An 86610-nucleotide genomic window follows, 5' to 3' on the forward strand; every position below is an offset into this window, starting at 1 on the left:
TATGTTTCTCTTCTGAATTTTATACATGCTAAATCAGAAGTTGCATATAAGAAAGCACCGTCTTTCTTTTGTATTATTGCAGGAGGTAAATTTTCTTTTTCATCGAAAAATACAACAACGGCTCCTTCGCTATATGTGGCGATACCTTTGTCTAATAACATTTTTACGATTTCTGGCATGATGTCATGATAATGTGATTCACCATAATATGTATCAAACTCTATATCCATTCTTTTATATATTTTATTATATTCTCTTAAGGATAGATCGATAAATTCCTGCCATAGTTTTCTATTTTCTGGATCTCCGTCCTGCAATTTTTTAAGTTCCTGCCTTGCTTCTTCTAATAAATCAGGATTTTTTTCTGATTCTTTTTCGAATTTTACATATATTCTTTCCATTTCGCCAATTGGATCTTTTTCATAATTTTCTTTATCCAACCAGAGTCTATAAGCAACAATTAATTTTCCAAATTGTGTTCCCCAATCTCCTAAGTGATTGTCTCCTATAACGTTATAACCTAAATATTTATATATTCTTTTTATCGAATCACCAATTACAGTACTTCTTAGATGACCTATGTGCATGGGTTTAGCTATGTTTGGTGACGAATAATCTATAACTACTGTTCCTTTATCTTTAATAAATGAAAATCCGGTTCTTCTTTTTCTATTTTTGTAAATAATCAATTAAAAATTCATTTTTTACATAAATATTTATAAATCCTGGTCCTGCTATTTCTATTTTTTCTATAATATTATTTTCTGGAATATTATCTATAATTTCCTGGCTATTGTTCTTGGTGCCTTTTTTAAATTTTTTGCATTTATCATTGCAAAATTAGTCTGAAAATCACCAAAATTTTCATTTGCTGTTCTTTGAACTACTGGATTTTTTATTTCAATATCAGGGTATATCTTCTCAACAGACTTTTTTAATAACTCTTCTAAAACTTTTTCTATAAGTTTCATAATTCCACTCCCCTTTCATTACTGTTTTTATTATTATAATTATAACATAGATTTTGTTAAAAAATAATAAATTAATATAATGGAATTTATTCTTTTTTGTTTATTTTTATAGCAATCAATAGTTAAGATTGCTATAAATTTTAGTAACTTATATATTATAAGTAATTATAATTGTTATTATTAACTAATAACAGAATTATGTTAAAAAAATATTTCAATTGAACATTTTTCCTTTTTTTGGAGTATAATATATACGGAAATCAAAAGATTAATTAAGGAGGTAGATATATATGGCTGAAAAAGAATATGTAGTTGGTATTGACCTTGGAACAACCAACTCAGCTATTGCCTGGATGAAACCAGATGGAAACGTTGAAGTTATCCCTAATGCTGAAGGTAAAAGAACAACACCTTCAATTGTACATTTTTCAAAAGATGGAACGGTTATCGTGGGTGAACCTGCAAAGAGACAAGTTGTTTTACATCCAGAAAGAACTATAAGATCAATAAAAAGGAAAATGGGGTCAGATTATAAAGTAACGGTTGATAATAAAAACTTTACTCCACAACAAATAAGTGCTTTTGTTTTACAAAAATTAGTTAGAGATGCAGAAGCATATTTGGGTGGAAAAATCAAAAAAGCTGTAATTACTGTTCCAGCATATTTTAACGATGCACAAAGACAGGCAACAAAGGAAGCTGGTGAAATTGCAGGTTTAGAGGTTTTAAGAATAATTAATGAACCTACAGCTGCTTCAATAGCTTTTGGTTTAAACAAAGTTCATGAAGATAAAAAGATTGTTGTATACGACCTTGGTGGAGGTACATTTGATGTTTCTATCTTAGATGTTGGAGAAGGAGTTATTGAAGTTGTATCCACATCAGGTAATAACCACCTTGGTGGTGATGACTTCGACCAGAGAATAATTGATTGGTTAGTTGATGAATTTAAGAAAGAACACGGTTCTGATATTTCAAACGACAGACAGGCAATGCAAAGATTAAAAGAAGCTGCAGAAACAGCAAAAATAGAATTGTCAACAAAATTAGAAACAGAAATTAATTTACCATTTATTACTGTAGTTAATGGACAACCAGTTCACTTACAAAAAACATTAACAAGAAAGAAATTTGAAGAATTAGTAAGAGATTTAGTTGAATCAACAAGAGGCCCTATCGAAACAGCATTAAAAGATGCAGGATTATCTGCTCAAGAAATTGATGATGTATTATTAGTTGGTGGTTCTACAAGAATTCCTGCAGTTCAAGAATTGGTAAAGTCTATTTTCCAGAAAGAACCAAGCAAAGGTGTTAACCCAGACGAAGCTGTTGCAGTTGGTGCTGCAGTTCAAGCAGCTATTATGACAGGTAACACAGAACAGGATTTGGTATTGGTTGATGTTACACCATTATCATTAGGTGTTGAAGTGAAAGGTGGTTTAATGGAAGTTATTATTCCTAAGAATAGCAAAATTCCTATTAGAAAAAGCAAAGTATTTACAACAGCTGCAGACTTTCAGTCAGAAGTAGAAATAGGAGTATTCCAGGGTGAAAGGCCTCTTGCAAGAGATAATTTCTTCTTAGGAAGCTTTAAATTAACAGGCATTCCACCAGCACCAAGAGGAGTTCCACAAATCGAAGTATCTTTTGATATAGATGCTAATGGTATTGTTAATGTTTCAGCTAAGGATTTAGGTACAGGAAAACAACAATCAATGGTTGTTACAGGTAGAAATAAATTATCATCCGAAGATATTGAAAGAATGATTAGAGAAGCTCAAGAATATGAAGAACAGGATAAGAGAAAGAGAGAAGAAATCGAACTTAAGAATCAGGCTGATGATTTAGCATATCAAGTAGAAAAATTAATCAATGAAAATAAAGATAAGGTACCAGAAGAGCAAAGAACAAGATTAGAATCATTGATTAGCGATGTAAGGGATGCAATAAACAACAATGATATTGCTAAATTAAAGATTGTAATGGAAGACTTGAAAAATGAATCAATGAAATTAGGACAATTAATATATCAACAAGCACAACAAACAGCTAATGCTGGTGCAAATCCTAATCCAAACCCAGAAGATACACAAAATCCAAATCAATAATTTATCAAAAAAGCTGGATTCTTTCGAATCCAGCTTTCTTATTTTGTTATATATAAGAAATTTTTTTGTTACTTTTCTTTTGTATAATAGCTGAAATATTTTTCACGGGGGTGGGGACATATGTACAAAAGAAATATTAGTATTTATCCGATTTATCGTTTTTTCATTAATTTTAGAATTATAGGTCCTATTGTTGTTCCCTATTTACTCTTTAAGGGTTTAAATTATTCTCAAATTATGTTATTACAGAGCATCTATTCTATTTCTGTTTTTCTATTTGAAGTTCCTACAGGAAGTCTTGCAGATAAGGTATCAAGAAGACTTTCTCTTTTTTTATCTGGAATTTTCGCAGCATTAGGCTTAACTCTATACATACTTTTTAATTCTTTCTGGATTTTTGCTATAGCTGAAATTCTTTTCGGTATAGGATTAACATTATCAAGCGGAGCAGATTCTGCATTACTTTATGAAAGTTTAAATAAATTAAATAGAAAAAGTGATTTTCAAATTATAGAAGGAAAAAGTAATTATTACTTATTTTTAGGTCATGCATTTGGTTCTATAATCAGTGGTTTTCTTTATTCATATAATAAGTTTTTACCTTTCTGGATAAGTACACTTAGTGTTGTTATTGGTTCGATTACGGCGTATCTTTTTATTGAAACAGAAAGAGAAAAAAGCAAACATAGTTATACAATACATATTTTTAAGAGTTTTAAAGTAGCTATAAATACGCCTCGCATTATATGGGCATTGTTATATGCAGTTTTTTATGGGTTTACGTTTAGAGTAGGGTTCTGGCTTTATCAGCCATATTTTTCACAGGTTAATATTGAAGTTAAGTGGTTTGGTGTAATATTCTTTGGTTTTAATATTGTTGCAGCATTAGCATCAAAATATTTGTCTCCAAAAATTAAAGATATTCGACCAAGAAAGGTATTATTAACCCTGATGTCTTTAATAACTTTAAGTTTTATTTTACCTGTGATTTTTATATCAAAGTTTGCTATAATTTTTTTATCTTTACAACAAATAGTTAGAAGTCTTTATAGACCAACCATGAATTTTTATATTAATCATCAAGTGGAGGATAAATACCGAGCAACTGTAATTTCTATGATAAGTTTAGCAGCAAATTTAAGTTTTGCTATATTATCTCCATTTGTTGGAATGATATTAGATTATAAAGGAACCATTTTTACGTATATTTTGGTTGGAATTATTTCTTTATTCGGAACTATAGAATTATTTTTATTAAGAAAAAAGCAAAAAAAATTAAAGGAAAAAATGAACGCTTCTATATAAACGAAGCGTTCATTTTTTAAGGAAATATTTTATTCCATTCTTTTTCGTAGTTTAATACTTTTTTTAAATAATCAGAAGTTTCTTTTCGTGTATTTGATAATAGATAATTATATAATGATTTTAAATCCATTTTTTCTAAATTCAAACCTCTTACTCTTTTTGAAATCGCTATTGGCCCCATATTGTAACTTGCTATAACCATATATTTTCTTTTTGCATAATCTTTTTCGAATTTAAAGTATCTTGCATGTAATAAATATATGTAAGTAGACCCATATAATATATTTTTTTCTGGATTATACAATTCATTTGCCAAGGTCATGGGATTAGGTTTTCTATTATATAGATAAATATATGCTTCTGTAGCGGCATATCTTGGAATTAATTGCATTAATCCAAGAGCACCGCTTCTTGATTTTGCTCTGGGTAAAAATGAAGATTCCTTTTGAATAATAGACAATATAAAAGGTCTTGGAATTCCATATTTATTTTTTATATTATTTACTATAGGTATATATTGTTTTGCTTTTTCTAAAAAAGGATTCTTTATTATTGGTATTTTAGCTGTATAAATAACTTTATCTTTTTCCTCTTTTTCTTTTTTTATTTTTAGGTTTTCCAGATCTTTCTTGCTTATTAGATTATCCAAAATAGGTTTCTTTGTATATTCATCTTTTGTTTCAACTGTTTTTTTCAGTTGTTTTTTTACTTTTTCTTCCACAGTATTCTTTGATTCATTTTTATTCACTATTACTTTAACTTCAATATAACCATTTTTATTTTTTTCATCCCTTTAAATGTAACAACAGAAAAGGATTTTAAATCATTAGAAAAATCATACCATTTATCTGGAGTATATTCAAATGATTCTCCCAGATTTCTTCAAAATGTTTCATAAATGATTTTTCTTGCTTCAAATATTCTTCATAATATTTATCCCAGTCTTTTTGACTTTCTTCATATAATTTTCCCCATTGCTCATTCATATAATTCAAATGTTCATTCCATTCCTGATTCATTTCTTCTAAATACTTATTAAATTCATCAGAAAATAGATTATTTTCAATATTCATATTAAAGTTTGTATCCATATTCACATCGATATCTGGCATTTTAAATGGATCATTATCAGCTAATATACAAATGGAAATAATAAAAAATAATAAAATAACAAAATTTTTTTCATATCCCTTCCCCATTTTGTTCAAAATATAATTTTTAATTTTATTTGATAGTTCTAATATTATTATATTATATAAATTTATGCCAACCACATATCCTATAATAGTTATTGTATAGAAAAAGAAATTTTTTTTTAATAGCTCAGGAACTAAGAAATTAAAAAAATGAATAAAAAGAAAAATAGAAATTATGGCCATCATAGAAGTAAAAAAATATCTGTATTTTTTAGAGTATGTAAATACAATAACAGGAAAGAAAAATAATATTATTAATGGAATTACCTGAATAAATAAACCCAAAAAACTATTAATAAATAAAAATCCCACTATAAAAATTATAGAATAGTATACATTATTTAATAGTGGGATAAATATAGGTATTGATAACGGAATAATATTTGGTGCAATATTGAAAAATTTCGAAGTTAAATACAATATAACAGAAATAGCCAGAAATAAAGATGTTTTTATATAATTATTTTTTAAATACAAGGGCAAAGATCTCCTCCAGCACACTCACAACAGGTATCGGCTACAGCAATAGTACCTATACATTGTAAACACTCTGTGCAATCATCATTTCTTCTGTAATATCCTGCTCTGAATTTGTTTAATTCTTCTTTACTTCATCATTATTTTTGTATTCATTAAATTTTTCTTTCCAGCTAAATTTCTTTTTCATAACTTCACCACCTTATTCGAATATCAATTATATTATAACATAAAAAAATGGTGGCATAAAGCCACCACAATATTTTTGATTGAATGATTAATATTTAGAAGGATTTATAAAGTATATTGCTACACCAGCTACACCTAACACTATACCTAACCAGCTTAAAATATTTGCTTGATTTGCAGTTTTTTCAATTTTATCTACTCTTGCTTTATCAACTATAGAATCTGACGTTGCGTATTTCTCTAATTGTGTTTCTAAATCTGATTTTGTTACATAATTTCCAAGTTTAGCATCTACATCAGCTGCTACTGCATATTTGCTTAAATCAGTTTTTAATGCATAATTTTTCAATGCAGCATTTAAATCACCTAATGTTGCATACTGTTTTAAATCTGCAAATGTTGGATATTCTTTTAAAACATCTTTTGTTACATAATTATCAAATTTTAATCCTAATTCTTTTATTTTCTCTGAATTTGTATCTACGGAAACTTTCACACTTTCAATATTTGCACTTAATTCATCAATTTTTGCCATATTTCCTTTTAATGTTGTTAATTCTGTTTCAACTGATGCAACTCTGCTTGCTAAAGAATCGATATTTAAATTTTCTAAGTCTGATAATTTTGCGTAATCTTTTAAATACTCTGCTACTTTAGTATCAATAGCTGTATTTACTGAATCCATATCTGCTTTTGAAGCTAATTTTGATTCAAAAGTAGATATTTCTGATTTTACAGAATCTAAATCAATCGCACTTACTTTTGTTTCTAAATCTGCTAATTTATTTGCTAAAACGCCTATAGATTCTATTGCTGCTTTATTAGAAGCAACATCTTTTTTTAACGCTTCTAAATCAGCTGATAATGATTTTAATGCATTTAATTCATTTTCTAAAGATGAAATTTTTTGTTCAAATGTTTTGTTTGATTCTAATGCGGCTACTTTCTTTTCAACGTTATCAATTTTTGAACTTAAAAAACTGATAACATCGTATGCACTTTTTAATTCATTTATTGATGCTTCTAATTCGTTAATTTTATTATCTAAAGAAGTTGTGTCAATGTTTGCCATTGCATTTTTTATCATTGCATTTACTTCATCTTTTGATAATCCTTTTGATTGTTTGGATATTTGTTGAACCTGTTTGTCTAGTGCAACTACTTTTTCAGCTAATGTTGCAAATAATTGCTGTTCTACATATTTTAGTGCTCTGTCTAAAGCTACTGTAAGTTGATATCTATTTACCTGAGATAATCCCTGATATGTTCCATCTGGGAATCCTTCAATAATTCCTAATGAAGATAATCTTTCAATTGAATCGAATGCCCAGTGATTAACAGGAACATCCTTATAAGTTGTTGCTGCGAATGAAAACACAGCTAAAGCTAATACCATTAAAATGATTAAAAGCTTTTTCATCCTAACACCTCCAAAAAATTTTTATTATTCTCATACTCTCAGTACTATTTTACCACAAAATTCAAAAAAAATGGTAAAATAAATTGGTATTTTTAGACACATTTTTATGATATACTTAAATAAACTTTTTCAAAATATAGATGATACTAATTTTATTTTCTATATTATTATAACAAATTCCTTAAAAATATATAAATCTGGAGGTGTTCAAATGCGTTTAAAAAGAACTCATAAATGCGGTGAATTGAATAGTAAAAATATTGGAGAAACCATTATATTAAACGGATGGGTGGAGAGAATAAGAGATTTAGGTGGTATTAAGTTTGGATTATTAAGAGATAGATATGGAAAAGTGCAATTTGTCATTGATCCAGAAAATAAAGAAATATATGATATTGCTAAAGAAATTGGCAATGAATACGTTATTGCAATAAAAGGTATTGTTAGAAAAAGACCTGAAAAAGCTATTAATAAAAATATGAAAACTGGAGAAATAGAAATTCTTGTTAATGATTTAGAAATATTATCAGAATCTGAAACACCACCAATTTATGTTAATAAAGATGAAGAAATTTCAGAAAATTTAAGACTAAAATATAGATATCTTGATTTGAGAAAAGATAAAATGAAAAACAATTTATTATTGAGGCATAAAGCTTTACAAATAACCAGACAATATTTTTCTGAAAATGATTTTATGGAAATAGAAACTCCTTATTTAACTAAAAGCACTCCCGAAGGTGCAAGAGATTTCCTTGTTCCATCAAGATTAAAACCTGGTTCGTTCTATGCTTTGCCACAATCTCCACAATTATTCAAACAATTGTTAATGGTTTCAGGTTTTGATAGATATTTCCAAATTGCAAGATGTTTTAGAGATGAAGATTTCAGAGCAGATAGACAACCTGAGTTTTCTCAAATCGATTTTGAAATGTCATTTGTTGAAATGGATGATATTTTAACATTGACAGAAGGTTTATTAAAAAAATTATTTAAAGAATTGGTAAATTACGAATTAGAACTTCCTCTGAGAAGGTTTACATATGATGAAGTTATGGATAAATATGGTTCTGATAAACCAGATACAAGATATGGTCTGGAAATTCAAGACTTTACAGATAGATTTGAAAACACAGGAGCTACTTTTATTAAAAATGCAATTGAAAACGGAAATAAAGTTAGAGGTATTGTGTTAGAAAATAAAGCGGATAAATTTTCAAGAAAAAGGATCGATGAATATACAGAATTTGCAAAGTCAGTTGGTGCCGGCGGATTAATATGGGTAAAAAATGAAAAAGGCAATATTAAATCCTCTATTAAAAAAATTGCAGAACCGGAATTAAAAAATTGGTTGAAGACAATATTATTAAAGAAAATGATATTGCATTCATCTTGGTTGGAAAAAGAGATGAAATTAATAAAATCCTGGTCATATTAGAGTTAAGTTAATTAGAGAAGAGATGAATAAAAAGACGGTTTTGATGTTTTATGGATTGTAGACTTCCCAATGTTTGCATGGGATGATGAAGAAAATAGATTAGTTGCAGAACATCACCCTTTTACAATGCCGAAATTGGATGAATTTGAAAAGTACGCAGATTCTGATCCTTTAAAAATAAGAGCTCAATGTTATGATCTTGTAATTAATGGTTATGAAATGGCAAGCGGAAGTATCAGAGTTCACAGAAAGGATTTACAAAACAAAATATTTGAATTAATTGGTTTAAGTGAAAAAGAAATAAATGAAAAATTCGGATTTTTAATTGAAGCATTTAAATATGGACCGCCGCCACACGGAGGTGCAGCAATTGGGTTTGATAGATTAATAGCTATTATGGCTGGTGAAGACTCAATAAAAGAAGTAATTGCATTTCCAAAAACAGCAAGCGGTTCTGATCCAATGACAGAAGCACCATCAGCTGTTTCTGAAAAACAATTAAAAGAATTAAAGATTAAATTGGATCTTTAAGGAGGATAAAAAATGAATTATTTCAAAGTTGCTATTGACGGACCTGCCGGCTCCGGAAAGAGTACTATTGCAAAAAAAATTGCCGATATATTCAATCTATATTATTTAGATAGCGGGGCATTATATAGAGCTTTTGGTTATTACTTGAAAAAAAATAATTTTGATTTAAATAATGAAAATGATATAATAAATGCGTTGAAAACTTTTGACATAAAAATTATAGATGGAAGTTATTATCTTTTTGACGAAAAATTAGATTTTCAAATTAGAACGCCAGAAATTGGGAAAGCTGCTTCAATAGTCGCGAAAAATCCTCATGTGAGGGAAAAAGTAAATCAAATTTTAAGGAATATTGCAAAAAAACATGGTGTTGTTATCGATGGCAGGGATATTGGAACCGTTGTATTACCTGATGCAGAAGTAAAAATATTTTTAACTGCTTCTATTCGAGAAAGGGCCGAAAGGCGCTATAAAGAATTAATAGAAAAAGGGAAAAATGTAAAATTAGAAGATATTTTAAAAGATATTGAAAAAAGGGATAAAGCAGATTCCACAAGAAAAATTGCACCTTTAAAACCAGCCGATGATGCAATTATAGTGGATACAACAGGAAAAAACATTGAAACTGTTGTAAATGAAATAAAAAATATTATATTAAATAAAATAAATGTGGAGTGAATTGTGTGGAAATAAGATTGGCTTCAAAAATTGGTTTTTGTTATGGAGTGGAAAGAGCTTATGAAAAAGCTTTAGAATTAGCTAAAGATAATAAAAAAGTATATATTTTTGGAGACCTTGTTCATAATAACGAAGTAAAGAAAGAACTTATGTCCAAAGATATTAATTTCTTTTATTCTTTAAAGGAATTACCTCAAGATTCAAAAGAATCTATATGCATAATACGTGCACACGGCATTCCAAAAAAAGACAAAAAATTTTTAAATGAGCATTTTTATAAAACAATAGATTTAACATGCCCTATTGTAGAAAAAGTGTTTAATTATGCTCGTGAAATGCAACAAAAAGGATATTTTATTGTTGCTTATGGGAAAAAAGAACATGCTGAAATGATTGGTTTAAAAGGCAATATAGATGAAAATAAGATTGAAATTATAAAAGAACCAATTCCTTTTAAGCACAATAAAATTTGTATTATCACACAAACAACTATGGATTATCATAATTTTAAAAATTTTGCTTCTAATATTGCACAAATATCAGAATATAATGAATTAATTATAAAAGATACAATTTGTTATGAAACAAAAATAAGAGAAAATGAAGCAAAGGATATTGCAATTTGGGCAGAATTTGTTATAATAATAGGAGGAAAACATAGTTCAAACACGAGAAAACTTTATGAAATATCTAAAAAATATAATGAAAATTCTATTCATATAGACTCAGTTAGTGAATTAAAAGAGATAAATTTATCCAAGTTTGAAAAAATAGGTATCTTAACGGGTACTTCTACACCAAATAAATCTATCAATGAAGTTATTGAATTTTTAAGGAGGGGTTTTTGATGGTTGGAGATAAAAGTGAATTTGAAAAACTTTTAAGCGAGGAAACAGAATTTCAAATAAAAAAGGGGATATAATTAACGGCGAAATTATTTCAATTAGTTCCGATGGTTTATTTGTTTCAGCGGAAGGAAAACCTTTTGATGTATATGTTGGAAAAGATTATTTATTAAATAACATTAAAGAATACAAATTAGGAGATAAAATAACTGTTAAATTATTAAAAATCAACGAAGCTGAAGGACAGGCTTTTGGTTCTGAAAAAGCTGCAAAAAGAGATGCTATTATCGATGAAATAGTAGAAGGAAAAATTGTTAAAGGTAAAATTATCGAAAAAGTTGCAAAAGGATATATTGTTGAATTAGAAAATGTTATCAATGCTTTTTTACCTGGTTCTTTATCCATGTTAAATCCTCATTCTGATTTTCCAAGAGAGGAAATGGACTTTCTTGTATTAAAAAATGAAAAAAGAAGAAAAAGAATTAATATCGTTGTTTCAAGAAAGGGCTTAGTCGAGAAATATGTTGAAGAATTTTTTAACAATCATCATTTAAACATGATTGTTGAAGGTAAAATAAGTGGTATAAAAGAATTCGGATTATTTGTTAATTTGAATCCTTACGTGACCGCTTTAGCTCCAAAAAGTGAATTATCCTGGGACAAAAAATTTGATCACACAAAAGTTTATAATATCGGTGATAAAATAAAAGGTGTTATTGTAAAGCTTGATAAAGAAAACAAAAAAGTTTCAATTTCAGTTAAAAGATTGAAAAATGATCCTTGGGAAGAAGTTGAAAAAAAATTCCCTGTTGACTCAGTTGTTACTGGTGAAGTTGTAGATATTTTCCCCTTTGGATTCGCCATTAAATTAGATGAAGGTATTGAAGGTCTTGTACACGAATCAGAAATATTCTGGACAGGAAAAGGCAGGATTGAAGATATTGTTAAGGTTGGTGATCTTGTTAAAGTTAAGGTCATTTCTATTGATAAAGATAGAAAGAAAATTACATTAAGTTATAAACAGGTATTAGGTGATCCATGGGAAAATATTGAGGAAAAAATCAATGAAGGGGATATCGTTGATGGTCAGGTTGAAAAACTTTTACCAAACGGAATTATTGTAAAGTTAGGTAATAATTTAACAGGATTTTCTCATGTCTCAGAATTATCATGGAATTTCGTGGATAATGTTGAAGATTTATTTAATGAAGGGATAAAGTTAAAGTTAAAGTATTGCATATAGATAAAGAAAATCGAAAAATCAAATTAAGTGTAAAACAAACAAAGGAAAATCCATGGAAAAGAGTATCAAATGAATTAAAAACAGGCGATAAAATTAATGGTAAGGTTTTAAAATATGTTGGAAAAGGTGCTGTAATACTTGTTGATGATTATGAAGTAGAAGCATTTATACCTAAATCAAAAATTGATTTAAGTGAAAATGAAAGTATAGAAAGTGTTTTGAAAATTGGAAGCAGTGTAGAAGGTGAAATTCTTTCTATTGAATTTGAAAATGAAGAACAAAAAGGAAGTATGGTTGTAAGCTTATTAAAATAATAGAGGTGAAATAAATGAAACCAGTTGTGCTAATAATTGGAAAACCAAATGTAGGTAAATCAACTTTATTTAATAGGTTGATTAAAGAAAAAAAAGCTATTGTAATGGATTATCCAGGAGTTACCAGAGATCAAATATTTAGTGAGGCACGCTACGATGGGCGTGCCTTCACCTTAGTTGACACATGCGGTATTTTTGAGGAACCTGCGAATGAACTGGAAGAAGCTGCAAAGAATAAAGTTTTGGAATCCTTAGATGATTCTGATTTAATACTATTTATTGTTGATGGAAGAAATGGATTAACCGCAGAAGATCATTATCTGGCAAATGTTTTGAGAAAGGTTAAAAATAAAGTTTTGCTTGTTGCAAATAAGGTGGAATCATATGATAAATTTGAGATCAATATTTTACCTGAACTTTATACTCTTGGTTTGGGGATCCTATTCCAATTTCCGCAGAACATAATAAAAATCTGGATGAGTTAATTGATGAAATATTTGAGAAAATTCCCCATTATGATGCGAAAGATGAAAATCACGAAGACGTAATACGAGTTGCTTTAATTGGAAGAGCTAATGCTGGAAAGTCCTCTTTGTTTAATGTTATTACCGGTATTGAAAGAGCTATTGTCTCAGATGTTCCTGGAACAACAAGAGACAGTATAGATGAATTGGTGGAAATAAATGGACAAAAATATTTATTTATTGATACAGCAGGTTTAAAAAGAAAATCAAAAACAAAATATGGTAGCGTTGAGATGTATAGCACTGTTAGAACTATTAGAGCTATTGAAAATTCCGATGTTGTAGTTCTACTTATAGATGCGGTTGAGGGTATTACTCAGCAGGATAAAAAGGTGGTTGGAACAGCTGAAAATAGAGGAAAAGCTACTGTAATAGCATTCAACAAATGGGATCTTGTTAAATATCATGATAAAAGAATAGAAGAATATTTAACTTTATTTGAAAAAGAGTTATATTTTGTAAATTACAGCCCTGTTATTTTTACTTCTGCTGCAAAACATTGGGGAATTGAAAAATTGATGGATGCCATTGATACTGCATATAAATCTTATACAAGAAGAATTCCTACAAGTGCATTAAATGCAGCATTAGAAAGATTTATGATGGTATCTCCACCACCTGTTAGAAAAGGAAAGCGCATAAAAATTTATTATGGAACACAGGTTGATATAAAACCACCTGTATTCACATTTTTCAGTAATATGCCACATCAAATTCCTAAATCATATCAAAGAGCTATACAAAACATGATCAGAAGATATATTGATCCATTTATTGGTTCTCCGATATTTATAAAATTTAAAAACAGAAGTAAATAACGAGGTGATTATATTGACAGCTTTTCTATGGATATTATTCGGCTATTTATGTGGTTCCATACCATTTAGCTTTATCATTGCACGACTTAAAGGAATTGATATTACCAAAGTTGGAAGTGGAAATGTTGGTGGTACCAATGTATTGAGAAGTGCAGGTGCTTTTTACGGCGTTTTAAGTATGGTGTTGGATCTCTTAAAATCATTTATACCAACCTATCTGGCTTTAAAATTCAGTGGAAATATCGCGTATTTTGTGGCCTTTTTTTCTGTAATTGGTCACATTTATCCGATATGGTTAAAATTTAAAGGTGGTAAAGGTGTGGCCTCAACTGTTGGAACTTATTTTGCATTGAATCCAGCTTTAGCTTTAATTTTTTACTTATTATGGCTCCCTTTAACTCTAACAACAAAATATGTATCCCTGGCCTCTATTTCAACATTATCAATAATAGGGATATTAAGCTTTATTTACTCACCAAAACTCGGAATATTAAATATACTTTTAGCTTTATTAAGCATTTATAAACATAAACCTAATATAGAAAGATTATTAAATAAAACTGAAAGGAAAACTGACATAGTAGAAATATTCAAAAAATCATTTAAAAAATGAAAAGACTATTAATCGTATTCATATTATTATGTTCTTTAGCTTTTTCACAAACTTTAACAGAAAGCGAAAAAATGGCTCGAAAATTGTTCTCAGAGAGCCTAAATGATTTTTTTTCTGGAAAAAAATATGAAGCACGTTTGAAATTAGAAGAAGCTATGACAAATCAAATTTATTTAAAGGATGTTCCATATTTCTGGTATTATGCCGCAAAACTTGATCTTTTATTAGGAAATGTGGAAAAAGCTAAAGAGGATTTGAACAATATTTTGTTCTTTTCCCCATCAAACAGCGAAGCTATTTCTCTTCTAAATTTTATTAAATCTTTAAATAATATAGAAAAAAAAAGTTCTCCACAATTAAAAATTAAAGAACTTAAAAGAATTGAAAATATTATAAATGCTAATGAAAAATTTTTTACTGCTAATGATTTTATTGTAGTAGATTCTTTTGTATATTTATTGGACATACAGAATAAATTAATCTATTACACAAATCTGGATAATTCATATGAAAACTGGATAAAATTCTCAACTGCTATTGGTAAGGATTTTATACCTTTTAAATTATATTATGACAATAGAACCGATTATTTTTATGTTTCTGGAAATACAGGACTTTATGTGATAAAAGATTTTTCAAAACAAAAAAACTTTTATTTTCAAAAATTAAATGATTATAGTAATCTTTTACTAATAACCGTAGATAGAATAGGTAGATTATGGACTTATTATGCACAGAACAACAATATTTTAATTTTTGATTATAATGGAAAACTTCTAGAAAAGATATCTTTAAATAATAAATATATCATAACTTCGGGTAGCTACAGCAATAATAACATAAGTTTATTAGATATCAAAAATAAACAAATAATTATTTATTCTACTATTTCAAAAAAAATTATAGAAATTATTCCTCTAAAAAATAAACATTATCCTTTAAAAATTATTTCTCTTCCATACAATATTTATTTAATTTCTTTTATGAATGATGGAACTTATTTATTTCAAAATAATAAATTCACCAGGTTATTTGATTTCCCATATTTAATGAATTATAAGAATGGTATATTGCTAAAATTTAACTATAAAAAATATGAATTAATAATAGATCGTGTTGACTTCATATCTGATGCTGTACCATACTATGTATTTTTATATGGAATTGATTTTAATATTCCAAACATGACATTAAATTTAAAAATAAGTACTATTGCACCTGAAAGTAACTTAATAGACTTTATTGATAAGAAAATTTATATTACTGATTCTGAAGGAAGATATGCATTTACTTATAAGAAAAAACTTGAAACGCCTTATTTTTATAAGTTTGATAATATGGAACACTTGTTTTTAGAAATGTTGCCTCTCTTAAAAAATGATTCTATCATTATTTTAAATGATGAAGAAAATTCTAATTTTGAAAAATACATTAATATAAAAAACATTACCCCTTTTATATTTACCAATATGTCTTTATATGTAATAACAAGTAATAATGTTAGTGAAAAGGTTAGAAAACTCATAAATTTAACTGGTGGATGTGTTGTTCCAAAAGATTATCTCAATGTCTTTGAAAATTACATAAATAACAATAAAAAAATAATACAAAACATTACTTATAAAATCTTTCCTCCTATTGCACCGGGCATTAGACCAGTAAAGATTTATTTACAAATAGATAGTAAAATAATAAATGATACTATGTATTATTATTCGGAAGGTGTTGGAATTGCAGAATAAAAGTGCTTATTATTTGAAATTAGGAAATAAATATTTAGGTTTAAATAATGTAGAATTAGCGATAAAAAACTACCTGTTAGCTTTAAATGAAGATTCAGAAAATCCGCTTATATACCATAATCTTGGAGTGTGTTATTTATTAAAAAATGATTCAAAATCTGCTCTGGAATATTTTAAAAAGTGTATAGAATCTGGATTTAAAACCGAAGAAACATATTATTATTATTTAAAAACATTGTTTGACTGTGGAAATTATAATGAATGTCTAAAGATCGAGGTCAATGAAAAATTTTTTATTGATATGAGTTTAATTAAGATAAAAGCCGCTATGAAAATAAACAAATATGATTATGCAAAAAATATAGTAGAAAATCTGAAAATAAACGGTTTTTCAAGTCAGGAATTAAATTTGATGGAAAAAATAATTAATTTAAAAAACATATAGGAGGTCTTAGTCGTGAAGTCGAAAACATCTATTTTTTTAATTATTTTATTTGGGATTTCTCTTTTTGCAAATTATACAATTAGAACGGGAGATGTATTGGGATTATGGGTTTTTGGATACCCTGAATATTCTAACCAAAAAATATTAGTAGGGCCTGATGGACAAATTACTGTGCCACCAATTGGGAGGTTAAATGCTTATGGTAAGACGATAGAAACACTTGAAAAGGAAATTAAAGAAAAAATAAGTACATATATAAAATCTCCAAATGTTACCTTAGGAATAGTTAATTATGCACCTTTTGAAATACAAATTATTGGTAATGTAAAAAAATCTGGTATTATACAATTACCAAAACCTGAATTAACATTAACTAAAATTATTTCGCTAAGTGGTGGTTTTGCTGAACCATGGAAAAGCACTTATGCTATTGTAAAGTATCCAAATGGTAAAGAGGAAAAATATGACATTACCAATCTATTTAAAGGTTTATTGTTGGAAAAGGACCCTGTAATACCCGAAAATTCAACTATAGTTATCCCTTTTGAATATAACACAAATATTACTGTTTATACTGATTTTGGAATAAAAAATATACCTTATTTTAATGGAATTACCTTAAAGGATATTGTATCTAATTCTAATATTAATCCTCAAAATTTTGAAAGCTCTATTATTGTATTAAGAAATAATAAAATCTTAAATTTTTCTTTTGAGGATTTAAAAGATAATAAAAATATACTTCTTGAAAAAGGAGATACTGTTATATTCAATAAATTAGAAAAATATGTTTATGTTTTTGGTTTAAATAAAGGTGGAAAAATTGTATTTGAAAAAGATGAACCATTTACATTAAAAACATTGATGGCAAAATTAGGTGTTGAACCAAAATATATAACTTACACTATTTATGATAGGGAAAAAGGAAAACTGGACAATGTTAAAGAAAATTTTGAATTAAAGGTTGGAGAAATTGTCGAATTCGAGTCTATAGAAAATTATGTTTACGTTAGTTCAAACGTAGGTGGTGGCAAAATTCTATTTGATGTAAAAGAAAATTTCGACTTAAACACATTAATGGGAAAAATGGGTATTGACAAAAATGATTATACTATTGAAGTATTTAACCCAGAAACTGGCTTAACAGTTGATGCGACACAAAATTTTTCTTTTGTTAAAGGTATGATAGTAAAATTTACTCCTATAGAGAGATATGTTTATGTTGCAAATAAGGGTAAAATATTATTTTCTAAAACTGAAACTTTTGATCTTGATACTTTAATTGGTAAATTGGGTATTGATAAAGGAATGTCTAAAATTAAAATTTTTGACCCTGATTCCAAAGAAACTTTTGTTGCTGATAAGAATATTCCTTTGAAAAATAATATGTATATCGATATTCTTCCTGTAGAAAAATTTGTTTATGTTGCAAATAAAGGTAAAATTTTGTTCTCTAAAACTGAAACTTTTGATCTTGATACTTTAATTGGTAAATTGGGTATTGATAAAGGAATGTCTGAAATTAAGATTTTTGACCCTGATTCCAAAGAAACTTTTGTTGCTGATAAGAATATTCCTTTGAAAAATAATATGTATATCGATATTCTTCCTGTAGAAAAATTTGTTTATGTTGCAAATAAAGGTAAAATATTGTTCTCTAAAACTGAGACCTTTGATCTTGATACTTTAATTGGTAAATTGGGTATTGATAAAGGAATGTCTGAAATTAAGATTTTTGACCCTGATTCCAAAGAAACTTTTATTGCTGATAAGAATATTCCTTTGAAAAATAATATGTATATTGATATTATCCCTATTGAAAAATTTGTTTATGTTGTAAATAAAGGTAAAATATTGTTCTCTAAAACTGAGACTTTTGATCTTGATACTTTAATTGGTAAATTGGGTATTGATAAGGAAATGTCTGAAATTAAGATTTTTGACCCTGACTCCAAAGAAACTTTTGTTTCTGATAAGAATATTCCTTTGAAAAATAATATGTATATTGATATTATCCCTATTGAAAAATTTGTTTATGTTGTTGGTGATGTTTCAAAAACTATTTATTTTGATAAAAAAGAAAATATTGATAAAAAAACTATTTTAGCTAAGCTCGGTCTCACAAACGATAAAGTTGAAAGTTTCGAATACGATAAATTAGAACCTGGTAGTATTATAAAAATCAAAATTAAAAAGAATTATGTTTATACTTCAGGTGCTTTTAATTACACTGGAAGATTGGATTTTGATATATCAGAACCAATTACTTTATCAGCTATTATTTCAAAAGCAAGAGGATTTAACAATGAATTTAACGGAGAATTAATACTTGTTAATAACAATACAACAAAAACACTTACTATAGAAGAAAATAAAGTATATAATGATATTATCGAACCTGGAACTATGATTATGGCAAAAACTTCCAGAAGAGATGTATATATTTTGGGCGACGGCGTAGTAAATGGTGTTTATACTGCAAAGCTTAATGATTCTTTGTGGAATGTTTTATTAAGAGCAGGTTATGTGCCTTCAGATAAATATGAAATTGAAGTTAAGTATAATAAAAACATCAAAAAATATGATGGAGTAGAAGCAGAACAAACACTCAATAAAATGCCTATTTCTGGTGAAGTTTATGTAAATGTAAGAAAAGTCAAAAACGATAATGTTTTAATTTATAAAAATGGTTCTGTTAAAGTTATTACACCCAAGGCAAAAGATTATGTCACTCTTATAGATATATTTAGCAGCGTTAATGGTTTTTCACCTTCTAATGAAGGTACAATTATGGTATATAATAATAAAAAGAAAATCGCTGAATATAATTCAACAGATGTTATTAATAATCCTTTAGCAAAAATTCCTCAGGGATCATATGTAAACTTTATTCTAGATGTAAACTTAAATTATATTACAGTTTTAGGTAATACTTCACCAAGGAGTATAAAAACAGAAATACCAGTACCTCTAACAGAAATACTTGGTCAATTATCCATTGATTGGAAAACTCAAAAATATATCAATTTATACAAATCAGATGGAAAATTTGTAGAAATAGACTTAGATAAGGTAAAAGATTTAAATACTATATTAATAGATCCTGGAACTGTTGTATATGTTCCAACAACACATAATCAATTTGTTTATATTTTTGGTGAAGTATTGCATCCTGGCATGATTCCATATACAAAAGGATTGAATGTTATAGAAGCTTTATTTAAGGCTGGGGTAAATACACAAACTGCAGAATTATCAAATGTATTTTTATTTACTGATGGACCTAATCAGCCACCAATTGTATTAAATTTAAAAGATTTCTATAATGGCGGTAATGTTCCTGATAGTATGAATAAATTACTGGAACCTGGAAATATTATTTATATTCCAAAAAATATATTAACAAATGTTGTTAGTGTTATGAGTACAGTAAGCAATTTTATGAGTTTCTTCAATACTGGATATACTACTTACAACAATATTAACAATATCATTACTGGAAAATGATAAAAATCCCCGTCCGGGGATTTAAACCTTTAATCGGAGGTGGTATTAATGGCAGAATTGACCCCCAAAGAAATTGTGAAAGAATTAGATAAATATATTATAGGTCAAAATGAAGCAAAAAAAGCAGTCGCAGTTGCACTAAGAAATAGGTATAGAAGACTTAAATTACCAGAAGAAATTAAAAAAGAAATAATGCCAAAAAACATATTGATGATTGGTCCTACTGGCGTTGGTAAAACAGAAATTGCAAGAAGATTAGCTCAAATTGCTAACGCTCCTTTTATAAAAGTTGAAGCTACGAGGTTTACTGAAGTGGGATATGTTGGAAAAAATGTTGAATCAATGATAAGGGAACTTGTAGATGTATCTATAAATATGGTAAGAAACGAAATGATGAAAGATGTTGAAGAAAAAGCTGAAGAAATGGTTGAAGAAAGAATTCTTGACGCTTTGATGGGTGTAAAAAAGAATAAACAGCCATCTGCTGGTAATTTTATGGAGCTATTAAATATGTTTGGTCAAAATCAACCTAAAAAAGAAGAACCTGTTCAGAACACAAATGATTATCAGAGAAGAATTGAATTAAAGCAAAAATTAAAAAACAAGGAATTAGAAAATATTGAAATAGAGATCGAAGTTGAAGAATCTCCAGCACCTATGTTTGCTGGATTAGGACCTGAATTTGAGGATATGGGAATACAAATTGGTGAAATGTTTTCAAATATGATGCCTAAAAAAACTGTAAAAAGAAAAATGAAAATCAAAGATGCAAGAAAGGTTCTACTGCCTATGGAAGCAGAAAAGTTGATTGATAAAGATAAAATGATTCAAGAAGCTATAGATAGAGCACAAAATAGAGGAATAATATTTATTGATGAAATGGATAAAATAGCAGCTAAATCTGGAGGCTCAGGTCCTGATGTTTCTCGCGAAGGGGTTCAAAGAGATCTATTGCCTATAGTGGAGGGAACTACTGTTGTAACAAAACATGGACCTATAAAAACAGATTACATGCTATTTATAGCAGCAGGCGCTTTTCATGTAGCAAAACCATCTGATTTGATCCCTGAAATGCAGGGAAGATTTCCAATTAGAGTTGAATTAGATGCTTTAACAGAAAAAGACTTTGTTAGGATTTTAGTTGAACCAGAAAATGCTGTTACAAAACAATATAAAGCTTTATTAGAAACAGATGGTGTGAAATTAGTATTTACAGAAGAAGGAATTAGTGAAATTGCAAATATCGCATTTAATCTAAATGAAAAAATAGAAAATATTGGTGCCAGAAGATTATATACCGTGGTTGAAAAGGTTCTTGAAGAAGTATCTTTTGAAGCTCCACTTGGCTCAGAGGTAGAAATACAGATAACTAAAGAATACGTAAAACAGAGAATTGGGACCCTTGCAGAAAATAAAGATTTAAGTGAATTTGTCCTTTAGGAGGATTTTTATGCATAAAATATTGATTATTGAAGATTCGCCTGAAATAGTAATTTTATATGAAAAAATGATTAATAATTATCTTCAAAACATTGATCATATCAATACAATTCTTTATACAACACATGAATTAAAAGATTTTTTAAACAATGAAGAGAATTTTAAAGAAAGATTTTCACTAATATTGAGTGAAATAGAGCTTCATGGTGAAAATATAACAGAGTATCTGGAAGTACTAAAAACATATCAACCAAAAACTCCTTTATATATTGTAAGTAATAAAATGAATTTAAACTCCATTAGAACCATTTTTAAAATTGGAGCAACTGATTGGATAGAAAAACCTATTGTTCCTGAAGAATTTTCTATTATGCTTGCTGAATCTGTATTTAAAGGTGAGACATTTGAAAGTAGATATAGAAAATTAAAAAATGAATTAGAAACGTTTTCTGAAAATAATAATCTTGAATTTTTCATTTTAGAGGATAAAATAAGCAAATTAATATTTGACAATCCCAATAGATATGAAGGACATCTTTTACTGGGTTATTTGTACTGGAAAAAATTAAAGAATCTAACTTTATTAAAAAAACATTATAACGCCGCATTGGCTCTTGCTGAAGGAACTATTAAAGATAAAGAGTTGCAAAGTATTATTGCAAAAATTCTGGAGGCTCATAAAAATGAAAAATAAAATAAAATATATAATAATAATTGGTTGTGGAAGACTTGGTTCCGAATTAGCTCGACGTTTTTCAAAAGACCATAACGTAATCGTTGTAGATAAATTACCAGAAGCATTAGAACGTTTAAAAAAATATAATTTTACAGGATTTTCCATGGTCGTAGATAGTTCGGATATTGCCATTTTAGAACAGGTAAAAGCTGAAAAAGCAGATTTGATATATATTGTAACCCCTGATGATAATTTGAATTTTATGCTTGCTAATGCCTGTAATACATTTTATAAATCAAAAAATTCTGATCTTGAAATAATAGCAAGGGTTAATGATCCGCATAAAAAAAGTCTTTTTGAAAAGGCAGGTTTAAATATTTTCTGCCCAATAGAACATGCTGTTGACGAATTAGTTGGAAACGAAGGTGTAAAAAGTGAAAAATAAAATATTTTATATTGTAGAAGGAGAAAACATTGCATATTCAATTGTACGAAATCTATTATATCAGGGACATTATGTGTATTATATTTCGTCCAATCAAAAAACAATAAATAGAATACTATCCTTAAAAGCATATTATTCTAATTTAGAAGGAATATTACATGATCCCACTGAAATAACTTTTTTAGAAAGTTTGGATATGGCTCCTAATAGGATAGGTGGAGTTATTTCTTTATCAAGTGATGATGCGTTAAATTTTGTTGTTTCATGGCTTGTAAAACAGTTATATGAAGATATCCGTGTAATTTCTCTTGTCAATTATCCAGAAAATGAAAAATTATTTTTAAAAAATCATATTGAAACTGTAAGTATAACAAATTGGATTGAAAAATTAATTGAGGCTTCTATAGAATATCAAACAAATTTAAGTTTTTTCAATCCATACGCTGATAAATTAGCTATTATTGAAGTTAGAATAAAAAAGCAGGATTATGCTGCAAACAAGAAATTAAAAGATTTACGAATGCCAGAAAATTCAATTGTTAGCATGTTAATAAGAAAAGAAGAAATTTTTGTTCCTCAGGGAAATACAGAAATACTTCCCGGAGATAAATTGGTTATTTTTTCACTAAAAGACAAAGTTCCACAGGTGAAACTCAAACTTTTGAAAGGATGAAAACATGCCAAAATATCTTTCTAATTTAAAATATCGTTATAAATTAGTTTTTAAAAATACAGGATTAATGCTTGTAGCTTTTGGCATTGGATTAATAATATTTGGAGCTTTCTCAATCTTTTTTAAAGATTTTAGTTCGTTTTATAGTTTTTTGGAATCAGGCTTAATAAGTATATTTACCGGTGTTTTTTTTATTTTATTGAGCTGGAATGTTAAAAATTATGCTATAAATATTCAAGATGCTATCGTTATTATATTTTTAGTATGGACATTATCTATCTTTTTCTCCGCATTGCCATTTGTATTTTCTGGTATTTTAAATATTCATCAGGCAATTTTTGAATCAACCAGCGGATGGACAACTACTGGTTTAACGCTTGTTGATGTTACAAAAATACCAAAAATATTCTTATTATGGAGAAGTTTAATGCAATATTTTGGTGGTGCCGGGTTTGCTTTAATTATGGTTATTGCAACTGGTGCATTAGGTGTGGGGTTGTATCAGGCTGAAGGTAGAACGGACAATGTTGTTCCAAATTTAAGGGATTCAGCAAAAATTATTTTTGGAATCTATTTTTCATGGCTTTAATAGGAATTCTACTTTTAAAATTCGTTGCAGGTTTATCATTATTCGATGCTTTTAATCATACATTAACTGCTTTAGCTACAGGTGGTTTTTCTACTAAAATAAATAGCGTTGGTGAATTTAATAATATTAATGCAGAAATTATTATTATGGCATTAATGATTGCAGGTGGTACGGGCTTTGGAGTACACTATGCAGCTTTAAAAAGAAGAGATTTATTTAAAAAAAATCCAGAACCTAAAACCATGTTTTTTATATTAATAATATCAATTCCTTTAATATTATTTTTTACAACAAAAACTTTATATGGTTTTTGGGTGGTTTGAGGCACTCTGCATTCCAGGCTATTTCTGCCTTAACTGGAACTGGTTTTTCTACTGTTTCCTTTGACAACTGGAATAATTTTGGTCTTTTAATTATGACTATATTGATGATATTGGGCGGTATGATGGATTCAACATCAGGTGGTTTGAAACTTTTTAGAGTCTTTGTTATATGGAAAATCATTATCCATCAAATAAAAAATTATTTTAAACCAGAAGGAAGTATTTTTCATATTGAAGTATATAAAGGCATTTCAAAAAAGAAAATATCTTATGATACATTAAAAGATGTAATTGCTGTTGTATTCATGTATTTTTTAATCTATACTATAGGTGTTTTAGTTTTATTATCTTATGGATATTCGATGGAAGATTCTATGTTTGAATACGCTTCTGCACTATCTGCAGTTGGTTTATCAGTGGGAATAACAACACCTAATTCTCCTTTAGGTGTAATCTGGATTGAAACATTGGGAATGTATCTGGGAAGACTTGAATTTTTTGTAATATTCTTTGCTGTCATAAAAATATTTAGAGATATAAAAGATATTATACAAATAAAAATTTCAAACTTTAGAGGAGGTGAACCCTTTTAAAGGGTAATATATGGGTCAGTATAAGAAATTTAAAGGAACACAAGATATTTTTGGTGAAGAATCAAAATACTGGTATTTTATTGAAAAAAAATCTAGAGAAACATTTTTAAAATATGGCTTTAAAGAAATAAAAACTCCAATAATAGAACCAACTGAATTGTTTAAAAGAAGCGTTGGTGAGAATACTGATATTGTTCAAAAAGAAATGTATACTTTTGAAGATAAAGGAGGGCGCTCTGTTACATTAAGACCCGAAGGAACTGCTTCAGTTGTGAGAGCTTATGTGGAAAATTCTATGATTAATCTAGGATCTCCTATAAAACTCTATTATATTGGTCCAATGTTTAGATATGAAAAGCCTCAAGCTGGTAGATTAAGACAGTTCCATCAAGTTGGTATCGAAATTTTTGGAACAGATACCCCCATTTCCGACGCAGAAACCATTATTCTGGCAGATGAATTATTAAAATCTTTTGGACTAAAAAATTATAAAATAAAGATTAATAGTATAGGGTGTGAAAAATGCCGCCCTAAATACAGAGAAGCATTAAAAAAATATTATAAACCCCTACTTCCAAATATGTGTCACGACTGTCAAAAACGATATGAAACAAATATTATGAGGTTACTCGATTGTAAAATTGATAAGGAATACGCTAAAGAAGCTCCTATTATTCTTGACCATTTATGTGATGATTGTAAAACACATTTTAATAAAGTTATTAATTATCTTGATTCATTGGAAATAAAGTATGAAATTGATTCAAGGATTGTTCGAGGATTGGATTATTATTCAAAAACAGCTTTTGAAATTGAACATACGGATTTAGGAGCACAATCTGTCATATTGGGTGGTGGAAGATACAATTCTTTAGTAGAAGAAATTGGTGGAAAAGAAACTCCTGCTATAGGCTTTGGAATGGGTATAGAAAGGATTATTCTTGCATTAAAAAAGGAAAATGTAGAAATTGATAACCCAGAAAAAATTGATGTATATATTGCCTATGCTGGAGAAAATACCGATATAGAAGCATTAAAACTGTCCAAAATGTTAAAAAATGAAGGATTAAAAGTATTTTTAAACCTATCAGAAAGAAGCATTAGAAATCAAATGAAACATGCAAATAAAGTTAATGCTCATTTTGTCGCAATAATTGGTGAGAATGAATTAAAAACAGATACTGTAACTATTAAAAATATGACTACTGGTGAACAGTTTGAAGTTGAAAAATTCTGGGTACCTCAAATTTTAAAAGAAAAATCTTTATTGGAGTGATTAAATGGTTTTTTTAAATCCTTTTATTGTGATTATAGGAATGATTATGTATATCATACCTTATTTATGGCCATTAAGCTTTGCAATCACTATGTTTATATACCATATTTTATTAAAAAACAGAGATGAACATATAAAAAGATTAAAAGCATTATTTAAATTAAAGGATATTGATCTATCTCCCTTGAGTAAGTTTAAAGAAGAAAATTCTTTAAAAATGCTTTTTGGATATCTTATTTCTTTTACGGGTTTTTCACTAATTTTTATAAAAATCTCAAATCAATTGGAAAAGGTATATAGCCAGATATCTTCTATTGAAGAATTACAAAATTTAGAGTATGCTTTACCAAAATTTGATTCGTTTTTATTTTTCTTGTTTCTATTTTTCATCTGGTTTACTTATACACGTTTAATAAACAAAATAATAAAAGATCAATTTTATGTTCAAAACATTGAAATTCAAAAAAATTTAATTGATAAACCAATTTTAAAATATCGTGATTCTAACTTTGTTATGTTTCTTAGAATAATAACCTTTAACTTATATGAATGGTTTTTACTTATTTCCTTGATAAAAGAAACCAATTCTTTATATATTGCCGATAAAACCTATAAAAATATTGAGGAAGCTACTACAAAAGAAAAATACGAAAAAATGCAAAAAAAAGAAACTTTTTTTGAGTTACCTGCTCCTGATAAATTTAATACAAAAGAAGAATTTTTAAGTTATGTATATTCAGAATTATCAAAATTAGATACTGTTACCAGATTAAAAAAGATAGATGAAATGCTTCAAAAAAAGCTATTAACGAAAGAGGATGTAGAAAAAATCAAAAAACTATTCTAATTTTTACAAAAAGTACACAAAACTTTTACTTGACAACTTGCTAAAATATTAATATAATAATACCGATTTTATTATCTAATGTAATGGCTGTCTTGTGAAATCTAATAGGGAGGTATTAATATGACAAGAGACGAACTTTTTGAAAAAGTAAAAGAAATTATTGTAGAAACATTAAACGTTGAAGAAGAAGATGTTACTCTCGATGCATCATTTACAGACGATTTAGATGCTGATTCTTTAGAACTCGTTGATTTAACAATGGCTTTTGAATCCGAACTTGGTGTAACTATAGAAGATGAAGAGTTAGAAAACATCAAAACTGTTGAAGATGTTATAAATTCGTTGGCTGAAAAATTAAATATAGAAGAAGAATAATGACCTTTATAAGGGAAGCTTTCGCTTCCCTTATTTTATTTGTTATAATGAATAAAATAATATTTAAAATAGAAAAGGAGGATAATGTATGGCAAAAAAATATATTGTTGTAACAGGTGGTGTATTAAGTGGAATTGGTAAGGGTATCGTTTCTGCTTCTATTGGAAGAATACTTAAAGATTGTGGCATAAAAGTTAATTCTTTAAAAATAGACCCCTATTTGAACGTTGATGCTGGCACAATGAATCCAAATCAACATGGAGAAGTTTTTGTTACTGACGATGGTTATGAAGCTGACCTTGATCTTGGCCATTATGAAAGATTTTTGGGTATTGACATGAAAAGATTTAACAATATTACAGCTGGCCAAATATTTAAGAGTATTATAGAAAAAGAAAGAGAAGGTAAATATCTAGGTGCTACTGTACAAATGGTACCTCATGTTACCGAAGAAATTAAAAATAGAATAAAAAGTATAGATACCGATTTATTAATGATAGAAATCGGCGGAACTGTTGGGGATATTGAAGGTGAAATATTTTTGGAAGCTGTAAGAGAACTTTCATTAGAAGAAGGCATCAAAAACTTTTTCTTTATACACGTTACATTTGTTCCATATTTAAATGTAACCAATGAATTTAAAACAAAACCTACACAACAATCTGTTCAGTTGCTTAGAAAAATTGGTATCCACCCAAATATGCTAATTATTAGAACTGAAAAAGCTATTGATTCTGGAAGTCTTGATAAAATTGCATTATTTGCAGGTATAAATAGAAAATATGTCATTAATTTACCTGATGCAGATAATGTTTATGAAGTCCCAGAAAAATTATTTAATCTCGGAATACAAAATATAATTGCAGAAAATTTAAACTTAAATATACAAAACAAATTAAACTGGAATTATCCAAAAATCTTTTCGCCAGTCAAAATTGCTATGATTGGAAAATATCTTGGAACTGATGATGCTTATAAAAGTATTATTGAGAGTATCTTTCTAAGTGGTGCTGAAAAACCAGAATTAATTGATTCACAAATAATAGAAGAATTATCAGAAGATGACGCAAAAGAATTATTATCAAAATATGATGGAATAATTATTCCTGGTGGTTTGGAAAAAGAGGAATAGAAGGAAAAATAAAATCAGTCAAAATTGCAAGAGAAAATAATATTCCTATTTTCGGTATATGTCTTGGTATGCAGATTATGGTTATAGAATTTGCAAGACATATTGGAAAACTTGAAAATGCAAATTCTTCGGAATTTGATCCTCAAACGCCATATCCTGTAATTGATATAATGGAAGAACAAAAAGAAATATTGAAATTGGGTGGAACAATGCGTTTAGGTGCCCAAGAAACAAAAGTTTTAAGAAATTCAAAATTATATGATATATATAAAACCGAAATAATTTTCGAAAGCATAGACATAGATATGAAGTGAATTTAGAAAAATTCGAAAGTTTATTTGCATATCCAGAAGAAAAAGACGCCTCAGATAAATTAATAATATCCGCAAAATCCGATTTTGTTGAAGCGGTAGAATTAAAAAATCATCCATTTTTTATTGGGTACAATATCATCCAGAATTAAAGAGTAAAGTTGGAAAACCTCATCCAATATTTAAAGCTTTCGTTGATAAATTAAAAGAATTAAAGGGATTAAAATGAGTTTTTTTACATTAATAATATCAATTATAATTCTTTTTTTGTTATATATATAATAGAAAAAAAGTTATTTTTGAGAAATCTTTATTACTGAAAATAATTATATTCAGCTCAATAATACCCGTATTTAAATTACATTTTTTAGAAAAAATACCATATATATTATATTTTATCTTTATCTTATATGGTATTATATTGTTTTTTTTGCCTGAAAAATGGGTAAAAAATTCTGGATTTTATATTCATATCAATAAAAAAAGACTTTTTCTTATTCCATTATCCGCCGCAATTACTGAAGAAGTTTTTTTAGAGGAATTTTAAATGAATTATTATTAAACATTATAAATAATATTGTTTATGTTTCTCTTATTTCATCATTAGCCTTTGCATTAATTCATATTTTCAACTTATTAAATGGTATTGAAAATAGAAAATATTTTTTAATAACTTTTCCTTTAAGATTTGCTTTTGGACTATTTTTCTCTTTTATTTATTTCGAATATGGTTTATTAAATTCTATTATATTACATTTTTTAGTAGATTTCCCAGCGCTCTATAGGATTTACAAAAAATAACTTTTTAAAAAATTTAAATACTTTTCTGTAGGTTGATATCTTTTTCTGTTTTTACTATATTTTTATGTTATAATAACACGAGAAAAATACTCTGAATATGATGTTAGAGGTGTTGTTATGGATTATATTTATGTAAAAGGCGCAAGAGAACATAACTTAAAAAATATTGACGTTAAAATACCTAAAAACAAACTTGTTGTTATATCAGGTTTGTCTGGTTCTGGAAAATCCACTTTAGCAATGGACACCATTTATGCAGAAGGTCAAAGACGTTATCTTGAATCAGTATCTTCTTACGCAAGAATGTTCTTAGGCGAATTAAAAAAACCAGATGTTGAATATATAGAAGGCTTATCACCAGCTATTGCTATTGAACAAAAATCTGTATCTCATAATCCTCGATCTACTGTGGGAACTGTTACTGAAATATACGATTACATGAGGGTTTTGTTTGCGAGAATGGGTAAACCTTACTGCCCAAAATGTAATATTCCAGTGGAAAAATCCTCTATTGATGAAATAATTGATAAAGTATACAATGAATTTGATGACAATTCAAGAATATATGTATTTGCACCAATTGTCAAGGAAAAAAAGGTGAGTTTAAAAAAGAAATAGAACAAATGAAAAAAAATGGATATAAACGTGTTGAAATAGATGGGGAAATATATGATTTAGAAGATATATCTTTATTAAAAAAAAGTTATAGGCACACTATAAATTTATTAATCGATAGACTTAAACTAAAAAAAGAAAATTTTGAAAGATTATATGAAGCAATTGAATTATCTTTAAAAGAGTCTGATGGTTTTGTTGAAATAAGAGAATTAGATATCAATGAGAAAACAATTAAATCAAAAACATATAGTGAAAAATTAGTTTGTCCAAATTGTGGATTCAGTTTTCCAGAAATAACTCCAAAATTATTTTCCTTTAATAGTCCTTATGGAGCCTGTCCAGATTGCCATGGACTTGGATTTAAATTCGAGTTTGAACCTACTTATATTTTAGACCCTGATAAAACTATATATAATGGAGCAACAAAAAGTGGAAAAGATAGTTACTTAATAAAAACATTAGAACGTGTTATTTTGCATTATAAGGATGATCCAAATAAAAAAATACGTGATTTAAAACCCGAAACACAAAACGCCTTATTATACGGTTCTAAAGATAAGATTTCTTTTGAATATGTTACTCCAAATGGAGTATATACATTTAAAAAACAATTTGAAGGATTATATAATATGTACGAGAGGAGATATAAATCTACTGACTCAGATGAAATGAGAAATTATTATCAAAATGAATTTATGACAATGAAAACATGTCAGACTTGTGGCGGTAAAAGATTGAAAATAGAACCTTTGAGTGTACGGATAAATGGCAAAAATATACAGGAAATCTCTGATATGCCTATAGAAAAAGCAAAAGTATTCTTTGAAAATATTGAATTAACTGATTTTGAACATAAAATCGTTGGCGAATTATTAAATGAAATAAAAAAACGTCTGGGTTCCTTACGGATGTTGGTCTTGGTTATATTTCACTCTCCAGAAGTGCTAACACACTTTCTGGCGGAGAGTCCCAAAGAGTAAGATTAGCCACTCAAATAGGTTCTGGATTAACAGGTGTCACATATGTTTTAGATGAACCAACCATTGGATTACATCCACGAGATAATGAAAGATTAATAAACACATTAAAAAAATTAAAAGCTCTTGGAAACACCGTATTGATTGTAGAACATGATGAAGAGGTCATAAAATCTTCTGATTACATAGTAGATCTGGGACCAGGTGCAGGTATCAATGGCGGTAAAGTTGTATACAGCGGTTGGATTAGAAATTTATTAAAAAATCCAAAGGATTCTTTAACTGGTCAATATATAACAGGAAAGAAAAAAATTGAAATAATTAAATACAAAACAAAAAGAGTAGAAAAAAATGCATCTTTAAAATTATATGGTGCTTCACATAATAACTTGAAAAATATTGATGTGGAATTCCCACTCGGAAAGTTCATTGTTGTTACTGGCGTTTCAGGCTCTGGAAAATCTTCATTAATAATGGACACATTATATCCAGCATTAATAAAGGAATTACGTGGTGCAAAAGTAAAACCAGGTTACTACAAAAAAATTGAAGGGCTGGAAAATATAGATAATGTTATAGCAATAGACCAATCTCCAATTGGTAGAACACCGCGTAGTAATCCAGCAACTTATACTGGAGTTTTCGATTTAATAAGAGACTTATTTGCAGCTACTAAAGAAGCCAGAATGAAAGGTTTTAAAAAAGGAAGATTTAGCTTTAATGTTAAGGGAGGACGTTGTGAAGCATGTAATGGAAATGGTTATCTAAAAATTGAAATGCAATTTTTACCCGACGTATATGTTACCTGTGATGTTTGTAAAGGTAAAAGATATAACAAAGAAACATTAAGTGTAAAATACAGAGGAAAATCTATTGCTGATATTCTTGATATGTCCGTAGAGGAAGCTTTAGAATTTTTTCAAAACATTCCACGAATTAATAATATTCTTAAATTATTAAGTGATGTTGGTGTAGGATACATCAAACTCGGGCAACCTGCAACTACTTTATCCGGTGGGAAGCTCAAAGAATAAAACTAACCTCTGAACTTAGAAAAAGATCTACTGGAAAAACTGTGTATTTTCTCGACGAACCAACAACAGGCTTACATTTTGAAGATGTAAAAAAGCTAATTGAAGTTTTACATAAATTGGTAGAGAAAGGTAATACAGTTATTATTATTGAACATAATTTAGATGTTGTAAAAAATGCAGACTATATAATAGATCTTGGCCCGAAGGCGGGAAAATGGAGGATTTATTATTGCTCAGGGTAGCGTAGAAGATATTATTAATGCAAATACATATACTGGTCAATATTTAAAAAACGCAATAAAATAACCCTGCTTTGGCAGGGTTATTTTTATTCTTGAACTTCAAACATATCTTTTCCAACACCACACATTGGACATACCCAATCTTCTGGTAAATCATCGAATGATGTTCCTGCAGGAATACCTGCTGTCGGATCTCCCTCTTCAGGATCATAAATATAACCACAAACTGTACATACATATTTTTTCATAAATATCCCTCCATTTAATTTTATTTTGTTTAATTTTGTAATGGTTCCAAAAATATTATACTATTTTTTTTTAATTTTGTCAAGAGAACTAATAAAAAAATTAAATATTCTAATCACAATTTGTTTATATTTTTTAGATTGTGGTATAATAAATAATATAGATGAAATTTCACATTGGAGGTTAAAGTATGTTTGATGAAGTAAAAGACACACCTGTAATTATTTTAAATGGATTTAATAGTGAAGAAATAAATAAAATAATGAAAGCTATCAAAAATGTTGATGGATTACCAAGAATTATCTTTGCTACCACTACAAAAACAAATGTTAATTGGAAAATTGGTGATTTAATAAATGAATTAAAAAATGAGGATTTTGAAGTAAAAAAGGCTTTAAAAAAAGCCTTAAGCAAACAAGAAAAGGATGATTAAATGGAAAATTATTTTTATTATAATAATCCCGATGAAAGCGTTCATTTAAAAGCAGAAAGAGGATATCCAAAATTAGGAGCCACGGTTGATTCTGGCGGGTTAATTTTGCACTATTTACAAAAAATGGTAAAAATGTATCTTTAGAATTATATCAAAACTTCTATGATGATAAACCTTCACATATTTTCCCCTTGATCCTGTAAAAAATAAAACTGGAAATGTATGGCACATATATATTCGCGGTATAAAGCATGGGCAGTTTTATGGCTGGCGTGTTGATGGAATATATGATCCTATAAATGGATATAGATTTAATAAATATAAGCTACTCTCAGATCCGTATGCCAAAGCCATTTCAGGCTCATATAATTGGGATGAGGAAAGTGTTTATGGTTATGATAAAAATTCTTCGCAACTTGATCTATCTTTTTCTACTATAGACTCTGCAAAAAGTCCTACAAAATCAATAGTAATAGATGATTCTGTCTATGACTGGGAAAATGATGTTCATCCCAGAATTCCCTTAAAAGATTTAATAATATATGAAATGAACATAAGATTATATACTATGAATCCTAATTCAAAAGTCATATCTAAAGGCACATTTAAAGGTATTGTTGAAAAATTGGATTATTTAAAAAGTCTGGGAGTTAACGCTATAGAGTTAATGCCTATTTTTGAATTTAATCCTAATTCTATAATTAGAACAAACCCTATTACTGGAGAAAGATTGAAAGATGTATGGGGATACAATCCTTTAAGTTTTTTTGCTGTAACTGGAAATTATTCAGATGGTTTAAAAATAGGAGAACAGGTCTTTTTATTTAAGGATTTTGTAAAAACACTTCATAAAGAAGGATTTGAAATTATTTTAGATGTTGTATATAACCATACCGGCGAAGGTAATGAATTAGGACCAACATTATCTTTTAGAGGACTTGATAATCCCATTTATTATATTTTAAGCAAAAATAAAAGATATTATGAAAACTACTCTGGTTGTGGAAATACTTTTAATTGTAATCACACAGTAGTTAAAAATCTTATTATTGACAGTTTGAGATATTGGGTAACAGAAATGCATGTGGATGGTTTCAGATTTGATCTGGCATCTATATTGGGAAGAGATACAAATGGAAATTGGATAGGAGACCTTTCTTTGTTAAAAGATATAGCTGAAGATCCTATTATTTCAGGTTCTAAATTAATAGCAGAAGGTTGGGATGCAGCAGGCGGGTATTTTTTAGGCTCATTTCCGGAAGGTTGGGCTGAATGGAATGGAAAATTTAGAGATGCTGTAAGAAAATTCATTAGAGGTGATAATGGTTTAGTAGGGAAATTGCCTGTAGAATTGCTGGAAGTGAAGACTTATATGGAAACAAGTCTCCTGTTGCAAGTGTTAATTTTATAACTTCTCATGATGGTTTTACAATGTGGATCTGGTTTCTTATAATGAAAAACATAATGAAGAAAATGGTGAAAATAATAATGATGGTGCTAATGATAATTATAGTTTTAATTATGGAATAGAAGGCGAAACAGATGATGAAAATATACTTAATATAAGAAAAAGACAAATCAAAAATTTCTTCACTATACTTATGATTTCTCAGGGTACCCTATGATATATATGGGAGACGAATTTTGTAGAACTCAATATGGAAACAATAATGCATATTGCCAGGATACTATCAAAAATTGGGTTGACTGGAAAAGAAAAGAAAAATATGAAGATATTTTTAGATTTGTTAGTCATTTAATAAATTTCAGAAAATCTCATCACACTTTGAGAAGAGAACATTTTTTCACTGGAAAAGATTATACAGGTGACGGTATTCCAGATATTACGTGGCATGGTGTAAAATTATATCAACCCGATTTTTCATATAATTCAAAATCATTGGCTTTTATGATTAGTGGAATAGATTTTGTAAATCAAGATGTTCCACCAGATAATGATATTTATGTTGCCTTAAATTTTTATGAAAAGGATTTGGAATTTGAATTACCAAAACTTCACAATAAAAATTGGTTTCGTGTAATTGATACATATTTTAATTCTCCAAATGATTTTCTTGATTTTCCAAAAAAGTTACTAATTATTACAAAGTCAAATCAAAAAGCATTATCGTTTTGATTTCTAAATAATTTATTAAATTTACACTTTTCCTTTTTTTGTGGTAAAATATAAGTAAGAAATTTATGGGAGTGATTAATATTAAAGCTGCTATTTTGAGCACAGGCGATGAAATTGTCGAGGGAGATATTTTAAATATTACAGCAAAAAAAATTTCAAACATATTATATTCAATAGGTTTTGACATTTCTTTTCATATTAATGTTAATGATAAAAAGGACAATATTATATCATCTCTAAATTTTCTTTCAAAAGATAATGATTTAATTATAATTACTGGTGGATTAGGTTCCACAACTGATGATATAACAAGAGAAGCCGTTTCAGAATTTTTAAATGAAACCCTAATATTTGATAAAAAAATTTTTGATAACATACATATAAGATATAAAAAATTTGGGAAAATTCCAAATGATTTAATAAAAAAACAGGCCTTCGTATTTAAAAATTGTTTAATTTTAAAAAATGATATCGGTAGTGCTCCAGGATTATATATTGTAAAAAATAATAAACATTATATCTTATTACCAGGACCACCAGATGAAGCTATCACAATTTTTAAAAAATCTTTAGACTATATTACTTCTAAATTTAATTTAAAAAAAGGGAATATTTATAAAATTCAATTTTATAATATTACTGAATCGCAATTAATGTCTATATTGGAAAAGAAATTAAAAAATATTAGATATTCAACGAAATTAGAGTTACCAATAGGGCCATCTTTAATTTTTAAAGATAGCAAAGAAAAGATAAAAGAGGCTATCGATTTTATTCATAACAATCTTTCTCAATATATTATTCCAAATAACCCAACCAAAATTATTTTAAATAAATTATTATCTGAAAATAAAATGATTTCTACAGCAGAATCATGCACTGGTGGGTTAATAGGAAAAATTATAACTGATATACCTGGTTCATCAAAGGTTTACAAAGGTACTATTGTTACCTATTCTGATGAAGTAAAAAATAAGATTTTAAACGTTGATAAAAATATTTTGAAAAATTTTGGAGCTGTTAGTGCAGAAACTGTAGAATTGATGGCAAAAAATGCGGCTGATATTTTTGAAACTGATTATTCAATTTCAGTAAGCGGCATTGCTGGTCCAGAGGGAGGAACTCCGACAAACCTGTAGGTACAGTTTTTTTGGATTTTATAACAAATTTTATGATAAAATAATAATAGAAAAAAGATTTTTTCCGGCAACAGAAACATAATTAGAGAAAAAGCTGCATATTACTCGCTAATAAGATTATTAAAACTGTTTTTATAGGAGGTTTTTTTATGGGAGAAATGGATGTTTATTTAAATGTATTTATTGAAGAAGCTAATGAAAATTTACAGAGATTAAATGATGAACTTTTAGAACTTGAAAACAATCCAGAAAGTTTAGAAAAAGTAAACGAAATATTCAGGGTTATGCATACCTTTAAAGGTATGGCTGGAACTATGGGATTTGATAAGATAGCAAAAGTATCTCATAAGATGGAAAATATTCTTGATAAAATTAGAAAAGGAGAAACTAAAGTTGATACCGATTTAATAGATCTCCTTTTTAAAACACTCGATGCATTAAATGAAAGTATTGTAGATATTTCCAATGGTGGAAAAGGGAATTTGAAATCATTGGATGATTTGATTTCTATCCTCGAAAAGTACATTAACAATTCTGAATCAAATACTGAAAAACAGGTTGAAAAAAAGGAAAAAGAAGCAACTAATGATTCTGATAAACTTTCACACCTTGATGATATTACAAGAGAATCATTAAAAAATCTTTTCCATGCGGCAAAAGAAAAAATTTAAACTTCTTCTTGATAAATGTTAGGTTTGATAAAAATGTTCAGTTGAAAGCTGCTAGAGCTTTTATGGTATTACATAAAATTGATGATTTGGGTGGAGAAGTAGTTTATACAAATCCTTCTTCTCAGGACATTGAGGATGAAAAATTCGATTTAGAAATAGAACTTGGTGTAATTATCAATGTTTCTGCTGATGAATTAAGAGATAATATATTGGGTATTTCGGAAGTGGAAAGTGTTGCAGTAAACGAATTTGAAACATCTGATTTTGAAAAGCAAGAAAAGAAAGAGAATTCAGAAAATACTATAACACAACAAAAATCAAATGTTACTGTTGAAAATTCAACAAATCAAAAAAAGAAAATACAACTTCAATCTGTAAGAGTTGATATTGAAAAATTGGATCAGTTAATGAACTTAATGGCAGAATTAGTTATTTCCAGAAGTAGGATAACAGAAACATTAAGAAAATATGAGATAAAAGATGTCGATGAAAGTTTAGCAAATTTAAGCAGGATAACCCTTGATCTTCAGAACATTGTTATGAAAATAAGAATGATTCCAATTGCTTTTGTTTTTAATAGATTTCCAAGGGTTGTAAGAGATACTGCCAAAAAATTAAACAAAGAAGTAAATTTGATTATTGAAGGTGAAGATACTGAACTCGATAGGACTGTTGTAGATGAAATTGGCGATCCTTTGATTCATTTAATAAGAAATTCGATTGACCATGGTATAGAACCAGTTGACGAAAGAATAAAAAAAGGGAAACCAAAAATTGGTACTATAAAATTATCAGCATGGCACGAAGGTGATGGTGTTGTAATTAGCGTTGAAGATGATGGAAAGGGATTAGATAGAGAGGTTATTGCTAATAAAGCTATTGAAAAAGGGTTAGTCGATCCATCTATGGTTTCAACAATGAGTGATGAAGAAATCTTTTCTTTCATATTTTTACCCGGATTTTCTACTAAAAATAAAGCTACAGATTTATCTGGTCGTGGTGTTGGAATGGACGTTGTCAAAACCGTTGTCGAATCTTTAAATGGAAGTGTAACTATTTCTTCTAAAAAAGATATTGGAACAAAAATAATTATCAGATTGCCTTTAACTTTATCTATTATCCAGGTTTTATTGGTAACAATAGATAATTATGTATACGCTATTCCAATTGCTAATATTGATACAACACAAAAAATTACAGATGGAGACATAAGAATTGTTCAGGGTAATGAAGTTTTTGTATTAAGAGGCGAAGTAATACCATTAATTAGATTAAGAGACGTATTTAATATGCCTAAAATTGAAGATTCACTTACGGAAAAAGTTGTTATTGTAAAAACTGCTAATAGAAAATATGGTGTTGTTGTTGATAATCTTTTAGGGCAAGATGATATTGTTATAAAATCTCTTGGTAAATATTTAAATAGTGTGAAAGAATTTAGTGGCGGTGCTATATTAGGTGATGGTAGAATTGCTTTAATTCTCGATATTACAAACTTAAACGAATTATGATGAGGTGATACTATGCAAAAAGAAATTTTATCATTTGAAATTTCCAACCAAGAATTTGGAATTGACGTTGAATATGTTGAAATGGTAATTGAAAAAGAAGATATTACTCCAGTTCCAAATTCCAGGGATTTCATAGAAGGTATTGTAAATTTACGTGGAAGAATCGTTCCTGTATTTGATTTAACGAAAATATTGGATCTTGATATTGATGAGGATTTTGATTTTGATAGTATAATTATTATGAAGCATGAAAAAGAGGAATTAGGAATATTAGTAAATAAAGTAAATAATGTAATTTCATTTAATGATGAAGAGTTGGATATATTACCTGCCAAAAGTGGCAAATTTATAGGAAAAGTTAATGGTGTTTTAAAAATAAATAATAGACTTATTGTGTATTTAAACCTCGAAAAATTATTTGAATCTATAGAAATATAATAAATATAATATTTAAGTGGAGGTGCTTTTAATGGCGTTAAAAGTTTTGATAGTTGATGATGCTGCTTTTATGAGAATGTTATTAAAAGATATTATTACAAAAGCGGGGATGGAAGTAGTTGGTGAAGCTGCCAATGGTCAAGATGCTATTCAAAAATACAATGAGCTAAAACCAGATGTTGTTACAATGGACATTACTATGCCTGTAATGGATGGAATACAGGCTATAAAAGAAATAAAAAAGCAAGATCCAGCTGCTAAAATCATCGTATGTAGTGCTATGGGTCAACAAGCGATGGTTATTGAAGCTATACAGGCTGGTGCAAAAGATTTTATTGTTAAACCATTCCAGGCAAATAGAGTAATAGAAGCTATTCAAAAGGTATCAAGGGGTGATTTTACGCCCTTACTTTTTCATCGACTCAAACAAATTTTATGACAAGTTGGACATTATGGGTGTTTTTTCTAATTTTTTTCTTTTTACTCTTTATTCTATTATTATTGTTTATTCAAAGAAAACTTATAAATAAAGGTTTGCTAAATAGTCCTTCTGTTAGAATTGTTAAAAAATTTTATATTGATAGGAATTTAACATTAAACATAATAAAAGTATTAGATAATTATTATCTTGTCCTGACAAACAATAATTCCATATCTTATCTTGACAAATTGGACTATGAAAAACTATCTGTTCTTTTAAAAGGGAAAAAAGAATTTTTTGATACTTTTATCGGAGCCTTAAAAAGGGAGAAAAAAACAGATGAAGAAATGCTTTAATAAAAAATTGTTTTTCATTAGTATATTTTTATTTTTATTTTTTGTTGGGTCAGCTCAAGATCCACTACCAATACCTGAAATTTCTATCAATATTGGAGGAAATGTCCCAGGACCCAACACATTAATGCCAACATTAGAAATATTATTACTATTATCTGTATTAACTCTTGCACCATCTTTTATTATGATGTTTACATCATTTATGAGAATAATAATTGTTCTATCTTTTTTAAGAACTGCTATGGGAAGCCGGCAAGCCCTCCCAATCAGGTATTAATAGGTATTGCATTAATATTAACTTTTTTAATAATGTCACCAGTTTTCAACCAAATATATCAAAATGCCATTATTCCATATACCGAAGAAAAAATAAGTTATACTCAAATGTTTGAAAATACATGGAATCCAATAAAAAAGTTTATGATTAATGAAATAGTTGCACATAAAAATCAGGATAATGTTTTTATGTTAGCATCAAGTGTTCATAAAGAAATAAAAAATATAAATGACACGCCTCCAGAAATTCTAATTCCTGCATTTGCGTTAAGTGAATTAGAGATTTCATTTAAAATGGGGGTTTTAATTTATATTCCATTTATTATAGTTGATATGGTTGTAGCCAGCATTCTTTTATCTATGGGGATGATGATGATTCCTCCTATTATGATTTCAATGCCCTTTAAATTATTACTATTTATCCTTGTAAATGGATGGGACTTATTAATTGGAGGATTAATAAGAAGTTTTCAAACTTCAGGAGGTCTATAAAATTGACATTAGAAGCTTTTATTGATGTGTTTAGAGATGGAATAACTGTTTTTTTATCAATTATTTCACCTATACTGTTAGTAAGTTTGGGGGTTGGTCTTATAATAAGTATTTTTCAAACAATAACATCAATAAATGAGCAAACATTAACCTTTGCTCCAAAAATTATTATTACATTTTTAGTTGTTGGATTGTTATTCGGATGGATTGCACAAAAACTAATGGACTTCACATATCAAATATTAACTACATTTTTTGGAATGATTTAATATGGATGTTGTTGTTTTTTTAGAAACCAAATTCTGGGTTTGGGCTATTATATTTTCTAGAATTACTGGATTAACTATTTCTGCACCAGTCATAGGTTCAAGAACAATACCTTTTTATCTAAGATTATTTTCTTCTCTGTTTATTTCATGGATAACATTGCCACTGGTAAATCTAACAATACCAGATTTACCTGTATTTTACCTAATAACGATTATGCTAATAAACTTCCTTTTAGGTATATTAATTGGTCTAATTTCTTATATACCGATAGCTGCTATTCAATTTGCAGGACAGTTTTTTGCATTTCAAATGGGATTTGCTATGGCTGGAATATTTGATCCAATAAGTGGTGAAGAGTCTCCTATTATTGGACAGTTATCTTTTTTGATAGGAATTTTCGCTTTTTGTCCTTTAAATTACATATTTTATTGTTTCAGGTAATTATTAACTCATTTCATTCTATTCCATTAATTTTTTCCATAAATACTGCTTTTCTTCCTGAAATTGTATCAACATTTGGAAAAGTTTTTGAAATTGGAGCTCAACTTGCAGTTCCAATGAGTGCGTTTATGTTATGTGTAAATATTAGTCTGGGTATTGTTTCAAGAATGATACCTCAAATAAATGTCTTTATTGTCGGATTACCATTAAATATTTTAGTTGGTTCTTTAATACTTTTAACCATTATTGGCGTATGGGTTGAAATTTTTAGCAATAATATGATGGAGATAATAAAATGGATAAATTCTATAATGAGTTTGATTTTAAAATAAACCTTCAGCTTTTCGCTGATCCAAGTAAAACAGAGGAACCAACTCCAAGACGATTACAACAGGCAAGAGAAGAAGGAAATGTTCCTGTCTCAAAGGAACTATTAACAGCTTTTTCATTTTTGGGTGTTGCAGCTGTTTTTTATGTTCTTTCAAAATATTTATTTATTGATTTAAAAAATGCGTTTATGAGATATTTAGCACTGAATACCAGTTTTTTAGATGAAAATGCATTAATGACATTAATTTTGCAACAAAAAAATCTTTTTACATTAATATCTATTTTTTTGTTCTCATCAGCTATCATTAGTCTTGTATTAGGAATGCTGCAAACAAAGTTTTTATTTTCACCTAAAGCTATGAAATTTGATCTTGGAAAACTTAATCCTATAAAAGGACTCCAAAGAATCTTTTCTATGAAAACTCTTTTTGAACTTTTAAAATCTTTAATAAAATTGGTATTAGTAGGATATATTGCTTTCAGTATTGTAAAATCCAGGTGGAATGGTATCGTTTCTTTGCCATATACAAGCATTTCATCAGCTATATCCTTCTTATATTCAATAATTATAGAAATATTTTTTAAACTTGGACTGCTAATGTTATTACTGGGCCTTTTTGATTTTTGGTATCAAAAAAGGGAATACAAAAAGAATTTAAGAATGACCAAACAGGAAGTTAAGCAAGAAATGAAAGATGTCGAAGGTGATCCACAGATAAAAGCTGCAAGAATGCGTAGGTTAAGACAAATTATAAACCAAAATATGATGAAAGAGGTCCCAAAAGCAACAGTTGTTGTTACTAATCCAACACATTATGCTGTAGCTATAAAATATGATGAATCTGAAAATGACGTTCCTGTTGTTGTAGCAAAAGGATTTGATAAGATTGCTTTTAGAATAAAAGAAATAGCCAGAGAAAACCATGTGCCTATACTCAGGAATCCACCTGTTGCAAGACAATTATATGAAAGAGTTGAGATAAATGATGAAATACCAGAAGATATGTATGAAATTGTTGCAAAAATTATTGCTTCTGTTTTAAAAGTTACGAGGTGATTAAATGGGAGAATTTGCAAGCAAATTTTTCAAACAATTGGATTTAATAGTTCCTTTATTAATAGTTAGTGTTGTTATATTAATGGTTATTCCTATTCCACCATTTCTTTTAGACTTTTTGCAAATGGCTAATATTTCATTGGCAATTATTTTATTGTTAGTCACTATGTATATAAAAAATGCTCTTGAAATTTCTGCATTTCCAACATTATTATTGGTAACTACCTTATTTAGATTGTCATTAAATGTATCTTCAACAAGGTTAATTTTATTACAAGGAAAGAATTTTCAAGGTAAAGTTATAAGGGCATTCGGAGATTTTGTTGTTGGAGGAAATTATGTAGTTGGTATCGTAATCTTTCTTATTCTTGTAATTATTCAGTTTGTTGTTATCACAAGAGGTGCAGAAAGGATTGCTGAAGTTGCAGCAAGATTTACTCTTGATGCTATGCCTGGAAAGCAAATGAGTATTGATGCCGATTTAAGTGCAGGTATTATTACAGAAGAAGAAGCCAGACAAAAACGTGAAGATATCAGACGTGAGGCTGATTTTTACGGAGCAATGGATGGTGCTTCTAAATTTGTCAGAGGAGATGCCATAGCAGGTATTATAATAACCCTTATAAATATATTAGGTGGTTTGATTATTGGTGTTTTACAACAGGGATTGGATATAGGTGAAGCTGCTCAATTGTATACGCTATTCACAGTTGGAGACGGATTAGTTGCTCAAATACCGGCCTTATTAATTTCAACTGCAACAGGTATTGTCGTATCAAGGGCTGCATCAAAAGAAAATTTAGGAAAAGATTTACTCAAAGAACTTTCATCAGAAAAAAGAGTATTATATATGACCGGAGGGGTAATATTAACTCTGGGATTGGTTACACCTTTACCAATAATGCCAGCATTATTATTAGGTGGCGGAATGCTTACTTTAGCTTATTTAACAACTAAAGGATATTTGCAAAAAATGATACCTGCAGCTGGTCCAAAGGAAGGATTTGAAACACCATCAACGACCCCAGAAGAAGGGGTTGGTGGTGCTCAAAGACCTCCATCTGGTCCTCCTTTAACATCTGCTGAAGAGGTTTCAGAAATAATACAAAGTGATGTTCTGGAAATAGATATTGGGTATGGTTTAATTCCTTTGGCAGACCCAAGTCAGGGGGAGATCTACTCGAAAGAATTACAATGGTTAGAAAACAAATCGCTTATGAACTTGGAATTGTAATAAGTCCTATAAGAGTAAGGGATAGTGTTCTTTTAAGCGCAAACGAATATATAATTAAATTAAAAGGTGTAGAGGTTGGAAGATTTGAATTATTTCCTGAAAAATTGCTAGCAATAAATTCTGGAATGGCTTCTGAAGAGATACCAGGTATTCATACAAAAGAACCTTCATTTAATTTAGATGCATATTGGATTGATGAATCTCAAAAAGAAGAAGTTGTTAATCTAGGTTATACTGTAGTGGATTCTCCAAGTGTTTTTGCAACTCATTTATCTGAAATAATCAAAAAATATGCTCATGAAATACTGGGTTCTAAAGAAACTGAAATGTTGATAGAAGGTTTAAGAATAAAAGAACCTTCATTAGTTGAAGAATTAACTCCTTTAATTTTTAAAACTTTTGAAATACGTAATGTATTAAAAGAGTTATTATATGAACGAATTTCCATAAGAAATTTACCTGCTATTTTTGAAAAATTAATGGAACTTGGTAGTAATGAAATTAAAGATATAGTGTCACTTGTTGAAGGAGTAAGAAGCGCTCTCGCCAGGCAAATATGTGAATCAATGAAATCTGGTGATGGTATTTTACATTTAATTATTCTGGATAAAAATACAGAAAATACATTAAATAATTATACTATTGAATATGGTGGAAATTATACTCTGGCTTTATCTCCACAACTGTCTCAAAAGCTTCTTGATAATATAAGCCAGGCTTTAGAATCTCAAATGATGAAAGGTTATAATCCTGTAATATTATGTAGTTCTCCTTTAAGATTCTATTTTTCAAGATGGATATTATCAAATATTCCAAATGTAAATGTTATTTCATATAATGAGATTATTCAGGAAATCCCTATTTCCGCAGATGGAAATATAAGTGTTTAGAGGTGAGCTTATGAAAATAAAAAAATATATTGTTACTACTATTCCTGAAGCAATGGAAAAAATTAGAACAGAACTAGGAGAAAATGCTTATATATTGGATACCAAAAGAATAAATAAGGGGGATTTTTGGGAATTGGTGGCAAAAAGTATATAGAAGTTACTGCTGTTCTTGATGATAAACCTGAAAGTGTAGTAAAAAATATCAAAAGACCTGCTGGACCTGGTTTTTCTAATAATACCCAGGGCAGAATCAATGAAATTAGAGAAATGGTTGAAAGAAATAAAAAATTAGATGAAAGAATAAAAAGAATGAAAAACATAGATAATTATGAAGAACAATATGCTCCGGGAAAAGATAGATTGGAACTCACCGCCAGAAATGAAATCTTAAAATTGATAGAAGAACAACGTGAAATTTCTAAACTCATCGATGAAGATGCTGAAAAATTCTATAGTAAAGAAAAAAATGAATTTAAAAATTTGAACTATAGAAAAGTTACTTATAATAAATTTCCTCAAAAAATCAATAATTTGAATTCTAATACATCTGCATATAATAATCGTATATCAAATACAAAAAATAATCCGTTAAATGATTCATCAAAAAATTCTCAAAACGAATTAATAGAAATTAAAAATTTAATAGAAAAACTTTCTAAACGGGTTATTTTAAATGGTGCCAATCCATTAATATCCGAATTGATTGAATTTTTAAAAAAACAAGATCTCTCAGATAGTATAATAGAAGATATACTAAATAACTTACCAACTGATTTAAATAAAGAAAACTGGAAGTCTGATGAAAGATTTAAAAATCTACTATTTGACACGTTTAAAAATAATTTCAAAGTCGATGTTCCTAATATTCATGGAACAATAATGCTTATTGGTCCAACAGGTGTTGGAAAAACAACAACATTGGCAAAAATTGCTGCGTTAAATAAATTAAATAGCAGTAAAAGTGTTGCAATCGCAACAATTGATCTTTATAGAATTGCAGCAACGGAACAATTAAAAACATACGCAGAGATAATGGATATTCCAGCTTCAGTTTGCTACACGCCAACCGAATTAAAAACTACAGTAGAATCACTTAAAAATTATGATATGTTATTGATAGATACAGCTGGAAGAAGTCATAAAGATGATATACAAATTGGTGAATTGAAAATGTATATTGATTCTATAAAACCAGATTTTATATTTTTGGTCGTATCAGCAAATATGAGGCTTAGAGATATGGTAGATGTATATAATAGGTTTTCAATTTGTAATCCAACACATTTGATAATAACAAAACTAGATGAAACGTCATCTTACGGTCAAATACCATCTTTGATAAAAGAAACGAATTTGCCTATAAGTTATATTACTACAGGTCAAAATGTTCCAAATGATATTGAAATACCAAATTCTCAAAAGATATTCAACCTCTTTTATGAGGAGTTGACATTATGAGTATAATAAAAGACCAGGCTGAAAATTTAAGAAAAACTTTTTCAAAAAATAGAACAAAAATAATTCTTGTTACTGGGGTAAAGGCGGTGTTGGAAAATCAATTGTAGCTGTTAATACCGCCGTAAATCTGGCAAAGATGAATAAAAAGGTTTTAATTTTTGATACTGATGCTGGATTTGCAAATGCATCTATTTTGCTTGGAGTTTCTCCAGCAGTTAGCATAAAAGATTATTTTGATAAAAAGTTAACTCTGGAAGAGTGTATTATAAAAACTCCTTATGGAATAAAATTATTAAGTACGGGAATGGATATAAAAGACTGGATATCTTTTCAAAAGAATTTTACCAGAAAAGCTATAGAAGAATTTTTCAATATTGCAAAAGAACATGATTATGTTATTATAGATGTTAGTGCAGGGTATAATGAAAATTTAAAACCATTTTATATCGCTGCAGATAATATTTTATTGGTAACCACTCCTGAACCTACTGCTATAGTAAATGCTTATACAGTTGTAAAGGCATTATCAATTTTAGAAGTTGATGGTGTGGTTGATGTTGTAATAAACATGATAAGAAAAAGATCTGAAGCTAATACGGCTGAGCAAGTTTTAAGAAAAACAATAAAAGAATATTTATTCAAAGATATTAGAAATGTTTTTTATATAAATTTTGACCATCTGGTACATGATAGTGTGAAATCCCAAACTCCAATATCAAGTTTCAAACCTTCATCACATATTGCTAATGATTTGATGATAATTGCAGAAAAAATCGAGAATACTACATCTGAGCATGAACAAAAAAGTAGTGATAATTTATTAAAAAAATTACTTTTACTATTTGGATTTTATAACAGGTGAAATGATGGATAAAAAAAATTTTATAAAAAGGATTTTCCTTGTTTTTTTCCCTGGAAATTCTATAAGAGTATATATAAAAAATGATGTTTTAAAAGCTAAAATAAAAAATTTTAAAGGAAAAGAAATAGAATTAATATCTCCAAAATACAATTTTAGTCTTGGAGAAAATGTTATGTTAGAATCGATTTTTGAAGGTGCATACTATCAAGCAGAATTTCAAATTAAGGATATTAAAGATTTTGGGAAAAATGAAATTATGATTTCATTAAACTTAATAGGTACATTTAAAATAAAAAATAAAAGAATAAGTGAAAGACATTATATATCTATTCCTGTTTTAATTGAAGATACTTATAGAGGATTAATATGGGATCTAAATGAAAATTTTCTCGGAGTCATTATTTTAAATGAATATCTCAGCATAATAAGAAAAAATCTTAGTATAAAACTATCAATAGTTGATTTTAATATTACATTTCATGGAACGATAGCAAAAATTAGACAGGAATTTTTTAATCTTAGTAAATTTATATATGAGATAAAAATATTACAGGATCCTACAGGCCTATTTGGGAAATATTTAGAACATATTGGTGGAAAAAATTTCTTCGAGAATAAAAAAATCCGGAGGTGCAACCAGATGAACAATGAAAACTTTGAATTTTTTATGTCGGCTTTTAAAGAAATTACTAATATTGGAATGGGAAATGCTGTTAGTTCTCTATCAATGATGTTAAATAAAAAAGTAGACATATCAGTGCCAAATTTAGATGTAATAAAACTTTCTGACATATTTTTAAATATGGAAGAACCTGATGAAATTTATGCATGTTCTTATGTTAAAATGGAAGGTGATTTAGATTCTTCATTGGTGTTTTTAATAGAAAAAGACTCTGTAAAAAGATTGATAAAGGAAAGTGTTGGTATTGACATAAAAAATATTGTTGAACTTGATGAAATGTCTACATCTATGATCGGTGAATTAGGAAATATTATGTTTGGTTCATATACAAGTGCTATTTCTCAATTTTTAAACATAAATTTACAGGTTACCCCCCACAGGTTGCTGTAGATACTTTTGCTTCCTTGATTGCAGAATCTATAGTTATGAGTATTACTTTTGAAGATGAAGTTATACTAACAGAAACAGAAATTCAAGTTGAAGATTGGGAAAATGTTATAAAAGGAAAAATTGTCTTTCTAATGAATGAAGAAAATAGAAATAAATTATTTGAATATGTCAAAAAAGTGTTTTATGGGGTTAAAAAATGAAAAAAATAATTGGAATTGGTGAATATGCCTCATCAAAAAGTCCTGATATATTAATAACCTTGGGTTGGGTTCATGTGTTGGTGTTTGTATCTGGGATAAAAATAAAAAAGTTGGAGGATTAATTCATGTAATGTTACCCAATTCTCCAAATGAAAATGTTCCAAAACCCGGTAAATATGCTAATTTAGGTATTCCTCTATTAATTGAAGATTTAAAAAAATTAGGTGGCTCAACCTTTACTGCAAAAATATTTGGTGGAGCTGCTATGTTCAAAGGTTCATCAATGGATGTGGGGAAGAAAAACACACTCGCTGTAAAGGAACAGTTGAAAAAAAGCAATATCAGAATAGTAGCAGAAGATACTGGCGGAAATAGAGCTCGAAGTATTGAGTTTAACCTGGATACTGGTGAGGTAATGGTTAAAAAGGTAGGCGGTGGTGAAAAAGTTGAAATTTTCAAATATTGAGCTTATCTTTTATGGGGTATTATTTTTTATATTCTTATTTATAAATGTATTCATTTCAAAAAACTTTTTTATAACCTCTGTTTTACGCTCAATAATAAGTATTGCCGTAGTCATAATTCTTAATACAACTATAAAGGCAGTGATTAATAAATAATGAAAAATATAAATAAAGATGATGTAATAAAAAACTTTTTACCAAAAATAAAATACATTGCTTTAAATTTACTATCCTCCCTTCCAAAAAACGTTGAACTTGATGATTTAATACAGGAAGGGATTATTGGTTTATTACAATCATTGGAAAAATATAACCCACAAAAAGGTGTAACTTTCTATTCCTTTGCTGTAAAAAGAATTAGGGGGCTATGCTTGATTATTTAAGAAAAATAGATTGGTTACCAAAAGATTTAAGACATAAAATTAAAAAAATGGAAGAAATTTTAGCAGAACAAAATATCGACGATTATATAGATGACAAAGAGTTAGCAAAAATTTTGGAAATATCAGAAAAAGATGTAAAAAAATTGAAGGCAGAATTACATAGAAGTCATATTTTAAGTTTAGACTCTTTTTTAATTACTAATAATGAAATAAATATTGAATCTGATAGTGCTGAAAACGATCCTGAAATACTTGCTTATAAAGATATGTTAAAAAACGAACTCAAAAAGGCTATATTAAGTCTAAATGAAAGAGAACAGCTTATTTTATCATTGTATTATGAAAAAGAAATGACTTTTAAAGAAATTGGAAAAATACTTGATATTTCAGAATCAAGAGTATCGCAAATACATTCTTCTATAATTATTAAATTGAAGAAAAAACTGGGCGGTGATTAATATGCCTGATCCTATTAATTTAAGTATATCATACATTACTAATGTTGATGTTTCTAATAATATCCAACATTTGAATAGTGCTTTAATTGCTGCAAAAACGACTGATTTAGAAGAACATGTCAAAAAAAATCAAGAAGCACAATCTCAGGTAAAAAATACAGAAGAAAAATCAGAATCTCAACATATAAACGATAATCAAAAAAACATTCTGCTGAATATAACAATCAAAAAAGAGAAAAAAAAGAGAAAAAAGAGGATAAAAAAATAGTCATTGACGACTATAGAGGTCATTCTCTGGATGTACGAATATAAAAACGGACTTAAAGTCCGTATTTTTTATGTAGAGGTGATTATTATACTAAAAGACATACTTAATATAATAAAAAAGTCAAAGAAAAGATTGAAAATCGTTATTTTTCCAGAATCATGGAATATTGAAAATCTAATTGAGGACAATATTTTATATTATCCAAATTATGACATTTTTCCTTTCGAGTCTATTGACATTTCAAATAAAATAAAAGCATATAGAATAAAAACACTTTATAATATCTTAAATAAAAATAATGATGCAATAGTATTTACCACATTTCATTCACTGAGTAGATATACAATTCCATCTGATATTTTTAAAAATGAAATACTTTCCTTTAAAATTAATGAAGACTTTAATATAAATCCATTAGTTCTTGGTTATAAAAAAACATGGAATGTATATGAGCATAGTGAATTTTCTCAAAAAGGTTTCGTTAAAGATATATTTATTCCTATATACGATTTTCCAACAAGAATAGAATTATTCGATGATGAAATTACAAGAATTAATTTTTTTGATCCATATTCTCAAAAAAGTATAAAATCAAGTAATAATTTTACTTTTGTTCCTGGATCTGAATTTATGTATAAATATGAAAATGTATATAACAAAAATCTTGAAACTTTTCTTATAAACTATAAACATAAGAGTACATCTTTTGATATAGAAATATTTGAAACATTACCGTGTATATTATATGAAAAGAAAAATACATTACTTGATTATATAAATATAAAAATTTAGAAATATTTATTATAAATGAAAAAGAAAGCATAAAATCATACTATGAAAGGGAAAAAGAAAATTTAGAATTTATTTTTTCTGATATAAAAAAAGATTTATATAAAGAATTTAGCGGTCAAAATATAGAAAAAATATTAAAATTAAAATATAAAAATATTGAAGTTGATAAACATAATCTTTTAGTGAAAAAAGTTGCCTCAAAGAAAAAAAGCAATGAACTACCTATTTTAGAATGGAAGATTTAAAAATCAATGACCTTATTGTTCATGAAGATTATGGAATTGGTATTTACAAAGGCTTAGAAAAAGTAAAAACATATTCTGGTGAAAAAGAATTAATTAAAATAGAATATGAAAATAATGCAAAAGTTTTTTTACCAATTGAAAGAATTGACAAAATTACAAAATATGTTGGAGATAAAGAATTAGTAAAAATTGATAAAATAGGTTCTTCATCATGGCAAAAAGAAAGAAAAAAGTTGAAGAAAATATAAAAAATAAATAAGAGAATTAATTAAATTATACGCTTTTAGAGAACATACGACGGGAATTTCATTAAATGGTGATGAAGAAATTGAAGAAAAATTTAAAAAAACTTTTGAATATATTGAAACCATAGACCAGGAAAAAGCTATTGAAGAAGTATTAAATGACCTATCTTCAACAAAACCTATGGATAGACTTATAGCTGGAGATGCCGGATTTGGAAAAACTGAAGTAGCTTTAAGAGCAATAGTTAGAACAGTAAGCTCTGGATATCAAGCAGCAGTTCTTGTTCCAACTACAATACTGGCTCAACAATACTATGATAATGTTAAGGATAGATTCAATGAAGTTGGAATAACAGTAGATTTAATTGATAGATTTAAAACGATAAAAGAAAAAAATAATATAATAGATAAAATAAATTCTGGAAAATTAGATGTAATAATTGGCACTCATGCATTGCTAAATAAAAATATTAAATTTAAAAAATTGGGATTGTTAATAATTGATGAAGAACAAAGATTCGGTGTTTTTCAAAAAGAAAAATTAAAAGAGCTCTCACATGGAATAAATGTTTTAACAATGAGTGCAACTCCAATTCCAAGAACATTATATTTTTCAATCACTGGTTTAAGAGATTTATCCGTAATATCTACCCCACCATATGGAAGAATTCCAGTAGAAACTTTTGTTTTTAAATACTCTGATAATATAATAAGAACTGCTATTTTAAGAGAAAAATCAAGAGGTGGACAGGTACTATATATTCACAATAGGATAAATGATCTTGAAAAAATTGAAAAAAATGTAAGAAAAATCGTTCCTGAAGTAAAAATTGTAGCTGTCCATGGAAGAATGCCAAAAAGATATTTATCGAAAATAATAAAATTATTTTATGAAGGAGAAATTGGTGTTTTAATTTCAACTACTATTATAGAAAATGGTATAGATATTCCAAATGCCAATACATTAATAATTGATGATGTAGAACGATATGGAATATCTCAATTATATCAATTAAGAGGAAGAGTTGGAAGAAGTAATAAAAGAGCTTTCGCATATTTTTTATACAAAACAAAACCAAAATCTGAAACAATGAAAAAATTAGAAGCTATAAAAAATATTTCAGGTCCAGGAAGCGGTCTTAAACTGGCTTTACAGGATTTAGAAATACGAGGATTCGGTGATTTATTAGGAATTGAACAAAAAGGTCATATAAATAATATTGGATTGCATATGTATAAAGAAATACTAAATAGAACTATAGCAGAATACTATTCAAAACAGATAGAAACTAAGGAATTTAAAGAAAAAATTAACCTTGATATTAAAGGGATAAAGATGCCTATAATAATACCTGAAAACTATATAGAAAATCCAATTGAAAGAATGAGAATATATAGAATAATTGCTAATGAGAACAACATTAATAATATAGAAAAATAAAAGAAGATATAGAAGATAGATTTGGAAAAATACCTGAAGAAGTAATTAATCTATTAGAATATACAAAATTAAGAATTATCGCATATGAAAAAGGAGCAAAAAATATAGAAATATATGATAACAGCTTAATTATAGAATATAGAAATCATCTGGATATTGATATAAATCTATTAAAAAAATATTCAAGAAGATTCAATCATTTTCCTGATGATAAGAAAATTGTTATTTATTCATCAAATCCTGAAAAATCACTTTTTAAAATTTTTAATTCTTAAACTCTTAAACTCTTCGCTCCGCGAAGGGTTTAGGATTCTATCATATTATTTTTTCATATTTTATTTTATCGACAGTCTTAAACAACCAATTGTTGCTTAAACAAATAAAAAGAAAATCAAAAAAAGCAGCCTTTTTGGCTGCTTTTTTTCCTGAGTTTGACACTATTATTATCAACAAAATTCTAAAAAGTAGAATTATTCAAAAAAATAGCTATTGTTAACTTTTTATAAAAAGAGAAATTAGCCACACACCTCCTCCTTTTTGGCTTTTCATGCGTGTTTTAGGAGATTATTTTTTTAAATTCATCTAATTCCATCATTTTTTTCGGTTTTTCTATTTTTAATGTTTTTAATATGGCTTTTTGAAAATCGTTTAAATTGGCTCTTAATGCAAATAATTTGTCTTTTAATCTTATTTCAGAGTATTCCATTTTTTTTATAGCTTCTCTTATTTTTTCATGAGAGTATTCAATATTATTTTTTTCCAGTTCTAATTCTAATGTTCTTTGAATTATGTAAGATATGAAACTCATTACAATATGTCCTTTTATTCTTTTCGGTGTCCAATGAAATACCGGTCTTGTTTCAAGATAATTTTTTAATGTTCTGAATGTTTCTTCTACTTTCCATAATGTATGATATTGTTCTAATATTTCTTTTGGAGATAGTTTTGTGTTTGTTATTATTCCATAGTATCCATCGTATTTTTCATCATTTTCTATTTTTTCTATGTCCAATATATAATTTTGTTTGTTCTGTTCTTTTAAATATTTTTTCGCTCCTCTTTTACTTTTTGAATCTATATTTCCTTCTTCTAACATTTTTTTCGCTTTTTCTATTAATCGTAGTCTATCTGCTCTGTCTTTTTTGGCTCTTTCTTCTGAATATATTATGAGTAATCTTTTATTTTCATATTCTACTTCTCTATATTTTATTCCTTTTGCTATTTCTATGAATTCTCCTTCAAATATATTTACTTTTTTTAACTGTTTTATTGATTTTCCTACTATGAATTCATAATTAGAATTTTCTACTACTTCTATATTTTTTTTACTCATCATTCCTCTATCTGCTACTACTATTACTTTTCCTAATTGATATTCTTTTTTCATTTTTTCTATTGAATCTTTAAATGTATGCCCTTCAAATGTATTTCCTGCATATATATCAAAACTAACTGGCATTCTATCCTGATCTATTGACATCCCTAATACTACTTGCGACTCATTAAATTTCTTATCCTTTGAATATCCCATTTGTAATATTTCATTTGTTTGTTGTGTTTCAAACGCTAATGTTGTTACATCGTAAAATACTAAATCTACCGTTGTATTAAACAAACTTATCCTTTGATTATACATATGTTTTTCTATCGACTCTTTATTATCTGCTAATATATCCAATGTTCTGTATAACCAGTGCAACATTACATCTTTTTCTTCCAGGTCTTTTTCTTTTTTAACTTCCACTTTGTTATATCCAAAATACTCTAAATTATTAAATATTCCCAATTTACTCTTCGGTTCTACTATTCTATTCATCACCATTATTTTTAACATTTCTTCTGCATTGTATTTTATTTCTTTATCCAGTCTTTCAAAATATCTTTTCATCTCATATCTTTCAAATATCTTATTTACTATTACTTTGGCTCCGTAATTTCTTCTTGCTATTTCTTCCATTAAATCATCTTCTATTTTTTCATATTCATCTATTTCAAATATTTTAAAAAGACTATCTACAAGTTTTGTTATATCTTTTTTACTATACTTATCTATATTTCCAAAATTTATTACTGTATGCTGTTTCACTTTTCCATTTTCTCTTTTGCTTTCCATTATCCTTAAATATCTTTTTCCTTTCACTTTTGATATTTTAGGATACATTTTAAAACATCTCCTTTCAGTGGTTGTCATATATATTATACCACCAAAAGGACTAATATATTACTAATTATAGTTAATTCTCTGTAACAAAAGTTAGCCACACAATTTTTCGACTTCCTGAAAAATACACGCCTCAAACCCGCATTCTACCGTTCCATTTCCCTTAAAATCGCCAAATTGCTGTCAAAGGCAGGTGTTATTTATTCATCAAATCCTGAAAAATCACTTTTTAAAATTTTTAATTCTTAAACTCTTAAACTCTTCGCTCCGCGAAGGGTTTAGGATTCTATCATATTATTTTTTCATATTTTATTTTATCGACAGTCTTAAACAACCAATTGTTGCTTAAACAAATAAAAAGAAAATCAAAAAAAGCAGCCTTTTTGGCTGCTTTTTTTAATTATGAAATAATTAATATATTATTTTTATATTATTATTTTTTATCCTATTGCTTCTCGCAGAGCTGTTTTTGCTCGCAAAGGGTTTAGGAAAAGTATTTTAATAATAAAATAAAAAAAAAACTTTAAACCTTTCGCTCAGCGAAAGGTTTAAGATAATTAATAAATATAATGAAGGAAATAAATTATAAATGGAATAAAAAAATTAGCATAAAATAAAAACCCCCAGTCAAAAATGACTGGGGAATAAAAAGAGGGGCGCTACCTACTCTCGCATGGATTTCCCATACTACCATCGGCCCAGATATGCTTAACGGTCGGGTTCGGCATGGATCCGCGTGTTTCCATATCTGGTATCTGCACCCCTCAAACTCATTCACATGTGCATAGTTACTTAATAAGGTCAAGGCCTCGGGCTATTAGTACCGGTCGGCTCAATACATCACTGTACTTACACCTCCGGCCTATCTACGTCCTAGTCTCGAACTGCCCTTACCTCCTAAGAGTGGGAAACCTCATCTCGGGGCCCGTTTCCCGCTTAGATGCTTTCAGCGGTTATCGGTCAGGTACATAGCTACTCAGCTCCTGCTCCTGGCGGAACAGCTGATTCACTAGCGGTACCCTCACACCGGTCCTCTCGTACTAGGTGTGACCCCCTCAAGTTTCCTACGCCCGCAGCAGATAGGGACCGAACTGTCTCACGACGTTCTGAACCCAACTCACGTACCGCTTTAATGGGCGAACAGCCCAACCCTTGGGACCTACTTCAGCCCCAGGATGCGATGAGTCGACATCGAGGTGCCAATCCGCGCCGTCGATATGAACTCTTGAGCGCGATAAGCCTGTTATCCCCGGGGTAACTTTTATCCGTTGATCGACGGCCCTTCCACTCGGATCCGCCGGGTCACTAAGACCGTGTTTCCACCCTGCTCGACCTGTCAGTCTCGCAGTCAGGCAGGCTTTTGCCTTTACACTCTCCTGTGGATTTCCAACCCACATGAGCCTACCTTCGCGCACCTCCGTTACTCTTTAGGAGGCGACCGCCCCAGTCAAACTGCCCACCTAACACTGTCCCATCATTGCTCTTCACAATCAATGGTTAGTAACCCATCATGCTGAGGGTGGTATCCCACCGTCGGCTCCACCTACCCTTGCGAGCAGGTTTCTCCGCCTCCCACCTATCCTGTACACAACATGACAAGTTACAATGTCAGGCTACAGTAAAACTCCACGGGGTCTTTCCGTCTAACTGCGGGTACTGGGCATCTTCACCCAGTCTGTAATTTCACCAGGCCCTCCGCTGAGACAGTGTCCAAATCGTTACGCCATTCATGCAGGTCGGAACTTACCCGACAAGGAATTTCGCTACCTTAGGACCGTTATAGTTACGGCCGCCGTTTACCGGGGCTTCGGTTCGTACCTCTCAGCACTCCCCTTAACCTTCCGGCACTGGGCAGGCGTCAGACCCTATACGTCCTCTTTTCGAGTTCGCAGAGTCCTGTGTTTTTGGTAAACAGTCGCCTGGACCTTGTCACTGCGACTCCCCAATGCAGTATTAACCACACCAGAGAGCACCCCTTCTCCCGAAGTTACGGGGCTATTTTGCCGAGTTCCTTAGCGGAGGTTAGCCTGCTCCCCTTAGCCTTCTCAGCTCGCCCACCTGTGTCGGTTTTCGGAACGGGCATATCTATACCGATAAGCGAGGTTTTTCTTGGCAGCATGGCTGTGACCTCGTTGGACCTACGTCCTCCCCATCACGCTTCAGCCTCCACCGGCGGATTTACCTACCAGCTTCTTCGACCTTTGCGCTTGGATGAGCGTGCCACTTGCTCACGAGGCTTCACCTTCTGCGTCACCCCTCTTATCATAGCAGTATAGATATGGCACAGGATTCTTTACCTGTTTTCCATCGGTTACTCCTTTCGGATTCACCTTAGGTCCCGGCTTACCCTGGGCGGACGACCCTTCCCCAGGTACCCTTGGGCTTTCGGGGGAAGGATTCTCACCTTCCTCTCGTTACTCATGCCCACATCCGCTCTTGTGCTTCGTCCAGTAAACCTCACGATTTACCTTCTCCCTACTGCACAATGCTCCCCTACCAATCCGCAGATTCCGCAGCTTCGGAGTATAGCTTCAGCCTCCTTACATTTTCGGCGCAGTCCGCCTCAACCGGTGAGCTGTTACGCACTCTTTTAATGATGGCTGCTTCTAAGCCAACATCCCGGCTGTCTCTGGCAGTCCACTACCTTTCACACTTAGCTATCCCTTCGAGCCCTTAGCTGGCGGTCTGGGCTGTTTCCCTCTCGACCATGGAGCTTTTCCCCCACAGTCTGTCTCCCAACCTTTTACTTACGGTATTCGGAGTTTGACAAGTTTCGGAGGTTACCCCCTACGCCTATCAGTGCTCTACCCCCGTAAGTAATAGTTGAGGCCGTGCCTACACACGTTTCGGGGAGATCCAGCTATCACCAGGTTCGGTTGGCTTTTCACCCCTATCCACAGGTCATCCGAATGCGTTTCACTGCATACCGGTTCGGGCCTCCATTGCGTTTCACCGCAACTTCACCCTGCCCATGGATAGCTCACCTGGCTTCGGGTCTGCATACATTGACTATCCGCCCTCTTCAGGCTCGCTTTCACTTCGGATCCACCTCTCCCGGCTTATCCTCGCCAATGCATGCAATTCGTGGGCACATTAATCAAAAGGCACGCGGTCACTCCTCTCAGAGCTCCCACTTCTTGTAGGCTTACGGTTTCAGGTTCTCTTTCACTCCCTCCCGGGGTCCTTTTCACCTTTCCCTCACGGTACTTTTCCGCTATCGGTCGACGGGTAGTATTTAGCCTTGGATGGTGGTCCACCCTGATTCACGCAGGATTCCTCGTGTCCCACGCTACTTGGGATAGTAATCCAGGACTTAGTTTGTATTTCGCCTACGGGACTTTCACCCTCTCCGGTTTGACTTCCCAGTCAATTCGGCTATACAAACTTCCATCCCGAGCCTCGTGCTGTCGGCTCCGATTACTTCCCTCTACCCCAGTTAGGCAACGGCAGCACCCTTTTACACCTAACTGGTTTGGGCTCCTCCCCTTTCGCTCGCCACTACTCAGGGAATCTCTCTTGATTTCTTTTCCTCCGGGTACTAAGATGTTTCCCTTCCCGGGTTCGCCCCAGCTTTCGCTGGCCTTCGGGTTCCCCATTCGGATATCCACGGATCTACGCTCGCTTGCAGCTCCCGTGGCTTTTCGCAGCTTGCCACGTCCTTCTTCGCCTCCCGTCGCCTAGGCATCCTCCGTAAGCCCTTTTTACCTTGACCTTATCTTTCACTATGCACTTGTCAATGAGCTGGTGGAGTAGAGGGGACTTGAACCCCTAACCTTCTGCGTGCAAGGCAGACGCTCTCCCAATTGAGCTACTACCCCTACTCCTTCACTACTGAACAGAGACACCCATTTCTTCTCCTTAGAAAGGAGGTGATCCAGGCGCACCTTCCGGTACACCTACCTTGTTACGACTTAGCCCCCTCGCTGACTCCACCCTCAATAACCGGCCTCCTTTCGGTTAGCCTGGCCATCTTCGGGCGTTTCCAACTCGGGTGGCTTGACGGGCGGTGTGTACAAGACCCGGGAACGTATTCACCGCAGTGTGGCTGACCTGCGATTACTAGCGATTCCGGCTTCATGTAGTCGGGTTTCAGACTACAATCTGAACTGGGGTAGGGTTTCTGGGATTCGCTCCACCTTTCGGCCTCGCTGCCCTCTGTCCCTACCATTGTAGCGCGTGTGTCGCCCAGGACATAAGGGGCACGATTACCTGACGTCATCCCCTCCTTCCTCCGCCTCGTCGGCGGCTGTCCCGTTAGGGTTCCCACCTTTACGTGCTGGCAACTAACGGCAAGGGTTGCGCTCGTTGCGGGACTTAACCCAACACCTCACGGCACGAGCTGACGACGGCCGTGCACCACCTGTATAGGCTCCCCAAACCGAAGTTCAGGGTCCCTACTATCTCTAGTAGGTACCACCTATATGTCAAGCCCTGGTAAGGTCCTTCGCTTAGCTTCGAATTAAACCACACGCTCCACCGCTTGTGCGGGTCCCCGTCAATTCCTTTGAGTTTCATCCTTGCGGACGTACTCCCCAGGCGGCCCACTTATCGCCTTAGCTTCAGCACGAACGGTACTACCGCTCACACCTAGTGGGCATCGTTTACGGCTAGGACTACCCGGGTATCTAATCCGGTTTGCTCCCCTAGCTTTCGGGCCTCAGCGTCAGGTTTACCCCAGGAGACCGTCTTCACCACCGGCCTTCTTACCTGTATCTACGCATTTCACCGCTACACAGGTAATTCCGTCTCCCTCTAGTAACCTCAAGTCAATCAGTTTCAGACGCATTCCCCTGGTTGAGCCAGGACCTTTTACATCTGACTTAATTGACCGCCTACACCCCCTTTACGCCCAGTGATTCCGGGCAACGCTCGCCCCCTACGTATTACCGCGGCTGCTGGCACGTAGTTAGCCGGGGCTTTTCCTTATCTACCCTCATCAGTCAGCCATTCCCTGCTCACCTTATTGTTCGATAAGTTCAGGAGTTTACGTCCCGAAGGACTTCATCCTCCACGCGGCGTCGCTGGATCAGGGTTTCCCCCATTGTCCAATATTCCCCACTGCTGCCTCCCGTAGGAGTGGGGGCCGTGTCTCAGTCCCCCTGTGGCCGGCCACGCTCTCACGCCGGCTACCCGTCGTCGGCTTGGTAGGCTCTTACCCTACCAACTACCTGATGGGTCGCAGGCAGCTCCTCCAGCCATGCCTTGGCACGCTTTCACCTCTCGGTCTCATCCGGTATTAGCCACCGTTTCCAGTGGTTGTCCCGGTCTGGAGGACACTTTCCTACGCGTTACTCACCCGTTCGCCACTAGTACTACTCCCGAAGAGAGCCTCCTCGTTCGACTTGCATGTGTTAAGCACGCCGCCAGCGTTCGCCCTGAGCCAGGATCAAACCCTCCATCCAAGATTTCGAGTTCGATCTCTTCACTCTCGTTTTACTTCCGCTGGGTGTCTCTGTTCACTTGTCAAGGAGCTTCATCCTTCCTTACTCTTCTTTTTCCTCCGCAGACCTCTTCGTCCGCGTCCGAGATATATCTTACCATCTTTCTGTCTATTTGTCAACTTACAGATTTGTAAAATTCGTTAATCATTTGTGAATCCATCAAAAAACTATTCTAAAAGCCATTCTACTATATTTTTCATCAAAATTCTGTTATCACCATAATCATATCCATTATATAATTTATTTCCTGGTGCTCCCGTTCCATCATCTATTGGAGATGAATCTCCTATTGCAACAAACTTTCCTTTTCTATATTTACCAGCTATTATATATGGTCCCCATGTATCTCTATTATAATAAATAATTCCTTCTATCCTTGTATTATCTATAATATATTCAGAAGTTCCTGCCCATGCACCTGTTTTTTTCACTCCTGCTGTAATTGGATGCTCTTTTATTTTTGTTATAGGAGATTCCGAATACTGCTTTTCCTTGAATCTAAACCCTAATTTTCCAACAAAATCATCCGAATATATATTCTTACTTTCAATTATATGAGTACCTTTTAAATAACCATTAAATATTTCAACTGCATCCCAGCCATCATTATTTCTATCTGCACCTATATGATCGGCGATAAAAAATACATTCCCTCCATCTTCAATGTATTGAATTATTGCTTCCTGTTCTTCCTTTGTAAATGGTATGTTTGGCTCTGGAATTACATATACATCATATTTCTTTAATATATCATAACTTATAGGAAAATCATCATCCCTCTGATTACTTCCTGTTTCATCATTTCCCCATTCTTTTACTTCAGCCCCAAAATTTTTCAGGTCATTTGCAAAATCAGAAAATCCACCATGTATCGTCCAATCTGCGTTTCCTGCAGTTTGTGAATGTGCATTATCAAATAGTATTTTTTTATTTTTTAAAATCAAATCCTGTTGATTATTTTTTCTAATAATACACCCTGATAAAAGAAAAATCGCTATCAATATTACTACTACTATTAAATGTCTTTTCATTTTTTACCTCCCGAATTTTCAAAAAAGAAAGCCCAAACGGGCTTTCTTAAATTATTTCTCTGTTACAAAAGAAGAATCTCCAACATAAATTTTAAACCCATAATTATATCCAACTACCCCTTTTACCTCATAAGTATTATTTTCTATAAGCGCTGGCATTAAAGAATATTTAACAACTTTTACGTCACTATTTCCATCATTGTTTAAATCAAAATCAAAATGTCCATAATTATCTTTTCCTAAATACTTACCTTCAAATATAACCAAATTACCCAAATTATTCATTCCAGGCAAATTATCCATTGTTAAATAATCAGCTTTATCCCATGGAATGTTTCCTTTTACTGTAGTTGCAACTTCTGAATCACTTTGTGCAATTGAAAATCTATATTCAAAATAGCCTTTGTTTTGATCTCTTTCTGTAAAGTAAGGTCTCCCTGTTGCATTAAACGTATCTTTAATCTCCAAATTAGTATTTACTTTAAAATATAATCCTGTTCCATCTGATGTTACACCATACACATATCCATAATCAGAACCGTCATAAACAACTATTACATTTTTTAAATTTCTTAATGGAACAACATCTGGATCAGCTGTATCCCAACCAGCAGTACCGTTAATATAATTTTCTTTAATTTCACTTTTTACATCACCAACAGAATATTCATTCACTGAAATATTGTCATTTGCAGGTTCTTCAACTTTCTCTTTTGTCAAACATCCTGTTAATAAAAATACTCCCATAAAAACTACCAGTAAAAATACCAATGTTTTTTTCATACTAACCCCTCCTGAATTTAGATTTTAATATTAAAATAATATTCTACTTAATGGCCTTTCGGTGATTACAAAATCAGTCCATGTGGTAAAACTCATAACAAATTTTTGTTCTCCATTTGCCCTACCATTGATATCTTTCATTGCAAAGGTTAAATCAAAATTATCCCCAATTAATTTTGCTCCATAATTTGTAATATAATCTGTTAATATTCCATCATCTAAAGAATTCCCCTGGAAAAAAACTTCTATTTTCCATGGTTTTGGTAAATAATATCCAAATCTTCCTTCAAACAACCATGTTTTATTTAATGGGCTATTTGTTGCTGAATCAACATCAAGATAATAAAGATTTTCGTTATTTTTATCCATATTGTAATATATTAAACCTTTTAGATATACTGGATAATAATTTATTTTACCGCCAGCTACAAGTTTTGGATTTGGTAATATTTCTATTATCCCATCAAAATTTTGTGGAATTTCGGATAAACTTTCAACATTTGAATTTACAGCATACCCTACACTATAAAATAATTGTGTTATCAATTTTCTACTCCATCTTATTGAATTGTATCCTGCAAATGAAACTGATAATTTACTGTATTTATTATCCTGAGAAAGATAGAACATATATTTTGTATATCTTTTATCAAGACCGAAATATGTGTAAATCGAACTATCTTCCAAGTTATAAGCTCCACCTATTTTTAAATCACCTATTGGTTTTATATAACCTCCAATTGCCATTTTCATAGGATCCAATGTATAATCTTTATCTCCTAAATCATCCCTGAAGCCTCCTAGCCTAAATGCATAATCACGTCTCATATCATATGGATAATCTCTAAATTTAAATTTACCAAACATCAATAAAACATCATAGCCTATTTTATATTGCAAATAATAATAACGAGGGAGTTTAAAATTTAGAGTTTCATCATTTATATCAAGTGATAATACAGAAGAATTTAAGGTTACATAATCATTAAATCTCAACATCAAATTCTGAGTAATTCCAACATCAAAATAAGTTATAGGAAAAACATCAACATAATTTTGTGAATCGTCAAGGTTCATCGTATAAATCCCCAATACCGAAAACTTGGTACCGCTAAAAGCTGCAAATGAAATTAGAACAATAAGCAAAAATACCCCTAAAAATACTTTTTTCATAATAATACCTCCCAGAATATTTGTTTAATAAAAATTTATGATATAATATAATGTTCGATAAGTTTAACATAACATTATAACACAAAACATACGGAGGTGTAATGTTAAAATGTATAAAAAACTCACTTTATTTATTATTATTTTAGTCCTATCTTTCCTCATCATGTCATGTTCTAAACAAACAACAAATAATCAAGATATTGAAAAAACTTATTATGTAAGTAGAGTAATCGATGGCGACACCCTAAAGGTATATTATAATGGTGATGAGGTTTCTGTAAGATTAATAGGCATTGATACTCCTGAAACTCACAGTGGCAATAAACCATTAGGAGAATTAGGAGATAAAGCTTATTGGTTTACAAGAAACAAAATTTATACGGAAAATGAAAAAAAATCCTATGTTTACCTTGAATTTGATAATGATAAATATGGTAATTATGATCGCTTATTAGCTTACGTTTATTACAAAGGGAAAGATGGAAAAATTCATTTTCTCAATAAAGAAATAATGGAAAATGGCTATGCCAGACCTTTATTCTATTCTGACACATCAAAACACAAAGATGAATTTATAGAAGCTTATAAGAAAGCTTTTGAAGAGAGAAAAGGAATTTTTCAATTTTATGATTCAAAAAATAGAATAATAGAAGATAAAAATTTAACAGATTCTGATATTGGAAAGATTAGAAATGTAAAATTTAAAGTTTCAAATGTTTCAAGCTCTGGTTCTTTTTACCATGTATATTCTGAAAATGGAAATTTTTATATTAGTATTAGAAGAGATGAATATAATGCTTTTTTGATAATTTAAATTTATATGATTTAAAAGGTAAAGAGATTATGATTTATGGTGAAGTATGGAAGGAAAATGGCAAATATGAAATTCTTGCAAGAGCGGCATTTGAATTTACCATTATAAATTAAACACTAAAATTTATGGTCTCTCAGACTGTTGACAAAATAAAATAAGAAAAAATAATATGAGCGAATCCTTGAAAATTCCCGAAAAAATGTGAATGGAACCGGTCAATTTTGCACGGATGCAAAATTGAGCGAAACCGAACAAGGATGTGAGTTTGAACGACCGGTGGGAATGAACATTTTTGAGGAATAAGAATTTTCACCGGATGAGCGAATATTATTTGAGTATTTTATTTTGTACTTTGTCTACAAACTGAGAGACCATAAAATCTATGGTCTCTTTTAATTTATAGCAATGTTGTGTGGGGATTGAGGTAAAGGTACATTTTTTTGTTATGTTTTCTTATTATTTCATATATTTTTTCATGATTTATTTTTCCCTTTATTATTATTTGATATCTATATTGCCCTCTTAGTTTTGGTATTAGCGGCTCTGTTGGTTCCATTATTTCTGCTTCCAATTTTTCCTTTTTTAGTTTTTTATAAAAATCCTCTGCTTCTTTTAATGCTATTTCTGGCTTTGAATTTGAAAAAATTATCATTAATAAATCAGAATGTGGAGGGTAATTGAATTTTTTTCTATTATTCAATTCATATTCTACAACTTGATCATAATTATGTTCTTTTATAAACTCAAAAAAATTATTTTCAGATTTAAAGGTTTGAATTATTACTTTCCCTTTTTCTTTTCTTCCAGATCTTCCTGCAACTTGTATTAATAGAGATGCTGTATGTTCTTGAGACGTGTATTCTGGAAAATTTAAATACCTATCGCTATCAAGTATAACAACCAGTTTAATATCTTCAATATCCAGTCCTTTGGTTATCATTTTTGTCCCTACAATAATAGCAGAACCTTCTTTTTTTATTTCTTCAAAAGCTCTTTCCAGATCTTCATGTGTTTTTATTATTTCTCTATCCATTCTAATTATCTTTTGATTGGGGAAATATTTTAGTAATTCATTAACAACTCTTTCTGTACCATATCCTCTTAACTGCAACTCAGGATTACCACATACAGGACATGCATTTGGAACTTTTTTTTCACTTCCACAATAATGACATTTTAATTTGTTTTCATATCTATGATAGGTATATGAGACGTCACAGTTTTCACACTTTAATACATTCCCACAATTAGTACATATTAAATAATTGGCATACCCTTTTGTTGGAGAAAAAATTAAAACTTTTTCATTGTTTTTAAGTATTTTATTTATTTCTTCCAGAACTTTTTTTGTAAAAATCCAGCTTATTTTTTCCGCTTTTTTCATATCAATTATTTCAATATCAGGCATTTCAGTAAATACTCTTTCTTTTAATTCTAAAAGATTAATTTCTTTTTCATATGCTTTTTTCATTTCTCTTAATGTTGGCGTTGCAGAAGATAATATTAACTTTACTTCTTCTATTTCAGATCTTAAATAAGCCACCTCTACCGCATCATATGAAAGTTGGTCAAATTGATATAAAGATTGATCATGTTCTTCATCAATAATTATCATACCTATATCTTTTAAAGGAATCCATATTGCACTTCTTGTCCCGATAATAATATCAATATTTCCATTAACTGCATCATACCAGGTTTTTATTCTTTTTATACTATTAATATTGGAATGATATACCCCTATGTTTTTATCAGGAAATCTTTTTTTTACCCTTGTTACTGATTGTGGAGTTAATGATATTTCTGGAAGAATTATCATGATTTTTTTATTTTTATTCAAATATTCTTCCATTACTTCAAAAAATATTTCTGTTTTTCCACTGCCTGTAACACCATATAATAAATCTACACTGCTACCTTTTTTTAATAATTTTTCTTTTACCTCTTTTTGAGCTTCTGTTAATTCAACAATAAATGGTTCTTCATTAATTTTAGACTCTTCTATTAAATCTACTATTCCCTTTTTTACCAATGTTTTTAAAACCGTTGATGATCTTGAAATTATTTTTTTCTCATATAGCTCTTCTTCATATACATTCTCATCTTTTTCTAAAATATAATTAACAACTTTCATAGCACTTGCAGATAATCGTTCGTTTAAAATTTCTATAAAGTCTTTTTTTAATATTATTATTTTGTTATTTTCTTTTTTGGGTTTTACTATATGAACTGATAATTCCACAATATTGTTTTTTACCATTTCCTTTAAAACTTTATTAGCTTCTCTTTTTGTTTTAAAATGTTTATAGTATTCATTTAAAAATATCGGTTTATTAATATTGCTTAAAGTAGATTTTGGAATTATTTTTATTTTTATTCTATCTGAAGAGGTTGGTGGAAACAAGAGTTTAGCAACTTCACTAAGAGGCATCAAAAATTTTTTGGAAGTTTTTTTAGCTAATTCTATATGATTTTTATTTAATAATGGTTTTTCATCAATTACTAATTCTATTTCTTTAACTTCATAATCTTTTTTATTAGTTTCAGAAATTATTACCCCTAATTTTTGTTGATTTCTAAATTCAATTAGCACCCTCTGACCAGGTGCTAATTTTTCTTCATATGAATATGTGAAAGTATTATATGTATATGTCCCAAATACTGCAATTTCATAATAATACATATAAATCACTGCCTTACTAAAATTTTAATGCTTAATCCAGATATTTTATCTATTGAGTTAATTTCTTTCCCTGTAAAATAATCCATATATTTACCTTTTAATTCCATATTTAACTTCACAGGTATTTTTCTTGAATTTGTTATTACTATAATTTCGTCATTATCAGTATACCTTTTATACACCAATGCACCTAATTTTGTTTTTAAAACTTCATATTCACCATATTTTAATGCATTATGATTTTTTCTTAATTTTATTAATTTTTTGTAGTAATTATATATGTCCATATTCCAGAACTCTTTATCCCATGGAAATGGCTTTCTACACCATGGATCCTTACCTCCTGTCATTCCTATTTCATCGCCATAATATATAACAGGAGCTCCAACAAAGGTCATTTGAATTCCAACAGCTATTTTTAGCCTATTTATATCCTCATTTAGTTCAGTAAATATTCTTGTAGTATCATGACTATCAAGCATATTCCATAATGAATTTAATATCTGTGGGGATACTTTTCTAAATACAAATTAGTATTTCTCACAAAGTTTGAAGCATTTCCACCTTTTACATAGCCAAGGGTTGCATCTCTAAAAAGATAGTTCATAACAGTATCAAATGCCGGATATTCAAAATATTTAGAAGAATCTTTCCAATATTCACCACTAATTATCGCTTCATTATTAATACCTTTTACCAAAGGATAAAAGAATTTATCCCAAAATGATTCTTTAACCTGATCCGCAGCATCCAAACGCCATCCATCAATTCCGTATTCCATCCATTTACCTATGACTTTTGTAATATATGCTTTAACTTCCGTATTATCAAGGTTTAATTTTGGAAGATCTGCATATCCCCACCAGGACAAATAACTATCAGCTGATTTTGTTACAGGAAATTTTTTTATAAAATACCAATTTAAATATTTTGATTTTTTTTGATTTCTAAAAATATCCTGCATTGCGAAAAATTCATCTCCCGAATGATTAAAAACTCCATCTAAAATAACTTTTATTTTATTATCTTTTAATGCTTTTATCAGCCTTTCAAACACTTTATCATTACCAAAATGCGGATCTATTTTTAAATAATCTTTTGTATCGTATTTATGACTTGAAAGTGACTCAAATATAGGATTAAAATAAATTGCTTCTATTCCCAGATCATTTAAATAATCTATTGATTTTATAACTCCTTCAAGATCCCCTCCATAAAAACCATTTGATCCCAAAGAAGATGATGTATACGGTCCATACCAATCATATGTATATTTAGGATCATTGTTTTTATCACCATTTTTAAATCTTTCTGGAAAAATTTGATAATATATTGCACCTTTAGACCATTCTGGAACATTTAAATAATTTATGATAGGTTTATCAAAATTAAATTCAAAATAGCTTTTTTCCGGATATTCTAAAGATACATTACCATCTTTTATTAAAAATTTATAATTTAGCACATTTGCAGGAGTTTTTAAATGAAATCTGTATAATTCATTATTCTCATATGTAATCTTTTCTTTTTTAAAACTTTTGCATTTCCAATAAAAATAACATCCTGAACGTCATTTTTTTGTACTTCCAGTAATAAGTATATCTCCCCTGGTTTAACTGGATTAATATATTCTCTTTCTTTTTATGATTTATTAATCCTATTTTACCATCACCAGGAGATGGAATATACATTTCTTCTTTTTTTACAACTAATAAAGAATAGATTTTCCCCTTATAATACACTGTATTTAAATTTTTATAATCCAAAATTTCTTTATTATCAACTAAAAATAAATATTTATATTGTCCTTCTTCCAAATCAAAAACTTTTTTCCATAATCCTGTATTAGTTTTCTCCATTTGTTCTGGAATATTGTTTGTAAAATCTCCTATTATAGATACTTCTGATGCACTTTGAGTATAATAAATAATTATTTTTTTAGAAAAAGAAAATATAGATATAAATATAAATATAAATATAATTAACAATATTTTTTTCATTATAATCCCTTTCATAAATCACTTTGTTTTTTTTATCTAATTCTCCTTTAGAAAATTCTTTATTTTTATAAAACATTGAATATACGTTTGTAGATTTAAAATCATAATTAATCATCTTAAAGTATAATTTTTTGTTTACCTGCCAATCTTTTCTTTTATTTTCTAAATCCCTTTCAATATTTTTTATAATAGATATATAATTGGAAGGTGTTGTTATTACAGGATATTGAATTTTTTCTCTCATTACTGACAACAATTTTTTACCTTTTTCATTAAATCCTAAAACCCTTAAATATTGTGGTCCATAAGTATTTGCTTCTAAAATTAATTCATTATTTATTTTAAAAAATATACTCAAAAGCGTTCTTTTTATCCTTGTATATGTAAATCTTTTGGCTTTAACCAAATGATAAAATTCATCAATTGATGTACTTTGTTTTGCTGCTTCTATTATTCTTTGTTCTAATCCTTCATTTATACCATATAATTCTTTTAAATCATCTCTTTCAAGGGTTCTTAAAAAAGAGAGCAAAGGGATTTCAAAATCTTCAATAAATATAGGCGCTTTGCCGAGTTTTTCTTCCCTTTTTATTATTTCAAATGTTTTTGATGGCACTGAATCCTTTATTAATTCATATTTTTTTTCTTTCCATAATTTTCTAATTGCAGTAGCACTTGAAAAATTGCCTTTATAATTTTCATCATTATAATCTGCGCCCTGACGCTTTATAGTATGAGGAATAATATTAGACTTATAATATTTTAAAGCTTTTAAATACTCTAATCCTAAAATATCATTCGATTTTTCTATTATAAGAATTTGATCTTTAGATAATATTTCATTTTTCTCAAAATATTCAATTAAAGCATATTTTCTTGCATTTGGGAAGGAATATCCCTTTTTCAAATATTTTTTTAACAACAACTGATAATCTTCTGGTTGTTTATATAATGTTTCTGCTATTATATCTAAAGTTTGTATATCTGCAGATTCACTTCCAAATACTATATCTGTTACAACATTTGTTCTATCTAACAAACCTATCGACCCAAAAGCAAATCCATTAGCATCCTGAATTGAATATAAAAACGGAAGTTCAAAAACTATATCTATTCCAATATTCAAAGCTATTTCTGCCCTGGAAAATTTGTCAATAATAGCCGGTTCTCCCCGTTGAACAAAATTTCCACTCATAACAGCAACGGTATAATCGGGTTTTATAAGCTCTTTAGCTTTTTTCAAATGATACAAATGTCCATTATGAAAAGGGTTATATTCAACTATTACCCTAATACTTTCAAATTCAACACTCCGTTCTTGGTTCTTCATGATTTTTTAATATTTTGGATTATTTTGGTCATCCACTACAACTATTTTTGGATTACTTTTCTCTTCTTTCGAATATAATCCATAAGCCATAATAATCACTTTATCTCCTAACTCTACCATTCTTGCAGCTGCACCGTTTAGTCCTATTATCCTTGAACCTCTGGACCTTTAATTACATAAGTTTCAAATCTTGCTCCGTTGTTTATATCAACTATTTGAACTAACTCATTTTCTTCTATATCAGCTAATTCCATCAGTTCCTCATCTATTGTAACACTACCTCATAATGGATATTTTTTCTGTTACAGACGCTCTATGAATTTTTCCCTTTAAAAGGATTCTGAACATATTTATTACCTCCTAAATTTAATTTAGAGAAATCTGATTTTATTTTATCATCAAAAGTTGTATTTTTGATGATAAAATGTAGAATTATTTCATACAATTTTTCTCTCCAGATATTTTGTGGTATAATTATTCCAAGAATACAAGATAAGGGTGATTTTATGTCGAGAACTGTTTTAATTGATGGTAGTGTATCATATTCATCAAATGCACAAATTATTCATAGCAAAATTTTAAAAGATTTAGTTATAGAATTTTTAAAAGATTTAGAAGAAAGAAATGAAAGTTTATTAACGTTTTTTACGCTATTCCTTAAAAATGAGGATGCTGTAGAAATAGATGAACGTTATGATTTAGATCAAATTGTAAAGATGCTTTTTGCCCTATCAGCTGAGAAAATAGATGAAATTGACGCATCTCCTTTTTACAGTTTTCCAAAATTAAGTGATAAAAAGGAGCAAATAGTAAAATTTGTTGAACGTATATACAATCTTTGGAGAAATAAGCATAGATTTATGATACAAAAAATAAATTTGTTTCTAATGGCATTCAAAAAATATATAAAGAAATGATGCTGGTAAAAAATAATACAGATTTCAAAAGCCTGATTACTAATTTTTATAGACAGATATTAATTAATGTATCCGATGATAGATTAAAAGTTTTAAGGCAATTACCAAGTGGGGCACAGGTTGCCTTTTCCATCGATAGTCCTAATTTCAAAGATAAGGTTTTAAATGGTGATCAAAATTTATACAATATTCCATTTGTATGGGGTGTTGTTTTTGAACCTCCTGTAATATTTTATACCAGATCAAACAAAAGAAGAGGAATATTTAAGGTTATCGACTCACCTATTTTAGATAAAATAAATATTGAAAATCCGAATGATTGGTTTGCATTTCCAATACATGTAGGTAAAAAGTATATTTTAGTTTATGTATATAAAGAATTTTTAGCTATGGCTGCAGGATTAACAAATTTATTTGAACTTGCAGGATTTGGTATCGTTCAAAGAAAAAAACCAGATGGCATTTATTTTTATGGTATGGAAGATATTTATTTTGAAAAACCTGAATATAAAAATGGGTTATTTATAAAGAAGATGACGGAACATACATCGGATTATTAGGAAGAGACGATTCAGTTGATTATTTTGGATATATGAAAAAAATGATATTAACTATTCATAATTTGAAAGTTATTGATGAAGGTAATTTACCAATACATGGTGCTTTAGCCGAAATTGTTTTAAAAAATGGGAAAAGAGCAAATGTTATGTTAATGGGAGATAGTGGTGCTGGAAAATCCGAAACATTAGATGCTTTAAATAGATTATCAAAAGAAGTTTCAGAAGTTAACATTTTAATTGATGATATGGGATCTTTAGAAATCGATGCTAATGGAAACGTAGTCGCTTTCGGAACAGAAACAGGCGCTTTTGTAAGATTGGATGATTTACAACCGGGATACGCCTATTCAGCAATAGATAGAAGTATATTTATGAACCCAAATGAAACAAATGCGAGGGTTATAGTTCCATACTCTAACTATAAAGAAATTATTAAACCTACAAGAATAGATTACTTTTTATATGCAAATAATTATACAAAAGTTGAAGATGATAATTATATCTCTTTTTATGATGATCATAAAAAGGCTTATGAAGTATTTGCAAAAGGGGCAAGAATGGCAAAAGGTACCACTGCTGAAGTTGGTTTAACATATAGTTATTTCGCAAATCCATTTGGTGCAATCCAAAGAAAAGAAAAACACGAAATTATCGCTCAAAAATTCCTCGAACAAATGATAAAAACAAATGTCAAAATAGGTGAAATAAAAACACAGCTTGGTATCGCTGGTTTTGAAGATTCTGGACCTGGTTATGCTGCCAGAGCATTATTAAATTTAATCGACAATCAATAAAAATAAGATTAAGATTTATTATTAAATAAAAAAGGGACCTTGCGGTCCCTTTTTTATTGCTTATGGGGATTGTAAAATATTTAAAACAGATGCTGCATTTAACTGGCCAGTTTGACCTAATAACATGGATGTCATTTGTTGCAAATTTTGATTTCTCATATATTCTGCCATTGTTCTTGCCATATCTGCTCCTGCTATTCTTTCTTCACCTGCTCCAGTATTTTCAGCTGTATTCAAAAGATTCTCTGCTGCTTTACCCAATCTATTCACATATGAACCAATTTGTGTTCTTGTTCCATTTACCTGATCTAATGCATTTTCCAATGTATTTAATGCATTTTCTGCTCCTTCCTGAGTGGTTAAATTAATATTTTCTAAATTAAGAGCGTCTGGTCTCATATCCTGAATTTCTACATTTAAATTGTTTTTCCCTGTTGTATCCAGCGGTAATTCTGCATTGAATTCACCATTTAATAACTGTTGATTATTATATTGTGTTCCTCTTACAGTATCTGTAATTCCCTGCTTTAATTGATTAAATTCTTCTTGAATTGCACTTCTTGCTTCTTCTGGTAAAGTGTCATTTGCTGCTCTTGTAGCTAACTCTTTCATTCTTCCAATGTATCCTGAATTGACGAAACTCCCTGATCTGCTACATTTAATGCCCCAATCCCATCATAAATATCCTTACAGCCTGATATGCCGATCTAAATTGTGTATTTAACCTTTGAGCTATCGTAAACCCTGCAGGGTCCACTGCAGAATTAATCAATCTATTTCCGCTTGCAAGCTGTTGAGATTTCAGTAGTAATAAATTGGATAAATTGGATAATCTGTTCGTTTGATTCAAATAATTATTACCAATTCTCATTAGGGTTCCCTCCCTTTATATAATATCCTCATATTTTTTAGACTAATTTGCTATAAAAAAGTTCAATTTTTACTTTTTATTAACGAACTTTATATAAAAAAAGTTGTCTAAACATTTATAAGATTAATATTATTTTAAAAATAAATTAAAAACACAGGGGTGAAAATATGGGAAAAAAATTGTTTGTTTTGATTTTATTGCTAATTTTTTCATTTTTTCTATTTTCATGTGATAGACTACAACCTGCTAAAGAAGGAACTTTAAAATTTATAGTAAAGGATAAAATATCAAATGAATCTATTTCTGGAGCGCAAATCAAAATAACTCAAAATGGTGCTTTAAAGGTTTCAGCTCTTACAGATGAAAACGGAGAATACGATTTCACTTTAACAGAAGGAGAATATAATTATGAAGTCACAAAATTGAACTATTTTCCTGAAAATGGTGATACTAAAGTATATCCAAATGAATCGAGAACGATAAATGTGTTATTAGAACCAACAGAAAATAATCCACCTACTTTTATAGGTTATATTTCTCCTGTCGATAATCAAATCGTTAAAACACAAAAAGTCGATTTTAAATGGAATGCAAATGATGTAGAAAACGATACTATATATTATAATATTTATCTCAAATACGTCGGCAATAGCTTTATAAAATTAAATGACACTCCATTAACTGAAAGTGAATATTCTTACGAGCCACCTATAAAAGGGCAATATCAATGGAAAATAGAACTCTGGGATGAACCGAATATTGATCATAAAATAATGGTGTTTGAAGCACCAACATTTGATTATGAACCAACTTCTGATTCTACAATAAATCACAAACCAACTATAACACTAATATCTCCTGTTAATGGTAAAAAGTTAGAAAATTCAGAAGTAACATTTTCCTGGAATGCTTCAGATCTGGATAAAGACCCTTTAACATTTGATTTATTCCTTGGAAAATCCGAAACTTCATTTAATAACATAGTTTCAAACTACAACAATTTAAGTTATATTTATTCACTGAATTCTACAGGAACATTTTACTGGAAGGTTTTGGTCTCTGATGGAAAAGAGTCTTCTTATTCAGATGTTGCTTCATTTGTTTATAATCCTCCAGAAAATAATGTTGCTCCTACAATTACATTATTATCCCCAACGGATGGTGCAACTTTTGATACCAATGAAGTTGAATTTAGCTGGATAGCAATAGATAACGATAACTCAATACTAAATTACAAACTTTTAGTTGGTAAATCTGAAACAAACATGAAAGAAATAATTTCTTTTGAAGATAATCAGAATAAAGAATTATCTTATAATTATAAACTTCCTGAACCAGGTGATTTTTACTGGAATGTTGAAGTTTCCGATAAGGTTAATCCTCCAGTAAAAAGTGAGACAAGAAAAATTACTATTTTATCTCAAAACAAACCACCTGTTATAAGCGATTATCATAAACCGGATATTCCTACAGTTGTGGGGACAGCTGTTTCATTTGAATGGAATGCATATGATCCCGAAGGAACTCCTTTAACATTCGATTTTTATATTTCTGATGTTAAATCAGATGTGGAAAATCTTGCTAAAAATGACTATACTGCAACTGATTTAAGCAATAAATACTTAGAAAATCTTGAACTGGATTATTCATCCACATACTACTGGAGAATAGTTGCAAAAGATGGTATGTATAAAGTATTAGGGCCAGTATGGAGTTTTGAATTCGTAAAGAAAGAAGAAGGGGAATTACCAGACATTTACTTTGATCCTATAGAGATAAATACTCCAATCAATTCAGCATCATCATTTAAATTAAAAACTTCTTTCACAGACAATATTTATGGATTTGATATAAGGTTTGGATATAATCCTGAATTTATTGATATAAATGAAGATGATTGTATTATAAATGACATTTTTAATGATAATAATAAATTCCTTCCTATTAAAAAGATAATTAAATATCCTGATCATAACGAGTTTATTTTCAGTGTAATTTCTTTAAACGGTAATTTTGTGTTACCTCAAGATATTATTACAGTTACATTCAAATTAGCAGAGAGTGGAGAAACAGAGATAAAATTTGAAAAATCAACATATATGTACGGTCCTAACGAACCAGAGATAAAATTTACAGTTGGTGGCCCTATAACAGTCACCATATCAGAGTAAGGGGTGAGACTATGAAAAATAAAAAAATATTTTTAATATTAATTATTATTGCATTGATTTTATCTTCATGTTTCAATTTCAAAAAAACGAATATCATTGAAAATAAAATAGATTCTATCATTATAGAAAAGATTAATGATGAATATGTTATAAAATCTAATATCAAAGCAGATTCTTTTGATTTTACAATAAAGAACATTAATAAAGAAAATATATATATACCACCTGACTTTTTAAAAATTATAAAAAAGAATAACAACGGATTAAATGTGGCAATTTCTTCTTCAAATTTAATAAACCCGGGTACTACACTAATGAAAATAAAGAATAAAAAACCTGACATTAAATATGTTGAAACATACAATAGATATGTTATTGCAAAAGAATTTGATGAAAACATGATGTATGATAAAGGGATTTCCTTTGGATTACTCGGTGACTTTAATTTTGATGGTAAAGTTAGTATAAGTGATTTTTCAAGTTTTACTGCTTTTTATGGTCTGGAAAGAAAGGACTTTTACGGAAATATGAAAGATTTTGATTTGCTGGATATTGGACCTGCAGAAAACTTTGCACATAAAGGTGTATGGAATAATGTATTTGATTTAGCAAAACCTGATGGAGAATTAGTTTAGCAGATTTTTCTATTTTTGCCGCAAATTACAATATCAATATTTTAACTACACAATCAACCATTGTTGTTAATAATTCTACCCATCCAGGCGACATAGAAGATGATACAGAAATGAACGTTGTTTCTGGACTTATGAAAATTCATGATATCTATTCAGAAATATCAACTTTCATTTCTGAAAATAGTGATTTAATAAATCTTTTAACAACAGAAAGTCCTTCACCAACAGCACTATTGAAGTACATCATAAATATGTCTGATGCTACAGAAACAGCACTTTTAAATATTATAGAAGATATAAATGATTTTTCAAATCTAATAGGCAGTGTAAAAGATGGATATTTATATGATGATATTAAGTATGAAATAAATAAATTTGATTGGGATGGAGATGGAGAGATTGAAAATACTACTGCTTTGAAATTTGATATATTAACTCAGGATGGAGCAAATATAACTATACCTTTTTATGAACTTTTTACTTTACCTGATCCACCAGTTTCAATCAAAATAAGTCAAAACGGTGGAGATGCCATATTTGATTATGAAATGTTCTTTGGGAATATAGATGAAAACTATAATCCAATATTCAATGACAACGATTATCTCTTAATCGACGAAGGAACTGCTGCAGGAATGAGTGTTTTTAGCAAAATATTGGGAATTATTGGAAAAGCACTGTTTATATATGATTTAAATAATCCTTCAATAAATATAAAAAATGCCATAAATAATGATGAAAATTTAGAGGAATATATTTCCAATCTTATACTTGATTTAATGAAAAATCCACCACCTTTTGATTCACAAAAAATAACCGGTGAAGAATTGAAAAATCATATTTTTGGGGATATGTTAACATTTAAAGATAATATAAAATCTATAGATCTTATTAATCAAATTAAAAATGATTTATTGTCCTTCCATGATTTAGTTAGAATGATATTTGAGGATAAAATAATGGACTATATCGCTCAGAAACATGATGTTACTTCTGGAAATACTCCTCCTGTTCCAAAATACGATTTCGATATGTCAATGGATTTATTGGGTGAAACAGAAAAAATGTCCAATTTTATAAATAACCCTTCTGAAGGTATTGAAATACCTATTGGATACAATGAATCTTTTACATTACATCCCGGAGTATTTTTTAATAATCCTGATGATTTCTCAGATTTAAATGTTTTCTTACCTGATATTTCTATTGTTTCAACATATGATTCTACTAATCTTTTAATAGAATTACCAGATCCAACATTTAAAGGTCTTGTTGATGGATTAGATGCTACAATAGAAATAAATACGGAAGAATTTGGAAAAGAAAATTATTTCATTCATCAAGAAGAAGATATCACTATTGTTGGAACTTCGGTCACATTTAGATGGCACCCTTCATCAGAATTAAACGCAACCATAACATATGAAGTAATAGTTGATAAAAATGAAGATAAAGTATGGGATTATATTGAAGATAATATACCTTCTTCAGATTTAATGGTCTTCGCAAAAACATCAAATATGCAGATTACTCTCCAATTAGAGGAAGGCGATTATTTCTGGGCAGTGATAGGATATGCTGATTTTGGTAATGGAAAGATTGAAAAAATATACCCGGAAAATCCGTTCTGGTTCAGTGTATTTTTAAAAAATATATATTATTATATAGATCTTCTAAATCCAGCAGATGAGGCAGATTTTTCTGAAATACCTACAACCATAACCTTTGAATGGCAGGCGTTTAAATCAGAAAATGGTGAAGATAATCCTGTTGATGTAGATTACTATATATTCCATATTGAAAAACTTGATGGAATGGGTTCATACACAGAAAGTGAAGAAACAGATAATTCCACAACTGTTGAAATAACTGAAGACGGCAAATACGGGTGGTGGGTTGATGGTTATTACACCGATCCGGAAACCTTTGAAACAATTGAAATACATAGTCAATACTATACATTTAAAGCTGGTAATGTAATTGAAACCACATACTTTTATCCAATTGACCCGTATGACTTTATTCCAGCGCTTCCAGGCGCCAATTCGATTGAAGTACATTTTGCATGGGGTGCAAATAATCTACAAACTGAAAAAGATAGTAATATTTTTGAATTGTATTATAGAGAAGAAGGAACGGATACATGGTCATCAACAACGAATATAAACGTATACTGGCAAGATGATCAGGGTAATTATGAAGCAGAAGCTTTCGTTCGTGGATTTACGCCTGGAAAATCGTATGAGTGGAAAGTTAAAGCTTTTATAAATGACACTGAATTTGTAGAAAGTGAAATATGGTATTTCTATATTGAAGAAAGTTCCTGGTTATCAGAATTGCATCTAATAATGCCACTTGATGGCGAAGAAGCAACAACCAATAATATTCAATTCACATGGGGAATGGACCCAAACTACGATGGTGATTTCTTCCTTCATGTTAAACCTGTGGATACATGGGAAAATACGTATGATACCTTAATTACACCTACAGACTATTCAACAGGAACTGATCCATACACAAACGAAATGACCTTTAATTATAGTATGACTTTACCTGATGGAGCCTATAAATATTGGGTATCATTAGAAAATGTTCCAGAAGAAGACTATCAGGATACAGAACATAGATGGTTCTTTATTAATATGTCACCATATGATGTGTTACTTGATTATCCAGAACAGAATGCAAATTTTGATTATTATACAATATGGTTTAGTTGGCATGTAGCACCACCTTCTCCATTGGAAAATGAGGAAGAAACATATAATTCTCCAGAAAATCTAACTCTTGAAATCATAGATTCAGAAAATAATATTGTATTCAGTCAAAGTGGTTTTTCAGGAGATGATAATATTAGCGTCGATTTCGATAATCCGGGCATCTATTATTGGTACATAAAAGATGAAGAAGATAATATTTTAAGTGCAGTATTTTCATTTGAAATTATAGATGTCTGGCAGGAACAACAGGAAGAGAAAATAAATTTATTCAATCCTTTAAATGGTGAAATCTTTGAAACTGATAATACATTTGAATATATTAATTTTAACTGGGAAGATTTAGGTGAAAATATCGAATATGAATTCTTTTTCAAATCTGCAAAAGAACTCGTTGTATCTGACAACAATTATCTGGAACCATTTGATTATCTTTATGAGCCTTATTATAATTTAGAATTGAAAAAAGGACCTTATATATGGAAAGTGGAGAGTTACGATGCCACACAAACATATGTTTCTGATGTAAGAAGTTTTAATATAGCCTCATCAGATCATCCTTATTTAACAGTTAATGGTCCTTCTGCTGGAGAAAAAGCCGGGCCTTTAGATACTATAACCTTTTATGCATCCAATACAATCAATCCAATAAATTATCATATTATACTTTTCAGCCGATGGGGTGAAACCTGGACAGATCCCGGGTTATTCGAAGAATCGCTTGTAGAAAATCCAGAAATCCCTTTAGAATTTCCATTATGGGTATTATTCAGAAGGGATGAACCTTATGATATTTATTATTATGCTATAGTTGCAGATGACGGAAATGAAACTATTATTTCACCTGTAAGGTCTTTCTATTATGAACCTATATTAAAAGATAATTATGTATTTTTCGACCCAGAGTATTTAAACTTATCTACTTCTCCAGAAACATTTACTGTAAACACTCAAGGAGCAAATTTAACCGATATCCAGGGCATCGAAATTCATTTAAGAGTTGATAATTATAATACAATTACTTTTGAATCAAGTAGTATTTCTATTCCGGATGTAGAAAATTCATTTATAAAATCAGAAATCAAATATGATGAGTGGAATGATGAAGAATTTGAAGAAATTATTATTTCTATAATCTCACCAGATATGGATTTATCCGATACACAAATAGCAAGTTTTTCAATAACTTCCAATGGCACTTTTGATTCGGCACATATTAATATTACAGATGCTTCTATTATCTTTAAAGAAAATAGTTCTCCAGTTCATCTTGAAAACAATAATTATCTTGAAATCTCAGGTCAATAAGGGGTGGTGTGAATGAAAAAATATAATTATCTATTTATTATACTTGTTATAACAATATTAATATTTGCCAGTTGTATACGAGAAAATAAATATTTGAATAATGAAAATGAGAATTTAAACATCTCAAAGGTTATTGATATAGACTTTAACAATAACTTTGCTGTTGTCACCTCAAAGGTGACGGCAGATTCTTTCGAATTTCTACTCAGCAATGTAAAGGCAGATCAAATTGATATTCCATCATTATTTATGAGTATTGTAAAAGAAAAAGATGGAAACCTTCTCGTTGCTATTTCAACCAGTAATTTTGTATCCAGAGGAGATACTCTTTTAACCATAAAATCAACTAATTTTAAAATTGAAAAAATTGATTATTATTCTAGAAATACTATGACAAAAGAAATGAATAACTATGATTTTAACCCTTATAACTGGAAATGGGGAGGCCTCTTAGGTGATTTTAATCTTAATGGTGAAGTTGACCTTACAGATTTTGCTTCCTTTGTATATTATTATGGCAAAGAACCCTGGAATGAAGATGTTCCAGATGAATTTTCAAGGTTTGATATTGGACCTGCTTTAAATATTGCAAAAAAAGGTATATGGGCAAATATATATGATTATAAATCTGAGGATTGGAACATAAATATAATAGATTTTTCAATATTTACTGCCAATTTTGGATATAATATAAATGAGCCCGAACCAGATCTAATTGAACTTAATTCAACGACAAATTTATCTATAATTCCAACAGCATCACTTAGAAATATCGGAGAAGTTTTTATAAATATACCAGATCTTTTCCATAATGTTTCAAATATACTTTATGAAAACGAGGATTTTATAAACTCACTAATATATTCTTTGAATGATATGAATATATCTGAAATGTTACTTAATATAATAAATATGCCAGATATACTGGAAAACTCTCTTCAGGAGTTATTAGAACGAATTGGAAATTATTCAGAAAAATTAAACCTTGAAGATTATATGGATAAAAACTTAAAATGGGAAATAAATAATTTTGACTGGAATAATGATGGTTTAATCTCTGGCAATACTGAACTTCATATAAACGCAACTGTTACATATATAGATAACCCTGAACCGCAAAGAGTAAGTCTTGGATTATATTCTGATTTAATACTTGGAGATTTATCTAATATAGAAAATTTAGAATTTATAGGCATAGATAATTCTACACCAGGTGATGCTATTTTTGATTGGGAAATAATTTCTGGTGAAGTTACTCCAACTGAATTTAACAACTATACTCCAATATTTGATGACAATGATTATTTAGTAATTGATGAAGGTCTGGTTTCAACGCTATCCTTTATATTCAAAAATATTTATGCACAAGGTAATATTTTATATTTATACAACTGGAATTCACCCTCTGCAACTCTAACAGAAATATTAGAAAATAATGATACTTTTGAAGCATCTATGATGGAATTGCTAACAAAACTCTCAAAAGATGGTATCATTACTTCTGAAGAACTTGAAGACAATATATTTGGTAATATGTTAGAAGCAAAAGATGAGAATTTTGAAACAAGGGTGGCTTCTATTCAGAATAGCATTATTTCGTTAAAAAATCCTATTAAATATGGACTGGAAGATTCGATAATTGATTATTTATATAAAGATCATGATTTAACCTCCGGACCTATGGAACTATTTTCAAAGTGGAATATATTCGATAATAATATTACAAGACTATTCATTACCGATATAAATTTGCCCATCCACTTGGGAGGTTCGGTACTTTTATATCCGGCAGTATTTTTCGAAAATCCAGAGGATTTTAAAAATTTAAATATTTATTTACCAGATATCACATTGGAAGGAACCTTTGATGGTGATATACCAGAAATATCAACAATGACAATAAATTTCCCAGATCCTTATTTTGGAAATTTAATCAGTGGAATTGATAGTCCTATAATAATAATAGATCCTCTCAAATTTTTATTACCACCACCGCCTCCACCAAATCAAGAAAGTTTAATTTATCAAGCATCCATTGAAGGTATTACCAGAATCCCAATTCCAGATAATGAAACAGGAATAGTTACTCCTGAATTAGCTCTAAGATTTGACGCCAACATTTCAAATCCAGATAATGTTGCCTACGTAGAAGTTTATGACAACAGCAATTATGATGAATACATTACTGACTTGATGCGAATGGATGAAAGTGATTACTTTTATAATGAAACTTATTTTAATCCTGAAGCTAGTATTTATTACGAAAATGATGATTATACTATTGAAGTATATGATTTTAATGGCGTACTAACTGATTTCAAAACTTTATATTTAGGAAATATTTATCCTATTGACACTTTCGAAATAACAGAACCTTTTAATTATGATACTTATTATTTTGGAAACAATGTTATCCTTAATTGGTTTATTCCTAATCCTTTACCATATTATGAAGGTGCAGAAATAAACCTTGCTAAATTCGATCCAGCTACAAATGAATTTGATTGGAAACACAGAATTAGGGTTGCTGACGATTATGATTCTAATACTCCAAACTTTAATATGACCGATCTATCTTATGAAATCCCAACAAATCTATTTGATACTCCAGGAACATACATTATTGAACTGGTTATTTATAATTGGTCGGATAATACATCTTTTGAATATCATGTCATGGTTAATATACAATAACAAATCCTCCGCTTCTGCGGAGGATTTGTTATACTTTTCTTTTGTATATTATAATTTGAATTCTGTCAGATACGTCTTCTGATGTATCTGAGATATCAGCTATTCTATGCACTAATTTTTTCAATTGTATTTTCCTGCCTTTGACAGCAATTTGGCGATTTTAAGGGAAATGGAACGGTAGAATGCGGGTTTGAGGCGTGTATTTTTCAGGAAGTCGAAAAATTGTGTGGCTAACTTTTGTTACAGAGAATTAACTATAATTAGTAATATATTAGTCCTTTTGGTGGTATAATATATATGACAACCACTGAAAGGAGATGTTTTAAAATGTATCCTAAAATATCAAAAGTGAAAGGAAAAAGATATTTAAGGATAATGGAAAGCAAAAGAGAAAATGGAAAAGTGAAACAGCATACAGTAATAAATTTTGGAAATATAGATAAGTATAGTAAAAAAGATATAACAAAACTTGTAGATAGTCTTTTTAAAATATTTGAAATAGATGAATATGAAAAAATAGAAGATGATTTAATGGAAGAAATAGCAAGAAGAAATTACGGAGCCAAAGTAATAGTAAATAAGATATTTGAAAGATATGAGATGAAAAGATATTTTGAAAGACTGGATAAAGAAATAAAATACAATGCAGAAGAAATGTTAAAAATAATGGTGATGAATAGAATAGTAGAACCGAAAAGTAAATTGGGAATATTTAATAATTTAGAGTATTTTGGATATAACAAAGTGGAAGTTAAAAAAGAAAAAGACCTGGAAGAAAAAGATGTAATGTTGCACTGGTTATACAGAACATTGGATATATTAGCAGATAATAAAGAGTCGATAGAAAAACATATGTATAATCAAAGGATAAGTTTGTTTAATACAACGGTAGATTTAGTATTTTACGATGTAACAACATTAGCGTTTGAAACACAACAAACAAATGAAATATTACAAATGGGATATTCAAAGGATAAGAAATTTAATGAGTCGCAAGTAGTATTAGGGATGTCAATAGATCAGGATAGAATGCCAGTTAGTTTTGATATATATGCAGGAAATACATTTGAAGGGCATACATTTAAAGATTCAATAGAAAAAATGAAAAAAGAATATCAATTAGGAAAAGTAATAGTAGTAGCAGATAGAGGAATGATGAGTAAAAAAAATATAGAAGTAGTAGAAAATTCTAATTATGAATTCATAGTAGGAAAATCAATAAAACAGTTAAAAAAAGTAAATATATTTGAAGGAGAATTCATAGAAATAGCAAAAGGAATAAAATATAGAGAAGTAGAATATGAAAATAAAAGATTACTCATAATATATTCAGAAGAAAGAGCCAAAAAAGACAGAGCAGATAGACTACGATTAATAGAAAAAGCGAAAAAAATGTTAGAAGAAGGAAATATAGATTCAAAAAGTAAAAGAGGAGCGAAAAAATATTTAAAAGAACAGAACAAACAAAATTATATATTGGACATAGAAAAAATAGAAAATGATGAAAAATACGATGGATACTATGGAATAATAACAAACACAAAACTATCTCCAAAAGAAATATTAGAACAATATCATACATTATGGAAAGTAGAAGAAACATTCAGAACATTAAAAAATTATCTTGAAACAAGACCGGTATTTCATTGGACACCGAAAAGAATAAAAGGACATATTGTAATGAGTTTCATATCTTACATAATTCAAAGAACATTAGAATTAGAACTGGAAAAAAATAATATTGAATACTCTCATGAAAAAATAAGAGAAGCTATAAAAAAAATGGAATACTCTGAAATAAGATTAAAAGACAAATTATTTGCATTAAGAGCCAATTTAAACGATTTTCAAAAAGCCATATTAAAAACATTAAAAATAGAAAAACCGAAAAAAATGATGGAATTAGATGAATTTAAAAAAATAATCTCCTAAAACACGCATGAAAAGCCAAAAAGGAGGATGTGTGTGGCTAATTTCTCTTTTTATAAAAAGTTAACAATAGCTATTTTTTTGAATAATTCTACTTTTTAGAATTTTGTTGATAATAATAGTGTCAAACTCAGGTGGTTATTTATAATTGGTCGGATAATACATCTTTTGAATATCATGTCATGGTTAATATACAATAACAAATCCTCCGCTTCTGCGGAGGATTTGTTATACTTTTCTTTTGTATATTATAATTTGAATTCTGTCAGATACGTCTTCTGATGTATCTGAGATATCAGCTATTCTATGCACTAATTTTTTCAATTGTATTTTTTCTGCTAATGGTATATCCAATGAAAATATCTTTCTTATAACGCTTCTTTCAATTATATCTGTTTCATGTTCATAATTTTCCGTTTTTAAAATCATTTCATTTGCCTTTTCAAAATTTTCAAACATTTCCTTTGCAGCTTCTTTTACTGCTTTATATGTTACATGTGATTTTTCGACTAATTCTTTTAAATTTGGCAATATTTCATTAGGAACCCTTAAACTCTGTAATTCTATTTCATCTGCTACACTTTCCGCTTTATTCGCTATTCTATCCATTGACTCTATTGTTCCTAATAAGTCTCCCCTAAAATTTGGCAAAAACGCTCCTGAATACATCTCTTCTTCTGCCTGCCTTCTAATTCTATCTGCTTCAGTTTCTGCATTTCTTACATCATCAGAAAGTTTCCTTATACTTTCAAGTTCTGTATCTAAATTTTTTATTAGTTCCACTAACTTTTCAATTGTATTATCAACAGCATCTAAATGTTCGTCAAATAATTCGATAATTTTTTTTCTTTTTTCCAAAAAATAAACCCATATGAACACCTCCCGCTTACATATTTATTTTAAAAATGCCTTTTAATATAAAATATATTAATGCTGTTATTAAACCAGCTGAAATCGGGTATTTACCCATGCGCTTAAAATTTTTAACAATACTTTTTTATTAGCTAATCTTGAACCTCTTGCATATCCGGCACCTATAACCGCTCCTACTATTGCCTGAGAAGTTGAAACTGGAATCCCTAGCAAAGCATAAATCCAGACAGTTATTGATTCACCTAATACTGCAATAAGTGCAGAAAAATAATCAAGTTCTATTATTTGTTTTCCTACTGTCATCATTACTTTATAACTATAAGTTAATACTCCAAAGGATATCGCCAAACCACCTACTAATGCTGCAGTACTCACTCCAATTGTACCTGCAAAAACACCTGTTATATTTGCAACATTATTTGCTCCCAATGAATATGCTCCATAAGCACCTATTATTAATGTAGCTATTTGTATACTTCTTTCCTTAATATATATAGATTTTATTTTATTAAAAGGTATTGAAAGTATCTTATAAGAAATAAAACCAAATATCATACCACCAATTGGAGTTCCTACCCATGCTAATATTAACTTTAGTATTATGGCCCAATTAACTCCACCTTCAATCAAGCCAATTGCCATTATCGAACCAACTATTGCCTGAGAAGACGAAACTGGAACACCAAAATATGTCATAATTGTCACCGTTACTGCCGCAGAAAATACAGAAATAGAACCAGAAATCATACTCTGAGTAGTAACATTGCTAATTGTTT

General features: G+C 29.5%; 72 protein-coding genes, 1 tRNA gene, 3 rRNA genes and 12 pseudogenes (1 of these 88 only partly in view). 63 read left to right on the top strand and 25 right to left on the bottom strand.

Annotated features, from left to right (window positions below; genetic code table 11):
* Nucleotides 1–971, bottom strand: a pseudogene (gene argS, locus DJ007_RS02530) (arginine--tRNA ligase); it reaches 736 nt to the left of the window's first position.
* A 290-nt stretch (nt 972–1261) separates the two neighbouring features.
* Here argS and dnaK point away from each other — a divergent pair.
* Together dnaK and DJ007_RS02540 are read left to right on the top strand one after the other, a co-directional pair.
* The gene (gene dnaK, locus DJ007_RS02535; protein WP_129408184.1) at nt 1262–3079 is read left to right on the top strand and encodes a molecular chaperone DnaK; all 1818 of its coding nucleotides are present in this window, start codon (nt 1262–1264) and stop codon (nt 3077–3079) included.
* A 120-nt stretch (nt 3080–3199) separates the two neighbouring features.
* Nucleotides 3200–4384, top strand: coding sequence for an MFS transporter (locus DJ007_RS02540; RefSeq protein ID WP_129408185.1), 1185 nt, complete (start codon nt 3200–3202; stop codon nt 4382–4384).
* A 16-nt stretch (nt 4385–4400) separates the two neighbouring features.
* Here the strand turns inward: DJ007_RS02540 and DJ007_RS02545 are convergent, their stop codons facing one another.
* The 3 genes from DJ007_RS02545 to DJ007_RS02555 form a co-directional block, all read right to left on the bottom strand.
* Nucleotides 4401–5132 (bottom strand): transglycosylase SLT domain-containing protein, encoded by a 732-nt coding sequence (locus DJ007_RS02545; RefSeq protein WP_165973961.1) that lies wholly within the window; start codon nt 5130–5132, stop codon nt 4401–4403.
* Between the two features lie 70 nt (nt 5133–5202).
* The gene (locus DJ007_RS02550; RefSeq protein WP_129408187.1) at nt 5203–6063 is read right to left on the bottom strand and encodes a hypothetical protein; all 861 of its coding nucleotides are present in this window, start codon (nt 6061–6063) and stop codon (nt 5203–5205) included.
* Nucleotides 6064–6334: 271 nt separating this feature from the next.
* Nucleotides 6335–7666: an S-layer homology domain-containing protein gene (locus tag DJ007_RS02555; RefSeq protein ID WP_129408188.1), complete on the bottom strand. Its 1332-nt coding sequence runs from the start codon at nt 7664–7666 to the stop codon at nt 6335–6337.
* Between the two features lie 211 nt (nt 7667–7877).
* Here DJ007_RS02555 and aspS point away from each other — a divergent pair.
* The 4 genes and pseudogenes from aspS to DJ007_RS16865 all read left to right on the top strand — a co-directional run.
* A pseudogene (gene aspS / locus DJ007_RS02560) lies at nt 7878–9635 on the top strand (aspartate--tRNA ligase).
* Between the two features lie 12 nt (nt 9636–9647).
* A complete protein-coding gene (gene cmk, locus DJ007_RS02565) occupies nt 9648–10313 on the top strand; it encodes a (d)CMP kinase (protein WP_129408189.1) in 666 nt (221 codons plus the stop codon).
* A 5-nt stretch (nt 10314–10318) separates the two neighbouring features.
* Nucleotides 10319–11161, top strand: a complete 843-nt coding sequence (gene ispH / locus DJ007_RS02570; RefSeq protein WP_165973962.1) for a 4-hydroxy-3-methylbut-2-enyl diphosphate reductase — start codon at nt 10319–10321, stop codon at nt 11159–11161.
* Nucleotides 11162–11255: 94 nt separating this feature from the next.
* Nucleotides 11256–11351: pseudogene (locus DJ007_RS16865) on the top strand (hypothetical protein); the annotation flags it as partial.
* On the opposite strand, the gene DJ007_RS16870 reads toward DJ007_RS16865, so the two are convergent.
* On the bottom strand, nt 11321–11563 hold the full coding sequence (locus tag DJ007_RS16870) for a hypothetical protein (RefSeq protein WP_240739170.1): 243 nt from the start codon (nt 11561–11563) through the stop codon (nt 11321–11323). The pseudogene DJ007_RS16865 and the gene DJ007_RS16870 overlap by 31 nt on opposite strands.
* Here DJ007_RS16870 and DJ007_RS02575 point away from each other — a divergent pair.
* The 20 genes and pseudogenes from DJ007_RS02575 (at nt 11562) to uvrA (ending at nt 32780) form a co-directional block, all read left to right on the top strand.
* On the top strand, nt 11562–12401 hold the full coding sequence (locus DJ007_RS02575; RefSeq protein ID WP_240739171.1) for a S1 RNA-binding domain-containing protein: 840 nt from the start codon (nt 11562–11564) through the stop codon (nt 12399–12401). The genes DJ007_RS16870 and DJ007_RS02575 overlap by 2 nt on opposite strands.
* Entirely contained in the window at nt 12392–12715 is a 324-nt protein-coding gene (locus DJ007_RS02580; protein WP_129408191.1) for a S1 RNA-binding domain-containing protein, read from the top strand. The genes DJ007_RS02575 and DJ007_RS02580 overlap by 10 nt, the downstream gene beginning before the upstream one ends.
* Nucleotides 12716–12729: 14 nt before the next feature.
* A pseudogene (der, locus tag DJ007_RS19835) lies at nt 12730–14057 on the top strand (ribosome biogenesis GTPase Der).
* A gap of 4 nt (nt 14058–14061) precedes the next feature.
* Nucleotides 14062–14670 (top strand): glycerol-3-phosphate 1-O-acyltransferase PlsY, encoded by a 609-nt coding sequence (plsY, locus tag DJ007_RS02590; RefSeq protein ID WP_240739173.1) that lies wholly within the window; start codon nt 14062–14064, stop codon nt 14668–14670.
* Nucleotides 14667–16412: a ligand-binding sensor domain-containing protein gene (locus DJ007_RS02595; RefSeq protein WP_129408192.1), complete on the top strand. Its 1746-nt coding sequence runs from the start codon at nt 14667–14669 to the stop codon at nt 16410–16412. The genes plsY and DJ007_RS02595 overlap by 4 nt, the downstream gene beginning before the upstream one ends.
* On the top strand, nt 16402–16857 hold the full coding sequence (locus DJ007_RS02600) for a tetratricopeptide repeat protein (protein WP_165973963.1): 456 nt from the start codon (nt 16402–16404) through the stop codon (nt 16855–16857). The genes DJ007_RS02595 and DJ007_RS02600 overlap by 11 nt, the downstream gene beginning before the upstream one ends.
* A gap of 12 nt (nt 16858–16869) precedes the next feature.
* The gene (locus tag DJ007_RS02605; RefSeq protein ID WP_129408194.1) at nt 16870–20364 is read left to right on the top strand and encodes a polysaccharide biosynthesis/export family protein; all 3495 of its coding nucleotides are present in this window, start codon (nt 16870–16872) and stop codon (nt 20362–20364) included.
* Between the two features lie 48 nt (nt 20365–20412).
* Entirely contained in the window at nt 20413–21804 is a 1392-nt protein-coding gene (gene hslU / locus DJ007_RS02610; RefSeq protein ID WP_129408195.1) for an ATP-dependent protease ATPase subunit HslU, read from the top strand.
* A gap of 10 nt (nt 21805–21814) precedes the next feature.
* Entirely contained in the window at nt 21815–22498 is a 684-nt protein-coding gene (locus DJ007_RS02615) for a response regulator (RefSeq protein ID WP_129408196.1), read from the top strand.
* Nucleotides 22488–22925 carry an NAD(P)-binding protein gene (locus DJ007_RS02620; protein ID WP_129408197.1) on the top strand — a complete coding sequence of 146 codons (438 nt, stop codon included), beginning with the start codon at nt 22488–22490 and terminating at the stop codon, nt 22923–22925. The genes DJ007_RS02615 and DJ007_RS02620 overlap by 11 nt, the downstream gene beginning before the upstream one ends.
* On the top strand, nt 22915–23598 hold the full coding sequence (locus tag DJ007_RS02625; protein WP_129408198.1) for a potassium channel family protein: 684 nt from the start codon (nt 22915–22917) through the stop codon (nt 23596–23598). Before DJ007_RS02620 ends, DJ007_RS02625 begins: the two co-directional genes overlap by 11 nt.
* A gap of 4 nt (nt 23599–23602) precedes the next feature.
* Nucleotides 23603–24187, top strand: a complete 585-nt coding sequence (locus DJ007_RS16885; protein WP_240739174.1) for a hypothetical protein — start codon at nt 23603–23605, stop codon at nt 24185–24187.
* Nucleotides 24178–24510: a potassium transporter TrkG gene (locus DJ007_RS16890; protein WP_240739175.1), complete on the top strand. Its 333-nt coding sequence runs from the start codon at nt 24178–24180 to the stop codon at nt 24508–24510. Before DJ007_RS16885 ends, DJ007_RS16890 begins: the two co-directional genes overlap by 10 nt.
* Nucleotides 24507–25103 (top strand): potassium transporter TrkG, encoded by a 597-nt coding sequence (locus DJ007_RS16895; RefSeq protein WP_240739176.1) that lies wholly within the window; start codon nt 24507–24509, stop codon nt 25101–25103. Before DJ007_RS16890 ends, DJ007_RS16895 begins: the two co-directional genes overlap by 4 nt.
* A gap of 10 nt (nt 25104–25113) precedes the next feature.
* Nucleotides 25114–26379 carry a histidine--tRNA ligase gene (hisS, locus tag DJ007_RS02635; RefSeq protein ID WP_129408199.1) on the top strand — a complete coding sequence of 422 codons (1266 nt, stop codon included), beginning with the start codon at nt 25114–25116 and terminating at the stop codon, nt 26377–26379.
* 4 nt (nt 26380–26383) lie between these two features.
* A complete protein-coding gene (locus DJ007_RS02640; RefSeq protein WP_129408200.1) occupies nt 26384–27226 on the top strand; it encodes a hypothetical protein in 843 nt (280 codons plus the stop codon).
* A gap of 120 nt (nt 27227–27346) precedes the next feature.
* Nucleotides 27347–27601 (top strand): acyl carrier protein, encoded by a 255-nt coding sequence (acpP, locus tag DJ007_RS02645; protein ID WP_129408201.1) that lies wholly within the window; start codon nt 27347–27349, stop codon nt 27599–27601.
* Nucleotides 27602–27689: 88 nt separating this feature from the next.
* Nucleotides 27690–29273 (top strand): annotated as a pseudogene (gene pyrG / locus DJ007_RS02650) (CTP synthase).
* A gap of 311 nt (nt 29274–29584) precedes the next feature.
* Nucleotides 29585–29845: a CPBP family glutamic-type intramembrane protease gene (locus DJ007_RS19840; protein ID WP_129408260.1), complete on the top strand. Its 261-nt coding sequence runs from the start codon at nt 29585–29587 to the stop codon at nt 29843–29845.
* Nucleotides 29846–29962: 117 nt separating this feature from the next.
* Nucleotides 29963–32780 (top strand): annotated as a pseudogene (gene uvrA / locus DJ007_RS19845) (excinuclease ABC subunit UvrA).
* A 22-nt stretch (nt 32781–32802) separates the two neighbouring features.
* Here uvrA and rd read toward each other — a convergent pair.
* Complete coding sequence (rd, locus tag DJ007_RS02665) at nt 32803–32964, bottom strand: rubredoxin (RefSeq protein WP_072864772.1); 162 nt, start codon at nt 32962–32964, stop codon at nt 32803–32805.
* 188 nt (nt 32965–33152) lie between these two features.
* Between rd and DJ007_RS02670 the strand changes: the two genes are divergently transcribed.
* The 28 genes and pseudogenes from DJ007_RS02670 (at nt 33153) to DJ007_RS02785 (ending at nt 53221) form a co-directional block, all read left to right on the top strand.
* Complete coding sequence (locus DJ007_RS02670; protein ID WP_129408202.1) at nt 33153–33395, top strand: DUF3783 domain-containing protein; 243 nt, start codon at nt 33153–33155, stop codon at nt 33393–33395.
* Nucleotides 33396–33539, top strand: coding sequence for a hypothetical protein (locus DJ007_RS16920; RefSeq protein ID WP_240739181.1), 144 nt, complete (start codon nt 33396–33398; stop codon nt 33537–33539).
* Between the two features lie 403 nt (nt 33540–33942).
* Complete coding sequence (locus tag DJ007_RS16930; RefSeq protein ID WP_240739182.1) at nt 33943–34806, top strand: alpha-amylase family glycosyl hydrolase; 864 nt, start codon at nt 33943–33945, stop codon at nt 34804–34806.
* 22 nt (nt 34807–34828) lie between these two features.
* Nucleotides 34829–35020 (top strand): hypothetical protein, encoded by a 192-nt coding sequence (locus DJ007_RS16935; RefSeq protein WP_240739183.1) that lies wholly within the window; start codon nt 34829–34831, stop codon nt 35018–35020.
* On the top strand, nt 35017–35532 hold the full coding sequence (locus DJ007_RS16940; RefSeq protein WP_240739184.1) for a hypothetical protein: 516 nt from the start codon (nt 35017–35019) through the stop codon (nt 35530–35532). Before DJ007_RS16935 ends, DJ007_RS16940 begins: the two co-directional genes overlap by 4 nt.
* Nucleotides 35533–35597: 65 nt before the next feature.
* The gene (locus DJ007_RS02680) at nt 35598–36671 is read left to right on the top strand and encodes a nicotinamide-nucleotide amidohydrolase family protein (RefSeq protein ID WP_129408203.1); all 1074 of its coding nucleotides are present in this window, start codon (nt 35598–35600) and stop codon (nt 36669–36671) included.
* Nucleotides 36672–36820: 149 nt separating this feature from the next.
* Nucleotides 36821–38853, top strand: a pseudogene (locus DJ007_RS02685) (chemotaxis protein CheA).
* Between the two features lie 12 nt (nt 38854–38865).
* Nucleotides 38866–39291: a chemotaxis protein CheW gene (locus tag DJ007_RS02690; protein ID WP_129408204.1), complete on the top strand. Its 426-nt coding sequence runs from the start codon at nt 38866–38868 to the stop codon at nt 39289–39291.
* A 31-nt stretch (nt 39292–39322) separates the two neighbouring features.
* A complete protein-coding gene (locus DJ007_RS02695) occupies nt 39323–39730 on the top strand; it encodes a response regulator (RefSeq protein ID WP_129408205.1) in 408 nt (135 codons plus the stop codon).
* 95 nt (nt 39731–39825) lie between these two features.
* Nucleotides 39826–40068 (top strand): flagellar biosynthetic protein FliO, encoded by a 243-nt coding sequence (locus DJ007_RS02700; protein WP_206076035.1) that lies wholly within the window; start codon nt 39826–39828, stop codon nt 40066–40068.
* A 202-nt stretch (nt 40069–40270) separates the two neighbouring features.
* Nucleotides 40271–40836 (top strand): annotated as a pseudogene (locus tag DJ007_RS02705) (flagellar type III secretion system pore protein FliP).
* 2 nt (nt 40837–40838) lie between these two features.
* Nucleotides 40839–41105 carry a flagellar biosynthesis protein FliQ gene (gene fliQ, locus DJ007_RS02710; protein WP_129408207.1) on the top strand — a complete coding sequence of 89 codons (267 nt, stop codon included), beginning with the start codon at nt 40839–40841 and terminating at the stop codon, nt 41103–41105.
* 1 nt (nt 41106) lies between these two features.
* Nucleotides 41107–41879, top strand: a pseudogene (gene fliR / locus DJ007_RS16950) (flagellar biosynthetic protein FliR).
* Nucleotides 41843–42934: a flagellar biosynthesis protein FlhB gene (gene flhB, locus DJ007_RS02725; protein WP_129408210.1), complete on the top strand. Its 1092-nt coding sequence runs from the start codon at nt 41843–41845 to the stop codon at nt 42932–42934. Before fliR ends, flhB begins: the two are co-directional and overlap by 37 nt.
* 4 nt (nt 42935–42938) lie before the next feature.
* Nucleotides 42939–45058 (top strand): annotated as a pseudogene (flhA, locus tag DJ007_RS02730) (flagellar biosynthesis protein FlhA).
* 10 nt (nt 45059–45068) lie between these two features.
* Nucleotides 45069–45212 carry a hypothetical protein gene (locus DJ007_RS14515; protein WP_165973965.1) on the top strand — a complete coding sequence of 48 codons (144 nt, stop codon included), beginning with the start codon at nt 45069–45071 and terminating at the stop codon, nt 45210–45212.
* Nucleotides 45185–46516 carry a flagellar biosynthesis GTPase FlhF gene (flhF, locus tag DJ007_RS02735; protein ID WP_129408211.1) on the top strand — a complete coding sequence of 444 codons (1332 nt, stop codon included), beginning with the start codon at nt 45185–45187 and terminating at the stop codon, nt 46514–46516. The genes DJ007_RS14515 and flhF overlap by 28 nt, the downstream gene beginning before the upstream one ends.
* Before the next feature lie 127 nt (nt 46517–46643).
* Complete coding sequence (locus DJ007_RS02740) at nt 46644–47378, top strand: MinD/ParA family ATP-binding protein (RefSeq protein WP_240739225.1); 735 nt, start codon at nt 46644–46646, stop codon at nt 47376–47378.
* On the top strand, nt 47359–48450 hold the full coding sequence (locus tag DJ007_RS02745; RefSeq protein ID WP_129408213.1) for a chemotaxis protein CheC: 1092 nt from the start codon (nt 47359–47361) through the stop codon (nt 48448–48450). The genes DJ007_RS02740 and DJ007_RS02745 overlap by 20 nt, the downstream gene beginning before the upstream one ends.
* 14 nt (nt 48451–48464) lie before the next feature.
* Entirely contained in the window at nt 48465–48650 is a 186-nt protein-coding gene (locus DJ007_RS02750; RefSeq protein WP_129408214.1) for a hypothetical protein, read from the top strand.
* A pseudogene (locus tag DJ007_RS02755) lies at nt 48647–49116 on the top strand (chemotaxis protein CheD). The gene DJ007_RS02750 and the pseudogene DJ007_RS02755 overlap by 4 nt, the downstream one beginning before the upstream one ends.
* Nucleotides 49117–49269: 153 nt before the next feature.
* A complete protein-coding gene (locus DJ007_RS16955) occupies nt 49270–49497 on the top strand; it encodes a sigma factor (RefSeq protein WP_240739187.1) in 228 nt (75 codons plus the stop codon).
* Complete coding sequence (locus DJ007_RS02760; RefSeq protein WP_240739188.1) at nt 49482–49955, top strand: sigma-70 family RNA polymerase sigma factor; 474 nt, start codon at nt 49482–49484, stop codon at nt 49953–49955. The genes DJ007_RS16955 and DJ007_RS02760 overlap by 16 nt, the downstream gene beginning before the upstream one ends.
* Nucleotide 49956: 1 nt before the next feature.
* Nucleotides 49957–50223: a hypothetical protein gene (locus DJ007_RS02765; RefSeq protein ID WP_129408215.1), complete on the top strand. Its 267-nt coding sequence runs from the start codon at nt 49957–49959 to the stop codon at nt 50221–50223.
* A 78-nt stretch (nt 50224–50301) separates the two neighbouring features.
* Nucleotides 50302–51015 (top strand): hypothetical protein, encoded by a 714-nt coding sequence (locus tag DJ007_RS02770; RefSeq protein ID WP_165973966.1) that lies wholly within the window; start codon nt 50302–50304, stop codon nt 51013–51015.
* Between the two features lie 232 nt (nt 51016–51247).
* The gene (locus DJ007_RS02775; RefSeq protein WP_129408217.1) at nt 51248–51508 is read left to right on the top strand and encodes a CarD family transcriptional regulator; all 261 of its coding nucleotides are present in this window, start codon (nt 51248–51250) and stop codon (nt 51506–51508) included.
* 178 nt (nt 51509–51686) lie between these two features.
* Nucleotides 51687–52946, top strand: coding sequence for a helicase-related protein (locus DJ007_RS02780; protein ID WP_240739189.1), 1260 nt, complete (start codon nt 51687–51689; stop codon nt 52944–52946).
* Between the two features lie 44 nt (nt 52947–52990).
* A complete protein-coding gene (locus DJ007_RS02785; protein WP_240739226.1) occupies nt 52991–53221 on the top strand; it encodes a hypothetical protein in 231 nt (76 codons plus the stop codon).
* A 281-nt stretch (nt 53222–53502) separates the two neighbouring features.
* Here the strand turns inward: DJ007_RS02785 and DJ007_RS02790 are convergent, their stop codons facing one another.
* The 8 genes from DJ007_RS02790 to DJ007_RS02825 all read right to left on the bottom strand — a co-directional run bounded on the left by DJ007_RS02790 (nt 53503) and on the right by DJ007_RS02825 (nt 63535).
* On the bottom strand, nt 53503–55137 hold the full coding sequence (locus DJ007_RS02790) for an IS1634 family transposase (protein ID WP_129407806.1): 1635 nt from the start codon (nt 55135–55137) through the stop codon (nt 53503–53505).
* A 621-nt stretch (nt 55138–55758) separates the two neighbouring features.
* Nucleotides 55759–55872 (bottom strand): 5S ribosomal RNA (rrf, locus tag DJ007_RS02795).
* A gap of 32 nt (nt 55873–55904) precedes the next feature.
* A 23S ribosomal RNA gene (locus DJ007_RS02800) occupies nt 55905–58819 on the bottom strand.
* 30 nt (nt 58820–58849) lie between these two features.
* Nucleotides 58850–58925 (bottom strand) — tRNA-Ala (locus DJ007_RS02805).
* 44 nt (nt 58926–58969) lie between these two features.
* Nucleotides 58970–60509: ribosomal RNA gene (locus tag DJ007_RS02810) — 16S ribosomal RNA — on the bottom strand.
* Together the 16S, 23S and 5S rRNA genes with 1 tRNA gene alongside form the textbook arrangement of a ribosomal RNA operon.
* 206 nt (nt 60510–60715) lie before the next feature.
* Entirely contained in the window at nt 60716–61579 is an 864-nt protein-coding gene (locus DJ007_RS02815; protein ID WP_129408219.1) for a motility-associated ABC transporter substrate-binding family protein, read from the bottom strand.
* A 51-nt stretch (nt 61580–61630) separates the two neighbouring features.
* Nucleotides 61631–62362 carry a hypothetical protein gene (locus tag DJ007_RS02820; protein WP_129408220.1) on the bottom strand — a complete coding sequence of 244 codons (732 nt, stop codon included), beginning with the start codon at nt 62360–62362 and terminating at the stop codon, nt 61631–61633.
* A gap of 30 nt (nt 62363–62392) precedes the next feature.
* Nucleotides 62393–63535 carry a hypothetical protein gene (locus tag DJ007_RS02825; RefSeq protein WP_129408221.1) on the bottom strand — a complete coding sequence of 381 codons (1143 nt, stop codon included), beginning with the start codon at nt 63533–63535 and terminating at the stop codon, nt 62393–62395.
* 109 nt (nt 63536–63644) lie between these two features.
* Between DJ007_RS02825 and DJ007_RS02830 the strand changes: the two genes are divergently transcribed.
* A complete protein-coding gene (locus DJ007_RS02830; protein WP_129408222.1) occupies nt 63645–64349 on the top strand; it encodes a thermonuclease family protein in 705 nt (234 codons plus the stop codon).
* A gap of 397 nt (nt 64350–64746) precedes the next feature.
* On the opposite strand, the gene priA is transcribed toward DJ007_RS02830, so the two are convergent.
* The 7 genes and pseudogenes from priA to DJ007_RS18725 all read right to left on the bottom strand — a co-directional run bounded on the left by priA (nt 64747) and on the right by DJ007_RS18725 (nt 70807).
* Nucleotides 64747–67032: a replication restart helicase PriA gene (gene priA, locus DJ007_RS02835; protein WP_129408223.1), complete on the bottom strand. Its 2286-nt coding sequence runs from the start codon at nt 67030–67032 to the stop codon at nt 64747–64749.
* A 5-nt stretch (nt 67033–67037) separates the two neighbouring features.
* Entirely contained in the window at nt 67038–67514 is a 477-nt protein-coding gene (locus tag DJ007_RS18710) for an alpha-amylase family glycosyl hydrolase (RefSeq protein WP_276318607.1), read from the bottom strand.
* 14 nt (nt 67515–67528) lie between these two features.
* Entirely contained in the window at nt 67529–68497 is a 969-nt protein-coding gene (locus DJ007_RS02840) for an alpha-amylase family glycosyl hydrolase (RefSeq protein WP_276318608.1), read from the bottom strand.
* Nucleotides 68498–68561: 64 nt separating this feature from the next.
* On the bottom strand, nt 68562–69032 hold the full coding sequence (locus DJ007_RS16960) for a glycogen-binding domain-containing protein (protein ID WP_240739190.1): 471 nt from the start codon (nt 69030–69032) through the stop codon (nt 68562–68564).
* Nucleotides 68971–70362: a nucleotidyltransferase gene (locus DJ007_RS02845; RefSeq protein WP_129408224.1), complete on the bottom strand. Its 1392-nt coding sequence runs from the start codon at nt 70360–70362 to the stop codon at nt 68971–68973. The genes DJ007_RS16960 and DJ007_RS02845 overlap by 62 nt, the downstream gene beginning before the upstream one ends.
* 6 nt (nt 70363–70368) lie before the next feature.
* A pseudogene (gene panD, locus DJ007_RS19850) lies at nt 70369–70710 on the bottom strand (aspartate 1-decarboxylase).
* On the bottom strand, nt 70676–70807 hold the full coding sequence (locus DJ007_RS18725; RefSeq protein ID WP_276318611.1) for a hypothetical protein: 132 nt from the start codon (nt 70805–70807) through the stop codon (nt 70676–70678). The pseudogene panD and the gene DJ007_RS18725 overlap by 35 nt, the downstream one beginning before the upstream one ends.
* 61 nt (nt 70808–70868) lie before the next feature.
* On the opposite strand from DJ007_RS18725, the gene DJ007_RS16965 reads away from it, so the two are divergent.
* The 3 genes from DJ007_RS16965 to DJ007_RS16975 are packed head-to-tail and all read left to right on the top strand — an operon-like array spanning nt 70869 to nt 72633.
* Nucleotides 70869–71279: a hypothetical protein gene (locus DJ007_RS16965; protein ID WP_240739191.1), complete on the top strand. Its 411-nt coding sequence runs from the start codon at nt 70869–70871 to the stop codon at nt 71277–71279.
* Nucleotides 71276–71839 (top strand): hypothetical protein, encoded by a 564-nt coding sequence (locus DJ007_RS16970; protein ID WP_240739192.1) that lies wholly within the window; start codon nt 71276–71278, stop codon nt 71837–71839. Before DJ007_RS16965 ends, DJ007_RS16970 begins: the two co-directional genes overlap by 4 nt.
* Before the next feature lie 32 nt (nt 71840–71871).
* Nucleotides 71872–72633, top strand: coding sequence for a phosphoenolpyruvate carboxykinase (ATP) (locus tag DJ007_RS16975; protein ID WP_240739193.1), 762 nt, complete (start codon nt 71872–71874; stop codon nt 72631–72633).
* A 60-nt stretch (nt 72634–72693) separates the two neighbouring features.
* Here the strand turns inward: DJ007_RS16975 and DJ007_RS02860 are convergent, their stop codons facing one another.
* Both DJ007_RS02860 and DJ007_RS02865 read right to left on the bottom strand, forming a co-directional pair.
* Nucleotides 72694–73245: a flagellin gene (locus DJ007_RS02860; RefSeq protein ID WP_129408225.1), complete on the bottom strand. Its 552-nt coding sequence runs from the start codon at nt 73243–73245 to the stop codon at nt 72694–72696.
* A 46-nt stretch (nt 73246–73291) separates the two neighbouring features.
* Entirely contained in the window at nt 73292–73504 is a 213-nt protein-coding gene (locus tag DJ007_RS02865; protein WP_129408226.1) for a flagellin family protein, read from the bottom strand.
* A 167-nt stretch (nt 73505–73671) separates the two neighbouring features.
* On the opposite strand from DJ007_RS02865, the gene DJ007_RS02870 reads away from it, so the two are divergent.
* The 5 genes from DJ007_RS02870 (at nt 73672) to DJ007_RS02895 (ending at nt 84964) form a co-directional block, all read left to right on the top strand.
* The gene (locus DJ007_RS02870; protein WP_129408227.1) at nt 73672–75675 is read left to right on the top strand and encodes a carboxypeptidase regulatory-like domain-containing protein; all 2004 of its coding nucleotides are present in this window, start codon (nt 73672–73674) and stop codon (nt 75673–75675) included.
* 11 nt (nt 75676–75686) lie between these two features.
* Complete coding sequence (locus tag DJ007_RS02875) at nt 75687–76310, top strand: hypothetical protein (RefSeq protein ID WP_129408228.1); 624 nt, start codon at nt 75687–75689, stop codon at nt 76308–76310.
* A 110-nt stretch (nt 76311–76420) separates the two neighbouring features.
* Nucleotides 76421–80338, top strand: coding sequence for a hypothetical protein (locus tag DJ007_RS02880; protein ID WP_129408229.1), 3918 nt, complete (start codon nt 76421–76423; stop codon nt 80336–80338).
* Between the two features lie 12 nt (nt 80339–80350).
* Complete coding sequence (locus DJ007_RS02885) at nt 80351–83032, top strand: hypothetical protein (RefSeq protein WP_129408230.1); 2682 nt, start codon at nt 80351–80353, stop codon at nt 83030–83032.
* A 297-nt stretch (nt 83033–83329) separates the two neighbouring features.
* The gene (locus DJ007_RS02895; protein ID WP_129407806.1) at nt 83330–84964 is read left to right on the top strand and encodes an IS1634 family transposase; all 1635 of its coding nucleotides are present in this window, start codon (nt 83330–83332) and stop codon (nt 84962–84964) included.
* Between the two features lie 225 nt (nt 84965–85189).
* Here DJ007_RS02895 and DJ007_RS02900 read toward each other — a convergent pair whose 3' ends face one another.
* Both DJ007_RS02900 and DJ007_RS02905 read right to left on the bottom strand, forming a co-directional pair.
* Nucleotides 85190–85819, bottom strand: coding sequence for a TIGR00153 family protein (locus DJ007_RS02900; protein WP_240739194.1), 630 nt, complete (start codon nt 85817–85819; stop codon nt 85190–85192).
* Between the two features lie 81 nt (nt 85820–85900).
* A partial coding sequence (locus tag DJ007_RS02905) for an inorganic phosphate transporter (RefSeq protein ID WP_206076037.1) occupies nt 85901–86610 on the bottom strand: 710 nt, incomplete at its 5' end.

This window comes from Marinitoga lauensis (assembly GCF_004135675.1).
Classification (GTDB): Bacteria; Thermotogota; Thermotogae; order Petrotogales; family Petrotogaceae; genus Marinitoga; species Marinitoga lauensis.

What these genes read in the sequence shown, in the direction of transcription:
- DJ007_RS02845 (WP_129408224.1), bottom strand. Translation starts at nt 70,362, where the DNA reads ATGAAGAACCAAGAACGGAGTGTTGAATTTGAAAGTATTAGGGTAATA.
- DJ007_RS16930 (WP_240739182.1), top strand. Translation starts at nt 33,943, where the DNA reads ATGAACATAAGATTATATACTATGAATCCTAATTCAAAAGTCATATCT.
- DJ007_RS02765 (WP_129408215.1), top strand. Translation starts at nt 49,957, where the DNA reads ATGCCTGATCCTATTAATTTAAGTATATCATACATTACTAATGTTGAT.
- DJ007_RS16920 (WP_240739181.1), top strand. Translation starts at nt 33,396, where the DNA reads ATGGAAAATTATTTTTATTATAATAATCCCGATGAAAGCGTTCATTTA.
- hisS (WP_129408199.1), top strand. Translation starts at nt 25,114, where the DNA reads ATGGGTCAGTATAAGAAATTTAAAGGAACACAAGATATTTTTGGTGAA.
- hslU (WP_129408195.1), top strand. Translation starts at nt 20,413, where the DNA reads ATGGCAGAATTGACCCCCAAAGAAATTGTGAAAGAATTAGATAAATAT.
- DJ007_RS16975 (WP_240739193.1), top strand. Translation starts at nt 71,872, where the DNA reads ATGAAAAAAATGATATTAACTATTCATAATTTGAAAGTTATTGATGAA.
- DJ007_RS02775 (WP_129408217.1), top strand. Translation starts at nt 51,248, where the DNA reads ATGGAAGATTTAAAAATCAATGACCTTATTGTTCATGAAGATTATGGA.
- DJ007_RS16965 (WP_240739191.1), top strand. Translation starts at nt 70,869, where the DNA reads ATGTCGAGAACTGTTTTAATTGATGGTAGTGTATCATATTCATCAAAT.
- DJ007_RS14515 (WP_165973965.1), top strand. Translation starts at nt 45,069, where the DNA reads ATGAAAATAAAAAAATATATTGTTACTACTATTCCTGAAGCAATGGAA.
- DJ007_RS02780 (WP_240739189.1), top strand. Translation starts at nt 51,687, where the DNA reads ATGGATAGACTTATAGCTGGAGATGCCGGATTTGGAAAAACTGAAGTA.
- DJ007_RS02860 (WP_129408225.1), bottom strand. Translation starts at nt 73,245, where the DNA reads ATGAAAGAGTTAGCTACAAGAGCAGCAAATGACACTTTACCAGAAGAA.
- DJ007_RS02670 (WP_129408202.1), top strand. Translation starts at nt 33,153, where the DNA reads ATGTTTGATGAAGTAAAAGACACACCTGTAATTATTTTAAATGGATTT.
- DJ007_RS02870 (WP_129408227.1), top strand. Translation starts at nt 73,672, where the DNA reads ATGGGAAAAAAATTGTTTGTTTTGATTTTATTGCTAATTTTTTCATTT.
- DJ007_RS02760 (WP_240739188.1), top strand. Translation starts at nt 49,482, where the DNA reads ATGCTTGATTATTTAAGAAAAATAGATTGGTTACCAAAAGATTTAAGA.
- DJ007_RS16890 (WP_240739175.1), top strand. Translation starts at nt 24,178, where the DNA reads ATGGCTTTAATAGGAATTCTACTTTTAAAATTCGTTGCAGGTTTATCA.
- DJ007_RS02880 (WP_129408229.1), top strand. Translation starts at nt 76,421, where the DNA reads ATGAACGTTGTTTCTGGACTTATGAAAATTCATGATATCTATTCAGAA.
- DJ007_RS02875 (WP_129408228.1), top strand. Translation starts at nt 75,687, where the DNA reads ATGAAAAATAAAAAAATATTTTTAATATTAATTATTATTGCATTGATT.
- dnaK (WP_129408184.1), top strand. Translation starts at nt 1,262, where the DNA reads ATGGCTGAAAAAGAATATGTAGTTGGTATTGACCTTGGAACAACCAAC.
- DJ007_RS16970 (WP_240739192.1), top strand. Translation starts at nt 71,276, where the DNA reads ATGATGCTGGTAAAAAATAATACAGATTTCAAAAGCCTGATTACTAAT.
- DJ007_RS18710 (WP_276318607.1), bottom strand. Translation starts at nt 67,514, where the DNA reads ATGCTTGATAGTCATGATACTACAAGAATATTTACTGAACTAAATGAG.
- DJ007_RS02595 (WP_129408192.1), top strand. Translation starts at nt 14,667, where the DNA reads ATGAAAAGACTATTAATCGTATTCATATTATTATGTTCTTTAGCTTTT.
- DJ007_RS02895 (WP_129407806.1), top strand. Translation starts at nt 83,330, where the DNA reads ATGACAACCACTGAAAGGAGATGTTTTAAAATGTATCCTAAAATATCA.
- DJ007_RS02620 (WP_129408197.1), top strand. Translation starts at nt 22,488, where the DNA reads ATGAAAAATAAAATAAAATATATAATAATAATTGGTTGTGGAAGACTT.
- DJ007_RS02825 (WP_129408221.1), bottom strand. Translation starts at nt 63,535, where the DNA reads ATGAAAAAAGTATTTTTAGGGGTATTTTTGCTTATTGTTCTAATTTCA.
- DJ007_RS02555 (WP_129408188.1), bottom strand. Translation starts at nt 7,666, where the DNA reads ATGAAAAAGCTTTTAATCATTTTAATGGTATTAGCTTTAGCTGTGTTT.
- DJ007_RS02885 (WP_129408230.1), top strand. Translation starts at nt 80,351, where the DNA reads ATGAAAAAATATAATTATCTATTTATTATACTTGTTATAACAATATTA.
- DJ007_RS02680 (WP_129408203.1), top strand. Translation starts at nt 35,598, where the DNA reads ATGGGAGTGATTAATATTAAAGCTGCTATTTTGAGCACAGGCGATGAA.
- DJ007_RS02820 (WP_129408220.1), bottom strand. Translation starts at nt 62,362, where the DNA reads ATGAAAAAAACATTGGTATTTTTACTGGTAGTTTTTATGGGAGTATTT.
- flhB (WP_129408210.1), top strand. Translation starts at nt 41,843, where the DNA reads ATGGATAAATTCTATAATGAGTTTGATTTTAAAATAAACCTTCAGCTT.
- DJ007_RS16960 (WP_240739190.1), bottom strand. Translation starts at nt 69,032, where the DNA reads ATGAAAAAAATATTGTTAATTATATTTATATTTATATTTATATCTATA.
- DJ007_RS16940 (WP_240739184.1), top strand. Translation starts at nt 35,017, where the DNA reads ATGATATATATGGGAGACGAATTTTGTAGAACTCAATATGGAAACAAT.
- DJ007_RS02540 (WP_129408185.1), top strand. Translation starts at nt 3,200, where the DNA reads ATGTACAAAAGAAATATTAGTATTTATCCGATTTATCGTTTTTTCATT.
- DJ007_RS02575 (WP_240739171.1), top strand. Translation starts at nt 11,562, where the DNA reads ATGTTAAATCCTCATTCTGATTTTCCAAGAGAGGAAATGGACTTTCTT.
- DJ007_RS02695 (WP_129408205.1), top strand. Translation starts at nt 39,323, where the DNA reads ATGGCGTTAAAAGTTTTGATAGTTGATGATGCTGCTTTTATGAGAATG.
- DJ007_RS02865 (WP_129408226.1), bottom strand. Translation starts at nt 73,504, where the DNA reads ATGAGAATTGGTAATAATTATTTGAATCAAACGAACAGATTATCCAAT.
- DJ007_RS02640 (WP_129408200.1), top strand. Translation starts at nt 26,384, where the DNA reads ATGGTTTTTTTAAATCCTTTTATTGTGATTATAGGAATGATTATGTAT.
- acpP (WP_129408201.1), top strand. Translation starts at nt 27,347, where the DNA reads ATGACAAGAGACGAACTTTTTGAAAAAGTAAAAGAAATTATTGTAGAA.
- DJ007_RS16955 (WP_240739187.1), top strand. Translation starts at nt 49,270, where the DNA reads ATGAAAAATATAAATAAAGATGATGTAATAAAAAACTTTTTACCAAAA.
- DJ007_RS02615 (WP_129408196.1), top strand. Translation starts at nt 21,815, where the DNA reads ATGCATAAAATATTGATTATTGAAGATTCGCCTGAAATAGTAATTTTA.
- DJ007_RS16885 (WP_240739174.1), top strand. Translation starts at nt 23,603, where the DNA reads ATGCCAAAATATCTTTCTAATTTAAAATATCGTTATAAATTAGTTTTT.
- rd (WP_072864772.1), bottom strand. Translation starts at nt 32,964, where the DNA reads ATGAAAAAATATGTATGTACAGTTTGTGGTTATATTTATGATCCTGAA.
- DJ007_RS02790 (WP_129407806.1), bottom strand. Translation starts at nt 55,137, where the DNA reads ATGACAACCACTGAAAGGAGATGTTTTAAAATGTATCCTAAAATATCA.
- cmk (WP_129408189.1), top strand. Translation starts at nt 9,648, where the DNA reads ATGAATTATTTCAAAGTTGCTATTGACGGACCTGCCGGCTCCGGAAAG.
- DJ007_RS02815 (WP_129408219.1), bottom strand. Translation starts at nt 61,579, where the DNA reads ATGAAAAGACATTTAATAGTAGTAGTAATATTGATAGCGATTTTTCTT.
- priA (WP_129408223.1), bottom strand. Translation starts at nt 67,032, where the DNA reads ATGTATTATTATGAAATTGCAGTATTTGGGACATATACATATAATACT.
- DJ007_RS02830 (WP_129408222.1), top strand. Translation starts at nt 63,645, where the DNA reads ATGTATAAAAAACTCACTTTATTTATTATTATTTTAGTCCTATCTTTC.
- DJ007_RS02690 (WP_129408204.1), top strand. Translation starts at nt 38,866, where the DNA reads ATGCAAAAAGAAATTTTATCATTTGAAATTTCCAACCAAGAATTTGGA.
- DJ007_RS16870 (WP_240739170.1), bottom strand. Translation starts at nt 11,563, where the DNA reads ATGGATAAAGAACCAGGTAAAAAAGCATTGATAACATTTTCTAATTCA.